The organism is Lactobacillus gasseri ATCC 33323 = JCM 1131 (genome assembly GCF_000014425.1).
GTDB lineage: Bacteria > Bacillota > Bacilli > Lactobacillales > Lactobacillaceae > Lactobacillus > Lactobacillus gasseri.
Genome location: NC_008530.1, coordinates 461372 through 576714 on the forward strand (window position 1 = coordinate 461372; position 115343 = coordinate 576714).

The 115343-nt window shown below is 35.4% G+C and carries 103 protein-coding genes, 4 tRNA genes, 3 rRNA genes, 2 pseudogenes, 1 riboswitch and 2 other annotated features (2 of these 115 running past the window's edge); of the genes and pseudogenes, 89 read left to right on the plus strand and 23 right to left on the minus strand.

Features of this window, described 5'->3' with window-relative positions:
- Positions 1–1063 carry the 5' portion of a M24 family metallopeptidase gene (locus LGAS_RS02135; RefSeq protein ID WP_003647705.1) on the minus strand. It extends 44 nt beyond the left edge of the window, so 1063 of the gene's 1107 nt are visible here — the first part of the coding sequence; its start codon is at positions 1061–1063; its stop codon lies beyond the left edge, outside the window.
- 143 nt (positions 1064–1206) lie between these two features.
- Between LGAS_RS02135 and LGAS_RS02140 the strand changes: the two genes are divergently transcribed.
- Positions 1207–2202: a substrate-binding domain-containing protein gene (locus LGAS_RS02140; protein WP_003655093.1), complete on the plus strand. Its 996-nt coding sequence runs from the start codon at positions 1207–1209 to the stop codon at positions 2200–2202.
- Positions 2203–2286: 84 nt separating this feature from the next.
- Here LGAS_RS02140 and LGAS_RS02145 read toward each other — a convergent pair whose 3' ends face one another.
- The 4 genes from LGAS_RS02145 to LGAS_RS02160 form a co-directional block, all read right to left on the minus strand.
- The gene (locus tag LGAS_RS02145; RefSeq protein WP_003656533.1) at positions 2287–3921 is read right to left on the minus strand and encodes an ABC transporter ATP-binding protein; all 1635 of its coding nucleotides are present in this window, start codon (positions 3919–3921) and stop codon (positions 2287–2289) included.
- Between the two features lie 167 nt (positions 3922–4088).
- On the minus strand, positions 4089–6917 hold the full coding sequence (locus LGAS_RS02150) for a transglycosylase domain-containing protein (RefSeq protein WP_003647703.1): 2829 nt from the start codon (positions 6915–6917) through the stop codon (positions 4089–4091).
- A gap of 97 nt (positions 6918–7014) precedes the next feature.
- Positions 7015–8412 (minus strand): dipeptidase PepV, encoded by a 1398-nt coding sequence (gene pepV, locus LGAS_RS02155; protein ID WP_003647702.1) that lies wholly within the window; start codon positions 8410–8412, stop codon positions 7015–7017.
- Positions 8413–8430: 18 nt separating this feature from the next.
- Complete coding sequence (locus tag LGAS_RS02160) at positions 8431–9813, minus strand: glycerophosphodiester phosphodiesterase (protein WP_003652308.1); 1383 nt, start codon at positions 9811–9813, stop codon at positions 8431–8433.
- Between the two features lie 101 nt (positions 9814–9914).
- Between LGAS_RS02160 and LGAS_RS02165 the strand changes: the two genes are divergently transcribed.
- The 5 genes from LGAS_RS02165 to LGAS_RS02185 are packed head-to-tail and all read left to right on the plus strand — an operon-like array spanning position 9915 to position 13569.
- Positions 9915–10241, plus strand: coding sequence for a hypothetical protein (locus LGAS_RS02165; protein WP_003647701.1), 327 nt, complete (start codon positions 9915–9917; stop codon positions 10239–10241).
- Between the two features lie 13 nt (positions 10242–10254).
- Entirely contained in the window at positions 10255–11622 is a 1368-nt protein-coding gene (locus LGAS_RS02170; protein ID WP_003647700.1) for a bifunctional metallophosphatase/5'-nucleotidase, read from the plus strand.
- An 11-nt stretch (positions 11623–11633) separates the two neighbouring features.
- Entirely contained in the window at positions 11634–12179 is a 546-nt protein-coding gene (locus LGAS_RS02175) for a YutD family protein (RefSeq protein ID WP_003647699.1), read from the plus strand.
- A gap of 2 nt (positions 12180–12181) precedes the next feature.
- Positions 12182–12964, plus strand: coding sequence for a TIGR01457 family HAD-type hydrolase (locus tag LGAS_RS02180; protein WP_003647698.1), 783 nt, complete (start codon positions 12182–12184; stop codon positions 12962–12964).
- Entirely contained in the window at positions 12961–13569 is a 609-nt protein-coding gene (locus tag LGAS_RS02185; protein WP_003647697.1) for a TIGR01906 family membrane protein, read from the plus strand. Before LGAS_RS02180 ends, LGAS_RS02185 begins: the two co-directional genes overlap by 4 nt.
- A 7-nt stretch (positions 13570–13576) precedes the next feature.
- On the opposite strand, the gene LGAS_RS02190 is transcribed toward LGAS_RS02185, so the two are convergent.
- A complete protein-coding gene (locus LGAS_RS02190) occupies positions 13577–14227 on the minus strand; it encodes a VTT domain-containing protein (RefSeq protein ID WP_003647696.1) in 651 nt (216 codons plus the stop codon).
- A gap of 26 nt (positions 14228–14253) precedes the next feature.
- Positions 14254–15210 carry an NAD(P)/FAD-dependent oxidoreductase gene (locus tag LGAS_RS02195; protein ID WP_003652311.1) on the minus strand — a complete coding sequence of 319 codons (957 nt, stop codon included), beginning with the start codon at positions 15208–15210 and terminating at the stop codon, positions 14254–14256.
- A gap of 100 nt (positions 15211–15310) precedes the next feature.
- Between LGAS_RS02195 and LGAS_RS02200 the strand changes: the two genes are divergently transcribed.
- From LGAS_RS02200 to LGAS_RS02245, 10 genes are all read left to right on the plus strand, one after another.
- The gene (locus LGAS_RS02200; RefSeq protein WP_003652313.1) at positions 15311–15676 is read left to right on the plus strand and encodes a CvfD/Ygs/GSP13 family RNA-binding post-transcriptional regulator; all 366 of its coding nucleotides are present in this window, start codon (positions 15311–15313) and stop codon (positions 15674–15676) included.
- A gap of 526 nt (positions 15677–16202) precedes the next feature.
- A 16S ribosomal RNA gene (locus LGAS_RS02205) occupies positions 16203–17775 on the plus strand.
- Between the two features lie 220 nt (positions 17776–17995).
- A 23S ribosomal RNA gene (locus LGAS_RS02210) occupies positions 17996–20901 on the plus strand.
- A 60-nt stretch (positions 20902–20961) separates the two neighbouring features.
- A 5S ribosomal RNA gene (rrf, locus tag LGAS_RS02215) occupies positions 20962–21078 on the plus strand.
- The 16S, 23S and 5S rRNA genes sit together here with 4 tRNA genes alongside, the layout of an rRNA operon.
- Before the next feature lie 13 nt (positions 21079–21091).
- Positions 21092–21164: transfer RNA gene (locus LGAS_RS02220), tRNA-Asn, on the plus strand.
- 22 nt (positions 21165–21186) lie between these two features.
- A tRNA-Ser gene (locus LGAS_RS02225) sits at positions 21187–21276 on the plus strand.
- 116 nt (positions 21277–21392) lie between these two features.
- Positions 21393–21464 (plus strand) — tRNA-Glu (locus LGAS_RS02230).
- Positions 21465–21487: 23 nt separating this feature from the next.
- Positions 21488–21560, plus strand: a tRNA-Val gene (locus LGAS_RS02235).
- 77 nt (positions 21561–21637) lie between these two features.
- Positions 21638–21709: riboswitch (SMK box riboswitch) on the plus strand.
- Positions 21707–22915, plus strand: a complete 1209-nt coding sequence (gene metK, locus LGAS_RS02240) for a methionine adenosyltransferase (protein WP_011678784.1) — start codon at positions 21707–21709, stop codon at positions 22913–22915. It overlaps the preceding riboswitch by 3 nt.
- Positions 22905–24362, plus strand: coding sequence for an MDR family MFS transporter (locus LGAS_RS02245; protein WP_003650175.1), 1458 nt, complete (start codon positions 22905–22907; stop codon positions 24360–24362). Before metK ends, LGAS_RS02245 begins: the two co-directional genes overlap by 11 nt.
- A 47-nt stretch (positions 24363–24409) precedes the next feature.
- On the opposite strand, the gene LGAS_RS02250 is transcribed toward LGAS_RS02245, so the two are convergent.
- Complete coding sequence (locus tag LGAS_RS02250; protein ID WP_003647692.1) at positions 24410–25117, minus strand: phosphatase PAP2 family protein; 708 nt, start codon at positions 25115–25117, stop codon at positions 24410–24412.
- Positions 25118–25318 (plus strand) — a binding site (T-box leader). It abuts the gene before it with no gap.
- A gap of 43 nt (positions 25319–25361) precedes the next feature.
- Between LGAS_RS02250 and leuS the strand changes: the two genes are divergently transcribed.
- The 15 genes from leuS (at position 25362) to LGAS_RS02325 (ending at position 40692) form a co-directional block, all read left to right on the plus strand.
- Positions 25362–27776: a leucine--tRNA ligase gene (gene leuS / locus LGAS_RS02255; protein ID WP_003647691.1), complete on the plus strand. Its 2415-nt coding sequence runs from the start codon at positions 25362–25364 to the stop codon at positions 27774–27776.
- Between the two features lie 101 nt (positions 27777–27877).
- Positions 27878–29536, plus strand: coding sequence for a putative polysaccharide biosynthesis protein (locus tag LGAS_RS02260; protein WP_003647690.1), 1659 nt, complete (start codon positions 27878–27880; stop codon positions 29534–29536).
- 105 nt (positions 29537–29641) lie between these two features.
- Positions 29642–30775 carry a DUF2974 domain-containing protein gene (locus LGAS_RS02265; protein ID WP_003647689.1) on the plus strand — a complete coding sequence of 378 codons (1134 nt, stop codon included), beginning with the start codon at positions 29642–29644 and terminating at the stop codon, positions 30773–30775.
- A gap of 72 nt (positions 30776–30847) precedes the next feature.
- On the plus strand, positions 30848–31594 hold the full coding sequence (locus LGAS_RS02270) for a hypothetical protein (protein WP_003653642.1): 747 nt from the start codon (positions 30848–30850) through the stop codon (positions 31592–31594).
- A gap of 45 nt (positions 31595–31639) precedes the next feature.
- Positions 31640–32485 carry an NAD(P)H-hydrate dehydratase gene (locus LGAS_RS02275; protein ID WP_003647686.1) on the plus strand — a complete coding sequence of 282 codons (846 nt, stop codon included), beginning with the start codon at positions 31640–31642 and terminating at the stop codon, positions 32483–32485.
- Between the two features lie 5 nt (positions 32486–32490).
- Positions 32491–33168 carry a L,D-transpeptidase gene (locus LGAS_RS02280; protein WP_003647685.1) on the plus strand — a complete coding sequence of 226 codons (678 nt, stop codon included), beginning with the start codon at positions 32491–32493 and terminating at the stop codon, positions 33166–33168.
- A gap of 32 nt (positions 33169–33200) precedes the next feature.
- Positions 33201–34127 carry a D-alanyl-D-alanine carboxypeptidase family protein gene (locus LGAS_RS02285; RefSeq protein WP_003653637.1) on the plus strand — a complete coding sequence of 309 codons (927 nt, stop codon included), beginning with the start codon at positions 33201–33203 and terminating at the stop codon, positions 34125–34127.
- Between the two features lie 281 nt (positions 34128–34408).
- Positions 34409–36085, plus strand: coding sequence for an arginine--tRNA ligase (gene argS, locus LGAS_RS02290; RefSeq protein ID WP_031266020.1), 1677 nt, complete (start codon positions 34409–34411; stop codon positions 36083–36085).
- A 111-nt stretch (positions 36086–36196) separates the two neighbouring features.
- Positions 36197–37114 carry a class II fructose-bisphosphate aldolase gene (locus LGAS_RS02295; protein ID WP_003647684.1) on the plus strand — a complete coding sequence of 306 codons (918 nt, stop codon included), beginning with the start codon at positions 36197–36199 and terminating at the stop codon, positions 37112–37114.
- A 69-nt stretch (positions 37115–37183) separates the two neighbouring features.
- Positions 37184–37501, plus strand: a complete 318-nt coding sequence (locus LGAS_RS02300; RefSeq protein ID WP_003647683.1) for a hypothetical protein — start codon at positions 37184–37186, stop codon at positions 37499–37501.
- A gap of 48 nt (positions 37502–37549) precedes the next feature.
- Positions 37550–37975 (plus strand): GNAT family N-acetyltransferase, encoded by a 426-nt coding sequence (locus tag LGAS_RS02305; protein ID WP_003647682.1) that lies wholly within the window; start codon positions 37550–37552, stop codon positions 37973–37975.
- Positions 37976–37998: 23 nt separating this feature from the next.
- Positions 37999–38331, plus strand: coding sequence for a putative quinol monooxygenase (locus LGAS_RS02310; protein ID WP_003647681.1), 333 nt, complete (start codon positions 37999–38001; stop codon positions 38329–38331).
- Positions 38332–38767: 436 nt separating this feature from the next.
- Complete coding sequence (gene hpt, locus LGAS_RS02315; RefSeq protein WP_003647680.1) at positions 38768–39304, plus strand: hypoxanthine phosphoribosyltransferase; 537 nt, start codon at positions 38768–38770, stop codon at positions 39302–39304.
- A gap of 11 nt (positions 39305–39315) precedes the next feature.
- Positions 39316–39984: a type 1 glutamine amidotransferase gene (locus LGAS_RS02320; protein WP_003647679.1), complete on the plus strand. Its 669-nt coding sequence runs from the start codon at positions 39316–39318 to the stop codon at positions 39982–39984.
- A gap of 75 nt (positions 39985–40059) precedes the next feature.
- Positions 40060–40692: an NAD(P)H-binding protein gene (locus LGAS_RS02325; protein WP_003647678.1), complete on the plus strand. Its 633-nt coding sequence runs from the start codon at positions 40060–40062 to the stop codon at positions 40690–40692.
- A 56-nt stretch (positions 40693–40748) separates the two neighbouring features.
- On the opposite strand, the gene LGAS_RS02330 is transcribed toward LGAS_RS02325, so the two are convergent.
- A complete protein-coding gene (locus tag LGAS_RS02330; protein WP_003647677.1) occupies positions 40749–41207 on the minus strand; it encodes a GAF domain-containing protein in 459 nt (152 codons plus the stop codon).
- A gap of 208 nt (positions 41208–41415) precedes the next feature.
- On the opposite strand from LGAS_RS02330, the gene LGAS_RS02335 reads away from it, so the two are divergent.
- The 4 genes from LGAS_RS02335 to LGAS_RS02350 are packed head-to-tail and all read left to right on the plus strand — an operon-like array spanning position 41416 to position 44787.
- Positions 41416–42411 (plus strand): class III bacteriocin, encoded by a 996-nt coding sequence (locus LGAS_RS02335; RefSeq protein WP_003647676.1) that lies wholly within the window; start codon positions 41416–41418, stop codon positions 42409–42411.
- Positions 42412–42464: 53 nt separating this feature from the next.
- Entirely contained in the window at positions 42465–43040 is a 576-nt protein-coding gene (locus LGAS_RS02340) for a DNA-3-methyladenine glycosylase I (RefSeq protein ID WP_003647675.1), read from the plus strand.
- Positions 43040–43978 (plus strand): AEC family transporter, encoded by a 939-nt coding sequence (locus LGAS_RS02345; RefSeq protein WP_003647674.1) that lies wholly within the window; start codon positions 43040–43042, stop codon positions 43976–43978. Before LGAS_RS02340 ends, LGAS_RS02345 begins: the two co-directional genes overlap by 1 nt.
- A 26-nt stretch (positions 43979–44004) precedes the next feature.
- Positions 44005–44787, plus strand: a complete 783-nt coding sequence (locus LGAS_RS02350; protein ID WP_003647673.1) for a CPBP family intramembrane glutamic endopeptidase — start codon at positions 44005–44007, stop codon at positions 44785–44787.
- A 39-nt stretch (positions 44788–44826) separates the two neighbouring features.
- On the opposite strand, the gene LGAS_RS02355 is transcribed toward LGAS_RS02350, so the two are convergent.
- A complete protein-coding gene (locus tag LGAS_RS02355; RefSeq protein WP_003647672.1) occupies positions 44827–45582 on the minus strand; it encodes an MIP/aquaporin family protein in 756 nt (251 codons plus the stop codon).
- Between the two features lie 200 nt (positions 45583–45782).
- Between LGAS_RS02355 and LGAS_RS02360 the strand changes: the two genes are divergently transcribed.
- The gene (locus tag LGAS_RS02360) at positions 45783–47261 is read left to right on the plus strand and encodes an MFS transporter (protein ID WP_003657106.1); all 1479 of its coding nucleotides are present in this window, start codon (positions 45783–45785) and stop codon (positions 47259–47261) included.
- Positions 47262–47366: 105 nt separating this feature from the next.
- The gene (locus tag LGAS_RS02365; protein WP_021314900.1) at positions 47367–48812 is read left to right on the plus strand and encodes an MFS transporter; all 1446 of its coding nucleotides are present in this window, start codon (positions 47367–47369) and stop codon (positions 48810–48812) included.
- 62 nt (positions 48813–48874) lie between these two features.
- Here LGAS_RS02365 and LGAS_RS02370 read toward each other — a convergent pair whose 3' ends face one another.
- Entirely contained in the window at positions 48875–49393 is a 519-nt protein-coding gene (locus tag LGAS_RS02370) for a TetR/AcrR family transcriptional regulator (protein WP_003647670.1), read from the minus strand.
- Positions 49394–49503: 110 nt separating this feature from the next.
- On the opposite strand from LGAS_RS02370, the gene LGAS_RS02375 reads away from it, so the two are divergent.
- Positions 49504–51276 (plus strand): oleate hydratase, encoded by a 1773-nt coding sequence (locus LGAS_RS02375; protein WP_021314901.1) that lies wholly within the window; start codon positions 49504–49506, stop codon positions 51274–51276.
- A 199-nt stretch (positions 51277–51475) separates the two neighbouring features.
- On the plus strand, positions 51476–51952 hold the full coding sequence (locus tag LGAS_RS02380; RefSeq protein WP_003647668.1) for a GNAT family N-acetyltransferase: 477 nt from the start codon (positions 51476–51478) through the stop codon (positions 51950–51952).
- A gap of 238 nt (positions 51953–52190) precedes the next feature.
- Here the strand turns inward: LGAS_RS02380 and LGAS_RS02385 are convergent, their stop codons facing one another.
- Positions 52191–52979: a Cof-type HAD-IIB family hydrolase gene (locus LGAS_RS02385; RefSeq protein ID WP_003647667.1), complete on the minus strand. Its 789-nt coding sequence runs from the start codon at positions 52977–52979 to the stop codon at positions 52191–52193.
- A gap of 114 nt (positions 52980–53093) precedes the next feature.
- On the opposite strand from LGAS_RS02385, the gene LGAS_RS02390 reads away from it, so the two are divergent.
- Positions 53094–53633: a YagU family protein gene (locus LGAS_RS02390; protein ID WP_003647666.1), complete on the plus strand. Its 540-nt coding sequence runs from the start codon at positions 53094–53096 to the stop codon at positions 53631–53633.
- A 41-nt stretch (positions 53634–53674) separates the two neighbouring features.
- Here LGAS_RS02390 and LGAS_RS02395 read toward each other — a convergent pair whose 3' ends face one another.
- Entirely contained in the window at positions 53675–54481 is an 807-nt protein-coding gene (locus LGAS_RS02395) for a Cof-type HAD-IIB family hydrolase (RefSeq protein WP_003647665.1), read from the minus strand.
- Positions 54482–54586: 105 nt separating this feature from the next.
- Here LGAS_RS02395 and LGAS_RS09660 point away from each other — a divergent pair, with 105 nt between their 5' ends.
- A complete protein-coding gene (locus LGAS_RS09660) occupies positions 54587–54988 on the plus strand; it encodes an AraC family ligand binding domain-containing protein (protein ID WP_035426549.1) in 402 nt (133 codons plus the stop codon).
- Positions 54985–55422, plus strand: a complete 438-nt coding sequence (locus LGAS_RS09665; RefSeq protein WP_065424008.1) for a helix-turn-helix domain-containing protein — start codon at positions 54985–54987, stop codon at positions 55420–55422. The genes LGAS_RS09660 and LGAS_RS09665 overlap by 4 nt, the downstream gene beginning before the upstream one ends.
- A gap of 161 nt (positions 55423–55583) precedes the next feature.
- Here the strand turns inward: LGAS_RS09665 and LGAS_RS02410 are convergent, their stop codons facing one another.
- Positions 55584–56915 (minus strand): solute carrier family 23 protein, encoded by a 1332-nt coding sequence (locus tag LGAS_RS02410; RefSeq protein WP_003647664.1) that lies wholly within the window; start codon positions 56913–56915, stop codon positions 55584–55586.
- A gap of 416 nt (positions 56916–57331) precedes the next feature.
- Between LGAS_RS02410 and LGAS_RS02415 the strand changes: the two genes are divergently transcribed.
- The 13 genes from LGAS_RS02415 to LGAS_RS02475 all read left to right on the plus strand — a co-directional run bounded on the left by LGAS_RS02415 (position 57332) and on the right by LGAS_RS02475 (position 68543).
- On the plus strand, positions 57332–58096 hold the full coding sequence (locus LGAS_RS02415) for a DeoR/GlpR family DNA-binding transcription regulator (RefSeq protein WP_003647663.1): 765 nt from the start codon (positions 57332–57334) through the stop codon (positions 58094–58096).
- Between the two features lie 15 nt (positions 58097–58111).
- On the plus strand, positions 58112–58540 hold the full coding sequence (gene lacA / locus LGAS_RS02420) for a galactose-6-phosphate isomerase subunit LacA (RefSeq protein ID WP_003647662.1): 429 nt from the start codon (positions 58112–58114) through the stop codon (positions 58538–58540).
- Positions 58541–58553: 13 nt separating this feature from the next.
- Positions 58554–59129 (plus strand): galactose-6-phosphate isomerase subunit LacB, encoded by a 576-nt coding sequence (lacB, locus tag LGAS_RS02425; protein WP_003647661.1) that lies wholly within the window; start codon positions 58554–58556, stop codon positions 59127–59129.
- A gap of 18 nt (positions 59130–59147) precedes the next feature.
- Complete coding sequence (locus tag LGAS_RS02430; protein WP_003647660.1) at positions 59148–59828, plus strand: DUF4867 family protein; 681 nt, start codon at positions 59148–59150, stop codon at positions 59826–59828.
- Positions 59829–60059: 231 nt separating this feature from the next.
- A complete protein-coding gene (locus tag LGAS_RS02435) occupies positions 60060–60551 on the plus strand; it encodes a PTS sugar transporter subunit IIA (RefSeq protein ID WP_003647659.1) in 492 nt (163 codons plus the stop codon).
- Between the two features lie 25 nt (positions 60552–60576).
- Positions 60577–60891, plus strand: a complete 315-nt coding sequence (locus LGAS_RS02440; RefSeq protein ID WP_003647658.1) for a PTS sugar transporter subunit IIB — start codon at positions 60577–60579, stop codon at positions 60889–60891.
- A gap of 24 nt (positions 60892–60915) precedes the next feature.
- The gene (locus LGAS_RS02445) at positions 60916–62334 is read left to right on the plus strand and encodes a PTS transporter subunit IIC (RefSeq protein WP_003647657.1); all 1419 of its coding nucleotides are present in this window, start codon (positions 60916–60918) and stop codon (positions 62332–62334) included.
- Positions 62335–62361: 27 nt separating this feature from the next.
- The gene (locus tag LGAS_RS02450; RefSeq protein WP_003647656.1) at positions 62362–62619 is read left to right on the plus strand and encodes a hypothetical protein; all 258 of its coding nucleotides are present in this window, start codon (positions 62362–62364) and stop codon (positions 62617–62619) included.
- Positions 62620–62922: 303 nt separating this feature from the next.
- A complete protein-coding gene (locus LGAS_RS02455; RefSeq protein ID WP_003647655.1) occupies positions 62923–63762 on the plus strand; it encodes a PRD domain-containing protein in 840 nt (279 codons plus the stop codon).
- A 12-nt stretch (positions 63763–63774) separates the two neighbouring features.
- Positions 63775–64131 (plus strand): PTS lactose/cellobiose transporter subunit IIA, encoded by a 357-nt coding sequence (locus LGAS_RS02460; RefSeq protein WP_003647654.1) that lies wholly within the window; start codon positions 63775–63777, stop codon positions 64129–64131.
- Between the two features lie 50 nt (positions 64132–64181).
- Positions 64182–65879, plus strand: coding sequence for a lactose/cellobiose PTS transporter subunit IIB (locus LGAS_RS02465; RefSeq protein ID WP_003653590.1), 1698 nt, complete (start codon positions 64182–64184; stop codon positions 65877–65879).
- A gap of 15 nt (positions 65880–65894) precedes the next feature.
- Positions 65895–67322, plus strand: coding sequence for a 6-phospho-beta-galactosidase (gene lacG, locus LGAS_RS02470; RefSeq protein WP_003647652.1), 1428 nt, complete (start codon positions 65895–65897; stop codon positions 67320–67322).
- A 144-nt stretch (positions 67323–67466) separates the two neighbouring features.
- The gene (locus LGAS_RS02475) at positions 67467–68543 is read left to right on the plus strand and encodes an ATP-binding protein (protein ID WP_225793000.1); all 1077 of its coding nucleotides are present in this window, start codon (positions 67467–67469) and stop codon (positions 68541–68543) included.
- Positions 68544–68580: 37 nt separating this feature from the next.
- Here the strand turns inward: LGAS_RS02475 and LGAS_RS02480 are convergent, their stop codons facing one another.
- Positions 68581–69465, minus strand: coding sequence for a LysR family transcriptional regulator (locus tag LGAS_RS02480; protein WP_003647650.1), 885 nt, complete (start codon positions 69463–69465; stop codon positions 68581–68583).
- A 210-nt stretch (positions 69466–69675) separates the two neighbouring features.
- Between LGAS_RS02480 and LGAS_RS02485 the strand changes: the two genes are divergently transcribed.
- The 4 genes from LGAS_RS02485 (at position 69676) to LGAS_RS02500 (ending at position 75212) form a co-directional block, all read left to right on the plus strand.
- Positions 69676–71469: an FAD-binding protein gene (locus LGAS_RS02485; protein WP_003647649.1), complete on the plus strand. Its 1794-nt coding sequence runs from the start codon at positions 69676–69678 to the stop codon at positions 71467–71469.
- Between the two features lie 26 nt (positions 71470–71495).
- Complete coding sequence (locus tag LGAS_RS02490; protein WP_003647648.1) at positions 71496–72911, plus strand: DASS family sodium-coupled anion symporter; 1416 nt, start codon at positions 71496–71498, stop codon at positions 72909–72911.
- A 127-nt stretch (positions 72912–73038) separates the two neighbouring features.
- A complete protein-coding gene (gene glsA, locus LGAS_RS02495) occupies positions 73039–73959 on the plus strand; it encodes a glutaminase A (RefSeq protein ID WP_003647647.1) in 921 nt (306 codons plus the stop codon).
- 632 nt (positions 73960–74591) lie between these two features.
- Complete coding sequence (locus LGAS_RS02500; protein ID WP_003651203.1) at positions 74592–75212, plus strand: phosphatase PAP2 family protein; 621 nt, start codon at positions 74592–74594, stop codon at positions 75210–75212.
- Positions 75213–75408: 196 nt separating this feature from the next.
- On the opposite strand, the gene LGAS_RS02505 is transcribed toward LGAS_RS02500, so the two are convergent.
- The 4 genes from LGAS_RS02505 to LGAS_RS02520 all read right to left on the minus strand — a co-directional run bounded on the left by LGAS_RS02505 (position 75409) and on the right by LGAS_RS02520 (position 77930).
- Positions 75409–76620, minus strand: a complete 1212-nt coding sequence (locus LGAS_RS02505) for an MFS transporter (protein ID WP_003647644.1) — start codon at positions 76618–76620, stop codon at positions 75409–75411.
- A gap of 1 nt (position 76621) precedes the next feature.
- A complete protein-coding gene (locus LGAS_RS02510) occupies positions 76622–76831 on the minus strand; it encodes a hypothetical protein (RefSeq protein ID WP_003651205.1) in 210 nt (69 codons plus the stop codon).
- Complete coding sequence (locus tag LGAS_RS02515) at positions 76824–77255, minus strand: MarR family winged helix-turn-helix transcriptional regulator (protein ID WP_003647642.1); 432 nt, start codon at positions 77253–77255, stop codon at positions 76824–76826. The genes LGAS_RS02510 and LGAS_RS02515 overlap by 8 nt, the downstream gene beginning before the upstream one ends.
- Before the next feature lie 87 nt (positions 77256–77342).
- A complete protein-coding gene (locus LGAS_RS02520) occupies positions 77343–77930 on the minus strand; it encodes a hypothetical protein (protein WP_003647641.1) in 588 nt (195 codons plus the stop codon).
- Positions 77931–78237: 307 nt separating this feature from the next.
- Here LGAS_RS02520 and LGAS_RS02525 point away from each other — a divergent pair, with 307 nt between their 5' ends.
- From LGAS_RS02525 to LGAS_RS02620, 20 genes and pseudogenes are all read left to right on the plus strand, one after another.
- Entirely contained in the window at positions 78238–79323 is a 1086-nt protein-coding gene (locus LGAS_RS02525; RefSeq protein WP_003651208.1) for a M42 family metallopeptidase, read from the plus strand.
- A complete protein-coding gene (locus LGAS_RS02530) occupies positions 79323–79523 on the plus strand; it encodes a hypothetical protein (protein ID WP_003647640.1) in 201 nt (66 codons plus the stop codon). Before LGAS_RS02525 ends, LGAS_RS02530 begins: the two co-directional genes overlap by 1 nt.
- 394 nt (positions 79524–79917) lie before the next feature.
- Positions 79918–80412 carry a PTS sugar transporter subunit IIB gene (locus LGAS_RS02535; protein WP_003647639.1) on the plus strand — a complete coding sequence of 165 codons (495 nt, stop codon included), beginning with the start codon at positions 79918–79920 and terminating at the stop codon, positions 80410–80412.
- Between the two features lie 2 nt (positions 80413–80414).
- A complete protein-coding gene (locus tag LGAS_RS02540; RefSeq protein WP_003651219.1) occupies positions 80415–81212 on the plus strand; it encodes a PTS mannose/fructose/sorbose/N-acetylgalactosamine transporter subunit IIC in 798 nt (265 codons plus the stop codon).
- On the plus strand, positions 81205–82038 hold the full coding sequence (locus tag LGAS_RS02545; protein WP_003651221.1) for a PTS system mannose/fructose/sorbose family transporter subunit IID: 834 nt from the start codon (positions 81205–81207) through the stop codon (positions 82036–82038). Before LGAS_RS02540 ends, LGAS_RS02545 begins: the two co-directional genes overlap by 8 nt.
- A gap of 12 nt (positions 82039–82050) precedes the next feature.
- A complete protein-coding gene (locus tag LGAS_RS02550; protein WP_003647637.1) occupies positions 82051–82482 on the plus strand; it encodes a PTS sugar transporter subunit IIA in 432 nt (143 codons plus the stop codon).
- Entirely contained in the window at positions 82475–84142 is a 1668-nt protein-coding gene (locus tag LGAS_RS02555; protein WP_003647636.1) for a glycoside hydrolase family 13 protein, read from the plus strand. The genes LGAS_RS02550 and LGAS_RS02555 overlap by 8 nt, the downstream gene beginning before the upstream one ends.
- Positions 84135–85118: a LacI family DNA-binding transcriptional regulator gene (locus LGAS_RS02560; protein WP_003651224.1), complete on the plus strand. Its 984-nt coding sequence runs from the start codon at positions 84135–84137 to the stop codon at positions 85116–85118. Before LGAS_RS02555 ends, LGAS_RS02560 begins: the two co-directional genes overlap by 8 nt.
- An 11-nt stretch (positions 85119–85129) precedes the next feature.
- Positions 85130–87136, plus strand: a complete 2007-nt coding sequence (locus LGAS_RS02565; protein ID WP_003647634.1) for a glycoside hydrolase family 31 protein — start codon at positions 85130–85132, stop codon at positions 87134–87136.
- A 107-nt stretch (positions 87137–87243) separates the two neighbouring features.
- On the plus strand, positions 87244–88737 hold the full coding sequence (locus LGAS_RS02570) for a peptide MFS transporter (protein ID WP_003652347.1): 1494 nt from the start codon (positions 87244–87246) through the stop codon (positions 88735–88737).
- Positions 88738–88887: 150 nt separating this feature from the next.
- Positions 88888–90119 (plus strand): annotated as a pseudogene (locus LGAS_RS02575) (MFS transporter).
- 94 nt (positions 90120–90213) lie between these two features.
- Positions 90214–91065 carry an alpha/beta hydrolase gene (locus tag LGAS_RS02580; protein WP_025012249.1) on the plus strand — a complete coding sequence of 284 codons (852 nt, stop codon included), beginning with the start codon at positions 90214–90216 and terminating at the stop codon, positions 91063–91065.
- Between the two features lie 88 nt (positions 91066–91153).
- Positions 91154–91594: a MarR family winged helix-turn-helix transcriptional regulator gene (locus LGAS_RS02585; protein WP_003647630.1), complete on the plus strand. Its 441-nt coding sequence runs from the start codon at positions 91154–91156 to the stop codon at positions 91592–91594.
- Positions 91595–93328, plus strand: a complete 1734-nt coding sequence (locus tag LGAS_RS02590; RefSeq protein ID WP_003647629.1) for an ABC transporter ATP-binding protein — start codon at positions 91595–91597, stop codon at positions 93326–93328.
- A complete protein-coding gene (locus LGAS_RS02595; protein ID WP_021314908.1) occupies positions 93321–95090 on the plus strand; it encodes an ABC transporter ATP-binding protein in 1770 nt (589 codons plus the stop codon). Before LGAS_RS02590 ends, LGAS_RS02595 begins: the two co-directional genes overlap by 8 nt.
- Positions 95091–95139: 49 nt before the next feature.
- Positions 95140–95961, plus strand: a complete 822-nt coding sequence (locus LGAS_RS02600) for a transporter substrate-binding domain-containing protein (RefSeq protein ID WP_003647628.1) — start codon at positions 95140–95142, stop codon at positions 95959–95961.
- A gap of 56 nt (positions 95962–96017) precedes the next feature.
- Positions 96018–96265: a binding site (T-box leader), on the plus strand.
- A gap of 145 nt (positions 96266–96410) precedes the next feature.
- On the plus strand, positions 96411–97160 hold the full coding sequence (locus LGAS_RS02605; protein ID WP_003647627.1) for an amino acid ABC transporter ATP-binding protein: 750 nt from the start codon (positions 96411–96413) through the stop codon (positions 97158–97160).
- Position 97161: 1 nt separating this feature from the next.
- The gene (locus LGAS_RS02610; protein WP_003647626.1) at positions 97162–97986 is read left to right on the plus strand and encodes a transporter substrate-binding domain-containing protein; all 825 of its coding nucleotides are present in this window, start codon (positions 97162–97164) and stop codon (positions 97984–97986) included.
- Positions 97983–98621, plus strand: a complete 639-nt coding sequence (locus LGAS_RS02615; protein WP_003647625.1) for an amino acid ABC transporter permease — start codon at positions 97983–97985, stop codon at positions 98619–98621. Before LGAS_RS02610 ends, LGAS_RS02615 begins: the two co-directional genes overlap by 4 nt.
- 13 nt (positions 98622–98634) lie before the next feature.
- Positions 98635–99285, plus strand: coding sequence for an amino acid ABC transporter permease (locus LGAS_RS02620; protein ID WP_003647624.1), 651 nt, complete (start codon positions 98635–98637; stop codon positions 99283–99285).
- A 46-nt stretch (positions 99286–99331) separates the two neighbouring features.
- On the opposite strand, the gene LGAS_RS02625 is transcribed toward LGAS_RS02620, so the two are convergent.
- From LGAS_RS02625 to treR, 3 genes are all read right to left on the minus strand, one after another.
- A complete protein-coding gene (locus LGAS_RS02625) occupies positions 99332–100156 on the minus strand; it encodes an Rpn family recombination-promoting nuclease/putative transposase (RefSeq protein WP_003647623.1) in 825 nt (274 codons plus the stop codon).
- Between the two features lie 106 nt (positions 100157–100262).
- Positions 100263–101921, minus strand: coding sequence for an alpha,alpha-phosphotrehalase (treC, locus tag LGAS_RS02630; RefSeq protein ID WP_003647622.1), 1659 nt, complete (start codon positions 101919–101921; stop codon positions 100263–100265).
- A 14-nt stretch (positions 101922–101935) separates the two neighbouring features.
- The gene (treR, locus tag LGAS_RS02635; RefSeq protein ID WP_003652361.1) at positions 101936–102661 is read right to left on the minus strand and encodes a trehalose operon repressor; all 726 of its coding nucleotides are present in this window, start codon (positions 102659–102661) and stop codon (positions 101936–101938) included.
- Positions 102662–102854: 193 nt separating this feature from the next.
- Here treR and LGAS_RS02640 point away from each other — a divergent pair, with 193 nt between their 5' ends.
- Complete coding sequence (locus LGAS_RS02640) at positions 102855–104783, plus strand: PTS sugar transporter subunit IIABC (protein WP_003653551.1); 1929 nt, start codon at positions 102855–102857, stop codon at positions 104781–104783.
- A gap of 142 nt (positions 104784–104925) precedes the next feature.
- Positions 104926–105720 (plus strand): DUF4097 family beta strand repeat-containing protein, encoded by a 795-nt coding sequence (locus LGAS_RS02645; RefSeq protein WP_003652365.1) that lies wholly within the window; start codon positions 104926–104928, stop codon positions 105718–105720.
- A 39-nt stretch (positions 105721–105759) separates the two neighbouring features.
- Here the strand turns inward: LGAS_RS02645 and udk are convergent, their stop codons facing one another.
- Entirely contained in the window at positions 105760–106404 is a 645-nt protein-coding gene (udk, locus tag LGAS_RS02650; protein ID WP_025012250.1) for a uridine kinase, read from the minus strand.
- Positions 106405–106565: 161 nt separating this feature from the next.
- Here udk and LGAS_RS02655 point away from each other — a divergent pair.
- From LGAS_RS02655 to LGAS_RS02690, 8 genes and pseudogenes are all read left to right on the plus strand, one after another.
- Positions 106566–107933: pseudogene (locus tag LGAS_RS02655) on the plus strand (MFS transporter).
- Positions 107934–108073: 140 nt separating this feature from the next.
- On the plus strand, positions 108074–108247 hold the full coding sequence (locus tag LGAS_RS02660) for a hypothetical protein (protein WP_003647617.1): 174 nt from the start codon (positions 108074–108076) through the stop codon (positions 108245–108247).
- 29 nt (positions 108248–108276) lie between these two features.
- Positions 108277–108606: a bacteriocin immunity protein gene (locus LGAS_RS02665; RefSeq protein ID WP_003647616.1), complete on the plus strand. Its 330-nt coding sequence runs from the start codon at positions 108277–108279 to the stop codon at positions 108604–108606.
- A gap of 135 nt (positions 108607–108741) precedes the next feature.
- Positions 108742–111543: a cation-translocating P-type ATPase gene (locus LGAS_RS02670; protein WP_003656491.1), complete on the plus strand. Its 2802-nt coding sequence runs from the start codon at positions 108742–108744 to the stop codon at positions 111541–111543.
- A gap of 72 nt (positions 111544–111615) precedes the next feature.
- Positions 111616–112464 (plus strand): patatin-like phospholipase family protein, encoded by an 849-nt coding sequence (locus tag LGAS_RS02675; RefSeq protein ID WP_003647615.1) that lies wholly within the window; start codon positions 111616–111618, stop codon positions 112462–112464.
- A 102-nt stretch (positions 112465–112566) separates the two neighbouring features.
- Complete coding sequence (locus LGAS_RS02680; RefSeq protein ID WP_003647614.1) at positions 112567–114063, plus strand: ABC transporter substrate-binding protein/permease; 1497 nt, start codon at positions 112567–112569, stop codon at positions 114061–114063.
- Positions 114047–114781, plus strand: a complete 735-nt coding sequence (locus tag LGAS_RS02685; protein WP_003647613.1) for an amino acid ABC transporter ATP-binding protein — start codon at positions 114047–114049, stop codon at positions 114779–114781. The genes LGAS_RS02680 and LGAS_RS02685 overlap by 17 nt, the downstream gene beginning before the upstream one ends.
- A gap of 99 nt (positions 114782–114880) precedes the next feature.
- On the plus strand, positions 114881–115343 hold the 5' portion of the coding sequence (locus LGAS_RS02690; RefSeq protein WP_003652376.1) for a GNAT family N-acetyltransferase. 59 nt of this gene lie beyond the right edge of the window; 463 of the gene's 522 nt are visible here — the first part of the coding sequence; the start codon lies at positions 114881–114883; its stop codon lies beyond the right edge, outside the window.

Sequence of the window (115343 nt, forward strand, 5' to 3'; positions counted from 1 at the left end):
TGAAGGTTTCAAAACCGTTTTTAGTGACTACACCACAATCTTCAATTCTAACTCCAGCTACGTTAGGGATATAAATACCAGGTTCAATTGAGAAGCACATGCCTTCCTCGAGAACTACGTCGTTTCCTTCCATGATTTGTGGAAATTCGTGAACGTTCATTCCAATACCGTGGCCAAGACGATGAATGAAGTATTCACCATAACCAGCCTTAGTGATAATATTTCTAGCAACAGCATCTAATTCGCTAGCAGTAATGCCTGGTTTAGCTGCTTCAATAGCTGCTTGTTGCGCCTCACGGTCGACTTCATAAATTTCTTTTTCTTTAGCAGTTGGTTCGCCGTAAGCGACAGTTCTACTTGAGTCAGAAGCATAGCCGTTGTGCATGGTTCCAAGATCGAATAAAACTAATTCGTTTGGTTCAATTTTGTTCATTGTTGGACCAAGGTGAGGGTTAGCAGCATTTGTACCAGCTTGGACAATTGTCTCAAAACTAGTGTGCATTACACCTTTTTGAAGCTTTAGTTGGTAATCAATTTGTCCAGCAACATAACGCTCAGTTACGCCGTTTCTTAGGGCATTAAAACCAATTTGAAAGGCAAAATCAGCTTCTGCACCAGCAGCCTTTAATTGTTCCACCTCTTCTGGAGTTTTACGTAAACGTGCTTCAGCTACGAATGGAGAAACATTATTGGTAAATGAAGAATCAGGAAAGGCAATGCGTAATTGTTCTAAACGGTCAACTGAAAGATGCGATTTTTCGATTGCAATATTATTTGGTTTACCAACACGTTGATTTACTAAATCAGCAATTTTTGCCCATGGGTTTTCATGGTCAAGATAGCCATAAACATCGCCATCCCAAGCAGAGTTTTTAGCTTCTTCAACATTTAATTCAGGTGCAAAAATAAATGCAGGCTTGTCTTTAAAAGCAATTAAAGCAAAAATTCTCTCATGTGGATCCATGCTATAGCCGGTGAAATAATTAATACTGATTGGATCAGAAATATAAGCAACATCATTATTGGTTGAAATTAACCAATTTTGTAACTTGTCTAAGTTCATAATTTTGGCTCCTTTTTTAATATATACTGGGAGTATACCATATAATATGGTAAAATAATGAGTTTTTAGTCGTAAACGGTTGCAATGTGTGAATATTCTTGATAAGTTATAAAAGAGTGTTTTTACAGGAGTGTGAGAAATTTATGCAAAAGCAAGAAGTAACAATTTATGATGTTGCTCGTGAAGCAAAAGTTTCTATGGCTACTGTTTCAAGAGTAGTAAATGGAAATAATAATGTACGTAAAGAAACACGTGAAAAAGTATTAGCTGTCATTGATCGTTTGCATTATCAACCTAATGCAGTTGCTCAAGGATTAGCTTCAAAGAGAACTACAACAGTTGGATTGATTGTCCCTGATTTGACAAATATGCACTTTGCTGAATTATCTAAGGGAATTGACGATATTGCTACAATGTATAAGTACAATATCTTACTTTCAAGTGTCGGAAATACCTTGTTAAATGAAGATCAAGTTATCCAAAATTTACTTAATAAGCAAGTTGATGGTGTAATTTACATGTCAAACTTGATGAATGAAAAGGCACAAGAAATTTTCAATCGCACTAACACACCAGTTGTTTTAGCTGGTACTGCTGATGCTAACCAAGAATTTTCTAGTGTAACTATTGACTATAAGGCTGCTGAAAAGGAAGCTTTAGGTCTTCTATTAAAAAATGGTAAGAAGAACTTGGCCTTAGTCGTAGGTGACGGAAAAGCTTATGTTAACAAGGACAACCGTTTCGTTGCCTATAAGGATTTCATGGAAGAACATAATTTAAAGAACGTTCACATCTATGAAGATGCCAAGACTTATGAAGATGGCTATGAATTATTTAAGCAAATCAAAGCTGATAATGTAGATGGAATTATTGCTACTCGTGATGTAACAGCTGCAGGTATCGTTAATGCTGCTGCTGATGCTGGTGTAAAGATCCCAGAAGATTTAGAAATTATCTCCGCTGCTTCAACTAATGTCGCTAAAATTGTTCGTCCTCAATTAACAACTGTTCAACAACCGCTTTATGATATTGGTGCTGTTGCAATGAGAATGTTAACTAAGTTGATGAATGATGAAGAATTAGACGATTCACATGTTATCTTGCCATATACTTTGAAGAAGTCTCGTTCTACTAAGTAGATAATCTAAAATTTAATATTAAAAATAAAAGTACTGTCAATTCTTCAATCGAAGATTAACAGTACTTTTTTAGTAGTGATGATTTTAAGTGGTTTCACTAGTCACATTTTTTATTTCATTTAAGTTAACCACTTCGTCAGCTAATTGTTTGATCTCGTTTCTTAAGTGGTGAGTTACCATAATCACAGTTTTATTCTGTTTAGTCAAAATCAAGCGTTCAAGCTGTGTACTTGAAGCTTTATCTAATGCGGAGGTTGCTTCATCCAATAGGTAGATTGGGGTATCACGTAATATTTCTCTAGCAAATGCAATACGTTGTTTTTGTCCGCCGGATAATTGTTTTCCTTGATCATCTAAAATAGTATCGATACCTTTAGGTAGCTTAGCAATTAGATCTTCTAGACCACACTCTTTGATTACTTTATTAATTTTTTGAGTTGATATTTCTTTTCCTAAAGTTAAATTCCATTTTAGGGATGCTGAAAAAATATACGGATCTTGCTGTAAATAAGAAATTTTTTGGTGTAGATCATGATCTGAAATTTGATCATAACTCATGTTGCCAAGATTAATTTCTCCTTTGTAGTCTCTTAGTAAACCACCAATTAGATTTAAAATTGTGGATTTTCCAGCTGCAGAATCTCCTGTTAGGATATATTTATTTTGCAATATAAAATCTAAATTCAAATTATGAAAGATTGGTTCATCATTTTCAGGATAATGGTAGGAAATATTATTTAGTCCAAGTTTTCCTAGGTGCCAATTAGAAATTGAATGAGGCTCACTTTCAGTGTTAGATATAGATTTGAATTTTTCCATTATCGGTTTTATGGATTTAAATTCCTGCCAGTTAAAACTAATACCGCTTAATTCAGCAAAAATTGTACTAGCAAAAAATTGTGCACCACTAATCGTTCCTACTGGTGTAAGATGATGTAAAATTAGCCAACCAGTTTGTCCTAAAATAATAACTTGGCTAATAAATGCTAAACCATTAGTTATTGCTTGAGTTATTCCAGCAGTTTTACTGTAGTTTAATGTATGCTTTTTAACATCGTCTGAAGAACCATCGATTTTTTTAACAATCGTCTGAGGAAGATTGGCTAAAAAGAGAGTATTGAAGCCGTTTAATATATCATTAATTGTATTAACTAATCGTTCATTAGCATGAGTATATTCTAATGATCGTTTAGCTAAAATTTTAGAAAACATATTTGGTACGATTCCCATAATAACTGTTAAGACAACAACAGTTACTACCAAACTTATATTGAAATACGCTAGGGTGAGCATCCCAAAAACTATCTCACTAACTTGTCTGACAATCATTAGAAAGTCAGTGATTCCAAAATTATTAATAGTAGTAATATCGTTAGTTAACCAAGAGCTGTATGTTGCTACGGTCTGTTTATGAAAAGTAGCATAGTTTGCCTTGGATAAGTCTGTTGCAATGCTATTTCTGATCAGTTTGTCTACATTTTGAGATAAGCGTGTTTGCTCTACATTAACAAGACAGTTAACAATAGCATAAATAATATAGGCTCCACCCATTATTGCAACCCACATAAAGAACGCATCTGCGCGTAATTTAGCAACAGCACTCAATGCATTAGCGCTAGAAATACCTGCTAGTGTTAAAAATCCAGCATTAACAATTATGAGAAAGACTACTAATAGAAATTCCCATTTTAACTTTTTAAAATATTTCAGTAATTCCATTAATTCTCCTTTTAATATTAAAATTTGATTTAAATAATAATACTTTAATTAATTTTATTCAATATATTTTAATAATTAACCTAAAATTTATGACCTTAGTGAAAAAAAAAACTGATAATCTTTAATTTTGATTATCAGTTTTTATTGATTTTAAAGTTATGATTTTTCTACGGAGCGGTCGGACCACTATCAGTGGCTGTATTGCCTTCACTAGTTTCGCTGCCAGTATTTGTATTAGCAGCTGAACCTTCATTAGAACTAATATTTGAATTTACATCATTTGCGGCATTGTTGCTCTCGGAATTACTATTTTCAGTTGAAGAAGATGATTCAGTTGCGGAACTTGAACGACTCCGTCTAGTAGAAGTAGATGAAGAAGAACCATTACCATTTCCGCCTTGACCAGTACTTCGAGCTTGCTGATCATTAGCTCCGACAGTCCGATTAGTCGAAGATGAGGAATTATTATTTGATTCACGATATACTTCGTGGTTTTTACCATAGTAATTTTTAGCATCTTCTGAAGTTGAGCCATCAGCTACAGCAAACAGACTGTTGATATTTTTCTTCTTAGAAATTGTCTTACCAGTGTAGATTAAGACTTTACCATAATCATTATTCTTGCCTTCTAAGTAGTCGTAGAAGAGGTTGTAGTCTTTAGTTGATCCACCGATACCAAATCTTGCAGTAGCAGCTGGAGCAGGGGATAAACTTAATGCGGTAGTCTTTTTACCAGAAAGTTCAATATTATCGCCATCATAGCTTACAGTTCCTGGCAATGTTCCAGTTCTTGCTAAGACTTTATTTTTATAAACAGAGCTTGGACGACTTGGTGCATCATTTAACTTAAAGATTGACGGATCTTCTTCGTAAAGTGCATTGGCGATATTTGCCCAAAGGTTTAAGTTGGTTTCACTGGAATTAGAATCTAGGTTATATGAGTGGCCATAGAAGTTGTCATACCCCATCCAACTAGAAATTGTGATTCCAGGAGTAGACCCATTGAACCAAATATCACGATAATCATTACTGGTTCCAGTTTTACCGATTAAGTTCTTGTAGTTAAACTTCAAAGTACCAGTTAAGCTTGAAGCAGTACCCTTAGTTACTACTTGGTGAAGCATCTTTTGCATGATGTAAGAGGTGCCGGTAGAGAAGACTTTTTGTGGATTTTGTTTATGCTTATAAATTACTCTACCTGATGGATCTTGAATTTCTTCAATGTAGTAAGGATCAGCTCGCTTACCATTGTTATAGAAGTTAGAGAAGGCACTAGCGTTATCAGCAACTGAAAAACCATAATCTGTACCACCGAGGGCCAAACCTAGGTTTTCAAATTCGCTTTTACTCAAGTTTAAGCCTAGTTTTTTCATATCCTGACGTAAATTAATGTTCTTATCGTTGACTAATTTATTGTATAAGTTTACAGCAGGTAAGTTATAAGATTTACTTAGAGCTTCTTGAGCTGAGATAAACCGGTTTTCAACAGTGGAATTGTAGTCAGTTGGAATATAGTTGCCAAATCTAGTAGGGAAGTCTGCTAATGCTGTTTGACTAGAAATAAACTTGTGTTCAATTGCTGGACCATAAACTAGATATGGCTTAATAGATGAACCAGGTGAACGATAAGTATCAAAGGCGTGATTAATTTGAGAATTCTTAAAGTCAACTCCGCCGCTAAAAGCTAATACCTTGCCAGTTGCATTATCAATTACGACACTACCGTTTTCCACATGCTCGGTAGTATTAACCCACTTGTTAGTAGATGAATCAAAATCACGAGAAGTCTTATCTTGACCATATTTATTTTGCTTAACTATGCGTTGCATAGTTTGATAAAGTGGCTGTCTAATCGTGGTCTTAATATGATAGCCCTTTTGATGAAGCAGTTCAGTTGAACTAGTTAAGTATTGATTATAACGATTAGTATCTTGTTTAACATCTGATACCTTTAAACCATCTTGCTCAATTAATTTTTCTGCTAAAAGACTAGTACTCTTATTCATTACTAAATTATATAAGTAGCCACTTTGTTTCTTTTGTTTAGATGCTTTTTCAGGAGCAAGGAAGTCAGCACGTAAATCATATTTTTTAGCTGCAAGATAGTCTTTTTTACTGATATCGCCATTTCGATACATCCGAAATAGAACGATATCTTTTCTACGCATCGCTAAATCAAGGTCTTTTTTAATTTTTCCGTTTAAACGATATGGGGTATAAACAGATGGACTTTGAGGTAAACCAGCAATAAAGGCAGCTTGAGGAAGGTTAAGTTCAGAAATAGACTTACCAAATATCCCTTGAGCTGCAGTTTTAATACCTACGATGTTTTCTCCACGGTTGTTTTTACCATAAGGAGCAGCATTTAGATATGAACGGAGAATATCTTCTTTTGAGAAATGCTTTTCAATCTTATGAGCATAAAACATTTCGGTAACTTTTCTTCTCCAAGTGGTCTGACTAGTTAAAAACTGCATTTTAACTAATTGCTGAGTTAAAGTCGATCCACCAGTTTGTACACCAACACCAGTTAGCTCAGAAAGAACAGCTCTAACTAGGGATTTAGGTAAAACTCCTTTATGAATATAGAAATTCTCATCTTCAGTAGCTGTCACAGCATTCTTAACTAAAGGAGTTAGTTCGCTTTCACTTGCCTTTTTAGTGACGGTATCTGGACGAACTGTAGCAATTTTTTTATTGCCAGCATAGTAAAGTGTGGCTGAATTTTGTGCATGGTTTATTTGCTGATTTAATTCGCTAATTGTTGGAATGGGCTGCTGGCGAACGATGCCAAGAGCATAACCACCACCAAAACCGATTAGGAGAAACAAACCAAAAACTGCAATTAAGATCAAATAATGAAAAACACGACGTAAAGTTAAATAAACGATGCCACTGTAAAATTTCCATTGGCTTTCGTCTGATTTGCTTTGAAGTGTTTTAACTTCTGGCCCCGCAGTTAGGAACTCTATGATTTTTTCTTTTAAATTTTTCACAGATCAGGATCCTTTGTTAGTTACTTTCCCCCTATTATAGCAAAAAAAGGACTAGCAATGACGCTGTCCTTTTTTACGAATTTATTAATATTTTGATTTATTTAGTTAATTCATAGATTGCTTCGGCATAAATAGCAATTGAATTAATTAAATCGTCAACCTTCATGTATTCATTTGGTTGGTGCATAACAAGTGGAGCACCTTCTGGTTGAGCACCAAAGGCTACACCATGTTTGAATAAACGGCCATATGTTCCGCCACCAATGATAACTTCGTGACCTTTCTTACCAGTTTGCTTTTCATAAACTGAAAGCAGGGTCTTAACAATTGGATCGTCTCCAGGAACGTAATGAGGAGCTTCTGCTGAACCATCAATTCTGGCGTCTAAGATATCGCCGAATTTTTCGTTAATATTTTTAACCATTTCTTCTGGCTCAATACCTTGTGGGTAGCGAACATTGTTTAATAGGTATGCGTTTTGACCTTCAAAGTTAAACATACTTGGTGAACTAGTTAGGTCGCCCATTAAGTCGTCATGATGGAAAATACCTAATTTCTTACCGTTAAAGTCTTTGTGTTCAACAGTTGCAAGGAAGTGTAAGAAATTCTTCGCTTGACCGTCAAAGTTAAGGCTATCAAGGAAGAGAGCAAGGTAAGTAGCAGCATTTCTACCAGTTTCAGGAGCAGAAGCATGAGCACCATGACCGGTTAAAGTTAATGAAAGACGGCCGCTAAGCATTTCTGCCTTTCCTTCAAGCTTATGCTCTTTCAGGAATAAGTTGAACTTTTCTTTGATGCCATCGATATCGCCTTCAAGTTGAGCATGAGCTGTTTGAGGGATAACATTAGTTGCAATTCCTGATTGGAATGTCCAAAGTTTAACATCGCCTTGGCTTGGGTCATCTTTAAAGTCAAGTTTTAAGGTAACAATGCCTTGTTCACCATTGATAATTGGAAATTCTGCGTCAGGAGAGAAAGCAACATCTGGAGCTGGTTGATGCTTTAAGTAATAGTCAATTCCAACCCAGTTAGTTTCTTCATTAGTTCCAACTACGAAGTCAATTTTCTTTTTAGGTTTAAAGCCATGCTCTTTTAAAATCAGCATGCCATAGTAAGCTGCTAAGGATGGGCCTTTATCATCAGCACTACCACGCCCATAAATTTTGCCATCTTTAATAGTCATCTTAAATGGATCAGTTTTCCAGCCTTCGCCAGCAGGAACGACATCCATGTGGCCGATAATACCAACGCGTTTGTCGCCAGAACCCATGTTGATTCGACCAGCATAGTTATCAAAGTTTTCAGTATCAAAGCCGTCACGTTTAGCAAATGATAAAAACTTCTTCATAGCCTTCACTGGGCCAGGACCTACAGGATATTCTTTGCTAGTATTGTTTAAATCTTCAGAAGAATCAATTGCAATCAATTCTTTTAAATCATTTAAAATAGCATCTTTCTTTTCTTGTGCTAATTTTTTATAATTTAGTTCTTCCATAACGTACTCCTTTAATTTTTATCTCTGATTAAATATTACAGCATTTACATCTGAATAAGTCGACCAAAAGCTTTTATTTGGGACTTTTTCAACTGGTAAATAAGGAAATAGGGCAACGTTTGTTTGACGAAAAGCAGGATCGAGTTTTCGATAATTCTTATAGGCAAATGTGTTTTTATTAAATAAGCCATAATATAAGACTTTAGACGACTTAACCCAGCCATCATCAGTAAGAAGCCATAAATCTTTAACTCCGCCACTTACACCTAGTATTTTATAGTGTTTTCTTGGCATAAGTTGATTCTTTTTACCAGATTGCTTATCAGGTTTATTATAAGTGAAAATTGGATTTTGAGTAGGGTTAATAATACTTAAATTCCAATATGGTAAAATCCATTCAGGTTGTAGGTCCAAACTAACAAGGTCAGCGGGAACAAATTCCTTATCGCCAATTTGGTAAAAAGTCTGTCCTGAAGCAATAACAGCTGAAGAAACATGAACTGGGTCTAAAAAATTAAGTTCTTTTGATGTTGTCACCTTTAGATATGGATTCTCACTAATTGTAGTAGGTACACGGCCAAAGTAAATTCCGTCCTTGTTAACGACATATTTTTTAGTGCCAGTTTTAGCTAATTTGTATTTATAGCCTCTTGCGGGGAAATTAGTGACAACTCCATCAACATCATTGTTGATTAACCAATTCCATAACTTAGGCGACTCATTCATTTCGGCCCAAACAAATACCTTTTGATGTAGCGCGTGAAGTTGACTAATTAGCTTGGGATTTTGGGTAACTAGATCAGATGAGATATTGATTCCGTTTACGTAACTTAGTACTTCAAAATTAATTCTTTGCAAAGAACCAACAATAAAGATTCTTGGAACATCTGGTAACAGTTGACTCATAGTTTTTAAACTTGGTGCAGAAAAGCTGTGAATCATTACTCGATCTTGCATATGGTATTTCTTGATACTGGCAGCAAGGAGTTCTTCCATATTTTTAGGACTATTATGCTTAGTTTTTTTTGTTTCAAGCAAAAATTTAGTGTTAGGTTTATCTTTGTAGTAATCAAATAATTGATCTAAAGAAATAATTGATTCACCATTAGCTTGTTTTAAGGTGTTTAAATAGGAAAAATTATTTTGTGATACAATAACCGATGATCCAACAACTCTGCTTAGATCGCGGTCATGAGAAACAACTAAGACGTTATCTTTGGAAACATGCAGGTCGAGCTCTACATAGTCCGCGCCATCTGCAAAAGCTGAGTTATCACTTTGAATTGTTTCTTCTGGATATTTACTGGGATTACCGCGGTGACCAATGACTAGGAATCCCGATTCAAAAATAAAAATCAAACTAAAAAAAAGGGCTAGGAAATAAAGCCTGCTTGTTTTCATGTGTACACCTCTATTCTTTTTAACAATAGCATGGATGTATACTTTTTTCTATAATTAATATAGTAGTTAATAATCATTTTTAAGAAAGTAGATGCTGCAATATGGCTTATGAGCAACTAGATTTAATCGAAGAAGTTACTCGCAATGATGGATCTAAATATTATGAAATTTCAAATATTGATCAAAATGGTATCGCTGAATTAGCCGTAGATCGTGGATTGATAAAGAAGGTGCGGATACTTCAGCTAAATTTGGCTAGAACAAAAGCACTTCAATTATATGAAGAATATATTAATAAAACGTACCAACTAGAGACTTTAACCAATGAGGATGATTGGAAAGATCCGCAGTGGGTTGAGTGGGAAAAGCCTAAAGGAAAAGTTTTAGACGCCTTTAATACAGTATTAAAAGCCAATCATATTGGTTAGAAGAGAGTAAAGTATGGAAAAATTACGTATTGTTCATACCAATGACCTACATTCTCACTTTGAACAATTTCCTAAAATAAAAAGATATTTACATCAAGCACAAAATGACAAAAGTGTTGATCAAACTTTTACCTTCGATGCTGGAGACTTTATGGATCGTTCTCATCCCTTATCTGATGCAACTGAGGGCCAAGCTAATATTAAGCTGATGAATGAATTTAACTATGATGCGATCACAATTGGTAATAATGAAGGAATCTCTAATTCACATGCAGTTTTAGAAAAATTATTTGATCATGCGAATTTTCCAGTTATTTTAGCTAACTTACGTGAAGAAGATGAAAGTATGCCTAAATGGTGTACTTCATATAAGATTTTTGAAACTAAGAAGAAAACGAGAATTGCAGTTGTTGGCTTAACTGCTGCATATCCTATGACCTATGGTCCTAACCACTGGCATGTGAAGTTGATTTCTGATACTTTAGATAAGTTACTTCCTACAATTAACGGGCAATATGATATGTTAATTATCGTTAGTCATATTGGCTTAAGAATGGATCGGTATATTGCACATCATTATCCAGAAGTGGATTTGATTGTTGGTGGGCATAGTCATGATTATTTACCAAAGGGCGAGAAAGTAAATAAAACATGGATTACCCAAACTGGAAAATGGGGTCAGCATATCGGCGATATTGCGATTCAATTAAATGATGATCACCAGGTAGTGTCAATTGTACCAAATACTGTCAAAACCGCTGATTTACCAAGTTCGGAATCTGATCAAGCTAAAATCGATGCTTGGCGTAAGCAGGGTGAACAAATGCTGCAATCACGTCAAATTGCAAAGTTACCTGCTAAATTTAACGATGATAAAATGGCAGCAATTCAAGTTTCTCTAGATGCAATTAGTGATTTTGCTGGAACTGATATTGCGGTTTTAAATAGTGGCTTATTTTTGACGCCATTTCATCAGGGAATTTTAACAGAAGCTGATTTACAAGCTGCTTTACCTCACCCAATGCATGTAGTGCAAACTAAATTATTTGGAAGTGATGTTTGGCGCATGGTAATGGAGATGGAAAAGAACCGTCATTTTCTAAGCAAGTTTGCCCTCAAAGGAATGAGTTTTAGAGGGAAAATTTTTGGCGATCTTGTTTATAAAGGCATTCAGGTTGATCATGCAAGTAGAACAGTCTACATTAACGGAAAAGAGATTGATCCTGAAAAAGAGTATACAATTGCCTTGCTTGATCATTATGTTTTAATTCCATTTTTCCCTACCATTTCAATTATGGGTAAAAACAAGTTTTTATTCCCTGATTATTTACGAACTGTAATTGGAAACTACTTAAAAGAGAAATATCCAATAGATAAATAGAAAGAAAAATAATGGAGTATAAAGAAGCAGATAAAGAACAACCGCTTTATCATCCTTTGGCTCATGTAATCGTTAATGAAGATAAGATAATGATTAATGGGCGAAAGTATGAAATTTTAGCTAATGTAAAAGATGCTCTAGATATTGAAATGCTAAAAGAGAAATATGATCCTTTCCTTGACCAGTACGATTATTTAGTAGGGGACATTTCAAGTGAGCATTTAAGATTAAAAGGATTTTACGATGAAAAAGATCGCGTTGCAATTGATAAAAAAGCTAATGCGATTGTGGATTATTTAGAGGAATATTGTAATCCTGGCAGTGCATATTTTGTTTTACGACTAGCTCAAGAAAATCAGATTAAAAAGGTTGCATTTGGCAGACAAAATAAGAGAAAAAATATGTCTAATAATCGCTATCATTCTAAACGTCCCTACTTTAAAGAAAGACGTGTCCACAAAACAAGAATTGGTGGCCATAAGACAGCTGTAAAATTTCAACGTGGAAAAGGAAGTCACAAGAATAAAGGCTTCGTAATTAAGAAAAGAAAGGGCTAATTGTGGAACATAAAGATTATAAATGTTACTTAATTGATTTGGATGGGACTATTTATCGCGGTAGCGATACGATCGAAAGTGGCGTTAGATTCATTCATCGTTTGCAAGAGAAAAATATTCCCCACTTATTTTTAACTAATAATTCTACTCGTACGCCGCGAATGGTAGTTGATAAATTGCGCGGACATGGGGTTAACACAGATATCTATCATATTTATACGCCGGTTTTAGCTACGGAGTCTTACTTGCTTGCTCAAAATCCAGATACTGCTAAGATACCAGTTTATATCATTGGACAGACAGGATTAGTGCAAGGTCTGTTAAAAAATGAACGTTTCTACTACGATGATCGAAATCCTAAATATGTTGTAGTTGGAATGGATACGGATTTAACTTATCATAAAATTCGCGTTGCTACTCGCTCAATTAGAAATGGCGCAACTTTTATTGGAACAAATGCTGATAAAAATTTGCCTTCTGGGGATGAGCTATTGCCTGGTAACGGTGCACTATGTACAATGCTAGAAGTAGCAACAGGTGTTAAGCCCATTTATATTGGTAAACCTTCATCAATTATTGTGGCTAGTGCTTTGAAGATGCTAAATGCTCAAGGCAGGGATGCAATTTTGGTTGGGGATAACTATGATACTGATATTATGGCAGGCATTAACTGTAATATTGACTCTTTGTTAACTTTGACCGGTGTAACTACTAAGAAGCAATTGGCAGAAAGAGATAAGCAGCCAACTTACGTTGTAGAAAATCTGGATGAGTGGAAACTATGAAGAAGAAACCAATCGTCGCCGTTGTTTACAATTGTTTGATGGCTCTTGCTACTGCTACTTTAGGTGCAGTAGTTTTAAGTTGGCCATTATTAGCAGTTTTTGTAAAAATTCAAAAAACGAATTTGATCGTAAAGACAACCTTAGCAACAGTGATGAAGAACTATACACAACTCTTAGATTATTTATTGTCGCCATTTAATGATAGACTTCAGATGTCAAATTTCCCGACTTCTCCAAGTGCAGCGCGACATTTTTATGAGTGTAAGTTACTATTTGAATTAGCGATAATTGTTTTTGTAGTTGGATTAATTATTCTTATTTTCTTAAAAATGAGAAAAAGAATGAATTATATTTATATTTCGAGAACAACAGCGCTAATTTTCATGATTTTGCCTGTGATTATCTTACCGTTTGCTTTAATGAATTTTGATGAATTTTTTGTAGCATTTCATCATCTATTGTTCAACAATGGGGATTGGCTATTTAACCCTGCGACAGACCCAATTATTAATGTATTAACCGAAGAGTTTTTTGCTGGTTGCTTTGCAACTGGCGGAATAATTTATGAGTTATATTTTTCTTGTTTTATTTTGTCAAAAAAATAAAGGAGCTTTAACGAAGCTCCTTTTTTAATACTAATTTTTTCTTTAACCATATAATCAAGACTGGTAAAACTGAAATTAAAATGATTGCAATCACGATCAATGAGAAATGTTCCTGGACGATTGGAATATTTCCAAAGAAGAATCCTAATGCGGAAAATAAGGTTACCCAGAGAAAACCACCAATGAAGTTATAAATGATGAAAGTTCGATAATGCATCTTACTTGCACCTGATACAAATGGAACGAATGTACGAATAAATGGAATAAATCTTCCGATTACAATTGTAATACCGCCGTGTCGATCGAAGAAGTTTTCAGCGGCTTTTCGTTTATCTTGATTAATTAACTTGTTGAACCAACTGTGTTTAGTCCCTTCAGCTTGTGACCAATGTCCGATTTCATAGTTAATCGTATCACCTAAAACAGCAGCTGCTATGAAGATTAAATAGCAAACCCAGAAGTGAAGATTATATTTGGGCGTTGCTGCCATAGCACAACATGCAAATATAAGTGAATCTCCAGGTAGAAATGGAAAGATAACCAGACCTGTTTCGATAAAAATAATTGCAAATAAGATTAAGTAAGTCCAGTTTCCAAACATATTCACAATGGTGACTAAATGGTCATCAATATGAAGAATAAAATCGATAAGTCCCATAAATAAAAATAGATTCCTTTCACAAATTAAATACTGGTAGAATGAAAAGTCATTGTTTTTTCTGGAAATAGGTCTTGCATAATGTTGCTAATTGCAATTTGTGCCTCGCCAAATCCTAAAGCAATCATTGGCACTCTTCCAGGATAAGTAATAGCATCGCCAATTGCATATACATGAGGAAGGTTGGTATGCATTTTTTGAGAAACAGCGATTAGATTATGGTCTAATTTGATCCCCCATTTACGTAATTGTCGATTATCGCTCTTGAAGCCATATGCAACTAGGATTTCATCAACATTTTTAGTAACAAAATCTTGACTTGCACCAACTTTATGCAAAACTAATTCCATTCTATTATTGTTTAACTGCAGATCTTTTGGAAGATAAGGAGTTAAAAGTTCAACATTTTTTAAACTTTTAAGCTTATTGACGGAGCTTTCAAGACCGCGAAATTCATTTCTCCGGTGAATTAAGAATACATCTGATGTGTTTGCTAATTCTAGTGCCCAGTCAAGTGCAGAATCTCCACCTCCAAGAATGGCTACTTTTTTGTTAGCAAAGATTTCAGGATGCTGCATTGAGTAATGGATATGTTGGTTTACGTCTAAAGTAGTTGATAAAGGAAGAGTTTTGGGCTTAAACGCGCCAAGTCCCGTAGCAATTAATAAACTTTTTACTTCATATTTTTTGTCAACTAGGATATTTTCATTTTCTAAAAAAGAAATCTCTTTTACTTTATGAGAAAGAATGAATTTAGTATTGATGTTTTGCTCAAGTAGCTGAGAAACTAGCTTTTTACCTTTAATAGAAGGAAAAGCGGGAATATCCTTAATATTTTTTTGTGGATAAAGCATATTAATTTGACCGCCAATTTCGTCTAATGCATCAAAAGAAATTGTCTTTAGTCCATGTAAATTAGCAAAAGAGGCTGCAAAAAGTCCAATAGGACCTGCACCAATAATAGCTAAATCATATTTTTCCATCTTTATAAGAAATCCTCCATAAAAATTAAGCATAGAAGTCATGTCTTTAGCGTTAATTAAAAAGACAGTTATAATTAATATTAGTAAGGGATGAGATAGTATGCAAGTTAAAATTGGCGATATAGTTCATGGAAAAATTAGTGGGATACAACAATATGGGATTTTTGTAAGGCTAGATAGCAAAGTAGAAGGCTTGATCCATATCTCTGAAATACATGGTGGATATGTTAAAGATATCGGAAGAGAGTATCAAGTTGGTGAAACAATAAAGGTACAAGTAATTGATATAGATCCATATTCTAATCAGATTAGTTTATCTAGAAGGGCAGTCCTTCCTGAAGTAAAAGAAGCAAGAAAAAAGCGAGTCCATTTTTGGACTTCAAAACGAGTTAAGAAAGGTTTTACTCCTTTAAAAGAAGTATTGAATACTCAAATTAAAGAAGCAAAAAGTAGATATTCTAAATAAAGAGTAAATAAACGTGTTAAGGAGTAGTGCTTAACATGTTTATTTTTATATCCGAATTTTCAAAATGAATAGTTCGTTTAAATTGGAAAAACAAAAGGCAAAAATCAGACAATCAAAATCTATTAATAATTAATATTCGGAATATATTTTTTTATTAAAAACTATATTGACGAAAAGGAGAAAAGTCTGTAAAGTAATACATGCTGTTTGAGGCAAGCGCGAAGCAGAGGCAGGAAGCCAAGCAAAGAGCTTGTCAAGGGAGCAGAAAGATGATAATATTATAAAGCTGTCATTTGAGAAAGATGAGGGGCAAGAAAAATAACTTGTCAAAGCTCAAGAGACATGATATAATATAAAAGTTGTCACACGGCAACGGTAGTACCTTGAAAACTGAACAAAGTTTCGCTGAAAGTGTGCGGGATATAAAAAATCCCAAACAAAAGCGAAGTCAATTCACAAGCAATAAATTTGAGATAACTCAAAGAAAGTTTTAGAGCTAAACGATAAAAAGCTCATTTTCAAGAAGGAAAATGAGAGTTTGATCCTGGCTCAGGACGAACGCTGGCGGCGTGCCTAATACATGCAAGTCGAGCGAGCTTGCCTAGATGAATTTGGTGCTTGCACCAGATGAAACTAGATACAAGCGAGCGGCGGACGGGTGAGTAACACGTGGGTAACCTGCCCAAGAGACTGGGATAACACCTGGAAACAGATGCTAATACCGGATAACAACACTAGACGCATGTCTAGAGTTTAAAAGATGGTTCTGCTATCACTCTTGGATGGACCTGCGGTGCATTAGCTAGTTGGTAAGGTAACGGCTTACCAAGGCAATGATGCATAGCCGAGTTGAGAGACTGATCGGCCACATTGGGACTGAGACACGGCCCAAACTCCTACGGGAGGCAGCAGTAGGGAATCTTCCACAATGGACGCAAGTCTGATGGAGCAACGCCGCGTGAGTGAAGAAGGGTTTCGGCTCGTAAAGCTCTGTTGGTAGTGAAGAAAGATAGAGGTAGTAACTGGCCTTTATTTGACGGTAATTACTTAGAAAGTCACGGCTAACTACGTGCCAGCAGCCGCGGTAATACGTAGGTGGCAAGCGTTGTCCGGATTTATTGGGCGTAAAGCGAGTGCAGGCGGTTCAATAAGTCTGATGTGAAAGCCTTCGGCTCAACCGGAGAATTGCATCAGAAACTGTTGAACTTGAGTGCAGAAGAGGAGAGTGGAACTCCATGTGTAGCGGTGGAATGCGTAGATATATGGAAGAACACCAGTGGCGAAGGCGGCTCTCTGGTCTGCAACTGACGCTGAGGCTCGAAAGCATGGGTAGCGAACAGGATTAGATACCCTGGTAGTCCATGCCGTAAACGATGAGTGCTAAGTGTTGGGAGGTTTCCGCCTCTCAGTGCTGCAGCTAACGCATTAAGCACTCCGCCTGGGGAGTACGACCGCAAGGTTGAAACTCAAAGGAATTGACGGGGGCCCGCACAAGCGGTGGAGCATGTGGTTTAATTCGAAGCAACGCGAAGAACCTTACCAGGTCTTGACATCCAGTGCAAACCTAAGAGATTAGGTGTTCCCTTCGGGGACGCTGAGACAGGTGGTGCATGGCTGTCGTCAGCTCGTGTCGTGAGATGTTGGGTTAAGTCCCGCAACGAGCGCAACCCTTGTCATTAGTTGCCATCATTAAGTTGGGCACTCTAATGAGACTGCCGGTGACAAACCGGAGGAAGGTGGGGATGACGTCAAGTCATCATGCCCCTTATGACCTGGGCTACACACGTGCTACAATGGACGGTACAACGAGAAGCGAACCTGCGAAGGCAAGCGGATCTCTGAAAGCCGTTCTCAGTTCGGACTGTAGGCTGCAACTCGCCTACACGAAGCTGGAATCGCTAGTAATCGCGGATCAGCACGCCGCGGTGAATACGTTCCCGGGCCTTGTACACACCGCCCGTCACACCATGAGAGTCTGTAACACCCAAAGCCGGTGGGATAACCTTTATAGGAGTCAGCCGTCTAAGGTAGGACAGATGATTAGGGTGAAGTCGTAACAAGGTAGCCGTAGGAGAACCTGCGGCTGGATCACCTCCTTTCTAAGGAAGGCGAAAGATGATGGAGAGTGCGAGAGCACTAAAGAGAAGTCATCGAGAAAGCCAAGCGGAAGCACACTGAGAAACTTTGTTTAGTTTTGAGGGTAATACCTCAGAGAGCTAGTACATTGAAAACTGAATATAATCTAAAGCAAAAAACCGAGACAATCGAAAAAACAGATTGAAGAGCGACCGAGAAGAGAGAGAAACTCAACTTGAAATAGGTCAAGTAGAAAAGGGCGCATGGTGAATGCCTAGGCACTAGAAGCCGATGAAGGACGTGACGAACCACGAAAGGCTTCGGGGAGCAGTAAGTAAGCAATGATCCGGAGATATCCGAATGGGGGAACCCAATACCGGGAGGTATTATCAAGAGCTGTTAAGGCTGTTGAAGGAAGACGCAGTGAACTGAAACATCTAAGTAGCTGCAGGAAGAGAAAGAAAAATCGATTTCCCAAGTAGCGGCGAGCGAACAGGAAAGAGCCCAAACCAGCTGGCTTGCCAGTTGGGGTAGTAGGACTGCAGGAAAGCACTTGAAGCGATAGCAGAATTATCTGGAAAGATAAGCCAGAGAGGGTGAGAGCCCCGTAAGCGAAATTGCAGAGAGACTTAGCAGGATCCTGAGTAGGTCGGGACACGAGGAATCCCGATTGAAACCGCGAGGACCATCTCGCAAGGCTAAATACTAACTAGTGACCGATAGTGAACCAGTACCGTGAGGGAAAGGTGAAAAGAACCCCGGAAGGGGAGTGAAAGAGAACCTGAAACCGTGTGCCTACAAGTAGTCAAAGCACATTAAAGTGTAATGGCGTGCCTTTTGTAGAATGAACCGGCGAGTTACGTTATGGTGCAAGGTTAAGTCAGAAAAGACGGAGCCGGAGCGAAAGCGAGTCTGAAGAGGGCGAGAGAGTATCATGACGTAGACCCGAAACCAAGTGACCTACCCATGACCAGGTTGAAGGCGTGGTAAAACACGCTGGAGGACCGAACCCACGTGAGTTAAAAATCGCGGGGATGAGTTGTGGGTAGCGGTGAAATTCCAAACGAACTTGGAGATAGCTGGTTCTCTCCGAAATAGCTTTAGGGCTAGCCTCGTGTGAATGATAATGGAGGTAGAGCGCTGTTTGGACTAGGGGCCCGTCAGGGGTTACTGAATCCAGATAAACTCCGAATGCCAGATATCAATGCACGGGAGTCAGACTGCGAGTGATAAGATCCGTAGTCGAAAGGGAAACAGCCCAGATCACCAGTTAAGGTCCCCAAATCTATGCTAAGTGGAAAAGGATGTGGAGTTGCGTAGACAACTAGGATGTTGGCTTAGAAGCAGCCACCATTTAAAGAGTGCGTAATAGCTCACTAGTCGAGTGACGCTGCGCCGAAAATGTACCGGGGCTAAGCATAGTACCGAAACTGTGGATGCATATCAAAGGATATGCGTGGTAGGAGAGCGTTCTAAGTGCGGAGAAGTTAGATCGAGAGGACTAATGGAGCGCTTAGAAGTGAGAATGCCGGTATGAGTAGCGAAAGATAGGTGAGAATCCTATCCGCCGAAAGACTAAGGTTTCCTGGGGCAGGCTCGTCCGCCCAGGGTAAGTCGGGACCTAAGGTAAGGCCGAGAGGCGTAGCCGATGGACAACAGGTAGAGATTCCTGTACTGAAATTGTTCGATATGAGCAAAGGAGGGACGCAGGAGGCTAATGACGCATGTTGCTGGAAATACATGTGCAAGCAGTAAGAAGAAAGATGAGTCAAATGCTTGTCTAAAGAAATCAAGCTGTGATGCGGAGCGAAATTAAAGTAGCGAAGGTCATGATGTCACACTGCCAAGAAAAGCTTCTAGCCAGAGCAATTTTACCCGTACCGCAAACCGACACAGGTAGTCGAGTGGAGAACACTCAGGTGAGCGAGAGAACTCTCGTTAAGGAACTCGGCAAAATGACCCCGTAACTTCGGGAGAAGGGGTGCTGATGGTAAAAGATCAGCCGCAGTGAATAGGCCCAAACAACTGTTTATCAAAAACACAGGTATCTGCAAAATCGTAAGATGACGTATAGGTGCTGACACCTGCCCGGTGCTGGAAGGTTAAGAGGAGAGCTTAGCGCAAGCGAAGGTTTGAATTGAAGCCCCAGTAAACGGCGGCCGTAACTATAACGGTCCTAAGGTAGCGAAATTCCTTGTCGGGTAAGTTCCGACCTGCACGAAAGGTGTAATGATTTGGGCACTGTCTCAACGAGAGACTCGGTGAAATTATAATACCCGTGAAGATGCGGGTTACCCGCGACAGGACGGAAAGACCCCATGGAGCTTTACTGTAGCTTGATATTGAGTATTTGTTAAACATGTACAGGATAGGTAGGAGCCAGAGAAAGTAGGACGCTAGTCTTACTGGAGGCAATGTTGGGATACTACCCTTGTTTGATGGATCCTCTAACTCGCAGAGCTGAGCGTTCTGGAGGACAGTGTCAGGTGGGCAGTTTGACTGGGGCGGTCGCCTCCTAAAATGTAACGGAGGCGCCCAAAGGTTCCCTCAGAATGGTTGGAAATCATTCGCAGAGTGTAAAGGTATAAGGGAGCTTGACTGCGAGAGGTACACCTCGAGCAGGGACGAAAGTCGGGCTTAGTGATCTGGTGGTACTGCATGGAAAGGCCATCACTCAACGGATAAAAGCTACCCTGGGGATAACAGGCTTATCTCCCCCAAGAGTTCACATCGACGGGGAGGTTTGGCACCTCGATGTCGGCTCGTCGCATCCTGGGGCTGAAGTCGGTCCCAAGGGTTGGGCTGTTCGCCCATTAAAGCGGCACGCGAGCTGGGTTCAGAACGTCGTGAGACAGTTCGGTCCCTATCCGTCGTGGGCGTAGGAAATTTGAGAGGAGCTGTCCTTAGTACGAGAGGACCGGGATGGACATACCGCTGGTGTACCAGTTGTCTTGCCAAAGGCATCGCTGGGTAGCTATGTATGGAAGGGATAAGCGCTGAAAGCATCTAAGTGCGAAGCCCCCCTCAAGATGAGATTTCCGATGCGTAAGCAGTAAGACACCTTAAAGACGATGAGGTAGATAGGCTAGGAGTGGAAGCATAGCGATATGTGGAGCGGACTAGTACTAATCAGTCGAGCACTTGACCAAAGCTCAAAGGTTTAGAGCGGAAGATTATATTCAGTTTTGAGTGTAAAAGCTCAGAAAGAGTACGGTGGCGATGGCAAGAAGGATACACCTGTTCCCATGCCGAACACAGAAGTTAAGCTTCTTAACGCCGAGAGTAGTTGGTGGGAAACTGCCTGCGAGGGTAGGCAGTCGCCGTGCTCTTTTTTAATATTCCGGCTTAGCTCAGTTGGTAGAGCACCTGACTGTTAATCAGGTTGTCGTCAGTTCGAGTCTGACAGCCGGAGTTTATGGCAATAATAAAGTAATGGAGTGTTGTCCGAGTGGCTGAAGGAGCATGATTGGAAATCATGTATACGGGCTTTACCTGTATCGAGAGTTCGAATCTCTCACACTCCGTTGGGAAATATTTTTCGCCATAATGTGTATTTCATTTATTGAGTAATTTTCAAAAAAAGTTCTTGATTTTTGAAAATCATCTGATATAGTAATATATGTGCTCAATTATGAGATCTGACCCGTTGGTCAAGTGGTTAAGACACCGCCCTTTCACGGCGGTAACATGAGTTCAAATCTCGTACGGGTCATTGCCATATCAAATATGGTTGTTGGAGGATTAGCTCAGCTGGGAGAGCATCTGCCTTACAAGCAGGAGGTCACAGGTTCGAGCCCTGTATCCTCCATCGTTCATGGACTACCGAATATGGTAGTCTTTTTTTGTGTTTAAAAATTAATGAACGAAATTTTGTATATATTGTTATTCGGTTAAGGTCCCGAAAGGATTCGCTTTTTAACGAAGATGCCTTGTAACCGAAAGATGGGGGACTCTATGAGAAAAGAAAAGCGTTTATTTACTTCAGAATCAGTTTCAGAAGGACATCCTGATAAGGTTGCTGATCAAATTTCTGATGCAATTTTGGATGCTATTTTAGCTAAGGATCCAAATGGTCGTGTCGCATGTGAAACTACAGTTACTACAGGTCTTGTATTGGTAGTTGGTGAAATTTCTACTTCTGCTTATGTAGATATTCAATCTGTAGTTAGAAAGACAATTTTAGAAATTGGTTACAATCGTCCTGAATTAGGTTTTGATGGTAATAATTGTGCCATTTTAGTCGATATTGACGAACAATCGAGTGATATTGCTGGCGGTGTTAATGAATCACTAGAAACACGTGAGAATCATGAAGATAAAGATGATTTAGATAAAATTGGTGCTGGAGATCAAGGTTTAATGTTTGGGTTTGCGATTAAAGAAACTCCTGAATTAATGCCACTTCCTATTTCTTTAGCACATTCATTGATGAGACGAGTTGCTAGTCTTCGCAAAGAAGGACGTCTTGACTGGCTAAGACCAGATGCAAAGGCACAAGTAACTGTGGAATACGATGATGATAATAAGCCAAAACGTGTTGACACAGTCGTTATTTCTACTCAAACTGATCCAACAGTAACTAATGATGAAATTCGTGAAGCAATGATTGATATGGTTATTAAGAAAGTTATTCCATCTCAATATCTTGATGAAAATACTAAATTCTTAATTAATCCTTCTGGACGCTTTGTTATTGGTGGACCTAAGGGAGATTCTGGTTTAACTGGTCGTAAGATTATCGTTGATACCTATGGTGGATATGCTCGTCACGGTGGTGGTGCATTTTCAGGTAAAGACTTAACAAAAGTTGACCGCAGCGCTAGTTATGCCGCTAGATATGTTGCAAAGAATATTGTTGCTGCTGATTTAGCTTACCAATGTGAAATTCAACTTGCTTATGCAATTGGAGTTGCTCACCCAGTTTCGATCATGGTTGATACTCATGGAACAAGCAAAGTAAGTGAAGATTTATTAGTTGAAGCTGTTAGAAATGTCTTTGATTTAAGACCAGCTGGTATTATTGAAATGCTTAACTTAAGACGACCTATTTACCGTCAAACGGCTGCTTATGGACATTTTGGAAGAACAGATATTGACTTACCTTGGGAACATACTGATAAAGTAGAAGCTTTGAAAAAATATGTGAGTGAGCATGCAAAATAAGAGTAATACTAAAATTGTCACGATTGCCATCTTTTTGACGACCTTTATGACTGCAATTGAAGGTACTATTGTTTCAACGGCCATGCCAACTATTGTTTCTGATCTGAATGGATTAGAAATCATGAATTGGGTAGTTTCCATCTTTTTATTGATGACTGCTGTTTCAACACCAATTTATGGAAAATTAGCTGATAGTATCGGCAGGAAACCTGTTTTTCTATTTGGAATTGCAGTTTTCGTAGTTGGTTCTGCGCTCTGCGGAATTGCTCAAAATATGGTAGAACTAATCCTCTTTCGTGTGATTCAGGGATTGGGTTCAGGTGCTGTTCAGCCAGTGGCAGTTACAATCATCGCTGATTTATATACGCTTGAAAAAAGAGCCAAGATGTTAGGATTGAACTCAGGCTTTTGGGGAGTAGCTTCTGTTATTGCTCCCTTACTAGGTGGATTTATTGTACAGCATCTTTCATGGCATTGGATTTTTTATATTAATGTGCCATTAGGAATCATAGCCTTTCTTTTGGTCATCTTCTTCTTAAAAGAAAAGAAAACCAGCAGTAATTCTACGTTAGACTTAAAAGGAACAACTTGCTTGGTTATCTTTTTGTTGGCTTTAATGATATTTTTACAAGAGTTAGAAGATGGCTTAAATTTAGTCTTACTAGGCTTAGTCGCTATCATTATTATTTCAGCTATTATCTTTTTCAAAACTGAGAAAAGGGCAAAAGATCCAATTATGCCATTAGATATGTTGAGTAGTAAAGAATTTACAATGATTAACTTGATTACACTACTTATTTCTGGCGTAGTAATTGGTTTTGAATTTTACATTCCGACCTGGATGCAAGGGATAAATGCTACAAGTGCGTCTGTTGCTGGCTTTGCAGTAACACCAAGTTCTTTAATGTGGATCGTAGGCTCATTTTTAATTGGTGGTATGTTAGGTCGATGGGGGATAAAGAAAACATATGATTATATGTTGCTTATCTTGATAATTGCCGATTTAGCATTAATTTTAGTTCCAATTTACACATCGTTTTGGGTATTTTGTCTAATTGCGGCCTTTAACGGAACAGCTTTTGGGGCTATTACTACAGCTTCACAAGTTCGCTCTCAAGTACTGGTTGGACGCGATAAGATTGGTGTTGCGACTAGTTTTAATACACTAATGAAATATTTAGGACAGACGATGATGGTATCGATCTATGGTATTACTTTTAATATGGTCGTAGCCAAACATTTAGCGCATTATCCAAATTTAACGCAAAAGATGATGAATGATATTGTTTCTGCTGATAAGGCTAAACATTTAGCAGCTAATTTAATACCTGGTTTAAGACAAGTATTATTGAGCGGGTTAAAGTCTGTATATGTAGTTTCTCTAATTGTTATTGTTTTATCTTTGATTCTTAATCAACTCTATAGGCAAAAGAAAATTGCCAAATAAAAAGCGCTAGCTGAGATTAGTCTAGATTAGATCTCAGTTAGCGTTTTTTATTTATGCTTTTTTAAGTAAGAATGGTAGAGAACTGAAAAGCCTAGCAGAACAAAAGTAGTACCTTCTAGCCACCCACCGACTACATCAGAAGGATAATGAACATGGCAGAAGATTCGAGTATAACCGATAAACAGTGGAAAAATAAGCCAAATAGTAATTAGCGTAGTGCGCCAAAATTTATTTTTGACTAATAAGATAGTTAAAATAATTAGAATTCCGAAGAAAGTTGCGCTGCCAACAGAATGGCCTGATGGAAAACTATAACCATCTGCAAAAACTAGGTGATGAACTAAAGGACGATGACGTTCAACTGCATGCTTAGTAATCCAATTGTAGCCATTGGCGCATATCATTAATCCAGCCGAAAAGAAAGCATAACTAAATTTTTTGGCGATAAGCAAGCCGATGAATAAAACAATAGTTGCAATTGTTAAAGTACTAGTATTCCCAATCACAGTCAACTTAGTTGCAATTGCTACGCTGACTGGGTTGTTATTAGAAATAAGATGAATAATTGCTTGGTCAAAAGAATGAATAAATGGATTTTTATATATGACTAAGAGGGCCCAGATTACATAGAGAATTAAAAAAATAAATCCTGGAACCAGTGTGTCGTGAACGACTAAATTGTTATCTTTCTTTTTCAAAAAAATTTCTCCCCTTGTAATTTCTAGTAGATGTGGTAAATTATAATCATTATCCATAAAAAAATAAAGACTAGGGAGTAGTAACAAGTCATAATTGTTTTTAGAGATGAGCTGGTTAGGTGCAAAGCTTAACAGTTGTGCTGTGAACTTACCCTAATGATAAGTCTATCGTTTGCCTTCCGCGTTAAGGGGCATGAGTGTCACACATAATCTGTGTGGAACTTAGGTGGTAACGCGAAAATGAAGTTCGTCCTATGATTTTTTATCATAGGGCGTTTTTTAATTTTAAGGAGAGATTTAGGTGTACAATCACAAAACCGTAGAAAAAAAGTGGCAAAAATATTGGGCAGAGCATGATACTTTTAAGACAGGAAATGATCCTAAGAAGAAAAATTATTATGCTTTAGATATGTTCCCATTTCCATCTGGCAAGGGACTTCATGTAGGACACCCAGAAGGCTATACTGCAACTGACATTATCTCTAGAATGAAGCGAGCACAAGGTTATAATGTGCTTCATCCGATGGGATGGGATGCTTTTGGCCTGCCAACAGAACAATACGCATTAAAGACTGGTGAAGATCCAGAAAAAGTTACTAAAGAAAATATTGCTAACTTTAAAAAACAACTTAATAAGCTTGGCTTTTCATATGATTGGGATCGCGAAGTAACAACTTCTGACCCTAATTACTACAAGTGGACCCAATGGGTTTTTGAACAAATGTACAAAAAAGGTTTAGCTTATGAAGCTGAAGTTCCTGTTAACTGGTCACCAGATTTAGGAACAGTTGTTGCCAATGAAGAAATCGTTGATGGTAAAACTGAACGTGGTGGTTACCCAGTTTACCGTCGTAATATGCGTCAGTGGATGCTTAAGATGACTGCTTATGCAGATCGCTTACTTGAAGATCTAGACGATTTAGATTGGCCAGAACCGGTTAAAGAAATGCAACGTAACTGGATTGGTCGTTCAGAAGGTGCACAAGTTACTTTTAAGGTTAAAGATAGTGATAAGACTTTTGATGTCTTTACTACTCGTCCAGATACTTTATTTGGTGTTAGCTACACAGTGCTTGCTCCTGAAAGTAAATTAGTTCAAGAAATCACTACTCCTGAGCAAAAAGCGGCAGTTGATTCTTACATTAAGAAAATTGAATCTAAGTCTGACCTTGAAAGAACTGATTTGAATAAGGATAAGACCGGTGTATTTACAGGTGCTTACGCAATTAATCCTGTTAATGGCAAGGAAGTTCCAGTTTGGATTTCTGATTATGTCCTAGCAAGTTACGGTACTGGTGCAGTAATGGCAGTGCCAGCTCATGATGATCGTGATTATGCTTTTGCTACTAAATTTGGTTTACCAATTAACCGAGTTATTGAAGGCGGAGATTTAGAAAAAGAGGCTTTCACTGGTAATGGTAAGCATATTAATTCGGACTTCTTAGACGGCCTAGATAATGAAGAAGCTAAGAAGAGAATGATTGAATGGCTTGAAGATCACAATGCTGGTCAAAAGAAGGTTAACTATAAACTTCGTGACTGGGACTTTTCTCGTCAACGCTACTGGGGTGAACCAATTCCTGTTATTCATTGGGAAGATGGCACTACTTCATTAGTTCCTGAAGATGAATTACCACTTCGTCTGCCACATGCAACTGACATTAAGCCATCTGGTACTCCAGAAAGCCCACTTGCTAACTTAACTGACTGGGTAAATGTTGTTGATAAAAATGGTCGAAAAGGTAAGCGTGAAACTAATACGATGCCTAACTGGGCTGGTTCTTCTTGGTACTACTTACGGTATATTGATCCGCACAATGATAAAGAATTAGCAGATTATGACTTACTTAAAAAATGGCTTCCAGTAGACCTTTATATTGGTGGTGCAGAACACGCAGTTCGTCACCTTCTTTACGCTAGATTCTGGCACAAGGTACTTTATGACTTAGGTGTTGTACCAACCAAGGAACCATTCCAACGTTTGTATAACCAAGGCTTGATTTTGAAGAATCACGAAAAGATGTCTAAGTCTAAGGGTAACGTAGTTAATCCAGACGATGTGATTGATGAATATGGTGCCGACTCACTTAGAATGTATGAAATGTTCATGGGCCCACTTGATGCTTCAATCGACTGGGATGACAATGGTCCAGCTTCAACTAAGAAGTTCCTAGATCGCGTATGGCGTCTATTTGTTAACGATCTCGACTTAAAAGCAATTCCGCAAGAAAGAATTGTTGACAAAAATGACGGTGAACTTGATAAAGTTTATGCTGAAACCGTTAAGAAAGTTACAGAAGATTTTGATGCCTTACACTTTAATACAGCAATTAGTCAAATGATGGTATTTATAAATGCTGCTCAAAAGGCTAAGACTATTCCACGTGAATATGCTGAAGGTTTTGTTAAGTTGCTTGCTCCAGTGGCACCACACATGATGGAAGAAATTTGGCAAGTCTTTGGTCATGATGAATCAATCTCTTATGCTAAATGGCCAGAATATGATCCAGCTAAATTAGTTGAATCAACTGTTGAAATTATGGTTCAAGTTAATGGTAAACTTCGTGGAAAATTTAAGGCTGCTAAAGATTCTGCTAAAGATGCTTTAGAAAAAGAAGCTCTTTCTCTTGACCATGTTCAAAAATTCTTAGATGGAAAAGATGTTAAGAAAGTGATTGTTATTCCAAACAAGATCGTTAACATTGTTGCTAAGTAATTTAAGTTTTTCCTAAATAATTAATATTTGTAAATACTGTTTACATTAATGAGTAATATATAATTCAGACGCTTAACTGGATATAGGGAAAATTTATTTTTATGGAAAATAATACTAAAAATACTAAAGAGACAATGGTCAAAGGTTCCGCATGGATGACCTTTGGCTCTATTGTGTCACGAATTTTAGGTGCATTGTATATTATTCCTTGGTATGCCTGGATGGGAAGCCATGGAAATATTGCTAATGCCCTAACAGCGAAAAGTTATAATATTTATAGCTTATTTATCATTATTTCTACGGCTGGTATTCCTGGTGCAGTTGCTAAGCAAGTAGCGAAATATAATGCTCTAAATGAATATGACATTGGACGTAAGCTGTTTAGACGTGGCTTAATTTTGATGGCAATTTTTGGCGTAATTTGTGCTGCTATCATGTACTTTGGTGCTCCGATTTTAGCCACTGACAATATTATTGGTGCACTCTTACATGGGGCAGAAAGTGATCCACGACAAGTTGCTGTAATGAGAAGTTTATCTTATGCAGTTTTAATTATTCCAATTTTGAGTATTATGCGTGGATATTTCCAAGGTTATGCAGACATGATGCCACCAGCTATGTCTCAATTTGTTGAACAATTAGCTCGTGTATTGTGGATGCTTTTAACAGCATATATCATCATGCAAGTTCAACATGGTTCCTATGTTCATGCTGTTGTTCAATCAAATCTAGCTGCAGCTATTGGTGCAGTATTTGGAATTTTGCTTTTAGTTTGGTTCTTATACCGTAGAAGAAATGAATTAAATGCATTGATGGAGCATTCAAATCATGCAATTAAGATTTCAACTGCTGGAATTTTTTGGGAAATTATTAATCAATCAATTCCATTTATTATCATTGATTCAGGAATTACACTATTTCAATTGATTGACCAATATACGTTTCACCCAATGATTGCGATGTTTGTTCATGCAAGTTCTGATCAAATTGAATCATGGTATGCCTTATTTGGATTAAATGCCAATAAATTAATCATGATTATCGTGTCTTTAGCTACTGCGATGTCAGTAACAGCCATTCCTCTTTTATCGGGTGCTCATGCAAGACGCGACTATGCAAGCATTTCTAGTCAAATTGAGAACACATTGGAATTATTCCTATTTGTGATGATTCCCGCCTCTTTAGGGATGGCTGCAATTGCAACACCAATTTATACGATTTTTTATGGCTATGATCCATTAGGTTCAAATGTCTTATATTTGTCATCTTTTACAGCAATCAGTCTTGGACTTTTTACGGTTTTAATGGCAATTTTGCAAGGTTTATCAGAAAATGGACTAGCAATAAAATACTTAGTTTTGGGAATCATTATTAAATTTGCGGTTCAGTTACCAATGATTCAATTATTTAAGGTATATGGGCCACTTTTAGCTACAAATATTGGATTAATTATCACTATTTGGCTGTCCTTGAAACATTTAAAGGTTAGATACAAATATAATAGTGGTCGCACATCGAGAAGATTCATTGGAATTGCAATTTTCTCAATGGCTATGTTTGTCGTAGTTACTGGAGTGGTTGATTTTGGTGGAAAAATCATTTCGCCTGAACGGCGTCCAACTTCCTTTATTTTAGTAATACTTGCTGTTGCCATTGGTGGCATTTTGTATGCATTCCTATCATTGAAATTTGGTTTAGCACAAAAGATCATTGGACCAAAGGTTAACCGGGTATTAGCAAGATTGCATATTAGAATTTAAGAATGTAGAGAAAAAGGAAACTTAGTAATTATAGCTAAGTTTCCTTTTTTGCCCCTGCCAAGGAAGTTCATTATATAATATTTTAGAGAAAGTGAGGAAGAAAAAATGGATAATATGCTTGTATATGCTGCAAAAGAAAGAAAAAGCTTTAGTGAAGTTTCTTTAAATGAGATAGATAGCATGATCTTTTCACAGTTAGCATATTGCAATTTTGAACTTCTTCCTCAAGTTACTAATTTACGAGATTTGACTTCAGATGATGAAATTAAAACTTTAACGCAAGGAAATCTCGGTGGAAAAAATACTGAAAAATTAATCAAGATTATGATTAAAAATCCACGTTTTAAAAATGTAGCTTGGTATCGAGCCGTTAGTAAGGTAGATGCAAAAACACAAATGCAGTTTAATGCTGTTACCTTTAATATTGCTGACGGTGAGTATTATGTTGCTTACCGTGGAACAACAGCGACGACTATTGGTTGGAAAGAGAACTTTAATATGTCGTTTAGGGATTGGGTACCAGCTCATTATTTTGCTCGTTCATATTATCGCCAAATTAAAGATAAATTTCCCGGGAAATTTTATATTGGTGGTCATTCTAAAGGAGGTAATTTAGCTTTTGCTGTTGCATTAGGTTTAAAAGAATTCGATCTGGCTAATATCGTCAGAATTGACTGCTTTGATGGACCTGGCTTTCATAACCAAGCGCGATTAAAAAGTAAATTTTTAAAATTAAAAGGTAAGATTCACAAATATATCCCGCAGGGCTCTCTAATTGGAATACTTCAAGATGATCTTATTGGAGAAAAAGATTATTGCACAATTGTAGCAGCTTCCGGTGTGAATATCCTTCAGCATGACATGTTTAATTGGCGCGTTAAAAATGACAAGTTTGTGACTTTAAAACAACTAGATAGCACGTCTGAAATTTCTTGGAAGGCAATTGCTGAATGGCTAAAAAATACTACTGATACTGAACGAAGAGATTTTATTGAAATGTTGTATTTAACTGTTAGTGATACTAATCAAATTTACTTTAAAAATATATTAACGCCTAAAACCACATACAAATTGGCTACTCGACTAATTAAGAATAGTTCCGGTCAAAAAGAAGTGTGGGAGCCAGTAATTAGGAAGTTGTTTCAAGCGTATGTTAACTCAGGTACAACAACACTCAGTGAGCAGCGAAGAAATAATCTGATGAATTTTAAAAACATTTTAGATGAACAACGGCGATAGGAACAATAAATTAAAAATTCCCCGCTTTATCTGGAAAAAGAGTAAAATAACGATTGAAAGAGGTGGACAAAATTGAAAAAAGATACATATATGACCTTGTTAGGGTTGCGTGATACCTGTTATAACAATTTCAATTTTGATATTGATGAAAAAGATTTCTATTTAGGAACCGATACATATAAAAAGATAGATAAGATCTTAAAAGCTTCGCAAGATGAACAACTTCTAGTTCAGTTTGAAGAAGGTACGCATCTTTATCAAGATTATGATCCAGAATATTTGAGTGTCGCTCAAAAGAGAGAAGTGCAACATGATATTAATGCAGCACGTGACTTTTTGGATAACTATGATGGGAGCGTCGATGACAAGCATGATAATTATTCAGCTTACTTAGATGACAATTCATTAAGCTATTCTTTTGGCGCAGATAGTAATTTAGATGAAGTGCAAAATAATTTAAATGACATCGAAACTGCTGGTGTTATTGTTTGGCAAAGAAGAAAAGATGAATATATCTTACTCCCACATACTATTCACAGCCTTGAAAGAATTAAAAAGCAAATTTCATCGAATAAGCATGTTGATGATAAAAAACTTCGTTATGCAATGGAGCGTTTGTTTGACAATATAACTGATTTCCTTAAGCCATTTAGTGATAGCGAACTAGGAAAATATGAAAATTCAATTTCTGAAGAGTTAAAAGATAATTTTGAGCATTATGCTTTAGGCGTTCAAACAGATGCACGAGAAGTAGCTGCTGATAAATTAACAAAATATGCTGTTGAACTTGCAGAAAAAGAAAATAACGATAAATTATAAGGTTGAAGCTCATCGGTTAGATGGGCTTTTTTGGATAAGATTAAAATGAAAAGTATTTCAAAAGAACTAATATCTGAAGTAATTAAAAAGCGAAAAAGTGCTACACATAAGGGAAACTATGGGCGAGTACTATTAATTGGCGGAAGTAAAAAATATGGTGGTGCGCTCATTATGTCTGCAGAAGGAGCGCTAAACAGTGGTGCTGGCTTGACTACTGTGGCGACAGATTCAGTAAATATTAGCGCTTTACATACACGAGATCCTGAAATTATGGCTCTTGATTGGAAAAAAAGAGATGAGTTAAAAAATCTAATTGTGAGTTCTGATGTAGTAGTTTGCGGAATGGGACTTGGTTTAGATGATCAGGCACGCGATATTTTAGCTCTTATTAGAGATAGCATTACCTTAAAGCAAACATTAATTTTAGATGCAAGTGCACTTGATTTAATTAGTCAGCAAAAAGACATATTGCCAGTAAACTCAAAATTAGTAATTTTTACACCTCATCAGATGGAATGGCAAAGATTAAGTAAAATAAAAATTGCTGATCAGACTGATCAATTGAATCAAGCTTTTTTAAATGAGTTAGTTCCCAGGAAAAATGCAATTTTAGTATTAAAATCTAACCATACTAAAGTTTACGATCAAGCAGGAAATATCTATCAGAATCCTTTTGGTAATCCCGGAATGGCGATTGACGGAATGGGAGATACTTTAGCTGGAATTATTGGTGGTTTCTGCGGACAATTTACACCTAATTTAGCAACTGTCGCAGGTGCTGTGGGTCTCCATTCAATAACTGCTGATGAAATTGCAGTGAAACAATATATTGTTCGACCGACACAGCTGTCAGCACTTATTCCCGCAATGATGAGAAAATATGAGAAGTGAATAAAATGAAAAAGATAAATAGATATCAAAATTCTGTTTTAATTATTGGAACAATACTAGCTATTTTAGTATTAGCAATTATTTTATTTCCTCATCGTAATGTATCGCTTGCAACTCCAAATAAAATAGTAAACAGTAAAGTAACCAAAAAAGTGGCTCCAAAAGTTAAAAAAGTTACACAAAAGAATTCCAACCTACCATATTCTGATCCTGAAGATTTACAACCAGCTGGCAGCTGGAAGGTTAAAAGCGAAAGTAAGGCACATCCTGATTTATTAAGTTTAAGTAATTTGTGGATAAGAGTGTCAATTAAGGGCAATCGTGTTTATATTATGGATGGCAACAAGCCAGTCTATACAATGCTTGCCTCTTGTGGTGTATATCATAATGGAAAATCTGCAACACCAACTGGAACTTATGCTGTCGAAGCTGAAAGAGGAGCAACCTTTTTTAACCAGAGTCTCCAGGTTGGCGCACGTACTTATATTAGCTGGCACGGCCATGGAACTTATCTTTTTCATTCAGTCCCAACAGATGGTAATAATAAAATCATGAAGAATGAAGCAAAGAAACTTGGTAAAACTCAAGCCTCTCATGGTTGCATTCGCTTGAGCATTCCTGATTCTAAATGGCTATATGAAAAATTGCCTGTAGGCACAAAAGTTGTAGTAAAAGATAAGTAAGTTAAAATACATAACAAGAAATAGGTGACAGGATGAGACATGCAAAGAAAAAGTCTAAGAAAAATTTCTTGTGGATAATAGGAATAGTAGTAATTGCTGTTTGTTTTTTGCTGTGGAAAAACAACTTTGGTCCGAATAGCATGCCGTCAAATTATCATGCTAATCAAGTGGACTTAAATGTTAAATCCGCTGTAGCAATTGATGCCAAGAATGGAAACGTCATCTACGCTAAAAATGCTAATCAAAGTTTGCCAATTGCTTCAATGACTAAGTTGTTAACTACTTATTTAACTCTAAAAGCAATTAAAGAAAAGAAAATTTTTTGGGATACAACTGTTAGTCCCACTCAAGAGATCATTAACTTAGGTTCTAATCCTGATTATGCCAGCGTACCGCTTAATCTAGGTCAAAAATATACTGTTAAAGAGCTGTATGATGCAGCTTTGATAAAATCAGCTAATAATGCAGCTCGTATGCTAGCAATTGCAGTCAGTGGAAATGAGACTAATTTTTTAAATCAAATGCGGCAGCAAGCTAATAAATGGAAACTTCATAATGTTAAATTTGTGACGGTTGATGGTTTACCAGAGAAAAAGAAAAATTTCTTAGGGATGACAACGACAATTGAAAACAAAATGAGTGCTAATGATATGGCAATTATTGCGCGAAAACTAGTTACAGATTATCCTGAAGTTTTAAATACGACTAAAGTAGCAAAAACTTATTTTAGAAATACTTTGATGACTAATAGCAATAAGATGCTAAATGGGCTTTCAGACTATGATCCTAATTATCCTGTCGATGGTTTGAAAACCGGAACAACTGATGGAGCTGGCTCTTGCTTTACTTGCACAGTAGATAAAAATAATAAGAGAGTAATTACAGTAATTTTGGGTGCTCAAAATGATAATGAGCGTTTTTCAGAAACAAAAAAGTTGTTAAATTATTCTTTTAATTAAAATTTAGCTATGAATTCGTTTTAATATTGCACTTTGGTTAAGATTGCTGATATAATTTTCATGATAAAGAGTTAAAAGTAGTAATATTTAATCTATTTTCAGCGAGTCTATGGTTGGTGTGAGTTAGGCAATGGAGCAATACGAAGGCGTGTTTAACTATAATTTTAAAATCAATTAATAAGCGGATACTTTGTATCAAATAGAGTGGTACCGCGGGAAACTTTCTCGTCTCTTTCTAGGTTAACTAGGAAGAGACTTTTTTTATGCAAGAGGTGTTATCAGTGGATTTTAAACAAAAAGTCGTAGATTTAGTTAGTGAACAGGTAGATTTACCTAAAGAAAAAATTGCAATGTTAATTGAAAGACCAAAGAATGCTAAAATGGGAGATTACGCTTTTCCAGCATTTGCTTTGGCTAAAATTGAACACAAGAATCCAGCTCTAATTGCAAAAGAAATTGCAGAAAAAATTAGTGATGATAACTTTACTAGTATTGAAGCAGTTGGTCCATACGTTAACTTTGCAATTGATCATGCTAAGCTAGTTAATGCAACTTTAAATGATGTTTTGACAGAAAAAGACCATTTTGGTGATCAGCAATTAGGCAAAGGTAATGTGCCAATTGATATGTCATCTCCTAACATTGCTAAGCCAATGTCAATGGGACACTTGCGTTCTACTGTTATTGGTAATTCGATTGCTAAAACTTTAGAAAAAGTTGGCTACACTCCAATTAAGATTAATTATCTTGGAGATTATGGTACCCAGTTTGGTAAATTGATTACTGCTTACCGCTTATGGGGCAATGAAGAGGACGTTAAGAAAGACCCAATTACTAATCTTTTCCATTATTACGTTAAATTCCATGAAGAAGCTGAAAAAGATCCTAAGTTAGATGATGAAGGACGTGCTGCCTTTAAGAAGCTTGAAAATGGGGACGAGGAAGAAATTAAGTTGTGGAAATGGTTCCGCGAAGTTTCTCTACAAGAATTTAACCGTATTTATAAAGAATTGGGCGTAACCTTTGATTCATACAACGGTGAAGCCTTCTTTAACGATAAAATGCAACCAGTAGTTGATGAATTGAGAGAGAAGGGATTGCTAGAAGAATCTCGCGGTGCTCAAGTTGTTAACTTAGGTGAAGATGAAAATCCAGCATTAATCTTAAAATCTGATGGTTCTAGTCTTTATATGACTCGTGATCTAGCTGCCGCATTATACCGTAAAAAAGAGTATGACTTCGTTATGTCTCTTTATGTTGCTGGTGGTGAACAAAGCGGTCACTTTAAGCAATTAAAACAAGTTTTGAAGAAAATGGGATATGACTGGGCAGACAATATTCACCACATTCCATTTGGTCTAATTACTCAAGGCGGTAAAAAGTTATCAACAAGAAAAGGTAATGTTGTCTTTTTAGATAAGGTATTGAAAGATGCCGTTTCTTTAGCAGAGCAACAAATTGAAGAAAAGAATCCTAACTTAGCTAATAAAGACCAAGTAGCTCATGATGTCGGCGTTGGTGCAGTAGTATTTCACGACTTAAAGAATGATCGAATGGATAATTTTGACTTTGACTTAGAAGAAGTTGTTCGTTTTGAAGGGGATACTGGTCCATACGTTCAATACACCAATGCTAGAGCACAGAGTATCTTGCGTAAGGCAAATAAAGAAATCTCAATGGATAATTTGAGTTTAAATGATGATTGGTCATTTGCTGTTGCTAAGGCTATAGCTGATTTCCCAGCTATTGTAGCAAAAGCTTCAGAAAAATTTGAACCATCAATTATTGCCAAATATGCGTTAGATTTAAGTAAAAAATTTAATAAATATTATGCAAATGTGAGAATTTTAGATGAAGACGATCAATTAAATGCTCGTCTTGCATTAGTTCAAGCAACTTCAATTGTTTTAACTGAAGCCTTAAGACTTTTAGGTGTAAATGCGCCTAAAGAAATGTAATATTTTTCAAAATAAAAATATTCACTGAATTTTTTTGAGCTAAAGTATGTTAATTTTTGCACTAATGGGTTAAACTAATGATGTGTTAAAAATTTAGGAGGTATTTTTTTAATGGCTTATTTAGTAAATGGTAATGACATTTTCAAAGCTGCTCGTGAAAACCACTATGCTGTAGGTGCATACAACACTAACAACCTTGAATGGACTCGCGCACTTTTAAGAGGTGCTAAGGAAACTAGAACTCCTTTATTGATTCAAGTTTCTACTGGTGCTGCTAAGTACATGGGTGGTTACAAGACTGTTAAGGATTTAGTTCTTAACGAAATGGACAACATGGATATCGATGTTCCAGTTATTTTGAACTTGGACCACGGTGACTATGAATCTGCTAAGGAATGTATCGCACTTGGTTACTCATCAGTTATGTTTGATGGTCACAACTTACCAACTGACGAAAACTTAGCTAAGACTAAGGAAATCGTTAAGTTAGCTCACGAAAGAGGTATCTCTGTTGAAGCTGAAATCGGTAAGATTGGTGAAAACCAAGGTGCCGATGGCGGTGAATTAGCATCTGTTGAAGACGCTAAGACTTTCGTTGCTGCTGGTGTTGACAAGCTTGCTTGTGGTATTGGTAACATCCACGGTGTTTACCCAGAAGGCTGGAAAGGCTTGAACTTCGATCGTTTGAAGGAAATCGCAGAAGCTGTACCAGGTGAACCACTTGTTCTTCACGGTGGTTCTGGTATTCCTCAAGACCAAATTGAAAAGGCAATTAAGTTAGGTATTGCTAAGATCAATATCAACACTGAATTCCAATTAGCATTCCAAGCTGCAACTCGTAAGTACATCGAAGACAAGATGGACTTAGACAAGGGCAACAAGGGTTACGACCCACGTAAGCTTTTGAGAGCTGGTACTGACGCAATTACTGATTCTATGAAAGAAATGATTTCATGGATGGGTACTGCACCAATCGACTCAAAGGAATCATCAGTTAAGTTTGACGAAGCTTCATTAAACGAAGAATAATCAACTAATTCTATTAAAAAAGACCTCAGTTTTTCTGGGGTCTTTTTTGTTTAGGTGAGATAAATAGCAATGCATGTCGAATTTTACGAAAAGGGTTGTAAGAGCTTCTTTAAAAAGTACAATAAGCAAAAAGATATTATTGTAAAATTGGTCGAAGCTGCAATTGATAAAGAAGTAGCTAGTGGGATGACGAAGGTTAAATTGGCGACCAGAAAAAGAGTAAATGATAAAAATATTTATGAATTTCGGCTTAATGCTGGCACAATAGGTTCGATTCGAATTGCATTTTCAACTTTCGATAAAAAAACAATAGTCTACTTTATTAGCAAAAACCTTCAAAAATCAGCATTTAGTAAAGATTTTGACAAAATAATTGCTAAGCTATAATAAAATATTTTTAGCGCTATATATATTAAAAAGTAAGAGTTTATTACTATGAAAATTTTGAAAATTAATGCTCTTGATCAAGAAACAGAAAATAAATTATTAGTAATTTGGGAAATCAGCGTTAGAGCTACGCACAATTTTTTATCAGATCCAGAAATTAATAATATTAAAAAATATGTTCCTCATGCTTTAAGAGGAGTATCGCATTTAATTGTTGCATATGATGAGAATGAACCAGTTGCTTTTATGGGAATCAATGACCAAAAGTTAGAGATGCTTTTTGTTGATGCTAATCAGCGTGGAAACGGAATTGGCAAAGCCTTGATTACTTATGGTATTGATAATTTAGATATTAATGAGCAGAATCCAGGAGCTCGTGGTTTTTATGAACATATGGGATTTAAAGCAGTAGAAAGATCTGAGTTTGATGATCAGGGAAATCCTTATCCGATTTTAGTAATGAAAGGAGATTAAAGTTTACAGAAAGAAGTGATCACATGTCTTTAACAGTTAATCTTTATTACACTGGTAAAAGCGGAAGTGCTCGTAGATTTGCTGAAGAAATGGAAAGTAGCGGTGTGGCTGATCGTATTAGACAAGAGCCAGGCAATGAAAAATACGATTATTTCATTCCTATGAATGACCCAGAAACGATACTTTTGATTGATAGCTGGAAGAACCAAAAATCTTTAGATGCTCATCATGCTTCGCCAATGATGAAAGAATTAGCAGATTTACGTGAAAAGTATGATCTTCATATGCATGTTGAACGCTATGTTTCGGATGAAAATGGGATGCCAGATACGGATCAAAAGTTTATTAGAAAATAGTAACAAAAAAACTCGTTGACCTATCAATCAACGAATTTTTGCGTTCAATACTAAAAATAGAGGAAAATGAAGAATAGAATTATAGATTTATTTCCGACGAACCTTTACAGGAACTGGAACTGGTTTATTTACAATAGCGGCATTTGCAGCAAGTACTGCCATAGCGCTAACTCCTAGAACTAATAATAATTTCATTAAACCATTCCTTTCTTTATTTGATTGATATCCATCTTAAAGTGAAGTTGTGAATTTTTTGTGACTTATATTTAAGAGAAAATCTAAAAAACTATAAATAATTTTATTCCCTTTATAAATACGAACAATTTCGCAATATTAAGTAAAAATAATTAATAAATAAGTGTAAAAAGACTAAAAAAATCTCTTTATTTATGTTAAAATTTCATCATTGACGATTTTAGTAAAGAGGAATTACAGAATGAATAACGATATCGAACGTATATTGTATACTCAAAGCGACTTAGATAGTCGTATGGATGAAATGGCTGCGGAATTAAATGTAAAGTATAAGGACGAAGAGCCGATTGTCGTGCCCGTCTTAAATGGAGCCATGATTTTTGCTAGTGACATGATTAAGCGATTGAATTTTAAGTTGACTATTGATCCGATTAAGGCTTCTAGTTATGCTGGTACGCAATCAACTGGAGAAGTAAAGATTACGCAGGATATTAAGTCAGATGTAAAAGATCGTCCAGTAATTTTTATGGAAGATATTATTGATACTGGCCGGACTTTACAAGCACTCAGTGAAGTCATGAAAGGTCGTGGAGCTAAGAGCGTTGAAGTTGTTGCAATGCTTGATAAGCCAGAAACACGTGTAGTAGATTTTCATGCTGATTATTACGGTTTTAAGGCACCAGACGAGTTTTTAGTTGGCTATGGCTTAGATTATAATGGCCTATATAGAAACCTGCCTTATGTGGGAATTTTAAAGCATGAAGTTTATGCTAACTAAGGAGAACGGTAATGCGTGTAAATGTTTTACAACATACTCCAAACGAAGGACCAGGTTCAATTAAAACTTGGGCTGATCAACATCACTATGAATTCTATGTTTATCATCCTGAAACTTTTGGTAAACTGCCAACTGTGGAAGAAACAGATTTATTAATAATTCTTGGCGGACCAATGAGCCCTAATGATGATTTAATTTGGATTGAGCAAGAGAGAAAATTAATTAAAGCAATGCTTGATGCGCATAAACCAATGTTTGGTGCATGTCTTGGTGGACAACAAATTGCAAAAACTGTGGGTGCTAAGGTTTTAGATGCTCCCCATAAAGAAGTTGGATGGGCACCGGTTTATTTGAAGGATCAGACTATTTCTAATATCCCGGAAAAATTAATAGCTCTTCATTGGCACCAGCAAATGTTTGAAATTCCAGAAGGAGCTAAGTTATTGTTCTCAAGTGATTTAGTAAAGAATCAAGGCTTTTTACTTGGTGATAATGTGATTGGTTTACAATTTCATTTTGAACCAGAAGAAGATAATGTGAGAGAAATTGCAATTAATGATGTTGATTATCCATTAGAGAATAATGATTTACATCAAACTGTTGAAGAAATTATTGCTCATGGGGTACCGAAAGAAAATCAGAAAGTAATGTTTAAATTACTTGATTTCATTACTAAATAATAAGTGTAAATTCTAGACTACTAATAAAAAGTAAGCTAATATAAAGCTGTAAGTTTTTCGAGGAGGAAAATAATTATGGCGAAGATTTTTATTTTTGGTGGTTCTGGAAGAGTTGCTACAGACTTAATTAAAGACTTAGTAGCAGATGGCAATACTATAACAGCAGCCGCACGCCATCCAGAAAATATTATTCAACTTGATGGTGTTACGGCAGAAAAATTAGATTTACATGCTGATGTTGATAATATTGCCAAGCAAGTAAAAGGTTTTGATGCAATTTACTTTACTGCTGGTTCACGTGGTAAAGATCTTATTCAGACAGATGCCATGGGGGCAATTAAGACAATGATGGCTGCTGAAAAGGCAGGCGTTAAGCGTTACATTATGCTCAGTTCGATGCTTAGTCTAGATATTAATTCATGGAAGAAGATTCCAAGCTTAGAGGATTATTTAGCAGCTAAGTTCTTTGCAGATACTTATTTGATGGATTCTACGGACTTGGAATATACTATTTTACAACCAGGTAGTCTTACTGAAGCAGCTGGAACAGGTAAAATTCAGCTCGATGTTAAAGCGACCGATTCAAATCCAATCCCTGATGTTGCTGAGACATTAGCAGCAATTTTGAAATATCCGAATACAATTGGCAAGATTATTCCAATGAGTAGTGGTAAAACGTCAATTGATGATGCTTTGAAAGAAATTTAATAAAGAGGAAAAGGCTCCATAACGGAGCCTTTTTTAGTCTTAAGAAAGTAAGCTATTTAAAATTTGAAAATATTAGAAATTGCTTCTAAATATTTTTGATCTAATTCATCAAAATTAGCAATTTTAGTTGAATCAAAGTCAAACACACCCCATAATTCACCATTTTTCTTAAAAATAGGAATAACAATTTCAGAATTTGAATCACTATCACAAGCAATATGTCCTGCAAACTCATGTACATTTTTTACAATTTGAGTTTGCCTTTCTTTTGCAGTTGTTCCGCAAACTCCTTTACCAATAGCGATATGCACGCAGGCTGGTTTTCCCTGAAATGGTCCAAGGATTAATTCATGGTTTTTGTAGCGATAAACACCAGCGAAGTTAACATCATTGAGTGCATTAAACAATAGCGCAGAAACATTTGCTGTATTTGCAATCCAATCGCTTTCTCCGTCTACTAGAGCTTCAGCTTGTTTTACTAATAATTGGTAGTTGTTTTCTGTTGTTGCTGACATAAGTGGTACCTCAATTTTTAGTAAATTTATTTAATTTTAACACTTATAAAACATTTAATAGAGAAAATTATATTTTTAATTTAAACATTTGTCTTTCTTCACATCCTAATCAGATTTATGTTAGCAGTTTACTTTATTTGTTGTCTGGATTCAAATCGCTCATAATAAAATTGAGAGAAGGATAAATAAAGAAAGGATTTGTCCAGTTATGATTGGAAAAGAAACTCAAATACGTTTAGTAAATAAATTAGAAAATATACACCATGTTGTTGTTCAGGCTTCAGCAATCGATGGAAATAACGTTTTTGCTTTGCAGCTCCTTCATAAACAGAGTGATGTTATTGTTTATCAAACTCCAAATGATAGTAAAACTGTGACTTTTAATGAGGATCATCCAATTTTATACTTGAAAGGACCAAATTCAGCCGGTACAGCAGGTGGACATACTCAAACTTGGGTACAAAGTGGAGAAAACAATAAGTGGTTTGTAGGTACTAAGCCTAAGCGGCATGGCAATACTTATTGGACTACTCAAATTGCGCGCGTAGCAGTTTCTGGATATCAAACTCAAACTTTTACCAATAATACTGAATTACCACGACTTTCTTATCTTAACCGAGCAGGCTCAGGTTATGGTGATGGAAGTGTGGCTTATCCCGGAAAGGATTTAGTTAGGGTAGAAGCAGCTGTTTCACCGAATAGACAATATTTTTTGATTGCAAGTATTGACATCAACCATACAGGGCATTTTGCTGTCTATAATCTTGATGAAGTTAATAAAAAGCTAGATGAAGCAGAAGAAAAGACTGAAGATATTAATATTCAAAATTTGAATTGTCTAGGCGCGTTTAATGTCCCGCATTTTAATGATCAAAAGATTATTTCAATTCAAGGTTACGGTATTGATGATAATAAGAATATTTACATTTCTAGTCAGCCTAGCCCGTATACAACTTTTTTAGGATTTCCAAAACAAGGCAAACCACGTGAAATTGTTAAAATTCCCTGGGGAATATCCGATCCAAGTAAATGGTCAGTGGTAAATTTAGACAACAGTTTAAAATTAGATGCACTGAACTTTTGCACTGAATTTGAAGGAATTCAAGTAACTGGTGATTGCCTTTATTTGACTGTTGCCTATCATCAACGAAACAGTGATCTGACGACTTTGATGAATCGAATATATCAGGTTGAAAAATTTTAAAAATAGGCAGACTATTGCGTCTGTCTATTTTGTTATAATTGGTGAAAAAGGGGATGTCAGAAATCGAAGTAATACGTTGTAGTTGGGGAAACAGTAAAAATTCTCTGTATCAAAAGTATCATGATCAAGAATGGGGAAAATTAAACTTAGATTCAACATATTTATATGAAATGCTGGTCTTAGAAAGCTTTCAATCAGGATTATCCTGGGAAACAATTTTAAATAAACGAGAAAATTTTAGAAAAGCTTTTGCAAATTTTGATTATCATAAAGTAGCTAAATTTAATAAGGATGATTTTGAACGATTGATGCAAGATGAAGGAATTGTACGCAATCGCTTAAAGATTAATGCAGCAATTAATAATGCAAAAATACTAGTTAAATTAGAAAAAGAAAACCGAACTTTTGAAGAATTTCTAACTGAACTCATCCCTAAGCCAATAATACACCACCCGCAAAAGATGGAAGACATTCCAGCTTCAGATGATTTATCTACGCAAATTTCAAAAGAAATGAAAAAAATGGGCTTTAAATTTGTGGGACCAGTAACTATCTACTCTTTCTTACAAGCTGTTGGATTAATTAATGATCACTTAGATACTTGTAGTTTTAAGAACGGGGGACTTTGATGTCTTTATTACTACCGACAAAACAAGTAGTAATTATGTTTATTTTGATGATTATCGGCTGGATTTGCTATCAAATTAAGTTTCTACATGAGCAAACAGTTAAGGACTTAACTAAGATCCTTTTATATGTAGTATCTCCTTGTTTAATTATTAACTCATTTCGGCAGTCATTTTCGGCTGCTAGATTATTACAATTTGGCCTAGTATTTTCATTAGTAGTTTTCCTATTTATTTTTAAAATTATTACTAGTCAGGCAATTTTTAGTAAAAAGTGGGTTAAAGATCGTCAGAAAAGAACAGTATTGCGATATGCAGGCACCTATACTAATGCAGGCTTTATGGGAGTTCCGCTAGTACAGGCAATTCTAGGAACAAAAGGGGTCTTTTTTGCAGTTCCTTATTTAATTGTTTATAACATTTTCATGTGGACACATGGAATTAGAATGTTCACACAGAAAAAACAGTCATTTAGAGAAAGTTTTCAGCAAGCCGTGATTAATCCTAATATTATTGCAGCAGTCATTGGGATGATTTTGTTCATAACGCAATTTAAATTACCTGATGTAGTTTCAGATCCGATGAATTATATTGCTAATTTGAATACACCTTTAAGTATGATCGTAATTGGTACAAATCTTGGTGCAATTAATTTAAAAGAGGATTGGCATGATAAGTTAGCCTGGAGCGGAGTTTTTATTAGAAACCTGTTTTTTCCAATAGTTATTTTAGGGATCTTATGCGTTTTGCCATTACCAGCAATTGCCAAAATGACTACGTTAATTATGGCGTCTTGTCCTGTTGCGGGTGTTGTAGTTCTCTTTAGCTTACTCAGTAATTTTGATGTGAAGTTTCCAACAAAATTAATGTGTTTATCAACTTTGGTGGCAATTATTACTATTCCATTAGTAATTTGTTTAGCCACATTGATAGGGATGTAAGTTAAAAGTTAAGGAATAGAAAAATAATGAAAAAAGATAATTATTTAGCAATCAGTAAAACAAACGCATCGATTAAATGGATGCTAATTGCTTCTATAATTTATCTAGTGGTTTATTCACTAGCAGGGAGATTGGAATTTCAGTCTCAATCAATTTGGATGCAAATTCTGTATTTAAGCATTGTTTGCGTTTTGGCGATAACATTTAAAAAATTTTATAAGACAGACAAAGTTTTTATTAAATTACCTAAAGAAGGGAAAGTAAAGATTATCACAATTATTTTTTGTGCTCTGGTGATCTTACTCTATGCTCTATTGGGTAGCGTGGCAAGTTGGGCAGAAGTTTTTGAGTCAATGCCTGAAATGATGTGGGGATCCATATGTGTTGCTTTGGCTGCCGGAATTGGCGAGGAAGTTTTATGCCGAGTTTTACTATTTAATTTATTTGCTAAAATTTTTGAAAATAAAAAATATGTTTTAGTCTGGGCTTCTTTAGCTTCGTCAGTCTTATTTGGCTTATTTCATTTGATTAATTTAATGCATGGAGCAGCTATTAATGCTACTATGCAACAAGTATTTTACGCAACTGCTATTGGATTAACATTTTCATATATTCATATTTTTACTAATCGAATTTGGTTGTGTATTGTGATGCACTTTTTATTAGATTTACAGCCCAATATTGCAACAATGGATGCACAGCCATCTCCATGGGGATTAATTCTATTAATCTTTGGTACAGCAATGATTGTTTCTTTGCTTTCTATTTATGCATTTAATAGAAGAGCTAATAAAGTGTTTGAATATTAAAAAAGCAGATCAACCGATCTGCTTTTTTACATACTTAACTTAATTTCCAAAAGGAATCTTGTAAAGGAAAATTCCAATAATTGCCCCTAGAGTAGGAGCAACAACAGGGATCCAACCATAACTCCAGTGTGCACCACCCTTTTTATTAGGGATAGGTAATAATGAGTAAACAAGTCTTGGACCAAAGTCACGTGCCGGGTTAAGAGCTGGACCAGTTGGACCACCAAGTGCCATAACTAAAGCGGTAATTAAGAATCCTACACCGATGTTAGCAATATCGACAGCTTGCTTGAAGAACATCCCTTTGTAGAGACCAATTGCAACAAACATTAAAACTGCAGTACCAACAACTTCGGAAATAAAACCGTTCCATTTGCTGTTAGTACAGTCGCTAGTAGCGAAACAAGAAAATACGATATCAGGGTTGGTAGATTCTTTAAAGTGTGGCCAATATACTGCTAAAACAAGAAGCTGACCGCAAATTGCACCTAGTAATTGGCAAATTATATAAGGAGCAACTTGTGACCATGGGAAGTTACCAGCAGCTGCTTGCGCAACAGTAACGGCCGGATTAATATGGTTACCAGAAATTGAACCAAATAACATGGCAGGGAGCATAACACCAAAACCAAAACTGAAAGCAACTAAAATCCAACCACCATTAGCTTTACCGTCAGGTGCATTACCAGTTGTTCCTTTTAAGAAAGAGTTGGCAACTGAACCATTACCAAATAACACTAAAATTAAAGTACCGAAAAATTCGGCAAAATACTTGAGCATCCAACTATGTTCCATAGATACTTTTTCCTCTCTTGAAAAAATAAGTGAAAAATAAACACAGCTAATGATTATACCTAAAGTTTTAGAAAAAGCATAGATATTTTTTAAGATTCTTGCATTTTTGAGCAAAAAGTTTGCATAATATAAAGATAAATGTCTTAGCTCTAATTACTTGATGTAATAAGGGCTCTTTTTATTGTTGAGGAAGTGCTTTAATGAACAAGAAACAGATCAGGATGGTAACAGTTGCCTTGATGCTGGGAAACGTAATGGCGGGATTAGATGGAACGATCACTAATACTGCAATTCCAGCAATTGTATCAGCGTTACACGGAATTCAATTTATGGGCTGGATTGTGGCAATCTATCTTTTAGGAATGTCTGTTTCAATACCAATTTGGACTAAAATTGGTGAAAAAATTACTAATAAGTTAGCTTTTGAAATTGCACTAGGTCTGTTTGTTTTAGGATCAACTTTAGAAGGATTAGCGCCAAACATCTACTTCTTCTTAGTGGCAAGAATGATCATGGGAATTGGTGGCGGTGGTATGGGATCACTACCTTATATTATCGCTGGTTATGTTTTTCCAAATATTAAAAAGAGAACGCAAATTTTAGGCTATTTGACTGCAAGTTTCAATGGTGCAGCAATTTTAGGCCCTTTAGTAGGTGGCTGGTTAATTGATGCCTTATCTTGGCACTGGGTCTTTTATATTAATATTCCAATTGTTTTAGTTGCTTTATTGATTGCTTTAATTTACTACAAGCCAGTGACGCCAAAGTCTGCGCCTGTCTTTGATCTAAGAGGAGCATTTTTATTAGTTAGTGGTTTAATTACGTTTCTAATGGGGATTCAACTCTTAGGGTTAACTGCAACTTGGATTGTAGTTGGATTGATATTACTAAGTTTGGTTCTCTTAATTTTCTTCTTCTTGCACGAAGCAAAGGCTGAAAATCCAATTATTCCATTATCAATCTTTAGAAACAGAGATTTGAATGGTGATTTGATTTTATTTGCAACTACCTGGGGAGCCTTTATTGCTGTGAACACTTATTTACCAATGTGGGCTCAGGCGCTTTTAGGGATGTCAGCGTTAATGGGTGGAATGACTTTAATTCCTAACTCAGTTGTTGAAATTATTGCTTCACAAACTGTTGCTACAATTCAAGAAAAAATTAGAACTTTTACTTTGGTAATGATTGGAATTGTCACTATGATGATCTCTTCTGGTGGATTATTTTTAGCAAATAATCACACTCCGTTATGGGTATTAATTTTAGTCGGTGCTTTTTCTGGAATTGGTGTTGGTTTTATCTTCGTAGCACTCCAAGTAAAAGTTCAAATTGACGCTGGAATGAAAGATATGGCGACTGCTACTTCGACATCTTACTTAATTAGAATCTTAGCGCAAACAGTAATGGCAGCGGTATATGGTGTGATTATGAATCTGGCTTTAGCTAGCGGAATTAATTCACATAGCAATATCACGATGAAGATGATGAATGAATTGAGTGATGCGAAATCTGCTAAATTATTACCACAACACCTTTTGCCAGAGATGCGTGAAATTTTTCATAGTGGTATCCACGAAATAATGGCAGTTTCTTTTATTCTATTGTTGATTGCTACTGTTTTTAATTTCTATTTCAACTTCAAACAGCCAAATAAAAAAATTAAAAATTATTCAAAATAGTTCTTGTTTTTAAGTAATTGAGCAAGTATATTTTAGATAGATTATTAGCCTTGATTATTGCGAAATAATTGGGGCTTTTTATTTTTTAGAAAAGTAGGTGTAGACATGACAAAAAAGCAAGTAACGATGGTGACGTTTGCCATGGTTTTAGCAAATGTAATGGCAGGATTAGATAGTACGATTATTAATACCGCGATTCCCGCCATTATTGCGGACTTACATGGAATCCAATTTATGGGCTGGATTATTGCAATTATGCTCTTAGGGATGTCAGTTTCAACCCCAATTTGGACCAAAGTCGGTGAAAAAATTGGTAATAAAGCCACCTTTGAATTGTCGTTGCTCTTTTTTGTTTTAGGCTCTCTATTTCAAGGATTGGCTGATAATATGTATTTCTTCCTTTTGGCACGTGCTTTAATGGGGATCGGTGCTGGAGGAATGGGATCGCTGCCTTATATTATGGCTGGCTTTATTTTTGATAATATTAAGGCAAGAACTAAGATTTTAGGATATTTAGGTGCTGCTTTTAGTGTGGCAACTATTGTGGGACCACTAGTCGGTGGCTATTTAGTAGATTCTCTTTCCTGGCACTGGGTCTTTTATATTAATATTCCAATCGGGCTTTTAGCGATTTTGTTATCGTTAGTGTATTATCACGAAGGAAAAATTAGAAAAACGCCTAAGTTTGATATACTGGGTTCTTTTTTAATCATTGTTGGATTAACTTTGCTTTTATTAGGGATTCAGTTGCTTGGTCTAACTAAGCCATGGATTGTAGCAAGTTTAATTATTGCTGGTTTAGTGTTATTAGTTTTATTCTTTATGCATGAAGGAGGGCACCCCAATCCTGTAGTACCGATTAGTATGTTTAAAAACCGAGCTTTAGTCGGTGATTTTTTACTCTTCATTTTTAGCTGGGGTGCATTTTTAGCAATTAATACATATTTACCGATGTGGGCGCAAGGTTTGCTTGGCACAACTGCGTTAATTGGTGGAATGACCTTAATTCCGAATTCCTTAGTTGATGTGGTAGGAACTTTAGTGGTTAATCCCTTAAAGGCGCGTTTTAATAATCGAACACTACTTTCGATGGGATTAATTTGTATTTTGATTTCGTCCTTAGGACTAGCACTGGCACCGCAAAGTACTAATATTTGGTGGTTGGCAATTATTGGAACTTTTTATGGTTTTGGTGTAGGTTTTATTTTTGTTTTGCTTCAAATTAAGGTTCAAGTGGATGCTAGTGAGAAGAATATGGCGCCGGCAACATCACTTTCATATTTAATTAGAATTTTAGCTCAAACGGTCATGGCAGCTGTTTATGGCGTGATTATGAATGTACAGTTGGCTCAGGGTGTAGCTGAAAATTCGGGTATAACTATGAATATGCTTAATAAGTTAAGCGATGCGGCATCTGCTAAGAGCTTACCGCAGAGTTTATTACCGACAATGAGAAATATTTTTCATTTGGGATTGCAAGAAATTATGTGGTGCGCCACTGCTTTGCTTGTAATTGCAATTGGGTTGAATTTTATTTTTAATAAAAAGTAATAAAAAAGGTTAATTGATAAATCCTGAAAGGAAATTATCGGTTAACCTTTTTCTGTATACATTCAATTATTAAGCACAATATGACTTTCAATATAAGAAAGCAATTCATTAACGGGCTTTTGATAATCATGACCAACCCACCAGACTAAGAGCATGTAAATACCACCTGACTGATAGCTAATCGCATAGGAAGGAAGTTTTAAATTAGGATGAGAATAATTAATTAGCTCTTTCAAAAATTTGGTTTGCTGGTTGAGTAATTCTCCTTCTAAACCAGCATTAAGGAATAATTTCATCAGATCAGGATGATCCTTGAAAAATTTAAAATAGACTGCTAATTGATCCTTAAAGTCAGTTAGCTTGTGCATTGATAGATCATCAATAAAATTTTGATATTGACTACGTAAAAAGGTAATCAAAATCTGATCTTTCTGTTCATAGTTACGGTAAAAAGCCATCCTGGAGACTCCAGCATGTTTAGTTATTTGAGAAATACTGAGTGAATCATAGGGATGATTTTTTAGTAGCGAAAATAATGCATTTTCGATTTGATGTTGAGTTTTTAGACTTTTCTTATTCATAATTGTCTATCTTCTCTCAAAAAAACAAGTTTGACAAATGTAAGCATTATCATTATGATATAAATTGTAAATAGTTACAAGTGTAACGATTATTGAAAGAAGTGTGTCTTATGCATTATAGTAACGGAAATTATGAAGCTTTTATCAATGCAGAAAAGCCAAAAGATGTAGATAATAAATCAGCTTATATTGTGGGTTCAGGATTAGCAGCTTTGGCTGCTGCTGTTTTCTTAATTCGTGATGGCCATATGAAAGGTGACAGGATTCATGTCCTTGAAGAATTAGCCCTTCCTGGTGGTAGTATGGACGCTATTTATAATGTAGCTGATCAAGCATATGTGATGCGTGGCGGTCGTGAAATGGAACCACACTTTGAAACTTTGTGGGACTTATTTAGATCAATTCCATCATTAGATTATCCTGATCAAAGTGTTTTAGATGAATTTTATCGTGAAAATAGAAAAGATCCATGTTACTCAAAGACTCGTGTTATTGAAAATCGCGGTCAAGAGTTACCAACTGACGGGGATTTGCTTCTTTCACCAAAGGCTGTTAAGGAAATTTTGAACTTAGTAATGACACCAGAAAAAGATTTACAAGATAAGAAGATCAATGAAGTCTTTGATGATGAATTCTTCAAGTCAAACTTCTGGTTATATTGGCAAACAATGTTTGCATTTATGCCTTGGGCAAGCGCAATGGAAATGCGTCGTTACTTAATGCGGTTTGTACAGCACGTAGCAACTTTGAAGAACTTATCTTCACTTCGCTTTACTAAGTACAATCAATATGAAGACTTAATTATGCCTTTGATTAGTTACCTAAAGAAGCATGGCGTAAAATTCCATTACGATACAATTGTAGATAATATTATTGTTAACCGGACTGAAGATGAAAAGGTAGCTACTGAGATTAAGATGACTGAGAAGGGTGAACCAAAAGTTATTAAGTTAACTCCTAACGACTTAGTCTTCGTAACTAATGGTTCAATTACTGAAAGTACGACTTATGGTGACAATACACACCCAGCTGAACAAAAACATGAGCTTGGACCAAGTTGGCAATTGTGGAAGAACTTAGCAGCTCAAGATGAGGACTTCGGCCATCCAGAAAAATTCTGTGAAAATATTCCAGCTGCTAACTGGGTAATTTCTGCTACAGTTACTTTCACTAATGATGATATTGTGCCTTATATTGAAAAGGTTAATAAAAAGGATCCGCATTCTGGTTCTATTGTAACTAGTGGACCAACTACAATTAAGGATTCTAACTGGTTACTTGGATATTCAATTAGTCGTCAGCCGCAATTCCATAAGCAAAAGCCAAATGAATTGATTGTTTGGTTATATGGCTTGTACTCGAACACTAAGGGTAATTATGTTAAAAAGACTATGCCTGAATGTGATGGGATTGAACTTTGTGAAGAATGGCTTTATCACATGGGTGTTCCTGAATCTGAGATTAAGAAGATGGCAATTGATGCAACTACAATTCCAAATCACATGCCATATATTACTTCTTACTTCATGCCACGTGCATTAGGTGACCGTCCAAAAGTGGTACCAAAGAATTCCAAGAACTTAGCCTTCATTGGTAATTTTGCTGAAACTGAGAGAGACACTGTCTTTACTACTGAATATTCAGTACGTACTGCTATGGAAGCTGTCTACACTTTGCTTAACGTAGACCGCGGTGTTCCTGAAGTATTTGCATCTGCCTTTGATGTGAGAATGTTAATGAACGCAATGTATTACTTAAATGACAGAAAGAAGTTAACTGAACTTAATTTGCCTTTACCGGAAAAATTGATGGTTAAAGAAGGCTTGAAGAAAGTTAAGGGAACTTATGTTGAAGAATTATTGAAGAAGTATAAGTTGATTTAGAGAAAAATTTGATTATTTAATTAATAGGGACGAGCAGAATAGCTTGTCCCTATTTTATATAGCATTAGAAATTTGCTTTTTATTGAAAAGTATTTTTTAATTAGAGAAGTAAATTATATTATTAGAAAAGAGAAGGATTTTTATTTTAGACGAACAACCCGCCCGATGGGGCTCTAAGAATTATCGTAAAGTTAAAGATTTGTATTATAGTGCTTTTCCAGAATGGGAAAGATTTCCATGGATGTCGATGGTGTTAATGAGCTTACGTAGGAAGCTTCAACTCAATGCCGTCTATGATGGAGAAGTATTTTGCGGGATGGTTTGTTATTACATTAGTGATAATACTGTTTATCTAGCATACTTAGCTGTTGAACCAGAACTACGTGGTAATGGATATGGTAGCAAGATTTTACATATGCTTGAAGAGAAGTACCCACACCAGCAGATTGTGTTAGATATTGAACCGCTTGATCCTGATGCGGAGAATTATCATCAACGTGTAAGTCGTCTGCGCTTTTATCAAAAGAATGGGTGGCGTAGAACCCACCAGATGTTAGTTGACGCAGATGGTGAATTTGAGGCCTTAGTTGATCAAAATCATTTTGATAAAAAAGACTTTGCTAAGACATTGAAGCAAATGAGTCTGGGCTTTTACCGCTTTAGAATAGAAAAATAATAATTGCAGCCACTCAGTTATTGAGTGGCTGTTTTTTATGAAAAAGTATAAAACAGTATAAAATAGTATAAAAGCAAATTTAAAGTATAAAACAGTATAAAATAGTATAAAAAATAATTAACAGTAATAAGTTAAATTTACGTTGCCATATTTTGCTGATTTTGTTGAAGAATTTGGCGATATGTATTAGAAACTAAAAAGGCTTGAAACAAAGAGGGGATTGTTTCAAGTCTTTTTACTAGAGAATATTATTTTCAATGTAAGTAAGAACACCTTGTTCATTGTTTGATGTTGTTGTATGATCTGCGACCTTAAAAAGCACTGGATTTGCATTTGACATAGCCACGCCATCACCAAATTCTTTAATCATTTCTAAGTCATTGCCACCGTCACCGAAAGCAGTCATTTCAGAAAGAGGAATATCAAGTACTTTACCTAATTCTGTTAACCCATGTGCCTTATGAATTCCTGGTAAGATAAGATCAATATCACCATGACCACTGCTTGTTACATTACAGTAATCGCCAAGACTCTTTTTTAGAAAATCAACATAATAAGCTGTTTTTTCATCAGGACAAGAAATAGAAAATTTTAGAATTTTGTCATCAATTTCACTAAAGTCGTGTATTTTCTTTAAGCGATAGTAATATTTATTAGAAATTTCGTAATAATCGTCTGTGAATTGAACCGGAAAGTAGGCACTCTCTACTCCTGATACTAAAAATTGCAATTCGGCTTGCTTTAAAAGAAAATCTTCAATCTTTTTAACGCTTTCTTCAGAGAAAGCATGCAGAGCTAAGATCTTTTCTTGGGTTCTAACTAAGGCGCCATTTTCTGCAACATAAATTACAGTAGGGAAGTTCTTAAAAAAAGTAGTAATTTGATAATATTGATTACCACTAGCAACTGTGAACATAATATTTCTTTTTTCTAATTCTTGGTAGATGTTCGCAAATTTTTCTTCATCATAGCTTTTATCGTCTCTTAAGAAAGTACCATCCATATCAACGGCAATTAGTTTTGTCATTTAATAGTCTCCTTTAATTGTGTGTCTATTAGCAATAATATATTCAAGTATATATTGAAAATTTGAACTTATTTTTTATAATTAGTTATGTAATTCATAAAAGAGGGGAAAAATATGAATAAGAGTTCAAATAATTGGCGTGTCTTTTTAAAGAGCGTCTGGTTTGGTATTATTGCTGGGATGATTTCAGGAATGGTTAAGATTGGTTGGGAGAAGATCTTACCACCTAGAACCTTGGCTCGCGATGTTGTTAATCCGCCGCAACACATGCTGCAACAAATGGGTGCTTCTTATAAGTTTACTCATACTTATGTGATTTACAATACTGATCAAAAAGTTTTCTGGGTAGCATTAATTTTGCACTTTAGCTTTTCAATTTTCTTTGCTTGGCTATTGATCTATATGGTTCAGTTTAAGAAAACTGCATGGGCTGGACTTTGGGAAGGTGCTTTATATGGAATTATTATTTGGGTAGCATGGCACTTGATTATTATGCCAGTTCTCGGTACAACTCCAGCACCTTGGCAAATGCCATTTGCAGAACACTTTTCTGAATTCTTTGGTCATATTGTATGGGGCTGGTCAATTGCAGCAGTTGGTTACTACTTAATTGCCAAGCAAAAAGTTAAGACCTTAACTAATCAATATTGGTAAAATGATTGATCGATCTTTCAACTAGAAAGATCGATTTTTTGTTAGAAAACGAACTTATCTAAAGCCTTGGCAATACCGTTATCATTGTTTGATGCAGTAACAAAGTCTGCATGATCTTTTGCTTCTTGACTTCCGTTGCCCATGGCCACAGCGGTTCCTACAATATCGAACATTGAAATATCATTTCTTTCATCCCCAAAAGCCATCATTTCGTCCGTACTAATACCAATTTTTTTACCTAATTCTTTTAAACCACTCCCTTTATTTACGTTGGGATGTAAACATTCTAAGAAATGGTCATCTGCACGAACGATATATAAATCTTGACCAAACTTTACTCTTAATATTGGTTCAAATTGATCAAGAAGAGCTTTATCGCCAACAAAACAACCTTTCGAAATCTGAAAGTCATTAGGCATTTCATCAGGAGTTCTAATGAACAGTGGAGCCGTATTCTCCCAGGCTTGCAGCAATTCAAAGTAATCTACATCATGATCTGCAGTAATAATTCTTGAGTCTGGATCAACAATGTTAAAAGGCACTTTTTGCTCTTTAGCAAATTTAGTCAGCTCGCGGTAAAGCTTATTGCTGACAAGGTCTTGCGTCATTATTTTGCCATCCGCATTTCTAGTTATTGCACCATTTAAAGTTACAGCATATTGATTGCTGCCTTTAATTCCAAGTTCTTTCATGAAATGTGCAAGACCTGCGATTGGTCGACCAGAGCAAAGTACGACCTTGATTCCCTGATCTAAAGCTTTTTTGATTGCAGTTTTAGTAGAGGGAAGAATTTTATTTTCTGAATTTAAAAGTGTACCGTCTGTATCTAAGGCGATTAATTTAATCATTTTTATTTCCTCCTCGTATTTTTTACATTATTAAGATACCATTTATAAATAGAAACTAAGTGTCATTTTCGTAACCAAGAAGTAATTATTTTGAAAGGGATTACAATGGTTGAGCATGAAGAAGTTCAAAATAATCAAAGACTACCATTTTATTTTTATCATGATAATCAGGTAAATGAGCCAGAACACTGGCATCAGGGAATCGAGCTTAACTATTTAATTAAGGGAAAAGATCTGCGTTTTGCGCTTGAGGGTAAAACTTACCATTTCAATAGTGGCGATATTTGGCTAGTTAATCGTCGTCAAATTCATAGTGCTTCTGGTGAAGATGAAGAATGGGAGTATGAAGGCTTTATTATTGACGATGACTTTTTATTAAGTCAGTATCCAACGAGTATTAATTGGAATCTGAGCTTACTAGGTAAGAGCAGTACTAAAAATCAGCCCGCTTATCGTGAATTGAGGGATGAAGTTGTTCCCTTGGTGAATTGTGTCGAAAAGGATTGACTGATGCTCGACGTTTTATGATTTTAAGTCATTTGATGAGAATTATTGTCTTACTTGATCAGAATTTTAATAAGAAAGAGCCAGTTACTAAAAGTCCTAATCTTCCCTTAGGGGATGAAATAATTAAATATATTAATGATCATTTCCAAGAAGATATTCGGGTTAATGATATTACAAAGAAATTTAATATTTCGCATGTAACTCTAAATCGGCAACTTAGGCAGAGCAATAATATGAGTATGGGTAAATATTTAAAGTTGGTTCGTTTGATGCACGCTAGAGAATTGTTGCTAAGTACGAATAAGTCGATTGAATTGGTGGCGTTTGAGAGTGGATTTTCAAATGCGCGGGTGTTGAATAGAAATTTTAGGGAATGGAAGCGTAAGACACCAACGGAATACCGAAATGAATTTAGTACGTACTTTATTAGATAAGTTATCAATGTTTTAGCAATAAAAATATAATAAGATACACAAAAAATGAATAGATGTCGAAATTAAAAAATTTGTTTTGTCAATGGCACAAAGCTCAAATGAACTACTAAAAAGGCTAGAATCCACATTACATGGATTCTAGCCTCTTTTCATATATCCAATTAATTAAAGTATTTTTGCTCTTTTTCTTTCTTTTCAGCTTCTAATGCTTTTTCACTAGCTGCCTTTTTAGGCAAAATCCAGTTCATTAACATACCGAAGATTGTACATAGAGCAACTGAAGTTAATTGGAAACTACCAAGTTGAAGATAAGCGCCACCAATACCGATAACTAAGATAACTGAGGCAATTAACATATTACGTTTTTCACCAAAATCAATCTTGTCATCAACTAAGATCTTAAGCCCATTAGATGCGATAGTTCCGAATAATAAGAAAGAAATACCACCAATAACCGGCATTGGAATTGATTCGATAACTGCAGCGACTTTACCAACGAAACTGAAAATAATTGCAAATACAGCAGCTCCAGCTAATACCCAAACTGAGTGAACTTTAGTCATTGCCAATACACCGATATTTTCACCATAAGAAGTGGTAGGTGGACCGCCGATGAAACCAGCAATAATTGTTGAAAGACCATCACCCATCATAGTTCTATGAAGACCAGGGTTCTTGAAAAAGTTCCTCTTAGTTAGAGAGTTAAGAACCATAATGTGACCCATGTGTTCAGTCATGGTAACAAAGGCAATTGGAGCCATAGTTAAAATAGCTGCAGGATACCATTTAAAGTGGTAGCTGATTCCAGGTACATCTAAAGCTGGCATTGAGAACCAAGCAGCTTTTGCTACACCAGAAAAGTCGACAATTCCTAGCACGCAAGATAAAGCATAGCCACAAATGATTCCCAGCATAATTGAAACTAGACTTGTAAAACCTTTGAAGCACATTTGGAAAATTAAGGTCATAATTAGTGTAAAAATTGCAACTCCAAAGTAAGTCAAATTGTACTTAGTGCCTTTCATCATGGCGTCATTAGCAGCAGTAGTTGCTAACGATAATCCAATTACGATAATAATTGGCCCAACTACGATTGGCGGTAAAACTTTATTAACCCAATCAGAACCAACTTTGGCAATGACTAAGGCTACGACCACGTATACAAGACCAGCAGCGATTGCACCTTGAGCAATTGCAGGATAGCCATCTTGTCTCATTAAGGCTTGCATAGTAGCAACGAAGGCAAAACTTGAACCTAAGTATGCTGGAATCTTGAAATGAGTTAGTAACATATGAACAAGGGTACCAACACCAGATGATAACAGGGCAATACTTGGGTTAATTCCAACTAAGATTGGAACTAGGACGGTTGAACCAAACATGGCAAACAAGTGTTGCATTGAAAGCAAAATGCCTTGTCCAAGTTCAGGCTTCTCATAAACGTCTAAGATCGCATCATTATTATGAAATGTGTCTTTAGGCATCTTTTTCATTTTTTCCTCCTTGAAAGTGACAATTGGATGACCTAAAGAAAAAACGACTATCTAAAGAATTACCTCTAAGATAGTCGTTTCTGTTTAAAACTATGCAAAAATAGTTTACGCGCAGACTTCCTTGATAGCCTCACAGGACTAAATTAAAGGTCATCACTTATATTTCTTTTTTATTTAACTAAGTTATCGGAAAAAAGTCAAGCGTGAAATTTGAACTGTTCTAACTTGTGAGTTTGAAAGTTCATAAAAAATTTAAATATTTTATTTGTAAGCGATATCGTTGCTATAATACGGCTCAGGAGGACTATTTGGCAACTTTTGACGAAAATGAACACAAATTAACTTTGACAAACATAAATGAACATATATAATAAAGATGTAATGAGTTGGTTAGCCAAATAGAATTAAGGTGAACAATGCTAAAAAGAGAACGATTAAGAAATATTTTAGAAATTGTGACTGATAGAAGGTTTGTGACCGTTGATGAATTGGCTAGGGAGCTGCAAGTTTCAGATATGACAATTAGACGGGATCTCAATGAATTGAACACAACTGGTAAAGTGATGCGAATTCATGGAGGAGCGCAAGTGATTTCTCAGCAAGATTCGGTTGAAAAGAATTATATGCAAAAAAGAGAAATCAACATTTCTGAAAAACAAGCAGCCGCTGAAGTTGCAAGTAAGATTGTTCAAGATGGCGAAACGATATATGTTGGACCAGGAACAACCCTAGAGTTTATGGTTGCTAAGCTAAATCAAAGAAAATTACGGATTGTTACTAATTCTTTGCCTGTTTTTGAAACAGCTAAAAAGAATCCAAATAATTATGAACTAATTTTAATTGGTGGAGCATATCGTCGAGTTAGTGGAGCTTTCATTGGGGCACTAGCAAATAATCAGTTAAGAGGGATATCTTTTGATCGTGGCTTTGTTGGCGTAAACGGAATTAAGGACACCTCAATGATGACTGCTAACTTAGAAGAAGGACAGACGCAAGGCTTGGGGTTGAATCGCTCACGTAAAAAGTATGTTGTGGCTGATTATCATAAGATTAATCGCAATGACTTTTATGAGTTTTACCACTTATATGATGTTGACGGTTTGATTACAAGTCCTGGTCTTGATCCGGATATCGTAAAGCATTACAGCCAAATCACGACTTTATATCAGGGTAGTGAATAGCGAAAGGAGAACAACATGAAAGTTGTTATTGGTAGTGACAAAAAAGGTTTTGAATTAAAAGAAAAAGTTAAGAAGTATCTAGAAGATGGCGGCTATGAAGTCTTAGACGTAACGCCAGAACCAGCAGAAGATTTTGTAGAATCTAGCTTAAAAGTTACGCATGAAGTCTTAGACCATGGTATTAAAAAGGCCATTATGTTTGATGAATATGGTGTTGGTTCAGCAATGGCATCAAACAAAGTTAAAGGCATGGTAACTGCTGATGTCAACGAAGAAAGAACTGGACACATGACTGCTATGCACAACGGGGCTAAAGCCTTAGCAATTGGTAGTGGCATTGTTGGTGAAAAGCTTGCCGAATCAATCATTGATTACTACTTGCATACTGAATATGCGGGCGGACGTCACCAAGTTCGTTTAGACATGCTTGAAAAAATGATTTAGAGGAGGCTTGAAAATGTTTGATAATGATAGACCACAACCAGAATTTGTAGACCCCAAGATTGATAAACATACTGTTGTTGCATTAGGTAATGACCACATTGTTACGCCAATTAAAATGGCATTATCTGACCATTTGAAAGAGGAAGGATACCAAGTATTAGACTTTGGTACTTATGACAACACTAGAACTCACTACCCAATGTATGGTAAGCGTGTTGCTGAAGCTGTTGCTGATGGTAGAGCTGATGTTGGTATTGTAATGTGTGGTACTGGTATTGGTATTTCAACTGCTGCTGATAAGAATGAAGGCATTCGCGCCGCAATGGTTGGCGATGTTGCTCAAGCTAAGTACGCTAAACGTGAATTAAACGCTAACGTCTTAGGTATGGGTGGTATTGTTTTAGGAAGAGACTTCATTTTCTACATTGCTGATGCATTTTTGAATGAAAAGTATCAACCAACTGAAGAAAACAAGAAGTTAATTGAAAAGATCGATAGTATTGCTAAACCAAATCCTGACCAAAAGGACAATGAACACTTCTTTGACGAAGAAAATAAGAAGTGGGCTGAAGGTGTATATCACGATTAGTTAGAATGGGGTAATAAGATGAGTAAATTAGAAGAATTTAGAAAAGCAAATCCCCAATACAAGATTTTAACTTTGGATGATCCATCTTTTAAAGAATACGGTGTACTCTACACTAATGACTTTAATTTAGATGATGTTTATAAGGTAATGGAGAAAGTTCCAATTCCTGAAACTGGCATGAAATATATCGCTAATATTCCTGAACTAGCTGATACTTATACAATGTTAGCTGTAAAACGCGATATTTTTGGTGAAATTCCAATTGATGCTGGTGTTACATTGGGACACTCAGATACATTTACTGCATTTGAATATCACCAATGTTCAGAAGTAAACATTATGCTTGATGATGTCTTAATGGTGCTTGGTAAGCGTGAGACTTTGGAAGAGAAACATTTTGTTGATCCAAATACTGAAGCTAGAATGTTTTACATGCCAAAAGGCACTATTGTAGAGCTCTACAATGATACTCTCCACTATGCTCCAATTCAGATAACTAAGAAGGGCTACAAGGTAATTGTGGCTGTAATTCATGGTACTAACGCTGTTTTGCCTGAAGGCGTTAAGAGTCTGAATCCACGTGTAGTTAAATGTGGAAAGTTCCAAGTCGTTCACCCTTCTCGTAAAGATAAGATTGAACAAGGCTATCAAGTTGGCTTAAGCGGGGATGTAATCAAAACAACTCCCCTTGATGAATAAATAATAAACTACAATATTTATAAATTTCCCTCAACTTTTATTAATAGAAACTTATGGAGCATATAGTTATATGCTCCATTTTTTTATGCTAAAATTAGTTTAAAATTATTTTTGAAAGCGCTTGTAATTTAACGAACAATATTATATGATAATGGTGTAGTAAATGAACAATATCTAACATATAAAAACAAAAGTAAAAGCTCATTTACACATACTGGAAAGGTGGTTCATATGACAGTGGCAACTAGTTTATTTGCTCCTGACGCAGTTTTTACCAGCGACAAGACAAGTAAGGAAGAAGTCCTAAAAGAGGTCTATGGCAAATTATTAAAGGCTGGCTATGTAAAAGGAAATTTCCTTTCACATATTATTGAAAGAGAAGAGCATTATCCAACTGGAATTGACACTTCGCCAATTTCAAAAGAGTTGCCAAATGTCGCAATTCCTCATACAGAAGGCGAATTTGTAAATGCTCGTCTGATTGTTCCAATTGCTTTGAAACATCCAATTAAGTTTCAAAATATGATTGCTCCGGATGAAAGTTTAGAAGTTAAATTCTTATTTATGATTTTAAACAATGATCCGGAAGGACAAGCAAATGTCCTAGCACAGATTATGGGGTTCTTATCCACAACGCCAGTTAAAGATTTAATTAGGCTGTTTAATCTCACTTCATCCAAAGAAATATTTGATTTTATGAGTGAGAATTTTAAGCAAGAATAGGAAGATATTTTGGGAGGTATTTATTATGGCAAAGGAAGTTAAGTTATTAGCTGCATGTGGTGCAGGGGTTAACTCTTCTCACCAAATTAAGGATGCTGTTGAAGAAGAAATGAAGAAACGTGGACACAACGTTCATGTTGATGCTGTGATGATTAAGGATGTAAACGAAGATATGCTTAATCACTACGATGCATATTTAACCATTGCTAAGACTGATTTAGCATTTCAACCTAAGATTCCTTTAATTGAAGCAGGTCCAATTCTTTACAGAATTCCAGCAATGGCTCAACCTGTTTATGACAAGGTTGAAGAAGTAGTTAAAAAGGTAGAAAACGAATAGCAGTTATTCCTGGGGGAATAGAAAATGAACGCGATAATTGATTTTGCGAATGCTATCTTTAAGCCTTTAATTGATATGGGGGCACCAACAATCATGTTGGTTGTTCTTACTATTATTGCTCTATGTTTCAGAGTCAAATTTAGTAAGGCTCTTGAAGGTGGTATGAAATTAGCCATTGCCTTAACAGCGATCGGCGACATTATGAATTTATTGACTACCAGTTTTGCACCAGCGATGAATCAATTCGTTAAGAATACTGGTATGCATAAAGATATTATGGATATGGGATGGGCACCACTTGCTACTATTACTTGGGGTTCTCCATATACCTTGTACTTCTTGTTAGTTTTAATTATCTTGAATGTTTTAATGTTAATCTTCAAGAGAACTAACACACTAGATGTTGATATCTTTGATGTTTGGCACTCAGCCTTTGTTGGTTTGTTTGCAGTCTTCTGCGGAGCACCACTTTGGTTAGCAACTTTATTAATTTTACTTATTGGTTATTTGAAGATCGTCAACTCAGACTTAATGAAGCCAACTTTTGACGACTTGCTAGATGCTCCATCAAGCAACCCTATGACTACTACTCACATGAACTACATGATGAACCCAGTAATCATGGTCTTCAATAAGTTCTTTGATAAGTGCTTACCATGGCTTGATAAATACGACTTTGACTCAGCTAAATTAAATGAAAAGATTGGTTTCTGGGGCAGTCGTTTCGCAATTGGTGTTTACTTAGGTATCTTTGTTTCATTACTTGCTGGCTACAACTTTACAACTGAACAAGGTTGGAAGACAATGTTTACTCTTTCCTTCACAGCCGGTGCATGTATTGAGTTGTTCTCAGTTATTGGTTCTTGGTTCATTGCTTCTGTTGAACCATTATCACAAGGTATTTCAAACTTTGCTACTTCAAAATTCAAGGGACGTACATTCAATGTTGGTCTTGACTGGCCATTCATCGCTGGACGTGCTGAAATTTGGGCAGCTGCTAATGTTTTAGCTCCAATTATGATGGTTGAAGCTATGGTTATTCCAGGTAACAGATTAATGCCTTTAGGTGGTATTATTGCCATGGGTGTTACTCCAGCCTTGTTAGTTGTAACTCGTGGTAAGATTATCAGAATGATTATCATTGGTACGATTGAATTACCAATCTTCCTTTGGGCAGGTACTTTAGTTGCTCCATTCGTAACTCAAGTAGCACACCAAGTTGGTGCTAATATTCCAGCTCACACTTTAGTATCAGATACTACTATGGAAGGTCCTATTGAAAAATTCTTAGGTTACTTAGTAGGTAACGCTTGGAAGCATCAAGGAATGTTCATTGTTTATGCAATCTTAGCTATTGCTGCTTACATTTTAATCTTCTGGTGGTACTCAAGAGAAATGAAGAAGCGTAATGCTAAATATGCAGCAGCTGCTAAGGAAGCATAGTTAAAATATTATTTAGAAACGGTAGAGATGATTTTTATGAAGACAAAGAAAGTTAGCCGCGAAGAAGAAGCACGACGTAAGCGAGTATTATATTGGACAATATTTGTAATTGCGATTAATATTCCACAACTTTTCTTTAAAAATATTTTTATTGAAGGCTTTGCAATGATTGGTACTATTTATGCCCTTTATCGCTTGGTTGTATTCGATAATAAAAAGAATCGTCTCAGCCGTAAATATTATGACTGGAAGGGCAGACCTTTAGACGCAAAGAATAAGAATTAAAACAGTTTAGAATAAGTTATTAAAAAAGTTAAGATTTATATTTTTAGAAAAAACCGCACGCAAAAAGAGATTGGAAATGAAACCAATCTCTTTTTATTTAGGAAGAATAAATAATAAAATAAAAATGTTCTAATAAAAGCGTTTACATTTAAAAGAATAAATGCTAACATACATGTGTAAGCAAAAATAAATGTGGATTGTAACTAATACGATTAGGCAAAACCGCGAATTTTTAATACAGATGACTAACTGTAATCTCGTATTAAAATTCGTGGTTTTTTATTTTTCCTGGAGGGGTGAAAGATGGAATACCGAATAGTCCAAATATTAAACAATAATGTTGCTATTGTTCATACCAGGAATAATAAACAAAACATTGTTATGGGAAGGGGTGTTGCTTTTCATAAGCAAAAAGGAGATTTAATTCAAGAAGAAAATGTCGACAAGGTATTTGAAATAAGAGATAAAAATACCGTTAATGATTTAACAACTCTGTTATCAAACGTACCGCTAGATTTTGTCACTACAAGTTATGACTTAATTGATCAAGTTCAAGCAAAATATCATTTTGCTGCTGAGCCGTATATCTACGTAACTTTAACAACACACTTGTTTGGCGCATATCAACGCTTAATAAATGGCGAAGATGATGTTAATTATTTACCAGACTTAAGTGATAATTATCCAGTTGCTTACCAAATTGCGGACGACGTAATTAAAGGATTTAAAAGTAGTTTAGATATTTCTTTTCCAGAGTCAGAACACAAGAGTATCGCTCTTCACTTTATCAATGCTCATACTAGTGGAAGTGTTGAGGAAGAGAAGAGTCAGAGGGAAAATGATGAAATCATAGAAGTTGTTCAGAATGAGCTTGAAAGAAATGGAATATATCGAACGCCAAAAAATGCCAACGATTATGACAGATTGTTAGTTCATTTGAAGTATTTTATTAATCGGCTTAATAATCATGAGCCAGACAGTTTATCAGTTTCTAAAGGAATGATTGGAGAAATAGAAGCCAGTTATTCAAGAGCCTGGGAAATAGTTCAAAGAATTAAAGAATTAATGCAAGAAAAATTGCAAATAGAATTGTCATTAAGTGAACAAACATATTTAACAATTCATATTCAAAGATTAATTTAAGGAGATTAAAAAATGGATGCAGAAAAGCAAATTACTAAAGAAGAAATTTCAATGACTGGTTTTTCAATTGTCGCTTATTCAGGAGATGCAAGAACTTACTTGATGCAGGCAATGGATAAGGCAAGTGAAGGGAAAATCACTGAAGCAAAGGAACTTGTTAAGAAAGCAGAAGAATCAATTAACTTAGCTCATAATGAACAGACTAAGCTCTTGAGTAAAGAAGCTGGAGGAGATGATATGGATGTAACCTTCATTATGGTCCATGGACAAGATACATTGATGACCACAATGCTTTTAAAGGATCAGATGAAGACAATTATTAACCTTTATGAACGAGTAAATAAGCTCGAAGGAAATAGTATTGAATAAGTAGTTTAAAAATAAATGATTTTTAAACTTAGGATGAGGAGGAAGAAAAGATGAATGGTTTTACCAAAGCAATGGATAAAATGAAGCCAAAATTCGAAAAAATAGCGGCTAATCCATATGTTTCAGCAGTTCGTGACGGCTTTATTGCTGCCATGCCAATTATTTTGTTTTCAAGTTTGTTTACGCTGATTGCATATGTACCAAACGCATGGGGATTTTATTGGCCGAAGGCAGTAGAAAACGCATTGGTTTTGCCTTATAGCTATTCAATGGGTTTGCTTGCTTTATATGTAACTGCAACTTGTGCGAAGAATTTAACTGATTATAAGAACTTAAAGCTTCCTAAGACAAACCAGATTAATCCAATGAACGTTATCTTAGCTGCTGAAATTTCATTCATTATTATTGCTATTAAAGTTGGTAAAAATGGATTAGATTTAACTTACTTAGGTACGCAAGGATTAATCGCTTCATATATTGTTGGTTTAATCGTACCTAACATTTACTATGCATGTGTTAAGAACAATGTAACTATTAAAATGCCTGATGTTGTACCACAGAACATTGCTCAAACATTTAAAGACATTTTCCCAACGACTTTCTCAGTTGCATTGTTCTGGATAGTTCAAATTATTTTAAACCAACTCTTTGGTGCAAACTTATCAGAATGTGTAGTAAAGGTTCTTTCACCATTATTCCACGCAAGTGATACTTACGGTGGTTTAGCATTAGTTGCTGGTGCGATGGCATTCTTCTGGTTTGTTGGTGTGCAAGGTCCTTCAATTGTTGCTCCAGCCGTAGCCGCAATTGAAACCACTAATGTTGGTTTGAACCAACAATTAGTTCATGCTGGAATGCAAGCAAGTCATGCTTTAACTATTAACTGTCAAGACTACGTTATGAACATGGGTGGTACTGGATCAACTTTCGTAGTTCCATTCATCTTCTTACTTTTAGCTAAATCAGCTCAAAACAAAGCCGCTGGTAAAGCCGCTGTTATTCCTGGATGTTTCTCAGTTAACGAACCTATTTTGTTTGGTGCTCCAATTATCATGAACCCAGTATTCTTCATTCCATTTTTGGTAACACCAATGTTCAATGTTTGTGCTTATAAATTCTTTGTTCAAGTTCTTCACATGAACGCTTTATACAACACATTACCTTGGACTGTTCCAGCTCCAATTGGTATTATCGTATCTTCTGGTTTTGCTGGTTTATCATTTGTTTATGTAATTTTAACTTTAGTTGTTGATACTTTAATTTGGATTCCATTCTTTAAGTTTTACGACAACGATTTGTACAAGCAAGAACAAGCTAAGCTTGCTGCAGAAAAAGCTGCTGGTGTAGCTACTGCTACTGATGATTCAACTGCTAGTCTTGCAGCTACTGACAAAGAAGCTAAGGAAGGTATTACTAAAGATACTAACGTAATGGTTATCTGTGCCGGTGGTGGTACTTCAGGTATCTTAGCTAAGGCTTTAAACAAGATGGCTAAAGAACGTAACTTACCACTTCACGCAGCTGCTCGTGCTTATGGTCAACACATGGATATTATTCATGACATGGACTTGATTATTTTGGCTCCACAGATGGATAGTATGAAGGATAACTTGAAAGAAATTGCTGATCATGATGGTTCTAAATTAGTCACTACTACTGGACGTCAGTACATTGAATTAACTCAAAAACCTGATTTAGCATTTAAGTTTGTTGTTGATAGCCTTGAAGGCAAGAATGAAGATAAGTAATTGAGGTAAAAATTAATGAAAGAATTTAAATTTCCAAAAGGATTTTACTTTGGCGGGGCAACTGCTGCTTACCAATGTGAAGGCGCAACAAAAGAAGATGGTAAAGGTGAAGTAATCTGGGATAAGTACTTGCGTGAGCAAGGAACAATTAATCCAGATCCAGCTTGTGATTTCTACCACCGTTATCCAGAAGATTTAGAATTATGTAAAGAATTCCATATTAATGCAATTAGAGTTTCAATTGACTGGGCAAGAATTTTTCCAGAAGGTGAAGGGAGAATTGAGCCAAGAGGTGTTGAATATTACCACAAGTTATTTAAGAAATGTCATGAAGAAGGCGTAGAACCCTTTGTAACGCTTCATCACTTTGATACGCCACAAGCCTTGCAAGACAAGGGCGGCTGGCTTTCACAAGAAATGTTAGACGCTTTTGTTGAATATGCTAAATTCTGCTTTAAGGAGTATGCTGGTGAAGTTAGATACTGGATTACGATTAATGAACCAACATCAATGGCTGGTCAACAATATGTTGGTGGAACATTCCCTCCTGCGTACAAGGATCAATTTGATAAGTGTTTTAAAGCTGAATATAACCAAAATCTAGTTCATGCCCGGATTGTTAATGCTTATAAAGAAGCAGGCTATACTGGCCAAATTGGTATTGTTCATGCTCTTCAAACTGTTTATCCAGCAACTGACAGTGAAGGCGATAAGCATGCCGCTGAATTGAAAGATGTATTAGAAAATAAGTTTTATCTTGATGGAACATTAGCAGGTAAGTATTCAAAGCATACTCTTGCTTTAGTAAAAGAAATCATTGATGCTAATGGTCAACAAATGATTGACATCAAGCCGGAAGACGAAAAAGTACTTCTTAAAGCTGCAAAACAATTAGACTTTGTTGGAGTTAACTATTACTTCTCGAAGTTTATGAAAGAATATCATGGCGACACCGAAATCATTCATAACGGTACTGGTGAAAAGGGAACTGATGTCAACCGTATGAAAGGCGTGGGTGAAGAAATTCACCCCAAGGACTTGCCAGCAACTGATTGGGATTGGATCATTTATCCACAAGGGATGTATGATCAATTGAAGCGTGTTTACGATGATTATCCTCTAGTTCATTCAATCTATATTACCGAAAACGGAATGGGTTATAAGGATAAGTTTGAAGGCGAAGATAAGATCATCGATGATACACCAAGAATTGATTATCTAAAGCAACATATGGAAGAAGTAGCTAAGGCAATTGAAGCTGGTATTCCAGTTAATGGTTACTTTGTATGGTCACTGCAAGATATGTTCTCTTGGACGAATGGTTATTCAAAGCGTTATGGTTTATTCTATGTCGACTTCAAGACGCAGAAGCGTTACGCTAAGAAGAGCGCATATTGGTATAAGAAACTAGCTGAAACTCGAGAAATTCCTCCTGTTGATTAAAAAATCATTTAAAGCTAAGTACTGAATGAAAGTACTTAGTTTTTTTTGATGGAAAAGTTTAAAAGAGTTTAAAAGTAGATATGAAGTTTAAAAGAGTTTAAAATAAAATATAAAGTTTAAAAGAGTTTAAAAATGAAAGGAGACATGAAAGTGAATAATCCTTTTAATCCCACATTTGGTGATGTTCCTAAAATATTTCTTGATACAGATACTAGAATTAATGATTTAATTTCTAAAATTAAAACTAGTGATTTTGCTCGTTCGTTTTTTATTACTGGCGTTAGAGGTTCAGGGAAAACTGTTTTTCTAAACGCAGTAGCTCAAAAATTGGATCAAGATGATAATTGTTATCGGATTAACCTTATTAATAAAGATAATCTGGTCGCAAGTTTAACAAAGAAATTGGCTATCAAGACTGAATCTGCTTTTCAAAAAGCTCTAAATAATGTTAATTCAATTACTGTAAAAGGAATTAATATTGATTTAAACAGTTCTGAAACAGAATATGATATTGTTTTAGAGAAAATACTGGAAAAAGTAAAGAAACAAAATAAATACGTTGTTGTTACAATTGATGAAATTACTAATACCGAAGCAGTAAGAGAATTTGCACAAGTCTTTAATGAATTAAAGGGAGATAATTTACCGATTTTTGTTTTAATGACGGGTCTTCCAGATTTGATTTTAGATATCCAAACTCAAAGTAAATTAACATTTTTGCTGAGATCAGAAAAAATTCACACATTACCGCTAAAAAATGCGGATATAATTGCTGCATATACATCTGTATTTAATTGTTCTTTAAGTGTTGCAAGTCGAATGGCAAAAATGACAGGGGGATATGCTTTCGCCTTTCAGTTATTGGGGTTTTTATTGTTTGATCAACTAAACGGAAAAATTCCTGAAAGTGCAGATCTTGATAAAGTTTCAATCCCATTTCAATTGCAACTATTTGATAATGCATATCAGAAAATATTTATTGATTTATCTGAATGGGATCGCAAATATTTATTAGCAGTTAGGGGAAATAAGCGACTTCAGGATGTAGTCAAGATCTTAGGAAAAGATAAAGTTTTTGTAGCACAATATCGAAGAAGAGCTATTGAGCGTAAGTTGATAATTCCAGCTGGGTATGGATTAGTACAATATACACTTCCATATTTTGATGAATATTTAAAACAGACTGAAGATCCTGATTCAGCTTATTATTGGGGATATTAGAAAACCAGCCAAGCATTCAGTGCTTAGCTGGTTTTGTTTAATTTAGATGGAACCTTCGAAGAATATCAATTCCTTGTCTTTGATATTTATTGGGAATAAAACTTTTTCTCATTGCAATTTGCATGTATGCCCAGAGTTTTTGTCCTGAACGTAGACGAATTATGTGGAGATCTTTTTCATCCTTAACGGAATTCTCCATTGCTAGAGCAATACCAACATTTCTTTTAACTAAATCGATCATTAGTTTCATTGTTCGAGCCGTGTATAAAATGTTTGGAGTAAAATCGCCGAGCTTTGCCTCTTCTTCCAAACATTCTCTAGTTAAGTAACCCTTTTGTCTGGCCACAAACTTGCGGTTTCTTAATTCTTGGGCATCAATAACTTTTTTATTTTTCCAAGGATCATCTTTACCAGTAATGATAACTAACTCTGTTCTATCTAAATTACGGATAAAATAGGCAGGATCATTGATTGGCACCATCCAAGAATAGATAGCAACGTCTACATCGCCATTGTTTAAATCTTTAAATGCAGTCGCACTTCTTTCTAAGCGAGCATCTAACAGGTTAACAATGTCTTCTTTATAAAATTTTTCTATAATTTCAGGAATATAAATACTACCAGCAATTCCAGAAAAGGCTACTCTAATTTTTTTAATATTGGCGTGTTTAACGTCGTAATCGATACTTGCCATTTCTTTTAAAAGATATTTTGCTTTTTGATAAAGTAATTCACCTGCGGGTGAGAGTGTAATTTTACTTTTGCGATTCTTTTGAAAAATCAGGGGATCATCAAATCTATTTTGAAGTCGCTTGATCGCCATCGAAATTGTCGGTTGTGTAACGTTAAATGAATTAGCAGTTAGGGTATAGTTCTGTGTTTCAACTAATTTGCAAAAATATAGTAAATCCTTGTCATTCATATTCTTATCTCTTTTATAAATATTTTTTATGAACTAATCTTTTTTAATTATAAGTTACATTTTTCACAATTACAAGGAATCTATGATATATGCAGTTTTACAGAGTTGAATAGCACAATTTTATTCACAATTACCCACTAGAAAAAGTTTATAAAGAGATATAAATTGCTATGTGTAAAGGATGAAACAAGTTTGTGAGGAGAAGAGCATATGGTGTATAAGACGAAAGTATCTTGGGATGCCACATATGATGTAATTGTAATTGGCTTTGGTGGCGCCGGAGCAGGTGCAGCGCGTTTTGCTGCTGATAATAATGCAAAAGTTCTTTTGATTGATGCTGCTCCTGAAGGAAGCGAAGGCGGTAATACTAGATATGCTGGTGGCGCGTTTGCTTGGGGATCAAATTTTGATCAACTGAAAGAATACTATAAGCAGACTTATTATCCATTTGAGTATGATGAAGAAGCATTAGATACCTTTATCAAAAATGTAATGCAAATGAAGGAGTATTCAAAAAAGTATTTTGGAATTGAAGCTCAACCAACAGGTAGAAGACCAAATGGCGAATATCCAGAATATAAAGATGCTGCTTCTATGCAGTCTCAAAGTATGACTAAAGGGATGTACAATGGCGGATTTTGGAAATTACTTCGTAAGCAAGTTTTTGATCGACTAGACAAAATTGATATTTGGTTTGAATCGCCAGCTGAGCACTTGATTCAAGATCCAGATACTAACGCTGTAATTGGTGCTGTTATTAAGCGAAATAATAGAGAAGTAAATGTTGCTGCTAAAAGAGGAGTTGTTTTAAGTCTAGGCGGTTTTGAAAATAATCAAAGTATGGTTCAAGACTTTTTAGGTCAAGGTTCGCTTGCGCCAATTGGTACTTTGTATAACCGTGGTAAGGGGATTGATCTTGCTGTTGAAGCAGGTGCGCGATTATGGCATATGTCTAACTACGATTCACACGGCTTATCGCTTAGACAAAATGAACCACGAGAAAAATTTGCTTACATGATTAATTGGAAGAGCCTATTTAATGGGTCAATTTTTGTAGCAGGTGATGATGGAACTCGTTACTTTAGAGAAGATGAAGAAGATCGTCATGGCTACAAGTACAATCATGGAAATTGGGTTATGATTCCTAATCAAAATCATCCACATATCATTATGGATCAAGCTCAATATGAGCAGCTTTCTAACGATCAGTCAGCTAAGGCAGATCAAATTAAAGAATTGATTTCATATGCAATTAAAGCTGATTCAATTGAAAAATTATCTAAAAAAATTGATGCGCCATATTTAAAGCAGGCAGTTGAAGACTTTAATTTCTTAACTGATGTGAAAAAACGAGATATGTTTTTGAACAGAAAAATTGAAACAATGAGATCTTTAAAAGAAGGTCCATACTATGCAATTCCTGTTCGTCATAATATTTTGCATACACATGGTGGTGCACAGAGAAATTCTAAATGTGAAGTAATTGGACTTGATGGAAAGGCAATTCCTAATTTATATGAAGCCGGAGAATTAGGAGACATTTTTGCCACTAAGTATTTAGGGGCCAATTCAATTGCTGATTTATTAATTTCAGGAAAGATTGCTGGAACTAATGCAGCAAAAATAAAGAATAACATGACTCTTCCAGATGCTGTTACTAGCGCAAGTCAAGTTCATGAAGATTTAAAGAGTGATGCACATCAAGTTAAGATGCATTTTGAAGCTGGTAAAAATCAAGGAATTGGGTCAAGCGATCAAGGGATTAATGATCTTCCAATTGTTGTTCGTGTAACTTTAGATGAAAATCAAAACTTAAAGAATATCGAAACGCTTCAAGAAAAAGAATCTGGCGATTTGGGTGGTCAGGCAATACCAAAATTGACCCAAGAAATGCTCGACCATAATTCTGCTGACGTGGACTCAGTTTCTGGTGCAAGTACAACTAGTAGAGCATTTAAAGATGCTGTTAAACAAGCAATAGAGAATGCTCGTAAAAGCAAATAGCTTTGGTTAGGGGAGAAGATATACAAATGTTAGCAAAAGTAAATTGGAAGGGATTTATACTTCCAGTAATTATTGGATGTGTATTGTGGATCATTACACCTTTTAGACCGGCTGCAATAACACCAATTGCATGGCATTTATTTGCCTTATTTATTGCCACAATCGTGGCATGTATTACTAAACCATTACCGATGGTTGGTTCTACTTTGGTTGCTGTTACAATTGGTACGCTACTTCATATTTTTAATATTAAAGAAGTATCTGCATCTTTTGGGAATACGACTGTTTGGTTAATTGCAATGTGCTTGTTCATGTCTGCTGGATTTATTAGATCAGGATTGGGTAAACGTGTTGCTTATCTATTTATTAGGTCTTTTGGAAAAAGAACAATTGGCTTAGCTTATTCACTTTCAACGGTTGAAACCTTAATGGCGATTGCCATTCCAAGCAATATTGCACGTGTTAATGGTATTATGTATCCAATTATTGACGCCTTATCTAGACAAATGGGGTCAGATCCAAAAGAAGGTACACAAAGAAAGTTAGGATCGTATTTGATTTTTAACGAGTACGAGGTAAATATTGTAACTTCAACTATGTTTTTAACTGGACTAGCTGGAAATATGGTTGCTTTAGGTATTGCAAAAACGCAAGGAATTACTGTCTCATGGATGCAATGGTTTTTAGCAGCAATTGTTCCAGGTCTAATTTCTCTAATTTTAGTACCATTTATTTTATATAAAATTTATCCACCAGAAGTTAAAGAAACACCTAATGCTAATGCATGGGCAAGTAAAAAGCTTGAAGAAATGGGAAAAATGACGCCTGCTGAAAAGATTATGGCTTGCGTATTTGTTTTGGCATTACTTTTATGGTTATTAGGATCAAGTATTGGAATTGATGCAACTTTAGTTGGTTTTATCGCAGTTTCAATTTTGTTAATTTCAGGTGTCATTACTGTTAAAGATATGATGGATCAAAAGGGTGCTTGGAGCTTGATTGTATGGCTATCAATTGTAATGCTTATGTCACAGAAATTAATGAAATTAGGATTTTTCCCTTGGTTCTCAAAGGAATTAGGTCTAATGCTTCATGGCGTTAACTGGGTTTGGGTCTTAGTAATTCTATTCTTGGTTTACTTCTATATTCACTATATGTTCCCATCTATTACTACGCAAAGTTCAGCCGTTTTAGCAGGTTTTCTATCAATTGCACTTGGAGCTGGTGTTCCAAAGCTAATGGCGGGATTAATGCTAGGCTTTGCAGGGTCGATCTTTTGTTCAACGACTCCTTATTCAGCTGGACCAGCTGCACTTCTTTCAACTACAGGATATGTAAAATCATCAGATTGGTGGAAATTGTCCGCAATTTTCGGTGTCTTTTTGAATATTGTATGGCTTGGCGGCGGTCTGCTTTGGACTAAAATAATTGGTTTTTGGTAAAAAAATAAAATATCAGCGGTGCATGTTATCGCTGATATTTTATTTTGTAATCTCAAATATTTCACCTAATCAATTGAATCATCTATGCTTAAAGTGAGAGTGTGTTTTTCATAGAAAAGAAATAGCTATGATTCAATTAGAGCAATTAGTTCAGAAAAATTTAGCTAAGGAAAAAGAAGGTAAAGTTGCAAGTTATATTCCTGCCTTAGCAGAAGTTAACCCTAAGCAATTAGGAGTAGCGCTTTATGATTTAGATGACGGCGAAATTGGTGAAGCTGGGCAAAGTGAAGTGCGATTTGCAATTGAGAGTATTTCAAAAGTAATTACCTTGATGCTTGCTATAAAGAAGATGGGGATCCAAGAAGTATTTAAGCATGTTGGATCTCGTCAAACCGGTTTTGCCTTTAATTCAATTCTTAATATGGAGATTGAAAAGGCAAAATATCCACTGAATCCGTTTATTAACGCCGGCGCTATTGCCACAACATCGATGGTAGTAAGTAAGACCGGAGAAGGAGCATTTGAGGAAATCTTATCATTTGCCCGTGATATTTGTAATGATCCTAATCTTTATTTAGATCAAATTATTTATCATTCTGAAAGACGGACTGGTAATCTCGACCGGTCACTTGCATATTATATGGAATCTAAAAATATGATGCTTGGAGATGTGGTAACTAGCCTTGATACGTATTTTAAGCAGTGCTCAATGATGGTTACAGCTCATTCTTTGGCTAATTTAGGTGCCGTTTTGGCAAATGGTGGGGTGAAGCCATGGGATAACAAGCGGATTATTTCTGATGAAGAGGCTAGATGTGTTAAATCGTTGATGATGACAACGGGTCTTTATAATCAATCAGGAACCTATTCGCGTTTAATTGGCGTGCCAACTAAGAGTGGGGTTGGTGGTGGTTTAATGTCAGCTGCTCCACATAAATATGGAATTGGGATTTTTAGCCCTGCACTTGATAAGGCTGGCAATAGTGTTGCTGGCCTTGATCTATTAAGAGATATTGTCGAAGGATTAGAATTGGATATTTTTGATTAGTTAAAAATTGGATAGAAAAAAGCTAAGCTACTCGCTATTTTTTGCGGGATGCTTAGCTTTTTTATTATGCGGTTAAAAGAAATTGTATGTTCTATAATGAATCCTGTTGATGGATATCTATGATATTCTGCCCATCAACAGGATTTGCAAAACTGCTTTCTTTTAATATATGAGCTATATTTAAAATTCAATTTCTAGTAAAATATTATCCAGGTTCAAGTATAGCAGGTGGCTTCTGCTAGAACTTAGTAACTTTAGCATGGCTATACGCCCCTCAAGCATTTTAAGTTACGGAGGTGGAAGCTCATGCAAAATTGGGTGGACTGGAGAGTCAGATTGATGAGTGATATCTTTCGCTATTGCGGTAAGCATTATCTTAGGTGCTCTTGGTACATGTGCCATAGTGTCGCAAAAGCTTACGCAATAATAAAAAAAGCTAATCACAAGGATTAGCTAAACTCAAAAGTCATCTTAAGTTACGATTGGAGTTAGTGACTCGCACTCACTAGCTCCTTTTCTTTTATAATTATACACTAAAAAGTTCATTTATGATATGAAAGCGTATGTAAAAATCATATATGATAAATTAAGTGGTAAAATAATAAAAAACATTAATGGAAATAGGAGTAAAAATGAAAAAATATTCAAAAGCAATATATTGGGGATTACCAATCAGTTTAATCCTTGCTATTTCAATTATTTTGCATTTGGGTTGGATTAATGCCTTCGATAATTTCTTTGAAGGATTAGTTCATATTGTGCCTAATTTGAAGGGGTTAATGCTAAAAATTACTTTTTTGGCCGATACAAAGGTTGATTTGGTTTGGATGGTTTTAATTGCTGTAATTCTATGGTTTAGAAAACATCGTCCGCTTGCAACCAACTTAGTTTTAACGATGATTACCGGAGATGCTGTGGGTTGGGTAATTAAGCACTTAATCCAAAGAGCACGTCCAGTACAACACTTAGCAGTTGATGACGGTTTTAGTTTTCCAAGTGGCCATACCTTAGGAATGGGAATGATTGTAATTTGGATTATAATGGTTCTTTTACCAGTTGTTTTAAAGGATAGAACTAAACGTTTTTGGATTGATTTTCTTTTAATTGTTTGGTTAGTCATCGTAATGATTTCTAGAGTATATGTATATGCTCACTATCCATCAGATGTTTGTGGCTCCGTTGCAATTGCCTTAACTTGGGTTGCTGTTATGCAATTTGTCTTTGAGAAAATTAAACAAACAGTAAATAAATAATTAAAAAAATAGGGTCAAGTGTAACGCTTAACCCTATTTGTGTGAGCAGTTTTATGATTTTGGCGGTTTGTAGGTTATGAACTAGGCGTATTTACTTGGCCTTAGGCAAAAAATGAGTAGATAAATAGGTAGTATTCCGACACTAGGGAGAGAGTAGAAGAATCATCCAAATGTTTCTGGATCTTTATTAAGTTCTTTATTTGGCAAGATTTCTTACAACATTGAAGTTAAATAATATTAAGTTTAAGACTACGATTGCTGCCGTGACAATAAATACCATGCTGTAGCTGGAGATTCCAGCGATAAAGGAACCAAGAAGCGGTCCAACAATATTTCCAATATACATTGCGCTTTGATTCCATGAAAAAATTCTACCTGTTACAGCAGCTGGAGAATTTTTAGTAAGCAAAGTTTGTACTTGAGGAAAAAGGCAAGCGTCAGTGAAACCAACTAAAAACCTTAAAATACCTAACTGAACTGTATTGTGAACAAAAGCAGTTAAAAAGAAGAGAATTGTTGCACCAATAAAACCACCAATAATGATCTTGTGCGTACCAATTCTGTCGCCCAAAGCACCAAAGCGAGAAGCAGCCAAGAAAGTAGCAATTCCGGGAAGCGCCGCGATAATTCCAGAAACAAAGACCACATTGCCGTTTCCGTTCATTAATTGCTTAACATAAAGTGAAACAATCGGATTAATTGAGTTATTAGCAGCTTGGATTATTAAGGTTGTTAAGAGTAAGCCAAAAATTAAGGCAGGGGAGCGAAGAGTTGCAATGACGCCACTTGCTTTATCGAGCTTCTTTTCAGTAATAGGTTTAAATCCTTCTTCATGAACAAAGAATAGTGAAAGCAGGAAAGAGATTAACAATAAACCGCCTGTAATAAAGAAAGTGACGCGGTAACTAAATGCAGAAGCAAGTGCACCTCCTAAAAATGGTCCAAGCAAGTTGCCTGCGGTAAAGGCTGAAGACATGGTTCCTAAAGCTTGACCAGACTTTTCCTTGGGAGTTTCTGTAGCAATTAAAGCATTCGAGTTTGATACAAAACCCGCAAAAACTCCTTGTAGCATTCTTAGGAAAAATAGTTGCCAGACGTTAGTAACTAGGCCCATGCTTCCAAGAACAATTGCCATTCCTAGAGAGGCTCGCAAGATCATTAGTTTTCTACCTTTTTTATCAGCTAACTTTCCCCACCAAGGAGAAATGACAGCCGAGACAAAGTATACTCCTGAAAAAATAAAGCCAGACCAGAAGTTTAATTGCTGGTGAGTAAAATGACCTAAAGTATCAATATATAGGGGCAGGAAAGGCATAATCTCTGAAAAAGAGATTCCTGCAATAAAAACAGCAATCGAAAGAACAAAGAGATTCTTTTTCCAAATGGGTTTGTCAGCTTTTTTTTGCATGCTAATCCTCCAACTTCTTAAAGTTTACAGTCTTATTTTTCAGAGATATTTTTCCTACTTCAAAACCATAGTCTTTTAATTCCTTTTTGTAAGTCAAAAAAGAATGGTCAATTGGCAGACCAGCAATTTCTTGAATTTGATCAAAAGATAATTGAAAATCACTATCTTTATTGTTTTTGATATATTCACAGAGTGGATTGAATTTACTCATTTTTTGGCCTTCTTTGAACTTGTTTTTCTAAATTATTTGATATTTCTTCTAGTTTAGTTAAAGTGTCAGAATTTACCGTGCCGACTAATTGATTAACTTCTTCAAAAGCTTGATTAACTTGATCAAGAACATCTTTGCCAGCTGGTAAAAGAAATAATTGCTTCTTTAAACCGTTTTTGGGATCAGGACGGCGTTCAATCATCTGCTTTTTTTCTAATAATTTAACTACATTGGTAAAGCTAGCAGGTTGATAAAAGAGATATTCAGCAACTTCTTTTTGGATACAACCGGGATGCTTTTGAATATAACGTAAGGCATGAGCATGCGTCATCCTTAAGTTAATTGAACTCAATCTTTGATTAATTAAAAGATTTTCTAGTTTACCAATATGATATAGAAGATTGGCTAGTGGTCGTTTTCTCATAGAATTCCTTCTTAAAAAAAGTTGTAATTACAACTAATATTAAAAACAATTATAGCGTAATTAATTGTAATTACAACTAGTTATCGATTAATTGTTGGGATTAGTGATTTTTGAGAAATCATATTTACGATATTTTATTGCAGCTTTTTGATCCTTAAAAATAGCACTGTGAATATCGCCTGATGAATATGCTAAGTAGAGGCAGCGATGTCCTTTAAAAGTACCTGTAATATAAATAATATCAACAGTATCTAAGAAACCACGTGCCCGTAACCATTGAGAACCGTTTTTGTCTTCAAAAGATACCATTGTTGTGTTTCCAGCATAGGTTTTATTGTCTTTTTCAGAACGATGGCTCAAATTTAAATTGGGATCTGTTTTTTGATAGACCACAGAATCCATGATTGTATGTTTGGTAATGATAAATTTTCGAGCCTGGGTGCTATAGATATCAGTTTGGTACCAAGTACCTTGAAAGTTGTCTGGAATTGTAGCCAGTTTAAAGCCTGGATATTTTTTATTTAAGTTTGGCTTAGGAGTAGTGGTCGTGCTATTTTTTGAAGTAGTGATTGAGGATTTAGAACTGGAAGATTTATTTTCATTATTATTAGATGAAGTATTGCTGCAAGCAGTGAGCAATAAGGTTGAAAAAATTACTAAGACTAGCTTTTTCATGTTTTTTACTTCCTTAAGATATGAATTTTTGCTATAAGTATAGCAGAGAGATAGGAAAATCTATGATATTTTTTTAACCGCAAAACAAAAAGCAGACATCTGGGGGAAGAGAAGTCTGCTTTTTTAATGTCGTATGTTATTCTGGGAGAATAAGTAAGGTGTAGAAGTTCCCTTACTTGTCTAATAGAATACCCTTAATTTTTTAAATAAAGCTAGGCATAAGATTTAAAATTTGCAAAGAATTTCTTTAAAAAGTTTAAAGAAGTAAAATATAATTAAAACAAAAGTATTTGCGAGAGGAAAAATTATGAAAAAAGAACAAGAAATTGAGATGTTAAAAGAATTCTCTGATGCAAATTCAACCTCTGGATTTGAAGAAGAATTTGTAAAATTATTTTCGACTTATGCTAAAGATACAGCAGATATTACTGTTGATGGGATGCTTAATGTGTATGCTGCAAAGAAGGAAAATAAGGGAGATCGTCCTGTAATTCAAATGGATGCACACTCTGATGCGGTAGGCTTTATCACGCAAGCAGTTAGACCAAATGGGTTAATCAAATTCGTTCCACTTGGTGGCTGGGTAAAATATAATATTCCTGCATTAAAAGTAAAAATTAAAAATCGCGATGGCGAGTATATTCCCGGTGTAGTTGCTACTAAGCCACCACATTTCATGACTGCAGCTGAAAGAAATTCAATTCCAGAAGTAGCTGACATGTCAATTGATGTTGGCTCATCAAGTAGAGAAGAAACAATTAAAGATTACAAAATTGATACGGGTTGCCCAATTTTTGTAGATGTAAAATGCGAATATCATGAAAAATCAGGTCTTTTCTTTGGTAAAGATTTTGATGATCGTTTTGGTGCTGGTGCAATGATTGGCGTTTTAGATAATTTAAAAGGTGAGGAAACTAATTTTGATGTTGTAGCTGCCTTATCAAGTCAAGAAGAAGTTGGTCTTCGCGGAGCATATGTGACTGGAAGAAAAATTAAGCCTGATTTATGTATAGTGCTTGAGAGTTGTCCAGCAGACGATACTTTTGAGCCAGAGTGGTTATCTCAAACTGGATTGAAGCGTGGACCAATGTTAAGAGATATGGATACGACATTTTTACCGAATCCTAAATTCCAGCAATATGCTTGTGATTTAGCAGATAAAAATGGCATTCCATATACTCGCTCAGTGAGAACTGGTGGAGGACAAGATGGAGCCGCAATTTACTACGAATATGGTGCGCCAACAATCGTAATTGGAATTCCAGTACGTTATGAACATTCACCATATTGTTTCTCTGCATATAAAGACTTTAAGGCATCAGTGGATCTAGCAACTGCGATTATTCGTGATATGACGAAAGAAAAGTTAGATAGTTTTAAGAAGGTGATTTAATGGACTGGAAAAGTTTCTTTAAGAAAATGACGATTATAATTTGGATGCTATGTTTGATTAATTTGTTGGTATTAATAGTTCGTTATACTGCAAGTGATATTGGGATGTTCTTTTCGTGGGATTATCCGCTAATATGGGCCTTTATACTGGGATGTATTTTTTGCGTTTTGGCAATTTTTTGGCCTAAGAAAAAGAAATAAAGAAATGAAAAAGTGAATGTGACGTTACTTTAAAACCATTTTAAAGTAGAGTTTATGAAATTATTTGATTGAGTTTAAAACGTTTCAAGAAATGCTTGAATTGAAAAATAGCCGTTAAACGTAAATGTTATCTAAAGGTATAAATGACAAAAAATAATACCGATATATCGATACTATAAAGTGTTGATATATCGGTATTTTTGTATATAAAAATATTTTAATCTTTTATTTTCTAAATTATTTTTATAGAAAGCGCTTGCAATTTACTAAAAACATAATATACTTAAATTGTAACTTGAAACGTTTAAAGTTCTGAAAAGTGATATTGTTGAAACGTCTGAATTGAACTATATAAGTTGATTTAAAACGTTTAATTTTTACAGGGGGATTAAAAATGCCAATTACGTTAGCAAGAATTGATCAAAGACTTATTCATGGAATTACTGTTAATCAGTGGAATAAGGTTCTTCATCCAAAAAGATTTATGGTTATTGATGATGAGGTTAGCCAAAACGAAATGGTAAAGGCAAGTATGAGAATGAGTAAGCCAACAGGAACCGGCATGTCTATCATTAATGAAGAAAAAGCAATAACTAATTTTAAAAATGGAAAATATGATTCTCATTCTGTTTTCTTAATTGTTAAAGAACCACATTATATTTTGGATTTAATCAATGCTGGAATAGAAATCCCGAAAGTTAATGTAGGAGCTTTATTTGAAGAAGGAGATAGAAAACCTTACACCAAGCGAGTAGCTTTAGATGAAAAAGAACTAGCTGATTTAAAGGCAATTGCCGATAAAGGTATTCCAGTATTTTTCGAATATACTCCAGATGATGAAAATGAGGTTTCACTTGCAGAAGTACTAAAAAATAAAGGAGAGAATTAATCATGCCTATCATATTACAAAACATCCTGATAATTTTACTTGCAGCTTATATGGCTTGGGATAACGGTACAGGTAATCAGATTACAGGTAACTGGCCAGTTATTATTGGTATGTTAGTCGGTTTAATTATGGGTAATCTAAGTGTAGGTCTAGTTATTGGTGGTACGCTCCAGCTTATGTCGTTAGGTGTTGCAGCTATTGGTGGATCATCAATCCCAGAATATGGTGTTGCAACTATAGTCGGTGTATTTATCGCTATTCGAACTGGTGCTTCTACAGGTACTGCGATCGCTGTTGGTCTACCCGTCGGAATGCTAACTTTGCAATTAGATGTTGTTATCAAAATTATTAATAACTTCTTTGCTCATTGGTCACAACGTCTTCTTCATGAAAAGAAGTTTAATAAAATGGATGGAGTTTTCTATTTAACTATTTTTGTTTGGATGCTTAAATACATTATTCCAATTGCATTAGTAGTAATGTTTGGTACGCCAATTGTTAAATTAATTCTTCATGTTATTCCAGCATGGGTTACAAACGGATTAACTATTGCTGGTGGGATGTTACCAGTTGTTGGTATTGGAATGTTATTAAGATATATGCCAGTTAAAAAGTATTTAGCATATTTATTAGCAGGTTTTGTTTTAGCAGGATATTTAAAAGTTCCAATTTTAGGAATTGCTATTTTAGGTTTAGCAGCAACTTATGAAATTTATCGTATTAATTCAGCTAAGAAAGATAAAGAAGAATTACAAACAGCAGGAACAGTAGAAGATGAAGGAGACGACTTCGATGAGTAAAGAAATGAACCAACTTGAAAATGGTAAAAAATTAACTACCCATGAACGCAAAGATATGTTTAGACGCTGGATTTTTAATGCTGGCTTAGGTTATAACTTTGAAACTCAGCAAGCTCCAGCAGTGGCTTTTTCAATGAGAAAAGCTTTAAGAAAAATTTATCCAAACGATGATGAATATATCGAAGCAATGGATAATCATTACAAGTATTTCAATGCTAATCCATTAATGGCCAATATCATTTTAGGGGCTACACTGGCCATGGAAGAAAAGGATGGAATTAAAGCTAAAGATGCTGTTCAATCTTTGAAAACTTCTTTAATGGGACCATTTTCAGGTGTTGGTGACTCTGTCTTTTGGATTTTAATTCCGACTATTATGGGTTCAATTGCTGGTTACATGGCGCTTCAAGGTAATGCAGTTGGTGCAATTTTATGGATGCTATTGCAGCTTTCATTCTATTGGTTAAAAATGTGGTTCTTTAAAACTGGATACGATTCAGGTACTAAGTTAATCACATCATTAGGTGAAAAAATTAATATATTTACTGACGCAATTTCTGTCATGGGATTAATGGTCGTTGGGTCACTAATTCCAACAGTAGTAAAAGTATATACACCATTAAAATTTAGAACCGGGAAAGTTATGCTTTCTATTCAAAGTGGTGTTCTTGACAAAATTATGCCTGCTTTACTTCCGGTTGCTGTAACTGGTCTTGTTTATTGGCTCTTAGGCAGAAAAAAGTGGACCCCAACTAAGATTATTTTATTGATTATTGTTATTTGTTTAGCTGGTGCTGCAACAGGCATCTTAGGCGTTGCAAAATAGATAGGAAGAAAAATGAGTAATATTAAACGTCATATTGTGATTGCATCACATTCAACTCTCGCTGAGGGAATGGCCAATGCTTTAAAATTTTTTGAAGGTGACAGTCTTAAACTGACAGTTTTATCTGCCTACGTTGATAACAAGCCAATCGAAGGACAGATTGAAGAAATATTTAATCAATTTGATAAAAATGATGAAGTTGTTGTTTTAACTGATTTGTTAGGTGGTTCTGTAAATCAAAAATTCTTCCCATATATTAGTCGTCCCCATACTCATGTAATCACGGGTATGAATCTATCATTAGCAATGGCAATTACTATGGAACCAGTTGATGGTTATTTAACAAGTGAAAAGATTCAATCAATTGTTTCAGAAGCTCAAAATCAAGTGAAATATGTGAATGAATTAGCGGCTGATTCGAGTGAGGACGATGAAGATGAATGATTGGAAAAAGAAAGCTATAGTCTATGAGGCATATGTACAAAGTTTTAATGATTCAGATGGTGATGGAATAGGAGATCTACCTGGTTTAATTGAAAAACTAGATTATATAAAGAATTTGGGTGCCAATGTGATTTGGCTTACGCCAATTTTTAAATCTCCTCTGGTAGATAATGGATATGACATAGCTGATTATGAAGCTATTAACCCGATTTATGGGTCAATGAATGACTTTAAAAAGTTATTGCAGCAGGCTCATGAAAGAGATCTGAAAATTGTAATGGATCTTGTTGTTAACCACACTTCAGATCAACATAAGTGGTTTAAAGAATCTAAAAAAAATAGAAATAATAAATACTCTGACTATTACATCTGGCGTGATCCGAAAGAAGATGGAAGTGCTCCTACGAATTTGGGCTCAGCATTTGGCGGATCGGCTTGGACTTATGTACCTGAGCGAAATCAATACTATTTGCATCTTTTTGCTAAGCAACAACCAGACTTAAATTGGGATAATCCTCAAGTTCGCAATGACATTTATCAAATGATGAAATTCTGGTTGGATATGGGTGTAGACGGATTTAGAATGGATTCGATCAGTTTCATTTCCAAACCAAGTAAATTTGAGGATGCGCCTTTGGAAGATAATAAGGAATATGGTGCATATTATTATGGCTCTGCTAATGGACCGCATATTCATGAATATTTACGTGAAATGAATCAAAAAGTTCTAAGTAAATATGATGTAATATCGATTGGAGAAACACCGCATACCACTGCTAGAGAAGCTCGACTTTTTGTTGAACCCGATAGACATGAATTGGATATGGTATTTCAATTTGAACATATGCATGTAGATTATGGTGAATTTGGTAGGTATTCAGATGTTACTTTTAAGATGAGTGATCTCCGTAATTCAATGACTAGCTGGCAAAATGATTTGTCATGGAATTCAAATTATTTGGGTAATCACGATCAACCACGAATTGTTTCTAGATTTGGAAATGATTCAAAGTATAGAAAAGAATCGGCTAAGATGCTTGCAATGGTATCTTTATTGCAAAAAGGAACTCCTTTTATTTTTCAAGGTGAAGAAATTGGAATGACCAATTTGCATATTAAAAATATAGATGAATTAAAAGATCTAGAAGCTCATAATATATACAGTTTCTTAAAATCTAAAGGTATATCTGATAAAGATGCCTTAAAGATGGTTAATAGAAAAACACGAGATAATGCCCGGACTCCTATGCAATGGAATAAGGAGCAAAATGCTGGTTTTTCTAGTGGCAATCCATGGATAGAAGTAAATCCAAATTATTTAGAAATTAACGTAAAGAAAGATTTACAAGATTCAAATTCAATTTATCGTTTTTATCAAAAGCTTCTAAAATTAAGGAATAATAATCAGGTGTTGCTTGATGGTAACTATGATTTAATTACGCCTGAAGATTCAGCAATTTTTGCTTATACTAGGAGTAGTGATAAAGATAAAGTTGCGGTTATTTGTTCTTTTGTACCGTATAAGGTTAAATATGAATTACCTGAAGATTTTGTAAACAAAAATAAAGTGATTTTGTCTAACTATGACGATAGAGAAGATATGGCCTCGAATACAATCTATTTAAGACCGTATGAAGGAGTTGTAATTAAACGTGAGTAACATGAAGGACGTGGCGCGTGAAGCTAATGTTTCAGTAGCAACAGTTTCGAATTTCCTTAATGGAAAGAAAGTGCGCCCAAAAGCTGCAAAAGATATTGATTTAGCTATAAAAAAATTAAATTATGTACGAAATAATACGGCAAGATTTTTAAAAACGCAAAGATCAGCTTTTGTGGTTTTCGTTGTCCCAAGTGTATGGTCTCCATTTTTTTCCGAGTTAACTTTTTGGGTTCAGAAATATTTAGATAATCTTGGATATAAGATGGTGCTATGTGTATCAGAAAATGATTATCAAAAAGAAAAAAGCTATGTAACAATGGCAGAAGAACAACGAGTAGCTGGTATTCTTTCAATTTCATATTCTGATTTAACTAGTCATGTACATTCTGATATTCCCCTCGTTTCTATTGAAAAAGAAAGTACAGGTCAATTTTCACTAGTTTCATCAGATAATTATGAAGGCGGAAAGATAGCAGCTAAAGAATTAAGTGAAAGAAATATTGATAAATATATTTTTATTGGTTCTGCAAATCACTCTTCTGTAGAAATGAATGCGCGTAAAGCTGGTTTTATAGATTATTGTAATAATCATGGGCTCAAATTTGAAATAGCGGAAGTTGACTCTCGAAAAAATGATAAAAAGAAAATTAAGAATCTGATAGATGAAATTTCAAATAACGGTAAGAAATATGGAATTTTTGCTCATACTGATGAAATCGCACTTATTTTGACACAAGAATTTCAAGATGCTGGTCTAAAGATTCCAGAACATGTGCAGATAATTGGTTTTGATGGTTGGAAACTAACACCTGATACACATTTAACTATTTCATCTATTAGACAAAATATTGAAGAAATTGCTAAAACAGCTGTTGAACAATTACATAAGGAAATGGAAGATCCAGATCATAGAGAAATTTCACGATTAATGATACCTGTAGCTTTTCGTGCAGGTGATACGACTGAAAATAAATAGAAGAGGTAAATATGTTTAATACTAGAAATACCCAGTTCCTTGATTATTTTTATGAAGGCGAGCATTTATGTATTTACCCATGGGGTCATGGACTAAGAGTTCATGACTCTTTTTTTGACGGGATGCATAATTGGGCTCTTACAGAGAAAAGTGATTTTGATTCTAACTTTAGGGTTATTTACAATGCTGATGAAGCTACGATAGTTAACGGAAAAACTAAAGCAATCGTTAATAAAAATGGAAAAATTACTTTTTATGATAAAAATAAAATAATTTTAGAAGAGTTTTGGAGGGAACGAAATTTTAGAAAGATAAAAATTAATAATAGTCAGTTTTTAAATCAAAAAGAAAATGAATATTCAAGTGCTTTGAAAATAAAAGCAAGAGACTTTAGTCCGAATAATAAAGGCTCATATGAAGTTGCAGTAAGATTTGAAGCAAATGATAATGAGAGAATATATGGAATGGGACAATATCAGCAGAGTCAATTAAATCTGAAAGGCTGTAAATTAGAGCTAGCTCAAAGAAACTCACAAGCAACAGTCCCATTTTTGATTTCTAATTATGGGTATGGTTTGTTGTGGAATAACCCAGGAATAGGTGAAGTTACATTTGCAAATAACATTACAGAGTGGAAAAATATTGATACTGATTGTATTGATTATTGGATTTGTGCAGAGGATACGCCAAAAGAAATAATTTCTGCTTATACTAATGTAACTGGACATTCTCCCAAGATGCCGCAATATGCTTTAGGACTTTGGCAAAGTAAGTTGAGATATAGAAATCAAAATGAGGTTATTTCGGTAGCAAAGCATTATCATGATTTACATATTCCACTATCGGTAATTGTTATTGATTACTTTCATTGGCCAAAACAAGGTGACTTTAAGTTCGATAAACGTTATTTCCCTAATCCAGAAAAGATGGTGAAAGATTTAAAAAGGCTAAATGTTGAATTAATGGTTTCAGTTTGGCCAAATATTGATTGTACTAGTGAAAACTATAATGAAATGAACGAAAAGGGATATTTAGTTCGAGTAGATAATGGGAAAAGTATTACAATGACTTTTCATGGTAATACTACCTTCTTTGATACTACTAACCCTAAGGCACGTCGATTTGTTTGGGATAAAATAAAAAGAAATTATTATCAAAAGGAAGTTAAGCATTTTTGGTTGGATGAGGCAGAACCTGAATATTCGACCTATGATTTTGATAATTATCGATTACATCTAGGTAGGAATTCCCAAGTCGGAAACATCTACCCAACCTTGTATGCTAAAGGATTTTATGAAGGAGAAAAGAAAGAAGGGCAGCATAACCCTATTAGCCTAATTCGTTCAGCTTGGGCAGGAAGTCAAAAATATGGCTCACTTGTTTGGAGCGGTGATATTGATTCAAGTTTTCGCTCATTTAAGTATCAATATCAGGCTGGACTTAATATTGGTTTAGCTGGAATTCCATGGTGGACAAGCGATATTGGCGGATTTCATGGTGGAAGTTCTACCGATTCTGAGTTTAAAGAACTATTGATTAGGTGGTTTGAATTTGCAGTATATTGTCCTATTTTGAGAATGCACGGTGATAGAGAGCCCCATGAATTTCCAATTGATAATCAAGTGGAAGGCACAGGTGCTCCTAACGAAATATGGTCATTTGGAAAAGAAACTTTTGACATTTTACGTAAACAAGTAAATATCCGAGAAGCTCTTAAGCCATACATTAATTCTTGTATGAATGAAGCTCATGAAAAGGGGTTTCCTGTCATGAGAACTTTATTTTTTGAATTTCCTGAAGATAAGGTTAGTTGGAATATAGAAGATGAGCATATGTTAGGGAAAAAGTATTTGGTAGCCCCGATTTTTGAATTCGGAAAACGAAGAAGACAAGTTTATTTACCGTTTGGATCCCGTTGGAAAGATGTTAACAGTGGCTCTATTAGAAGTGGCGGAATATGGGTTAATTGTGAGGCATCTTTAGATCAAATTCCGGTTTTTGAAAGAATTGACTACTGAAAATAACATATATAGTTCTATACCAATTTGACTACATATTCTAAATAGGTATAAAATTAACCTTTCTGTGTGAATAAAACACAAAAGACAGAAAGGAATAATTTTTGATGAATAATTCGACAACAGAGAAGACTTTCTTTGGTCAGCCACGTGGCTTGTCTACCCTGTTCTTCACTGAAATGTGGGAGAGATTTAGTTACTACGGTATGCGTGCTATCTTACTCTTCTACATGTACTATGCTGTAGAACGTGGCGGTCTAGGCATGGATGAAACAACTGCTGCTTCAATCATGTCTATTTACGGCTCGCTAGTTTTTCTTTCTACGGTAGCTGGTGGCTGGCTAGCAGATAGAATTTGGGGAGCGAGAAGTACCGTCTTCTTTGGTGGTGTCCTGATTATGATCGGGCACATTGTTTTAGCTTTGCCAATGGCAGAGTTAGGTTTATATATTTCAATTGCATTTATTGTAATTGGTACTGGATTGCTTAAGCCGAATGTTTCTAACATGGTAGGTGGTCTTTACTCTTTAGATGATCGCAGAAGAGATGCTGGTTTCAGTATTTTTGTGTTTGGAATCAACCTTGGATCCGCTTTAGCTCCCTGGCTTGTTCCTTGGGCAAGTGAAGGCTTTGGTTTTAACCTGTTTGGTAATCATCTTAACTTCCACGCTGGATTTTCTTTGGCAGCAGTAGGAATGTTCTTTGCCTTAGTACAATATGTATGGGGAGGCAAAAAGTATCTTTCTGATGATGGTATGCAGCCAACTGATCCAATTGATCCTGCAACTCGTAATAAATTATTGAAGAGAGTGCTTTTAGGTGTTTTGGTCTTAGCAGTTGTTTTAGGTGTGATGGCTGCGTTAGGTCAATTAAACGTTGACAATATTATTACTTTAATTACTATTGTGGCTATTGCTTTGCCAATTTACTACTTTGTTTTAATGCTTAGAAGTCCTAAAGTAACCAAGGAAGAGCGCTCAAAAGTATGGGCGTATATTCCATTATTTATTGCTGCTGCGATTTTCTGGGGAATTGAAGAATCTGGATCAGTTGTTTTAGCCTTGTTTGCTGCGCAAAGAACGGTTCTTCATATTGGAAACTGGCACTTTACTGCTGCTAACTTCCAAACTTTAAATCCATTATTTATTATGATTTTAACCCCATTTTTTGTTTGGCTATGGGATAACTGGAGAAAACAGCCGAGCGCTGCTGGCAAGTTTGCAGCTGGTTTAGTCTTTGCTGGACTTTCATACATGTGGATGGCATTGCCAGGTATGCTCTATGGAACAAATGGGCGAGTTAGTCCATTCTGGTTAGTTGGTTCATGGTTCATTGTTGAAATTGCTGAGATGCTTATTTCGCCAATTGGATTATCCGTAACAACTCGCTTGGCTCCTAAGGCATTCCGTTCTCAAATGATGAGTCTTTGGTTTTTAGCTGATGCAACTGGACAGGCTGTTAATTCGCAGATTGTTAAGTATTACTCAAGTAAAACTGAGGTAGCTTATTTCCTAATTGTTGGTTTGGTAAGTGTCCTGTTTGGTGTTGTGATGTTTTTCTTTACAAAAAAGATTCACAATTTGATGGCGGACGCTGAGTAATTAAGCAAAATTGAATATTTAAATTAAAAAGATTCAAGCTTTAGCTTGAGTCTTTTTTCTGTAGGCATTGTAAATTATTAAAAAACGAGTAGAATGAATTCTGAAGAAATAATTGGATGACAGAGAGCATTCGTTTTGGAGGAATTAAATATGGATACAATGGTTAAGCACAGACATAGTCTAAGCAAAAATCAGAAGTGGGTTATTGCATCTACTTCTTCAGGTTTTGCTCTTGAAAATATGGATGTGCTTTTTTTATCGTTTGCAATGAGTTCAATGATTGCTGATCTTCACTTATCGGGCGGAGCAGCAGGTTTTATTTCGACAATTACTAACCTTGGAATGTTAGTGGGCGGAATTGCTTTTGGAATTTTAGGGGATAAAATTGGCCGTGTTAAGACTTTTAGTCATACAGTAATTATTTTTGCGATTGCGACTGCATTGATGGCTTTTGCTAATAATATTTATATGATCTATGGACTACGTTTCCTAGCAGGAATCGGAGCTGGTGGTGAATATGGCGTTGGAATTGCTTTAATTGCTGAGAACTTTCATAAAGAGCAAATTGGTAAAATGACATCAGTTGCAGCAATTGGTGGCCAAATTGGCGCAATTTTAGCAGCTTTGATTGCGGCTTGGATTATACCAACGGCTGGCTGGCATATGCTATTTCTAGTAGGAATTATTCCAGTAGTTTTAACAATTTTTATTAGAAAGCATGTTCATGAAAGTGAACAATTTCTTGAAGCTAAAGCTAGTGAAAAGAATTCATTATTGTCAGATGTAGCAAAAAAATGTTCTCTACGCCTCGTCTTGCTTGGCAAACACTCGGCTTGATGATTATGATGACTGTTCAAATTGCGGGCTACTTTGGCTTAATAAACTGGTTGCCAACTATTGTTCAAAAACAATTAAATTTAAATGTTTCAAATTCTAGCCTTTGGATGATTGCAACTATTATTGGGATGAGTATCGGAATGATGACTTTTGGTTCAATTTTTGATTACTTTGGTCCGAGAAGAGCTTTTGCAATTTTCTTAATCGGTTCTGCCTTGATGGTCTACACTTTGAGTTTGGCTCAAAATATGGCTACTCTTTTAGTAATCGGTGCTGTTGTCGGCTTTTTCTCAAACGGGATGTTTGGCGGTTACGGTGCTGTGATCAGTAGATTGTACCCAACTGAAATTAGATCAAGTGCCAACAACATTATTGTTAATGTAGGAAGAGCAATTGGTGGTTTTTCATCAGTAGTAATCGGTATTTTAATGGATAGATATAATCTTGGTGTAGTAATGGGCTTTTTGTCAGCCTTATATATTATTAGCTTCATTGTGATGATTACTTTACCAGGCTTAAAGAATTTATCAAAAGTAGCAAAATAGTATAGCTTTTAGCAATAGTAAACTAGTGAGAATAAATATTTTTCAATTAATAATTGTCCTTGTATACTGGAGAAAAAGTGTGAGAGGAAAAATTATGAAGAAGAGAAAAATTTATCTTACTAGTTTTTTTATTGCTTTATTTTTATTATTTTTAGCGGGATGCAGTCAAAAGTCGCAAGAAGTTCCCGACAAAAAGGTTACTGTGTCATTGAATAACACTAAAACAATTCCGACTTTTTTCTTCCACGGCTGGGGATCCAGCGTAAATGCTGAAAAGCATATGGCAAATGCAGCTAAAGAGGCTGGCGCGGCTAATACAATTGTTCAAGCTGATGTAAGTAAAAATGGTACTGTTAAGTTGAATGGAACTATTCCTAAAAATGCTAAGAGCCCAATTATTGAGGTTAATTTGGAAGACAATCAAAGTGGCAAGACATCATACGTGAAAGATGTGATTACTGCCGTTTCAAATAAATATCATTATGCAAAAATCAACCTAGTTGGACATTCGATGGGAAACTTGCAGATTGCTAATTATATTAATGAAAACTACAACAATAAAAAATTGCCACAGATCAATAAAGTAGTTTCAATTGCTGGTCATTACAATGGCTATTTAGGCGAAGAAGCTGGACAAAAAGCTAAGATCAAGAATAAAGAAACTGGGCAACCTGATATTTATAGTGACGGATTTAAGCAATTATTACCGTTGCGTATGCACTATCCAAGGCAGATCGAAGTTTTAAATATTTATGGTAATAAGGAAGATGGTTCGAAGTCAGATGGGTCGGTTTCTGTAGCTTCTGCTCAAAGTTATAAATATTTAATTAATGGACGAGCAAAATCATATCACGAGGTTGAAATTAAAGGAAAAAATGCACAGCATAGTAAATTGCATGAAAATGAAGAAGTTGATCATCTTCTAATTGACTTTTTATGGAAATAAAAATAAAAAATATTGACAAATAGTCCCTGTAGATACTAATATGATTAAATGATTAGTATCTACAGGGACTATTTTTGCGAGGCGAAGCATGGAATTAAGTGAAACAGAAAAATTAAATTTTGCGATTATTCGTGGTAGTAAGGCTTACGAAGAATGGGATAGACAACAAGGAATGCCGAATTATTTAACAATAATTTTGTATGAATTGTTGATGCGACAAAAATTAACTCAAAAAGATTTAGTTAGCTTAAGCGACTTACCCAAGCAATCTATTAATAAGGGAATACATCGCTTGTTAGAACAGAATTATTTAGAATTGACAATTGATCCAGATGATAATCGCGTAAAATATTGTCAATTAACTGCTTCTGGTAAAAAGTATGCTAAAGAAAAAATGGCGTCCTTATTTGAAATAGAAAAGGAAGTTGCTCAAAAAATGGGCTCGAAAAAGATGAAGCAATTGGTAGCTCTAAATGAAGAATGGAGCGATACTTTTTGGAAATTTTTAAGAAAGAAGGGAGAAAAATAAATGCAGATTTTGAAGCCACACTTTAAAAATTATCGTAAAGAAATTATTTTTGCAATTATCACTATTTTGGTTTCAGCTTTTGCAACTTTATGGCAACCACGATTGCTAGAAAATATTCAAAAAGCAATCTTAGCTGATAATCACGATACTGTTTTAAGAGATGGGATTGGGTTAGTAGTACTTGGCTTATTAGCGATTATTGCTGGGATTTTTAATGTATATTATGCTGCAAAAATTGCCCAGGGAATAACTTCCGATTTACGAGAAGAAACTTATGCTAAAATTCAGAGCTTTTCATTCGGAAATATTGAGAAGTTTTCTAGTGGCTCTTTAGTAGTACGTTTAATTAATGATATGAACCAAGTTATGAACATGATGATGATCTTATTCATGCAGCTACTTAGAATGCCAATAATTTTACTTGGTTCATTTGTATTAAGTATTGTTACCATTCCTCATTATTGGTGGGCGCCAGTATTGATGCTCGCTTTAATGATAGGAGTTGGATTGGTTGTTATTCAAAATATGAACCAACTGTTTGCCAAGTTTCAAAAATATATGGATAAAATTTCTACTCAGGTAAAAGAAAACTTGCAAGGTGTTCGTGTAGTCAAATCTTTTAATCAAGGTGAAAATGAAATTAGGAGATTTAACAAAACTTCTGATGATTTGAATGAATTAAACATTAAAATTGGTTATTGGATTTCTACTATTATGCCAGCATTTATGCTAATTGCTTATTTAGTCATTGCATTAGTAGTCTTTTTAGTAGGCCGCAGTGCTAATTTAAATCCAAGTGATGTAGCTGTTGTATCGCCATATGTTTCTTATATTTTAACTTTGCTCTTTGCAATTTTAATTGGTGGCTTTGTGATTATGAACTTCACCCGTGGGATGGTTTCTTTGAGAAGAATTAAGGAAGTTCTTGATACTGAGCCAGATGTTCAATTTGTTTCCAATGCTTCAGCTGCACCAAAAAAAGGAAGTATTGAATTTGATAATGTATCTTTTACTTACCCAGATGGTGATAAGCCAACTTTAAAAAATATTTCCTTCAAAGTAAAGCCGGGAGAGATGGTTGGTATTGTTGGCGCAACTGGATCAGGTAAGAGTACGCTTGCTCAACTTATCCCGCGTTTGTATGATCCAACTAAAGGAACAATCAAAATTGGTGGCAAAGATTTAAAAACTATTGGTGAAAAAGCTCTTCGTAATACTGTTTCAATGGTTTTACAAAAAGCAATTTTATTCTCTGGTACAATTGCATCCAACTTACGGCAGGGTAAAGAAGATGCAACTGATTATGAATTGAAGCGTGCTTCAGAAATCGCACAAGCGCAAGAATTTGTAGGACAATATCCTGATGAATTCGATCATGCAGTAGAAGAGCGTTCAGCTAATTTCTCTGGTGGTCAAAAGCAACGTCTATCTATTGCTCGTGGTGTAATCGGCCAGCCACCTATTTTGATTTTAGATGATTCAACTTCTGCCTTAGATGCTAAATCTGAAAAATTGGTTCAGGAAGCTTTAGAACATGATCTAAAGGATACTACGACAGTAATTATCGCTGAAAAAATTGTGTCAGTAATGAATGCTGATAAAATTTTAGTTTTAGATGATGGAAAACTCGTTGCCGAAGGAACTCACGAAGAGTTATTAAAGATTTCTCCAATTTATCAAGATATTTATCGCACACAAAAAGCTAAAGAAAAGAGAGGTGAAATTGATGAGTAATACTAAAAAAGCCTTGAGATACTTTGCTAAGTATCTGAAGAATTACTGGAAGGGAGTTACGATAGTTGTAGTTCTTTCCTTGGTTTCAACTTTAAGTCAGGTTTTAGGACCGCTTTTCCTGGGAAATGCCGTTCAAGAATTAACTAAGGCTGTAAGCAATGTAGCTAGACGTAGTCACGATTTAAGCAGTTTTTATCAGTCTCTTGGCTCAATGGTCAGTGTATATGCAGCAGGAATTATTGCTTCTTTCATTGCTTGGATGGTAATGTCTAAATTTACTGCGAATGCTACAAATGATATGAGAGAGAACTTATTTGCTAAGTTTCAGAGAATGTTAATTCGATATTTTGATACTCATCAAGATGGAAAGCTGTTATCTTTATTTAATTCAGATTTAGATAATATTTTTAATGCCTTAAACAATGCAATTTTCGAAATTATTTCTCAAGGTGCATTATTAATCGGAACGATTATTATGATGTTCATTGTCAATCCGACAATGGCTTGGTTTACAGTGGCAACAACCCCATTTATTTTGATAATTAGTTTAGTTATTATGAAAAAGGCACGGATTTACCTAGATAAACAGCAAGATAAAATCAGTGACCTTAACGGCTATGTTAATGAACAGATTAATGGTGAAAAAGTTATTATTACTAACGGTTTACAAGAAGAATCAGTTCAAAGTTTTAAAAAATACAATAACGATGTCCGTAACGCTATGTTTAAGGGGCAGTTTTATTCCGGAATGCTTTTCCCCTTATTACAGGGAATTTCTTTACTAAACTTAGCTATTGTAATTGGTGGAGGCGCATGGTTAATTGTTAGTGGCCAGGTAAGTAGGGCAGTTGGCTTAGGATTGATTGTGGCCTTTGTTGAATATTCTCAAACATATTTCCAACCTCTAACTCAATTAACTTCTATTTATTCTATGACTCAGCTCGCCTTAACTGGTGCAAGAAGATTAGCTACTGTTGAAGAGCAAGATGAAGAAAATACTGTGCCAAATGGTAAAGTTTTACAGGGAATTAAAAAAGGCGTTAAGCTCGAAAATGTTCATTTTGGCTATAACGCTGATAAAGAAATTTTGCATGGTGTTTCAATTGACGTTGATAAAGGAAAATCTGTTGCTGTAGTTGGTCCAACTGGATCGGGGAAAACGACTATTATGAACTTGATTAATCGCTTTTACGATGTTAATAGTGGAAAAGTAACCTTTGATGGCGTTGATGTGCGTGATATTACGCTTGAATCTTTAAGAAATAATGTAGGTATTGTTCTACAAGATTCAGTGCTGTTTACTGGAACAGTTGAAGATAATATTAAGTATGGTAAGCCAACTGCTAGTCGAGAAGAAGTAATTGCAGCAGCAAAAGAAGCTAATATTCACGACTTTATCATGACCCTGCCTGAAGGCTATGATACCCATGTTTCAGAAGAAAATTCGGTCTTTTCTACAGGTCAGAAACAATTAATTTCGATTGCTAGAACTATTTTGACTGATCCAGAATTTTTGATTTTGGATGAAGCGACTTCTAATGTTGATACAGTTACTGAAGCCAAGATTCAAAAGGCAATGGATGCCGTTATTGCGGGTAGAACAAGCTTTGTTATTGCTCACCGTTTGAAGACAATTCTAAATTCAGATAAAATAGTAGTATTGAAAGACGGAAACGTCATTGAAGAAGGAAACCACGACGAGCTACTTAAGAAACGTGGATTTTACTACGGACTATATACTAATCAAATGGCATTTGAATAATTTAGAGGGATCTTTTCCCTCTAATTTTAGTTAGGGGAAAATAAAAAAAGTGAAAAGAAAGCTACGAATTTTTTCTTTATTTACTGTCTTATTGAGCGTTTTTTTACTATCAGCATGTCGAAAAAATACACGTAATGTATACCAAGAAGTTAAAAGAAGTAATGAAATTACCTGGGGCGTTAAAGCTGATACACGTTTATTCGGTTTAATGAGCATTAAAACTGGAAAGATTGAGGGTTTTGAAGTTGATTTAGCTAATGCCTTGACCAAAGAAATGCTTGGAAAAGATGCTAAAGCCAATTTTGTACAAACTACTGCCAAAACTAAGATTCCATTATTAAAGAATGGAAATATTGATGCAGTTTTAGCTGCAATGACAATTACACCGGAGCGTAAAAAGCAGATTGATTTTAGTGAACCATACTTTTATGCTGGTCAATCTTTGTTAGTTAAGGAAGACTCAACAATTAAAAATGTTCAAGATCTAAATGGAAAAACAGCATTAGCTGTTAAAGGTACAACAGCTGTCGCTAATGTTAAAAAATTTGCTCCAAAAGCAAAAGTATTAGAATTTGACGATTATGGTCAAGCGTTCACTGCGCTAAAAGCAGGTCAGGGTCAAGCAATGACGACTGATAATGGTTTACTTGCTGGGATTGCTACTGAAAATAAGGGCTATAAGCTTGTTGGTGGTACATATACAAATGAACCATATGGTATTGCGGTAAATAAGGGACAGAAGCAGATGAAGAATGCAATTAATCGTGCTCTCAATAAATTAAAAAAAGATGGGACGTATAATGCATTAGTAAAGAAGTGGTTTAGTGGTATTCCAGGCTTTAATATTAAAGAGGCTGAAGGTGAAAAATAAATTTTTTACTTGCCTTTTTTGGAAAAATATTATTAAATGTAATCAACATTTAAATTTAAAAAGCGATGAAAAGAAAAGTAAATAATTTATTTCTTTTAGTGAGTTAACGATAGTGGAAAAGTTAGCAGACCCTGGATTATTGAAAGACACTTTTACAATGCTGCTGGCTGAAATCTCAGTGAGAGTAAGTTGAGCCGTAAGCGGTACGTTATCTAGCCGCTGGAGCATGTTTGTGCTCTAGTCAAGTTGGTCTTTAAGTAGACAATTTAGGTGGTACCGCGGAAAAAAGCCTTTCGTCCTGAGAAATATAGGAGCGAAGGGCTTTTTTCTTTACTCCAAATTAGAAAAGGAGTTATGTCTGAGTAGGCAATAGGTAAGCTATATTAAAGTTAATTTTAATAATTTTAGAGTAGAATGGAAAAGTGAGTAAAAAAGAGAGGGGAAGCACAATGGCTGCAATTATTGATTTTAAGCATGTAAATAAGTACTATGGTAAATTCCATGCTTTAAAGGATATAAATTTAAGTATTGAAGAGGGTCAAGTTGTTTCAATTATTGGACCATCTGGTTCTGGTAAAAGTACTTTGATTCGGACAATGAATGGGCTAGAGCGAATCAATTCTGGTACTTTGATGGTTACTGGCTATGATCTAGCAGATAAGCATACGGATTTAAACAAAATTCGTAAAAATGTGGGAATGGTTTTCCAGCATTTTAACTTGTATGACAACCATACTGTGCTTGAAAATATAACTTTAGCTCCTAAGATTGTTTTGCACCGTCCAGAGAAAGAAAACCACGATATTGCAATGGATCTTTTGAAAAAAGTAGGTCTTGAAGAAAAGGCTAATATGTATCCAAGACAATTATCTGGTGGACAAAAGCAACGTGTTGCAATTGCTCGTTCGTTAGCAATGAGACCAAAGGCTATTTTATTTGATGAACCAACTAGTGCGCTTGACCCAGAAATGATTCAAGATGTTTTAGATGTTATGAAGTACGTAGCAGATCAAGGAATTACAATGGTTGTTGTAACTCATGAAATGGGCTTTGCTCGTGAGGTTGGAGATAGACTTATTTTCTTTGATCAAGGAAGAATTTTAGAAGATGCTAAGCCAGAAGAGTTCTTCGAACATCCTAAGACTGAACGTGCGCGTCAATTTTTAAGTAAGGTTATTACTGAAAAGCTAGGTGGCTAAAATGAAAAAATCAATTAAGATTTTTATTTTACCTTTGGTATTAGTTTTACTGATTACTTTAACCGGATGTGCCAAAAAGCAAAAATCAAGTAATATTTATGAACAGGTTAAAGAAAGTAAAACCATTACTTGGGGCGTTAAGGCTGATACGCGATTATTTGGTTTAATGAGTATTAAAACTGGAAAAATCGAAGGCTTTGAAGTGGATTTAGCAAAAGCCTTAACTAAACAAATGTTAGGTAAAAATGCAAAAACTGAATTTGTGCAAACTACGCCTAAGACGAGAATTCCGCTACTTAAGAATGGTAACATTGATGCAATTTTAGCAACAATGACGATTACACCTGATCGTAAAAAACAAGTAACTTTTAGTGAACCATACTTTACTGCAGGTCAATCTTTACTAGTTAAAGATAATTCAACTATTAAGAATGTTAAGGATCTTAATGGTAAAACTGCTTTAGCGGTAAAGGGAACAACAGCAGTTGATAATGTTAAAAAATTTGCACCTAAAGCAAAAGTTTTAGAGTATGACGATTATGGTCAAGCTTTTACTGCCTTAAAAGCGGGACAAGGTCAAGCAATGACTACTGATAACGGTTTACTTGCCGGAATTGCGAGTGAAAATAAAGGCTATAAATTAGTTGGTGGTACCTACACCAGTGAGCCTTACGGGATTGCTGTAGAAAAAGGACAAACCGATTTTGCTGACCGTATTAATAAGGCACTAAATGAATTAAAGAAAAACGGAACATATCATCGTTTGTTAGTTAAATGGTTCAATGGTATTCCAGGATTTAACATTAAGGAGGTTGAAAATTCGTGATAGGGATTTTAACAAATCACTGGTCTGAATTCTTATCAGGCTTTTGGAACACAATCTTATGTAGTCTGATTGCCCTGTTCTTTAGTTTAATTCTTGGGGTAGGCTTTGCTTTATTAGAAGTTGCACCAAATAAGTTTGGTAGAGCAGTAGCACATGTCTATATTGAAATTTTTCGTAATATTCCTTTACTAGTTATTACAATGATTTTTTACCTTGTTGTACCGCAAATTTGGTTTAAGGTATCTGGTTTTGCAGCTGGTACAATTGGATTAACCTTGTATACTTCAGCTTTTATTGCGGAAACTGTTAGGGCAGGAATCAACTCAGTTGGAGATGGGCAAATGGAAGGAGCTCGTTCAAATGGGATGACTTATACGCAAGCAATGCGATATGTTATTTTGCCACAAGCTCTAAAGATTGTAATTCCTCCATTGGGCAATCAATTTATTAACTTAATTAAAAACTCATCGGTATTAGCCTTTGTAGCCGGTTTTGACTTGATGTATCAAGCAGATGTCATAGCTTTTTCATCTTTTGAAACTATTAATACCTATGTTGTTGTAGGTTTATTTTACTTAATTTTAACCTTGCCATTAAGTTATTACATGCGTCACTTAGAAAAGAAATTAGCCTAGGAAGGAGAAAAAGATGGAAAACTTTATTCATGCATATTCTTGGATTAACATTCGCTTTCTCTTACAAGGTTTGTGGGTGACTATATATGTATCCTTAATATCAATTGCCTTGAGTTTTATTCTAGGGCTAGTATTTGGTTTTATTCGATATGTGAAGATTAAGTATCTTTCAGCTGTTGTTGGTTTTGTGATTGATATTATAAGAAATTTACCGCTATTGTTGATAATCTTCTTTACGTACTTTGGATTGCCAGAGTTAGGAATTGTTACTAATCCAACAGTAGCATCGATTATTGCTCTAGTAGTATTTGAAGGAGCCATGCTTGCTGAAATTGTCAGAAGTGGTATTGCTGCTGTGGATCCGGGACAAATGGAAGGAGCTCGTTCAAACGGGATGACCTATATGCAGGCGATGTATCATGTGATCATTCCGCAAGCTCTTAATAAGATGATCCCGTCTCTTTTGTCACAATTCGTTTCATTAGTTAAAGACACGTCACTTGCAACAATTATTGTTTTGCCAGAGTTATTGTTCCATGCGCAAATTATTTATAGTCAAAATACAACCTACTTAATTCCAATGTATGTAATTATTGCAATTATGTATTTCATTGTTTGTTTCTCACTCTCAATGATTGCTAAGCATTTGCAAAGTAAGTATTAATTATGTGAAAAACCACGTGAGCTGAATTCACGTGGTTTTTTGTTGATTAATTATTTTTTATAAATTGTTTTAGTTCTTTTTGAGAGAAGTATGAACCATAATCTTCAGTTAATTGTTTTAAAATGAAGTCATTGCTCGCATTCAGTTTTCTACTGAGCTTAATCATCTTCTTAATAGCATCAACCCGCTCTTCTTCTTTTGCAACATATCGCATATCATCAAGTTTCATTTGGTAATCCATGAGCTCTTTCCTTCTTTCTGGATTAGTTTTATATTTCTCAACATCGCTTTGTAACTTTTGAATAAAGCTATCATTTGTATTAATTTTACCACGCATTAGATCAAAAAAGCCTTGCAGACGCGGCGTGATTTCCCCTTTTGTTCCACTTGCATTAAGCAAAATCAGATTTTGACCAATATTTAATGGATCATGTCTAAATCCCTCAGTGCTCCAAGTAGTATTATAGCGATATTGGTCAAGCCCAAGCGGATCGGTTGGTAGAATTAAAATTAAATACGTAGTAGGCAAGTTGCGATAATTTTCACCTTGCATAAATAGACTTTGATCCATCATTGAAAAATAATATCGCATCCGCTTTCCTAAAAAATCAGGCAGGGTCATTTGTAGTTCAATATCAAAGACTCGGCCTTTGTCATCTGTAGCATAGATGTCGGGGATAATACCATGCATTGCAGGATGAAACTTCAATCTTTTCTGTGTTTCAAAACCAGCAGTTTGAATATGCAATTCAGGCGCAATTGCTCGTAAAAGGTCGCGGCAATTATTTCCTTGTTCCATAACCCAGCTAAAGATTGGATCAGCGGTGATATCAGCTTCATCAACCCGTTTTTCTAATTCTTTTCTGTTCATAGAAAACTCCTTTAAGTGTATTAGAGAAAGATCTCCAATCTTAATTACGCAAAAGGGAGTTTTATTTTTTTGAAAAGAAAAAGAAGATCAATCTGATCTTCTTAAATTAAAGTTTGATTGCTAAAGCTTCATAAGGCTTTAATTGCAAGGCTAAAGGAAGAGAAGCAAGATTTTTATCGTAATTTTGAATTAAAATATGCCCCGCCTTATTTAAATATTCAGCAGGTATTTTAACTTCAGTTTCTTTGCCATAGAAGTTTGCAAATACTAAAAGTTTTTCATTAGAGTCATCTAAATAACGTTCATAGGCCATAACTTGTGGGTGTTCCATTAAAAATGGTTTGATGTGACCTTCAGAGATCAATTTTTCTGATTTTCTGAGTTTAATTAATTTTTGATAGAAATTAAAAATTTCACCATCCAGTAGTTCTTTTTCAACGTTAATTCTATCTTGGTCTGTTGGCATAAGCCAAGGTTTGTGGTCACTAAAACCAGCATATTGAGAATTATCCCAGTGCATTGGAACCCTTGAATTATCGCGAGCTTTAGACTGAACAATTTCAAAAGCTTCTTTTTCATCAATACCTTTTTTGATTAATGCGTCATAGGCATTCAAAGCTTCGATATCAACATAATCCTTCATGGAAGTATAGTGAGGATCCATCATACCAATTTCTTCGCCCATATAAATGTAAGGCGTTCCGCGTAGTAGATGAAGAGCAAGAGCTAACATCTCAGCAGATTTATTGTGATATTTTCCAGTATCACCGAATCGATTTAATGCCCAAGGCTGGTCGTGATTATTCCAGAATAGAGCTTGCCAGCCGCCACCTTGATCAATCTTACTATTCCAGGTAAGCATAATATCTTTTAATTTCTTAAAGTCAAAAGGCATCTTAGACCATTTTTCACCGTTTTTATAGTCAACTTTGAGGTGATGAAAGGTAAAGACCATTGAAAGCTCATGATCTTCTGGACGGGTATAAGCAATTGAATTTTCAATCGTAGTTGATGACATTTCTCCAACAGTAACTGATTCCGGGTCTTGACCGAAGGATTTTGCATTTAATTCTTTTAGATATTGCTGCACCACTGGTGTATCAGTATAAAGGGATTTTTCTTGCACCGGATCTGTTGAGTTAACTAAGGTAGTATCTTTCCCTGTAACGTTGATTACGTCAAAGCGGAAGCCGTGAACTCCTTTATTACGCCAAAAGTTTACAACATCTATTAAGGCAGCGCGAACTTCAGGATTGTGCCAGTCAAGATCTGCTTGAGTTGGGTCGTAGAGGTGGAGATAGTAGTAATCAGTGTCGCCAAATTTTGACCAAGCTGGACCACCAAATTTTGATTGCCAGTTATTAGGTAGTTGTCCGTCCTTACCTTTTCTAAGATAAAAGAATTTTTGATACTTCTTATCTCCGGCTAGAGCTTTTTTAAACCATTCATGTTCTGTTGAGCAGTGATTTAAAACCATGTCGAGCATCACATTAACGTTAATACTTTTTAATTTAGTTACCAATTCTTCGAAATCATCCATTGTTCCAAAACGAGGATCAATTTTTTTATAATCAGCAATGTCATAGCCGTTGTCATTTTGTGGAGAAACAAAAAATGGGTTAAACCAAATGAAATCTACATTTAGCTTCTTAATATAGTCAATTTTTTCAATGATGCCACGTAAGTCGCCAATACCATCATTATTTGAGTCATAAAAAGATTTTGGGTAAATTTGATAAATTACTTTATTGCCTAAATTATTCATCGCTAGGATCCTTTCTAAAATTTAATCTTTTTTCTTCGAGCAAAATCAACAAACTTGAATTTATCAGGTCGATGATATGACAGAGTTAGTTCAAATTTAGTTGTATCAGCTAAATAATTTCTGCTTGCGACCAGCACTGCGAGTTCGTTATCTAGTTGAAGTAAATCTCGAATTCTTTGGTTAACTGTGCAGACAGAAATTTCTTTCGTTGCATAGGAAATTTCTAATTTTTCTTTATTTTCTAAATAATTATAAATAGAAGTTTTTGCAGCATCTTTTGGAAGTGAATTAATAGGAGGTGAAAGCAAATAGTCGCAATCTAAGACATCAGCTTGTCCTTCTATTAATCGCAAGCGTTCAAGATGAAAACCGGCACTGTTTTTTTCTTCAGGAAAATATTTGATAAAGCCAGTAGGTAAATGTTCTTCTTTTTGTAAAAGTAAAACTTTTGTTTCCGCCTTAAGTCCTAATTGATTGTTCAATTCAGCGAAACTGCTAATTCCTGAAATAGGAAAAGCGTAGCGATCAAGATTTAAAACTATTGAGCCTTTTCCGCGAATTTTTTGAATTAAGCCTAAGTCAGTTAAGCTAGTAAGTGCTTTGCGAATTGTTTCTCTTGAAGCCCCATATAAGTCCATTAATTGATGTTCACTAGGGAGATATTCGCCAGGTTTATATTGTTGATGCTTAATTTTATCTACTAAGTCTTGAGCAATAGCACTAACTTTGGATTGAGCCATAAAAAATCCTCCTTTGTCTTTAATTATATACACTTGTTTAGACAAGTAAAGAAAAACTTTATTATCTACAAAATGCTTATTTAAAAGAAAAGTAAGCTTTTTCATAAAATAGTATTGACAACTTGTACAGACAAGTATAGTATTTAAGTCAAGATTAATGAAAGCGGATACTTTCAAAGAGGAGAATGAAATTATGGTACAAGATACTACTAATTTATTAGCTCCAGCTACTGGAGCGGTTATTGCTTTAGCTAAGACTTCTGATCCAATCTTTTCTCAGGGAACAATGGGAGATGGATTTGGATTAACTCCAACTGTTGGAAAGGTTGTAGCACCTGTCTCAGGAAAAATTAGTATGGTTGCTGATACTAAGCATGCTGTCGGAATCGTCACTAATGAAGGACTAGAGGTGCTAGTTCACATGGGCGTTGATACAGTTGGTTTAAAGGGTGCACCATTCACGATTAAGATTGAAAATGGTCAAGAAGTTAAAGCTGGCGATGAAATTGCTGAAATGGATTTAGATGAAATCAAGGCTAAGGGATTAGATACAACAATCATGGTTTTGATTACTAATTCAGCTGATAAGATTTCAGGACTTGATGTAACTGAAGGTGAGGCAGAAGCTGGTGAGGTTGTCGCAACAGCTTACTTAAAAACTTCAGAAACAGAAGACACTTCAAGTAAAAAGTTATCCTATCCAGAATTGGCTGCTTTCATTATTAAAAATGTCGGCGGTAAAGATAATGTTAACAATGTAATTCACTGTATTACCCGTTTGCGTTTTTATTTAAAAGATGAAAGTAAAGCTAACGATGACGTTTTAAAAAATCAACGTGGAATTCTAGATGTGATGCATGCTTCTGGCCAATACCAAGTTGTAATTGGTAATGAGGTAACTAATGTCTTTGATGAAGTAGTCAAGCAATTAGGACCTTTAGATAGTGAAGCAGCTCCTGCTCCAGAAGATGACGGTAAAAATCCAGTTTCAAAAGCTTTTGGTAATTTAATTGGATTTATCACTGGTTCAATGAGTCCAATTATCGGTGTAATTGCTGCAGCAGGTATTATTAAAGGTATTTTGGCATTACTTACTCTGCCTCAATTAGGTAGTTTACTTAGTGTCAAGAGTACAGCCTATATTACTACTAGTGCAATTGCTGATTCAGCCTTCTTTTTCTTGCCAGTCTTAGTTGGTTATTGTGCAGCAAAGAGATTGAATTCCGATCCAATCATTGCAGCAGTAATTGGTGGTGTGCTTGTTTACCCTCAATTAGTTGAATGGGGTAAAGCTTTTAAGACGATGTTTGAAGTTGGTGGGATTAAGTTTGAGTTCTTGAACTATACTTACTCAATTTTCCCAATGATTTTAGCTGCATGGCTTGCTAAAAAGTGTGAAGATTGGCTTAAAAAGTGGCTACCATCATACTTGCAAATGATTTTTATCCCATTAATTACTGTTTTAGTTGTATCTGCATTGACTTTAATGGTAACTGGTCCGATTATTCAAGGTGTTGCTAACGGGATTGCTGTCTTCATTAACTGGTTAGTTCACGCATCTGGTTGGATCGGCGGATTCATTATTGGTGGATTTTACCAAGTATTGGTTATCTTTGGTTTGCACTGGGGTGTTGTTCCACTTGTTGCACAACAAATTGCCGGAACTGGTGAAAGTGCGTTAAACGCAATTATTTGTTCATCAATGATTGCTCAAGGTGCTGCAGTATTAGCTGTTGCTATTAAGTCTAAGAAAGAAGACTTAAAAGAATTAGGATTTGCTTCAACTATTTCTGCAATGTGTGGTGTTACTGAGCCAGCCGTTTATGGTATCAGTTTAAGATATAAGAAAGTATTTATTTCTGGTTGTATTGGTTCTGCATTTGGTGGCCTTGTTACTGGATTAATGCATGGAACAATGTATGGCTTTACTGGTGGATTAATTGGTTTTTCTTCATTCTTTAATCCAAAACATCCAACTGATTTATCTAGTTTCTATACTTTCTTGATTGCTAGTGCTGTAACAATTGTAGTTTCATTTATCGTAACTTGGGTTTGGGGCTATAACGATAGTATGGTTCAAGGCGCCAAGGTTGCAAAGAAAAAGAGACCTGGTAGTAAGTAGAAATATTTATTTAAATTAAATAAACAATAAAACAACGTTGGAAGTTTCAGCGTTGTTTTTTGCGTTCAGGAGTTGCAAATATTAAATCATATTAATATAATTAATAATAATTTAATTAAGTCGTAGATTAGGGGGAAAGGCTATGATTTTTGAAAAGCTTTTTTCTAAAGAAAATAAAAAAGATGAGATAGTTGATGTTAAGTTAAGTGATAAAAAGTTCAATGAATTAAGAATAAAGTTAAGCATTGGAGACGTAACAGTTGAACAAGGCGAGAATTTTTCGGTTAATTTTACTGGTAAAAGACACTACTTACCGCTTATTCGCTTAGAAGATGGTAAACTACGACTTAAGCAAAAAATGAATTTGATTGAAAAGGGAGAAGCTCATTTAAAAGTTGTGATTCCTACAAAGGTTACTTTGGATAGTCTTGATATTCAAACTAGTAGCGGGGATATTGAGATAGTTGATATTAAGACTGAAAAAGCCTATCTTAAATCTACTGAAGGTAGAGTTAGAGTAAGACGAGTGGCAATAGCTGAGACTCTTCTTGAATCAACAGATGGAAACGTAACAGTACGAAATAGTGATCTAGCAGATGGCAAACTAGCAACATACGATGGAGAAATCAAAGTATCGGGATCTATTTTATCTAGGATTTCTTTAAATGTAACAGATGGAGATATGAATCTAACTGATGTTACGATTGACGAAGGGAATGCAAACTTAAAGGCTGGTAACTTTACGCTCGATCATGCTGTATTTAAGAGCGATTATGAAATAAAGAATATTGAAGGAAATAATACAGTTTGGAGTGCAAATTTAAAATATGCTCATGTAAGAACGGCAAATGGCTTAAATAATATTTCGTTTGATCCACAACCTTCAGGTGTTGTTTTAACAATGACAACGGTAGATGGAGATAATGTAGTTGAGTAGAAAAAATAAACCTCGTGGAATAACCCACGAGGTTTATTTTTACTTGACGTTGCTCAAAACAGAACGAATCTTAGTTGTAAGCATATCAATAGCAACATCATTTTCTCCACCTTCTGGAACGATGATGTCCGCATAACGCTTAGTTGGTTCAATAAATTGGTTGTACATTGGCTTAACGGTCTTTAAGTATTGATCAATAACTGAATGAACTGAATGAACTGAACGACCACGTTCTTGCGTGTCACGTTCTAATCTTCTGATAAAACGAATATCGTCATCCGTATCAACAAAGACCTTGATGCTCATTAAATTACGTAAGTTTTCTTCACCAAGAACGAGAATACCTTCTAGGATAATAATATCAGCTGGTTCAGTGTGAATAGTCTTTTCACTTCTAGTATGAGCAGTAAAGTCGTAAACTGGCATTTCAACTGCCTTATAGTCCATTAATTGACGAAGTTGCTCAACAAGTAGTGGCATGTCAAAGGCATCTGGATGATCGTAGTTAATCTTTTTACGCTCTGACATTGATAAGTCATCGTTATTCTTGTAATAAGAATCTTGCGTCATAATTAAAATATGGTCATCTTGTTGTAATTGGTCATAAATTTCATGGGCAATGGTTGTCTTCCCACTACCTGAACCACCGGCAATTCCAATGATAATAGGGCGTTTACTTTGCACAATTAAAATCTCCTTTTTTAAACTATTACAATAATACCTTAAAATTACGCTCTGTGATAGATTTACAGGCAATAATATTGACAAATATGTGTTTTTTCTGAATATGTGAAGTAAAATAAAATTGAAAGTGTTATGTATGGTTTTAAAAAGAAGGTTTTACTTTGACTGCTCAAGAGAAAGCCGCAATCAAGAATTGGAATCCCCGATATCGGAGAAATGTCTATTTATATCTATGGATTTACGGAATTTTAGGTGCGGTAACTGGAATTACTAATGATGCAGCTTTGTCATACTTTGATATAGTAGCACCAGGATTAATTTCAGGTTTGAATATCTTTAATGCAATTACTGCATTATTAATGTCGTTGATGATTGTTTGGGTACATGAATTAGGTTATCGCAAAATTTTGTTGATTTTGCCGCCTTTAACTTCTATTTTTCTGGCGTTGACTACTATTACAACTAACCAAATAGTTATTATGTTTGCTTACATTATTTCATGGACTGCAATTGGAGTTTATGACTTAATGTATCCTCTAATGTGGACTTCTTATGTTCCTAAAGAAATTAGAACTAAGATGTTTACGGTAGTAATGGTTGTAAACTTAGTTGCGCAAACCATCTTAACTTTCATTGGTGGGAAGGCAGTAGTGTACTTTTTTAGCAAGATGCAGAGTATTCCTTATGATACTGCTTCTAATCTATCTGCTCATACTGCTCAACTAAGTGGAAGTTATCTAGCTAATTATACTAATGCCTTTAGAATAGTATTGATTTTGACTGCTTTAGTTAATGTAGTTGCTTTTGTATTGGCAATATTTATTAAAGATGAGCCAAAGGACTATCGAACCGTTGGGATGAAGAAACCGCAAACGCCAGAAGAGAAGAAGAAAGCTTTTGAAGCCTTAATTAATAAAAAGACGATTATGTGGATTCTGTACATTGCAGGTATTCAACTAGGTGCAAGATTGGTTGTTCCTTATATACCAATTTATTTGAATGATTATCTGCATATTCCCCGGGGAATTACTTCAACGATAAATACCTTTTAGACCGCAGCAATGTTTATTGGATATTTCTTTGCTCCATTCTTAGCAAAGAAGTTAGGTGCCATTGTTTCTATTGCTGCTGGGACCTTAACTTGTGCACCATTAATGTTCTTAATGGCTAATGGTCGGCATTTTGGTACTGGAATTACTCTTTTTGTAGTTGTAGGAGTTTTGCTATTTTTACGTAGTGGTTTAGCAAATGCAACAATGCCGATTCAGCAAGAAGTACAGATGATTATTGTAGATAAGGATATGCGTCCAGCATTTACTGCTGTGGTTCAGATTGCATATGCGGTAATTGGAATAATTGATGGATTATTTACAGCCTTTTATTTACTTAAGACGCCAGCTGGGTATGCGAATGCATACTACATTGCGACTGCTCTATATGTAGTAGTAAGTATCTTATTAATTGTAATGTTTGCTAAGCAGTATAACTGGATCTTAGATGAGAAAAAGAGCAAATCTAATGAAAAATAGTTAATTGATAACTTAAGAATAATAATAAAATACCGAATTAGTCGTGAAAGTGACTGATTCGGTATTTTTGGTATTTTCGGGGGATGAAAGATGGTAATATTTAAGACATAAAAATAATGTTGATTATTTAAGGAGAAGAAATGATGAAAGATATTAGAAAAGAAAATATTGTTAAAGCTACTACTTTGAGTGAAGAAGAAATGATTGAAGTTGTTGGTGGAAAGGCAGTGAATGGTTTTGTTAATGGAAATTTTAGTAGCAGAATCAGTCTCTTTTGCACTTTTACAAAAAATGATAGTAAAATTAATGAATAAATGATAATATTTGGAAACAAAACTACTCTTTGGAGGACAGAAATATAAAAAATGAATTGAAACAAGTGTTGAATGACTTTATCTCACTTGCTAAGACTCGTTATGATAGGAAAGGCAACGAATACTTACTAGAGCAACTTGAAGTTGCCTTAGACAAGTTAGAACATAATGTTCAAGATGAAGTAGATGAAGCTCGTGCAACTTATCAAAATATAAATACTATTTGTCTTACTAACCATCTTCACTTGGAAACAGATGAAGAAGCATTACTTGAAAAGATTAAAAAAATTTCAATGAGTAAAGGCTGGCTTGGTGGCTTAAACAGCTGGAATACGACCAATACTTGGCCTGGAAAATAAGAGAAACATAAATATCAAAAACAAAATCTATCCAAGAATGAAGAATAGTCGAAGGGCTATTCTTTTTTAATATATTAACTTTATGTGCATATTTTTTAAAAGTGAACTAAAATGGATCTGTAAAAAGGAATAGAAGTGATAACTTTGACTAAAAATGATGAAAACGATGAGATAATTAAGGTTGCTCAATTATCTGTTGAAGATGCACTGAAGGAATTAAATACTAGTCAAAGTGGCTTAACAATTGATGAAGTTCATACACTACAGCAAAAATATGGAAAGAATATTTTTGCCAAAGCAAACCAGGAGCCACTTTGGAAGAAATTTTTAGCTAATTTTACTAATTTAATGGCGATTCTGCTTTGGGTAGCAGGTATTATTGCTTTTTGTGCTGATTTAGTGCAATTAGGAATTGCTATTTGGGCCGTAAATATCATTAATGGTATTTTTAGTTTTTGGCAAGAATTTCAAGCTGATAAGGCAACTGAAGCGCTAGCGAATATGCTTCCTTCTTATACAAGAGTTGTAAGAAACGGAAAAGAAGAAAAGATTTTAGCTAATGATTTAGTACCCGGCGATATCGTTAAGCTTGAAGAAGGAGACGATATCCCAGCTGACATTCGTGTAATTGCTGCAACAACGGCTCAAGCTGATCAATCTTCGTTGACTGGCGAAGTGAACCCAGTTCATAAGGGTGCTCATGCTGTTGAAGACGCGAAGAAGAAAAATCACGCTGATCTTAATAACATGATTTTCTCTGGTACCAATATGATGAAGGGTAATGTTACTGGAGTTGTTGTTAAGACGGGGATGAATACTGATTTTGGTAAGATTGCTGAATTAACACAAAATGTTGCTCAGCAAAAGAGTCCGCTTGAAAAAGAACTGGATACTTTAACTAAGCAGATTTCAATTTTAGCCATTTCAATTGGGATTATTTTCTTCTTAATTGCTACTTTCTTTGTTCACTATCCTTTAGTAAAAGGCTTTGTCTTTGCTCTAGGAATGATTGTAGCTTTTATACCAGAAGGATTAGAACCAACAGTTACTTTATCTTTAGCTGGGGCGGTTCAACGAATGGCAAAAAAGCACGCTCTAATTAAGCGTTTATCTAGCGTAGAAACGTTAGGTTCGACATCAGTGATTTGTTCTGATAAAACAGGAACTTTAACTAAGAATGAAATGACAGTTAAAGAACTTTGGACCCTAGAAAAAAGCTACCATGTTTCTGGCGAAGGCTATGCAGTTCGAGGCCATATTAAAGAAGGACCAACGCATGTTTTCGCTAAAGATAATGACACTTTAAAAGAAGTATTACTTGGTGGAGTTTTTGCAGACAATGCAAAAATTCAAGCACCAGATAAGAAGCATCTACGCTATCAAATCTTGGGAGATCCAACTGAAGCATGCCTTGAAGTGGTTGCTCGAAAAGGTAAAGTTGATGTTGAAGCTGAATTAAAAAATACGCCGCGAGTTAAAGAACTACCATTTGATTCAAGCAGAAAAATGATGACGGTAATTCAAAGCTCTGATGGCACACACCGTTTTAATACCTATACTAAGGGTGCTCCGAACTGTGTAGTTGATAAGTGTACTTCTTATTTAGAACACGGTGAGATAAAGCCTATTACCCAGGAAATAAAAGATAAGATTATGCGAGCTAATGATGGCTATGCGAAGGATGGCCTGCGTGTTTTAGCAGTTGCAGGACGTAATCTTGATCAAAAGATGATGGATAATTTAGATTCAGCAACAATTGAAACTGTTGAAAAGGATCTTACTTTCTTAGGCTTGACAGTCATGATGGATCCACCAAGAGCAGAAGTGTATAAAGCCGCTCGTGAATGTCGCAAAGCTGGAATTAAGGTAACGATGGTTACCGGTGATTATGGCTTAACTGCTAAAAGTATTGCACGCCAAATTGGTTTGAACGATCCAGATAAGCCTTTAACTGTAATTACAGGGGATGCCTTAAAGACAATGCCAGATGATGAATTAAGACATTATCTTGAAGGTGAGGTTGTCTTTGCTCGAATGGCACCTGAGCAAAAATACCGTGTCGTTTCTATGTATGAAAAAATGGGCAAGATTGTTGCTGCTACCGGTGACGGTGTTAATGATGCTCCAGCCTTAAAGAAAGCCAATATTGGAATTGCCATGGGCGGTACTGGTACTGATGTTGCAAAAGAAGCAGCCGATATGATTTTGACTGATGATAATTTTGCATCTATTGTCGGAGCAATTAAAGAAGGACGCGGAGTCTACAGCAATATTCGTAAGTTTTTAATTTACATCTTAAACTCAAATATGCCAGAAGCAGTTCCTTCAGTTTTGTTCTTGCTTTCAGGTGGTGCAATTCCGCTTGCTTTAACTGTAATGGAAATTCTATTTATTGACTTAGGAACAGATATGATTCCAGCTCTTGGATTAGGACGTGAAGATCCTGAAAAAGGCATCATGGATCGACCTCCACGGTCGCCTAAGGATCACTTAATTAATAAGCATGTTTTAGCTAAAGCATTTTTATGGTATGGCTTAATTGCTTCAATTATTGCGACAGCAGCATTCTTTGGTGCTAACTTCTATCGTGGTCATATTTTTCCAAATTTACCAGAGGTAGGTTGGGATTATCGTCAAGCAACGACAGTAACGTTGGCTGCAATTATCTTTTGTCAGATTGCGGCAGTATTAAATATTCGTTATTCAAGACAATCAATGTTTAATAAGCATTTCTTCAAGAATTCCATGATCTTTATCGGAATTATTATGGAGATAGTTTTGTTGCTATGCATTTCTTACGTGCCAGTTTTCCAGTCATTCTTTGGTACGGAGCCACTTAATTCACATGATTGGATTATGCTAGTATGTATTCCAATTCCGCTAATTTTAATTGATGAGTTAAGAAAGTGGATTTTAAGGAAAAATTATAAAAAGTAAATAAACTTTAACTGCTAGTTTTAACTAGCAGTTTTTTCTTGCTAAAATATTAAAAATAAAGGTGGCGAAAGTATGAAAAAAGGATTGGTAATGGAAGGCGGAGCGATGCGCTGTATGTTCACCGCTGGTGTGATTGATACTTTAATGAAAGAAAAAATTAAGTTTGATGGAGCAATTGGTGTTTCAGCTGGAGCAGCATTTGGTTGCAATTATAAGTCAAGGCAAATAGGACGTGTACTGCGTTATAACATGAAATACGCTAGGGATCCTCGCTTATCAAGTTGGCAGTCGTGGCTAAAGACAGGAGACTTATATGGCGCTGATTTTTGCTACCGAGAACTACCAGTTAAATTAGATATCTTTGATACAAGCGCTTTTCAAAAAAATCCAATGGATTTTTGGTGTGTAGCGACTGACATTGATAATGGAGAAGCTGTATATCACAAGTTGTTGTCAGGTAAAGAGGCTGATTTAAAATGGATTCGTGCCTCTTCTTCTATTCCAGTTTTTGCAAGGCCAGTAGAGATAGGTAATCGAAAGTATTGGGATGGGGGGATTAGTGATTCAATCCCGATTAAATTTTTTGAAAAAATTGGCTATCAGAAGAATATTGTAATTTTGACGCAACCACTATCTTACCGAAAAGAAGTAAGTAAACTATATCCAGCATTAGAGTTAGTCTTGCACAAGTATCCTGCTGTCTTAAGAAAATTGAAGACTAGGGCAAAAGATTATAATGATGTCCTTAGTTATATTAGAAAAAAAGAAGTTCAAGGCAAGCTTTTAGTTATCAGGCCTCCTTATCATTTGGATATTGGTACGATGGAAAAAGATCCTAAGGAATTGAAACGAGTATACAATATTGGCGTAAAAGAAGCTCAAAGGAATCTAAAAGCGATTCAATCGTATTTAAGCGAATAATATTTACTTGTCTTCATTGCGTTTCATTCGCTATAATTAACAAAAGCTTAAAATTTTGGTTTTTAATTTTTAATAGTAATAATTATAGAAGGAATGAGCGTAATGAAGAAAACAAAACTATTTAGCTTCTTCTTTGCATTTCTACTCTTCTTCTCACTTGGTGCCGCTTTTATTCAACCAGCTCAAGCAGCTAGTGAAAAAAAGGTTGCAGAAGGCAGCGTTTTAAAGAAGATTAAGAAGAGTGGAGAGCTAGTAGTTGGTACATCTGCCGACTATCCACCGTTAGAGTTTACAGCAAGTGAAAACGGTAAGACTAAATATGTTGGAGTCGATATTGAATTAGCTAAAGACATTGCACAAGACTTGGGCGTTAAGCTTGTTATTAAGAATATGTCTTTTGACTCGTTGTTAGTTGCACTTGAAACAGGAAAGGTAGACATGGTTATTTCTGCTATGACACCTACTCCTGAAAGAAAACAAAGTGTGGCTTTTTCAAAAATTTACTACAAGCCAAGTGGTGAATATTTTTTAGTAAATAAAAAAGATAAGGATAAATATACAAGCATCCAAAGCCTTAAGGGTCAAGCTATTGGTGCGCAAACAGGAAGCAACCAATATAATTTAGTTAAATCGCAAATGAAAGATTCTAAGTTAAAAGGCCTTGGGAAAATTAATAACTTGGTCTTAGCTTTACAATCTGGTAAGGTTTCGGCAGTTGTCGTTGAAGAATTAATCGCTAAAGCTTATGCGGAAAACAATAATAGCTTAGCCGCAGTACGTTCAAACTTGAAAGAAACACAGTCTGGTAATGCAGTAGCAATTGCCAAGGGACAAGATGAATTAGTTGCTCAGGTGAATAAAACTATTGATCATGTTCAAAAGAAAGACTTAATTAATAAACAATATCTTCCAGCAGCTGCCAAATATATGAAAACGGAAAAGAAAAGTAATACTTTTGCTAAATATATTCCATACTTCTTCAAGGGCATCTGGTACACAATTGTAATTACTGTCTTTTCTGTCATTATTGGTATTGTTTTAGGAATTATTTTAGCTTTAATGCGCCTGTCTAAGAATCCAATTTTACACTGGCTTGCCGTTTGCTACATTGAATTTATTCGTGGTACGCCTCAAATGGTTCAAATTTTGTTTGTATACTTTGGAATCGGATATTTAATTTCTAATCTGTCAGCTTTAGTTGCTGGTATTATCGCTATCGGTCTTAATTCTGGAGCTTATGTGGCTGAGGATATTAGGTCAGGAATCGATTCTTTGCCAAAAGGACAAATGGAAGCAGCACGTTCCTTAGGCTTAAGTCGTCAGAAAGCATTTAGATATGTAATTATTCCTCAGGCAATAAAGAATATTTGGCCAGCCTTAGGTAATGAATTTATTACTTTATTGAAGGATAGTTCCTTGGTTTCAGTAATTGGAGTAGCTGAATTAATGTATCAAACACAATTGGTTCAGACTTCAACTTATAAGGGTGTATTACCATTATTCATTGCCATGATTATTTACTTTATTATGACTTTCTCATTAACGAGATTGTTGAATCATTTTGAAAAGAGGATGAAGCGTAATGACAGCAATGATTAAGGTTGAACATTTAAAGAAAAGTTTTGGAAAAAAAGAAGTCCTTAAAGATATTTCTGCAAATGTTGATAAAGGAAAAGTTATTAGTATCATTGGTCCATCAGGTTCAGGAAAGAGTACTTTTTTACGCTGTCTCAATGTGCTTGAAACGCCAACTAGTGGCAAGATTGTTTTTGATGGACAAGATTTAACGCATATTAATGAAAAAGAGTTAGATATTTTACGTGAAAAAATGGGAATGGTTTTTCAAAGTTTTAATCTTTTTCCTAATATGAATGTAATTGAAAATATCAAACTTGCTCCAATGAAGGTTAAAGGGGTAAATGAACAAGATGCTGAGAAGCAAGCTTTAGAATTACTTGATAAGGTTGGCTTGAAAGATCGGGCTGAGCAATATCCTTCGAGCCTCTCTGGCGGTCAACAACAGCGTGTTGCCATTGCTCGAGCTTTAGCAATGGATCCAGAGGTAATGCTGTTTGATGAGCCAACAAGTGCATTAGATCCAGAGATGGTCGGAGAAGTTTTAAAGACAATGCAGGATTTAGCTGATTCGGGAATGACGATGGTTATTGTTACTCACGAAATGGGTTTTGCTCGTGAAGTTTCTGATGAAGTTTGGTTTATGGCAGATGGATATTTACAGGAACAGGGTAGTCCTGAGCAAATTTTTGAAAATCCGCAGAGCCCACGTGCACAAGATTTCCTTTCTAAAGTTTTATAAACATTAATATTTCTTTTAAATAAGCACTTTCTTTTTACAAGGAGAGTGTTTTTCTTTATAATGGTTTCTTGACAAAAAAGTTGGAAAGGGATGAGTTTAATGAAGATTAGACAAGCTACAATGAATAACTATGATCAAATCATGTCGATTTTGAAAGATGGTGCAAACCAACTAGCGGAGCGCGGAGTTGATCAATGGCAAGGAGAATATCCTTCTCCAGATCAAATTAAAGAAGATATTGACAAAGGCTTTGCTTATCTGGCTGTTTCAGCTGATGGCGAAACTGTAGGTGCCATTTCAATTGTTGAAGCTCCAGATCATTCCTACGATAATTTAAAGGGTAAATGGCTTCTTAATACAGATAAGTATGTGGTAATTCATCGTGTTGCGATTCATTCAAAGCATGCGGGCCATGGCTATGCCACTAAATTGTTGACTGAAGTAATTGATTATATTCGTGATAATCGTAAAGATATTGATAGTATTCGTATTGATACTCATGAGAATAATACTGCGATGCAGCATTTGATTGATAAAATGAATTTTAGTAAAGTAGGAGAAC

Bases quoted from the DNA above. Each gene is read 5' to 3' on its own strand.
- LGAS_RS02140 (WP_003655093.1), top strand. From the start codon at position 1,207: ATGCAAAAGCAAGAAGTAACAATTTATGATGTTGCTCGTGAAGCAAAA.
- LGAS_RS02145 (WP_003656533.1), bottom strand. From the start codon at position 3,921: ATGGAATTACTGAAATATTTTAAAAAGTTAAAATGGGAATTTCTATTA.
- pepV (WP_003647702.1), bottom strand. From the start codon at position 8,412: ATGGAAGAACTAAATTATAAAAAATTAGCACAAGAAAAGAAAGATGCT.
- LGAS_RS02160 (WP_003652308.1), bottom strand. From the start codon at position 9,813: ATGAAAACAAGCAGGCTTTATTTCCTAGCCCTTTTTTTTAGTTTGATT.
- LGAS_RS02165 (WP_003647701.1), top strand. From the start codon at position 9,915: ATGGCTTATGAGCAACTAGATTTAATCGAAGAAGTTACTCGCAATGAT.
- LGAS_RS02170 (WP_003647700.1), top strand. From the start codon at position 10,255: ATGGAAAAATTACGTATTGTTCATACCAATGACCTACATTCTCACTTT.
- LGAS_RS02175 (WP_003647699.1), top strand. From the start codon at position 11,634: ATGGAGTATAAAGAAGCAGATAAAGAACAACCGCTTTATCATCCTTTG.
- LGAS_RS02185 (WP_003647697.1), top strand. From the start codon at position 12,961: ATGAAGAAGAAACCAATCGTCGCCGTTGTTTACAATTGTTTGATGGCT.
- LGAS_RS02190 (WP_003647696.1), bottom strand. From the start codon at position 14,227: ATGGGACTTATCGATTTTATTCTTCATATTGATGACCATTTAGTCACC.
- LGAS_RS02195 (WP_003652311.1), bottom strand. From the start codon at position 15,210: ATGGAAAAATATGATTTAGCTATTATTGGTGCAGGTCCTATTGGACTT.
- LGAS_RS02200 (WP_003652313.1), top strand. From the start codon at position 15,311: ATGCAAGTTAAAATTGGCGATATAGTTCATGGAAAAATTAGTGGGATA.
- metK (WP_011678784.1), top strand. From the start codon at position 21,707: ATGAGAAAAGAAAAGCGTTTATTTACTTCAGAATCAGTTTCAGAAGGA.
- LGAS_RS02245 (WP_003650175.1), top strand. From the start codon at position 22,905: ATGCAAAATAAGAGTAATACTAAAATTGTCACGATTGCCATCTTTTTG.
- LGAS_RS02250 (WP_003647692.1), bottom strand. From the start codon at position 25,117: ATGGATAATGATTATAATTTACCACATCTACTAGAAATTACAAGGGGA.
- LGAS_RS02260 (WP_003647690.1), top strand. From the start codon at position 27,878: ATGGAAAATAATACTAAAAATACTAAAGAGACAATGGTCAAAGGTTCC.
- LGAS_RS02265 (WP_003647689.1), top strand. From the start codon at position 29,642: ATGGATAATATGCTTGTATATGCTGCAAAAGAAAGAAAAAGCTTTAGT.
- LGAS_RS02275 (WP_003647686.1), top strand. From the start codon at position 31,640: ATGAAAAGTATTTCAAAAGAACTAATATCTGAAGTAATTAAAAAGCGA.
- LGAS_RS02280 (WP_003647685.1), top strand. From the start codon at position 32,491: ATGAAAAAGATAAATAGATATCAAAATTCTGTTTTAATTATTGGAACA.
- LGAS_RS02285 (WP_003653637.1), top strand. From the start codon at position 33,201: ATGAGACATGCAAAGAAAAAGTCTAAGAAAAATTTCTTGTGGATAATA.
- LGAS_RS02295 (WP_003647684.1), top strand. From the start codon at position 36,197: ATGGCTTATTTAGTAAATGGTAATGACATTTTCAAAGCTGCTCGTGAA.
- LGAS_RS02300 (WP_003647683.1), top strand. From the start codon at position 37,184: ATGCATGTCGAATTTTACGAAAAGGGTTGTAAGAGCTTCTTTAAAAAG.
- LGAS_RS02305 (WP_003647682.1), top strand. From the start codon at position 37,550: ATGAAAATTTTGAAAATTAATGCTCTTGATCAAGAAACAGAAAATAAA.
- LGAS_RS02310 (WP_003647681.1), top strand. From the start codon at position 37,999: ATGTCTTTAACAGTTAATCTTTATTACACTGGTAAAAGCGGAAGTGCT.
- hpt (WP_003647680.1), top strand. From the start codon at position 38,768: ATGAATAACGATATCGAACGTATATTGTATACTCAAAGCGACTTAGAT.
- LGAS_RS02320 (WP_003647679.1), top strand. From the start codon at position 39,316: ATGCGTGTAAATGTTTTACAACATACTCCAAACGAAGGACCAGGTTCA.
- LGAS_RS02325 (WP_003647678.1), top strand. From the start codon at position 40,060: ATGGCGAAGATTTTTATTTTTGGTGGTTCTGGAAGAGTTGCTACAGAC.
- LGAS_RS02330 (WP_003647677.1), bottom strand. From the start codon at position 41,207: ATGTCAGCAACAACAGAAAACAACTACCAATTATTAGTAAAACAAGCT.
- LGAS_RS02335 (WP_003647676.1), top strand. From the start codon at position 41,416: ATGATTGGAAAAGAAACTCAAATACGTTTAGTAAATAAATTAGAAAAT.
- LGAS_RS02340 (WP_003647675.1), top strand. From the start codon at position 42,465: ATGTCAGAAATCGAAGTAATACGTTGTAGTTGGGGAAACAGTAAAAAT.
- LGAS_RS02345 (WP_003647674.1), top strand. From the start codon at position 43,040: ATGTCTTTATTACTACCGACAAAACAAGTAGTAATTATGTTTATTTTG.
- LGAS_RS02350 (WP_003647673.1), top strand. From the start codon at position 44,005: ATGAAAAAAGATAATTATTTAGCAATCAGTAAAACAAACGCATCGATT.
- LGAS_RS02355 (WP_003647672.1), bottom strand. From the start codon at position 45,582: ATGGAACATAGTTGGATGCTCAAGTATTTTGCCGAATTTTTCGGTACT.
- LGAS_RS02360 (WP_003657106.1), top strand. From the start codon at position 45,783: ATGAACAAGAAACAGATCAGGATGGTAACAGTTGCCTTGATGCTGGGA.
- LGAS_RS02365 (WP_021314900.1), top strand. From the start codon at position 47,367: ATGACAAAAAAGCAAGTAACGATGGTGACGTTTGCCATGGTTTTAGCA.
- LGAS_RS02370 (WP_003647670.1), bottom strand. From the start codon at position 49,393: ATGAATAAGAAAAGTCTAAAAACTCAACATCAAATCGAAAATGCATTA.
- LGAS_RS02375 (WP_021314901.1), top strand. From the start codon at position 49,504: ATGCATTATAGTAACGGAAATTATGAAGCTTTTATCAATGCAGAAAAG.
- LGAS_RS02385 (WP_003647667.1), bottom strand. From the start codon at position 52,979: ATGACAAAACTAATTGCCGTTGATATGGATGGTACTTTCTTAAGAGAC.
- LGAS_RS02390 (WP_003647666.1), top strand. From the start codon at position 53,094: ATGAATAAGAGTTCAAATAATTGGCGTGTCTTTTTAAAGAGCGTCTGG.
- LGAS_RS02395 (WP_003647665.1), bottom strand. From the start codon at position 54,481: ATGATTAAATTAATCGCCTTAGATACAGACGGTACACTTTTAAATTCA.
- LGAS_RS09660 (WP_035426549.1), top strand. From the start codon at position 54,587: ATGGTTGAGCATGAAGAAGTTCAAAATAATCAAAGACTACCATTTTAT.
- LGAS_RS02410 (WP_003647664.1), bottom strand. From the start codon at position 56,915: ATGAAAAAGATGCCTAAAGACACATTTCATAATAATGATGCGATCTTA.
- LGAS_RS02415 (WP_003647663.1), top strand. From the start codon at position 57,332: ATGCTAAAAAGAGAACGATTAAGAAATATTTTAGAAATTGTGACTGAT.
- lacA (WP_003647662.1), top strand. From the start codon at position 58,112: ATGAAAGTTGTTATTGGTAGTGACAAAAAAGGTTTTGAATTAAAAGAA.
- lacB (WP_003647661.1), top strand. From the start codon at position 58,554: ATGTTTGATAATGATAGACCACAACCAGAATTTGTAGACCCCAAGATT.
- LGAS_RS02430 (WP_003647660.1), top strand. From the start codon at position 59,148: ATGAGTAAATTAGAAGAATTTAGAAAAGCAAATCCCCAATACAAGATT.
- LGAS_RS02435 (WP_003647659.1), top strand. From the start codon at position 60,060: ATGACAGTGGCAACTAGTTTATTTGCTCCTGACGCAGTTTTTACCAGC.
- LGAS_RS02440 (WP_003647658.1), top strand. From the start codon at position 60,577: ATGGCAAAGGAAGTTAAGTTATTAGCTGCATGTGGTGCAGGGGTTAAC.
- LGAS_RS02445 (WP_003647657.1), top strand. From the start codon at position 60,916: ATGAACGCGATAATTGATTTTGCGAATGCTATCTTTAAGCCTTTAATT.
- LGAS_RS02450 (WP_003647656.1), top strand. From the start codon at position 62,362: ATGATTTTTATGAAGACAAAGAAAGTTAGCCGCGAAGAAGAAGCACGA.
- LGAS_RS02455 (WP_003647655.1), top strand. From the start codon at position 62,923: ATGGAATACCGAATAGTCCAAATATTAAACAATAATGTTGCTATTGTT.
- LGAS_RS02460 (WP_003647654.1), top strand. From the start codon at position 63,775: ATGGATGCAGAAAAGCAAATTACTAAAGAAGAAATTTCAATGACTGGT.
- LGAS_RS02465 (WP_003653590.1), top strand. From the start codon at position 64,182: ATGAATGGTTTTACCAAAGCAATGGATAAAATGAAGCCAAAATTCGAA.
- lacG (WP_003647652.1), top strand. From the start codon at position 65,895: ATGAAAGAATTTAAATTTCCAAAAGGATTTTACTTTGGCGGGGCAACT.
- LGAS_RS02475 (WP_225793000.1), top strand. From the start codon at position 67,467: ATGAAAGTGAATAATCCTTTTAATCCCACATTTGGTGATGTTCCTAAA.
- LGAS_RS02480 (WP_003647650.1), bottom strand. From the start codon at position 69,465: ATGAATGACAAGGATTTACTATATTTTTGCAAATTAGTTGAAACACAG.
- LGAS_RS02485 (WP_003647649.1), top strand. From the start codon at position 69,676: ATGGTGTATAAGACGAAAGTATCTTGGGATGCCACATATGATGTAATT.
- LGAS_RS02490 (WP_003647648.1), top strand. From the start codon at position 71,496: ATGTTAGCAAAAGTAAATTGGAAGGGATTTATACTTCCAGTAATTATT.
- glsA (WP_003647647.1), top strand. From the start codon at position 73,039: ATGATTCAATTAGAGCAATTAGTTCAGAAAAATTTAGCTAAGGAAAAA.
- LGAS_RS02500 (WP_003651203.1), top strand. From the start codon at position 74,592: ATGAAAAAATATTCAAAAGCAATATATTGGGGATTACCAATCAGTTTA.
- LGAS_RS02505 (WP_003647644.1), bottom strand. From the start codon at position 76,620: ATGCAAAAAAAAGCTGACAAACCCATTTGGAAAAAGAATCTCTTTGTT.
- LGAS_RS02510 (WP_003651205.1), bottom strand. From the start codon at position 76,831: ATGAGTAAATTCAATCCACTCTGTGAATATATCAAAAACAATAAAGAT.
- LGAS_RS02515 (WP_003647642.1), bottom strand. From the start codon at position 77,255: ATGAGAAAACGACCACTAGCCAATCTTCTATATCATATTGGTAAACTA.
- LGAS_RS02520 (WP_003647641.1), bottom strand. From the start codon at position 77,930: ATGAAAAAGCTAGTCTTAGTAATTTTTTCAACCTTATTGCTCACTGCT.
- LGAS_RS02525 (WP_003651208.1), top strand. From the start codon at position 78,238: ATGAAAAAAGAACAAGAAATTGAGATGTTAAAAGAATTCTCTGATGCA.
- LGAS_RS02530 (WP_003647640.1), top strand. From the start codon at position 79,323: ATGGACTGGAAAAGTTTCTTTAAGAAAATGACGATTATAATTTGGATG.
- LGAS_RS02535 (WP_003647639.1), top strand. From the start codon at position 79,918: ATGCCAATTACGTTAGCAAGAATTGATCAAAGACTTATTCATGGAATT.
- LGAS_RS02540 (WP_003651219.1), top strand. From the start codon at position 80,415: ATGCCTATCATATTACAAAACATCCTGATAATTTTACTTGCAGCTTAT.
- LGAS_RS02545 (WP_003651221.1), top strand. From the start codon at position 81,205: ATGAGTAAAGAAATGAACCAACTTGAAAATGGTAAAAAATTAACTACC.
- LGAS_RS02550 (WP_003647637.1), top strand. From the start codon at position 82,051: ATGAGTAATATTAAACGTCATATTGTGATTGCATCACATTCAACTCTC.
- LGAS_RS02555 (WP_003647636.1), top strand. From the start codon at position 82,475: ATGAATGATTGGAAAAAGAAAGCTATAGTCTATGAGGCATATGTACAA.
- LGAS_RS02565 (WP_003647634.1), top strand. From the start codon at position 85,130: ATGTTTAATACTAGAAATACCCAGTTCCTTGATTATTTTTATGAAGGC.
- LGAS_RS02570 (WP_003652347.1), top strand. From the start codon at position 87,244: ATGAATAATTCGACAACAGAGAAGACTTTCTTTGGTCAGCCACGTGGC.
- LGAS_RS02580 (WP_025012249.1), top strand. From the start codon at position 90,214: ATGAAGAAGAGAAAAATTTATCTTACTAGTTTTTTTATTGCTTTATTT.
- LGAS_RS02585 (WP_003647630.1), top strand. From the start codon at position 91,154: ATGGAATTAAGTGAAACAGAAAAATTAAATTTTGCGATTATTCGTGGT.
- LGAS_RS02590 (WP_003647629.1), top strand. From the start codon at position 91,595: ATGCAGATTTTGAAGCCACACTTTAAAAATTATCGTAAAGAAATTATT.
- LGAS_RS02595 (WP_021314908.1), top strand. From the start codon at position 93,321: ATGAGTAATACTAAAAAAGCCTTGAGATACTTTGCTAAGTATCTGAAG.
- LGAS_RS02605 (WP_003647627.1), top strand. From the start codon at position 96,411: ATGGCTGCAATTATTGATTTTAAGCATGTAAATAAGTACTATGGTAAA.
- LGAS_RS02610 (WP_003647626.1), top strand. From the start codon at position 97,162: ATGAAAAAATCAATTAAGATTTTTATTTTACCTTTGGTATTAGTTTTA.
- LGAS_RS02620 (WP_003647624.1), top strand. From the start codon at position 98,635: ATGGAAAACTTTATTCATGCATATTCTTGGATTAACATTCGCTTTCTC.
- LGAS_RS02625 (WP_003647623.1), bottom strand. From the start codon at position 100,156: ATGAACAGAAAAGAATTAGAAAAACGGGTTGATGAAGCTGATATCACC.
- treC (WP_003647622.1), bottom strand. From the start codon at position 101,921: ATGAATAATTTAGGCAATAAAGTAATTTATCAAATTTACCCAAAATCT.
- treR (WP_003652361.1), bottom strand. From the start codon at position 102,661: ATGGCTCAATCCAAAGTTAGTGCTATTGCTCAAGACTTAGTAGATAAA.
- LGAS_RS02640 (WP_003653551.1), top strand. From the start codon at position 102,855: ATGGTACAAGATACTACTAATTTATTAGCTCCAGCTACTGGAGCGGTT.
- LGAS_RS02645 (WP_003652365.1), top strand. From the start codon at position 104,926: ATGATTTTTGAAAAGCTTTTTTCTAAAGAAAATAAAAAAGATGAGATA.
- LGAS_RS02660 (WP_003647617.1), top strand. From the start codon at position 108,074: ATGATGAAAGATATTAGAAAAGAAAATATTGTTAAAGCTACTACTTTG.
- LGAS_RS02675 (WP_003647615.1), top strand. From the start codon at position 111,616: ATGAAAAAAGGATTGGTAATGGAAGGCGGAGCGATGCGCTGTATGTTC.
- LGAS_RS02680 (WP_003647614.1), top strand. From the start codon at position 112,567: ATGAAGAAAACAAAACTATTTAGCTTCTTCTTTGCATTTCTACTCTTC.
- LGAS_RS02685 (WP_003647613.1), top strand. From the start codon at position 114,047: ATGACAGCAATGATTAAGGTTGAACATTTAAAGAAAAGTTTTGGAAAA.